Raw genomic sequence first — 115,343 nt, 5'->3', positions numbered from 1 at the left:
CGGAATATTGAATCCATATTATCATTGTTTAACCACGTAATAGGTTGTTTCCAACCACGAAGCCATGTTATTTGTCGTTTAGCTAATTGACGAGTAGCGCAGATTCCTTTAAAAACCATTTCATCATAACTTGTATTACCATTTAAATACTCCCACATTTGACGATATCCAACACAACGCATAGAAGGTAAATTTAAATGTAAATCCGATCGCTGCATAAGTGCTCTGACTTCATTTTCAAATCCTTGATCCAACATCTGTAAAAAGCGTTGTTCAATACGTTCATGTAATTGCGAACGATCTTGCGGCATAATAGCAAATTGCATAATATCGTATGGTAATGTTTCGCCACTTTCTTGTGTAAGTTCAGTTAGACTTTTGCCTGAAATTAAATAAACCTCTAAAGCACGATTAAGCCGCTGAGGATCGTTAGGATGAATTCGTTCAGCTGAAATTGGATCGATCTTTTTTAGCTCTTCGTGAATCGCTTGCCAACCTAATTTATTAGCTTTTTCCTCTATTTGCTTACGAATTACGCTATCAGCAGCAGGAAGCGGTGAAAGCCCTTCAATTAAAGCCTTAAAATAGAGCATTGTCCCACCAACTAATAATGGAATTCGCCCTTTTTTTAGGGTTTTTTCAATTTCCACAATGGCATCATGTCTAAAATTAGCTGCCGAATAACTTTTTGCAGGATCACAAATATCAATCAATTTATGTGGATACTTTTGTTGCTCTTCTTTAGTCGGTTTTGCAGTACCAATGTCCATACCACGATAAATTAGAGCTGAATCGACGCTAATAATATCAATAGGATAACGATCATAAAGCGCCATAGCAAATGCCGTTTTACCAGATGCTGTTGGCCCCATTAACGAAATAATTTTTGGTTTATTCATGATAAATCGATTGAGTTAAAGATTGCATGTCAATTGGGTATAAAAATGAATCTTGTTGTAACAGATTAATATCCACTTGTTCTAATTGAGCTAGTAACTGAATGGCTTTTACTACACTCCAGTTCATCGTAACACTATCATAATACTGATTAGCTAACCAAGCCGCTATTTGCGTTGGATCTAAAACTTCATTTTTTGAATCAGAAATAAAAGCAATTAAAGCGGGCAATAATTGTTGCCAATTGATAGTACGCAACATTTTAGGAACATTTTGCAAATACAGCTTCGCTTTATCAATATAAAAATCAAAACCTAAAAAATTTAGTTGCGGCTGATAAGAAGAAAGGACTTTCTGCTCCTTATTATTAATTAAAATTGTTAATGGGATAAGCAATTTTTCAGAATCTTGTGACAATAATTTAATCGCAACGAATTTTTGTTGAGCAATAGGCAACTTCATCAACATTAATTTTTGTTGATTATCTTCATTTTTTTCAAGCAATGCAATATCAGGTTGAATAATAGTTAACACCCGTCCAAATGTCACTAATAATGAATTATCAAGCTGCTGTTGTAATGATTGCAATGGTAAATTTCGTTTAGGAAATAATGATTCAATAACCGCTTTTTGTGGTTCAGTTATTTCATTTTCTTCTACCGATAAAAATGGCTTTTCTGGCTCAAGTTGTACAATATTTTGAGAAGAAGATTCAACGCTAACTAACTGACCATACAACGCATTTTCTTTAGCATAATTACTAGTTTTTTTAGGTAATTGGTTACTAGCTTGATAAGGCTTAGAAATCGTCTGTTGATTAAAGATATTTTCTCCAGCTGCTTGCCGATTAGGTGTTATTGTTACTTTTTCATCTGTTACAGATAAATCCGATTCAAGAGCCATAACTATAGCTTGATAAACGAAATCATGAACCAATCTTGCCTCATGAAAACGGACTTCATGTTTAGCAGGGTGAACATTAACATCAACTTGTTTTGGATCTATTTGTAAAAACACCACATAACTTTGTTGTTCATTCGCACGTCTTATATAGGCTTGTCGCAATGCATGATTAAGTAATTTATCTTTGATAACTCGACCATTAACATAAAAATATTGCAAATTACTAACTTCACTACTTGTTACCCAACCTTGAATGAACAAATCATCATGTTGCCAATCTAATTTGACTGCTTTTTGCATAAATACTCGTCCACATACCAATTCTACCCTTTTTTCAAGGGTAGATGAACGGTACTGCTTAACAAGTTTACTATTATGCTGCAAATTAAAAGTAACATCAGGACGTGCTAGCGCAATACGCCGAACGAATTCTTCAATATGCATAAATTCAGTTTTTTCTGTTTTTAAAAAACGGCGTCTTGCAGGCGTATTGTAAAACAAATCAAGTACTTCAACAGTCGAGCCAACAGGATGTGCAGCAGGTTTAATCACCGGTTCCATATCTCGCCCTTCAGCATAAACTTGCCAAGCTTCAGTTTGTTCTGCTGTGCGTGAAGTTAATGTCAATCTTGCAACTGAACTTATACTCGCCAGCGCCTCACCACGAAATCCAAGGCTAATAATAGAATCTAAATCATCTAACTTGCTGATTTTACTTGTCGCATGACGAGCAAGCGCCAGTGCTAATTCATCTTTAGCAATACCGCAACCATTATCTCTAATACGAATTAATTTACAGCCGCCTTGCTCAAGATCAATATCAATTTGAGTACTTCCCGCATCAAGGCTATTTTCAACCAACTCTTTAATGACTGATGCTGGACGTTCTACCACCTCACCAGCAGCAATTTGATTTGCTAATTGAGGAGAAAGAATATGAATTGCCATTAATGCTGTTCTCCAAATTTTGGATTTTGTTTAACGTAATTTTTTATACCTTGATAGATAGCTTTAGCAATCTTATCTTGATGAGCATTACTACTTAGTAAGCGTTCTTCACCTTCGTTAGAGATAAAACCAACTTCAACTAAAATCGATGGGATATCTGGTGAACGTAATACCCCTAAGCTTGCATGTTCTGGAGCAGATTTATGTAACTTTGTTATCCCTTTCATTTCTTTTAATACTTGTTTTGCTAACTCATATCCCACTCGTTGAGAATAAGAAAATTGCAGATCTAATACGGCTTGACTTAAATGAGGATCATGATCATCGCTAAGCGCATCACCTGCCCCACCAAGTAATTGTGACTGTTTTTCATCTTGTTCAAGCCAACGACCAAGTTCTGTGTCAGCTCGCTTAGTTGACAATACCCAGATCGAAGCACCAGTTGCATTCCGATTTGGTGCAGCATCGGCGTGAACTGAAACTAACAAATTAGCTTTATTTTTTCTAGCGATTTCAGAGCGTTGTGAAACAGAAATAAAATTATCACTGCTACGGGTTAACACCCCTTTAAAATTAGGATCTTTATTTAATAAATTGGTAAGTTTTTTAGCAATAGAAAGCGTAACTGTTTTTTCATATAACTTATTTTTCCCTATTGCGCCGGAATCTTTACCACCATGCCCTGCATCAACGGCAATCACAACTTTAGCTGCATAGGCAGAACTACAAAGCAGTAATAAGATAAAAAAAGTGAATAGTTTTTTCATTGTCTTTATATTGTTTATTTCAATTATGATAGATTAATAATCTCGCTGCCTTTTTCGCTTATTGCCTGAACGCAAGCAGTACGTTCAAGCGCCAAATAAGTCAAATGAATTTCAAGATCCGCGCTTGGCAAGATCCCACTTGCTTGCTGTGGCCACTCAATCAAACAAATTGATCGCGAAGAAAAATATTCACGAATCCCCATATACTCTAATTCTTCTGGATCGCAAAGCCGATATAAATCAAAATGGTAAACTGAAAAATCATCAAATTGATAGGGTTCAACTAATGTATAAGTTGGACTTTTTACGTTACCTACATGACCTAATTGTTGCAAAAAACCACGACTAAAAGTTGTTTTACCTGCACCTAGATCACCTATTAAATAGATAATAATTGTATCATCATGCTTGGACAAATAGTTTAAACATAGTTTGGCAAGTTTACTACCAAACAAAATCGTTTGTTGCTCATTGCTTAAAATAACTGGTTTCATGATGAATTCTTTGCTCAATAAATAGTTCTTATTATATACTAATAACATCAAAGATGTACTAACCAAAATGAGCTTGATTTTGTAAAAAAGTTTCAGGTAACTATACGTTTCAGTATAAAAAGTGAAAATAATGCTACATACTATATCAACAGCAAACCAATCAGCCATAAATCCACAATTAATATCAGCTCAAGATGTTGTATTGTTCTGGCAAAATGGCGTTATTCTGGCTATACAAAATAATCCATTATTAAATAATATTATAAAAAAAACTAAACACTGTTACGTCATCAACAGCGATATAGAAGCCCGAGGAATAAGCAAAATTATTGATTCAAGGCTTAAAATTATCAATATGCAACAAGTTGTTGAACTTACAACTAACCATTTTCCACAAATGAACTGGGAATGACCATAGGGCATAATGCTACCACCACCCAGTTTTAAAAAGCATGAATCATGCAAATTTGCAAAACCTAAAACCTAAGTTTAATATAAATCTCAATTGTACCCAGCTCGTATTCAAATTTATGGCTAATTTATTAACGCTATCAGAAATCAATAATTATTTAAAAAATGGCGAAGTGATTGCTTACCCTACCGAGGCCGTTTTCGGTCTAGGGTGTGATCCTGATTGTGAATCAGCCGTATTGAAACTGTTACAATTAAAACAGCGTTCAGTAGATAAAGGCTTAATTTTAATTGCCAGCCATTACCAACAACTGATCCCTTATATAGATGAATTAGCTATTACTAATGAACAAAAACAGTTAGCACTTACTAGCTGGCCAGGCCCTGTTACTTGGGTTTTTCCTAAAAATACAAAAACACCTTATTTTTTGACTGGTAAATTCGACACCATAGCAGTACGAGTCACCAATCACCCCTTAGTTTGTAAACTATGCGATCTTTATGGCAAACCAATAGTTTCAACCAGTGCTAATTTATCGAATTATCCACCTTGTAAAACAGCAAGTGATGTCGTTAGCCAATTTGGTGAAAATTTTCCAATATTACAAGGACAAACAGGTAATAGATTACAGCCATCTCAAATCAGAAATATTCAAACAGGTAACATTATTCGACAAGGATAGATATATGCAAAATTTATATATTGGCGTAATGTCGGGAACCAGCATGGATGGAATTGATATTGCTATAATTAATATTACCGCAAAAAATGTCACATCAATAGCTAGTAGTTGCTACCCAATGCCCACCAACTTAAAGCAGCAATTATTAACATTATGTGAAACAAAGCAAACCACATTACAAAATTTGGGTGAATTAGATCATCAACTTGGTGAATTATTTGCTGATAGTATCAATCAATTTTTAAAAAACAATAAAATTGATAAACAACAAATAAAAGCAATTGGTTGCCACGGGCAAACTATTTACCATGCACCAAACGGTAAAAACCCATTTACCCAACAAATTGGCGATGCCAATATTATCGCAGCAAAAACAGGCATAACCACCATAGCTGATTTTCGCCGAAAAGATATGGCTTATGGAGGGCAAGGAGCACCACTAGTCCCCGCTTTTCATAAAGCGGTGCTACAAGATCCACAAATTAATCGTGTAGTATTGAATATAGGAGGAATTAGTAACATTTCAGTATTAATTCCTAACCATACTGTTATTGGTTACGATACAGGTCCAGGAAACGTACTGCTTGATTGCTGGATAAATCAAAACCTAGGTAAAAGCTATGATAAAAATGGACTGTGGGCAAAAACAGGAAAAGTTAATCAAGACTTATTGAATAAATTATTTGATGAAGATTATTTCAAAATACCAGCACCTAAAAGTACAGGTAGAGAGTTATTTAATTTACCATGGTTACATAAAAAATTAATAGGGACGGATTTTAAAGCAGAAGATATTCAAGCAACGCTCGTTGAATTAACCTCTTTATCAATTGCAAATGAAATCAAAAAATTATCTATATTAAAAAAATTACCTTGCGAACTTTTAGTCTGTGGCGGAGGTGCTAAAAATCCACTTATTATGCAAAGATTATCAGCATTATTACCATCATGGTCAGTATTAACAACCGATACAAAAGGTATAAATGGAGACGATATGGAGGCAATAGCCTTTGCTTGGCTTGCTTATTGCCGAATCAACAATATTCCATCAAATATTCCCGAAGTAACTGGCGCAAGCCAAGCTGTGTGTTTGGGGGTTATTTATCAATAAACTAAAAAATATATAAATATCGATCAAATCAACCCAAATTTTTGTAACGCTTTAGCAATACCATCATTATTATTAGTATCTGTAACAAACTCGGCTTTTGCTTTTAATTCATCAACTGCATTACCCATAGCAATAGGATGATCAACGGTTAGGAACATTTCAAAATCATTCATACCATCACCAAATGCATAAGTAGACACATCAGTGAACCCTTTATTTTTTAATAACTGAGTAATACCATAACCTTTAGAGCCACCATGATTAAAAACATCAACACAGTAAGGAGTATTACGAATAAAGGTTAGTTCAGGAAAAACATCTCGATAAAGATCTTCTCCAGATTCACAAAGTAATAAAAGCATCTGAATAGGTGATTTTAAATAAACCTGATCATCAACAGGAGGAACTGGTTGCTTAAGGTAATGATAAAACTTCTCGGCTGGTTGACTATACTCAGATATACACATCATTTCATCATTATAAAAAGATAAAGGAATATTCGTTTTTTGCTTAGAATACTGATGTATTCTCATTATCACATCTTTATCAATATTATTAGTAAAAACCTTTTCGCCTTTGTATAAAACTACTTGCCCATTCATACCAATAATTGAATCAATTTGAGTCTTTTGCATTAAATCAGCAACTTCACAAGGTGTTCGACCAGTTGCTATCACTGGAATAATATTATTATGTTTTAATTTTTTTATAGCATCAAGGGAACTGGACAATACATCAATTTGACTATTAAATAATGTCCCATCTAAATCAAAAAAAACAATAGCTTCAGGTTTATGACTCATATTACAAATCCAAAATATTTTTAATAAAAGGAATAGTTAGCTTTCGTTGTTGTGCTAACGTTGCTACTTCAAACTTTTCTAATAAAGAAAATAATGTACGCATATCGCGATTAACACGTTTTAATAAAAATAACCCAACATCTGTTGATAGTTCAAATCCACTTAATTGCGCTCTCAATTGCAAAGCTTTAAGCTTGTCATCATCGCTAAGTTCTTTTAATTGATAAACCTGCCCCCAAGATAATCTAGAAACTAAATCAGGCAATATAAAAGAAATTTGTTTAGGTGGAGCATTTGCTGTTATCAATAATTTACTCACATTCTTTTCTGTCAAACGATTAAATAAATCGAAAATAGCCTCTTCCCAATCCCTATGACCTGCTATTGCATCAATATCATCTAAACAGACTAAATCATAATTTTCTAATCCCTGTAAAATTTCAGGTACCAAATGGTAATGCTGTTTTAATGGAATATAACTAGCTAATTTATTTTGGCTTGACGCATGTAAAAGGTGAGTTCGGCCTGCAACGCTAGCCGCCCATATATAAAAGACATTAAACCCCTCTTTATCTAACAAGGTTTGCAATGAATCAAACAACAACCGATTATTACCTACATAAAAACTATCAAAAGTTTCATTATTAGATAACGGAAAAGGCAAAGGCAACTGTGAAAGAGTAATAAAGTAACCTCACAATACAAATAAAATCATATTAAGTATAAATTTGCTTTTATAAAAATCAATCACTTTTATACAAAAAGACAAACAGATAACAGTTAATAAAAAAATAAAACAAAAAACAATAAAACGATCAAAAATTGTTGTTTAAAATAAAAACAACAAAAAGTTAAAATTTAAGCAATCAAACTTAATTTTTGTGGATAACTCTGTTAAAAATTAGGATAACAAGCTGTTATGATCGCACTAACAACTTAAAAATAGAAAACAGTTGTGGATAAAAAGAATAGTTATACACAAGTTAAAACAAAAAAAGATCCGATCAATTAACAGAATAGACAGATCGATAAGATCATATAAAATAATCACAAAAAAGAGTTATCAACAAAAAGGATCCGATCTAATAATAATAAAAATAAAAAGATCATCTAAAAGATCTTATTTTATTTAAACCGCGATCCTAATAGATCATTTGACGTAACCAAAAAGATGAGTAAAATCTCCTACCCTGAATAAATCAAATCTCCCGATCTAAATTAGCGATCATCTATACACAAAACAAATACGAGGCTTTTTATGTTTTATCCAGATCTTTTTGATGTCATCATTGTTGGTGGCGGTCATGCAGGAACAGAAGCAGCAATGGCATCAGCAAGAATGGGGCGAAAAACACTACTTTTAACCCATAATATCAATACATTAGGACAAATGTCTTGTAATCCTGCCATTGGTGGTATAGGCAAAGGTCATTTGGTAAAAGAAATTGATGCAATGGGTGGCTTAATGGCACACGCTATCGATCATGCTGGGATCCAATTTAGGATCTTAAATAGCAGTAAAGGACCTGCAGTTAGGGCTACAAGAGCACAAGCAGATCGATCACTATATTGCAAAGTGATCCGAACTACACTTGAAAATCAAGAAAATTTAATGCTCTTTCAACAATCTGTTGAAGATGTGATCATCGAAAACGATCAGATCCTAGGTGTAAAAACCCAAATGGGAGTATGCTTTAAAGCTAAAACAGTCGTATTAACAACAGGTACCTTTTTAGACGGAAAGATCCATATAGGACTTAATAATTATAGTGGTGGACGTACAGGTGATCCTACTTCGATCGGCTTATCAAAATCACTTCATCAATATCCATTTAGAATGGGACGATTAAAAACTGGTACACCACCACGAATTGATGCTAGAACAATTGATTTTTCAAAATTAGGTACACAATATGGTGATGATCCTGTTCCTGTATTCTCATTTTTAGGTAATGCAAACGAACATCCTAAACAAATTCCTTGCTATATAACAAACACTAACGAAACAACGCACGAGATAATCCGAAATAGTTTAGATCGTAGTCCCATGTATACAGGTGTTATAGAAGGAGTTGGCCCAAGATACTGCCCATCTATTGAAGACAAAATTATGCGTTTTGCGGATCGTAATTCTCATCAGATCTATTTAGAGCCTGAAGGATTAGATAGCAACGAAATATATCCAAACGGGATCTCAACAAGTTTACCATTTGATACACAATTAGCATTTGTACGCAGTATGAAAGGATTAGAAAATGCTAATATTGTCAGACCAGGTTATGCGATCGAATATGATTATTTTGATCCAAGGGATCTTAAGCCAACACTTGAAAGTAAAGTTATCAAAGGGCTCTTTTTAGCAGGACAGATCAACGGAACAACTGGCTATGAAGAAGCCGCAGCTCAAGGAATGCTTGCTGGTTTAAATGCAGCACGTTTTGCATATGATCAAGATCAATGGTATCCAAGCCGTGATCAAGCCTATTTAGGGGTATTAGTTGATGATCTTTGTACTCTTGGTACTAACGAACCTTATCGCATGTTTACCTCGCGTGCTGAATATCGTTTAATGTTACGTGAAGACAATGCTGATATTCGCTTAACCGAGCTTGCTCGCAAGCTAGGTATGGTTGATGATTATCGCTGGCAACGTTTTAACGAAAAATTTGAAGCTATTGAACAAGAAAGAGCAAGATTACGTGATATATGGGTACATCCTCATATTGAAAGCATTGACGAAGTAAATGCCGTATTAAGTGCTAATTTGACTAAAGAAGCCAATGGAGAAGAGCTACTTAAGCGACCTGAAATGAGTTATAACACATTGAAATCGCTTTCATTATTTGCTCCAGGATTATCTGATGCACAGGCTGCGGAACAGGTTGAAATTCAAGTTAAATATGATGGATATATAAAACTGCAAATAGAAGAAATTGAACGTCAAAAACGCAATGAAGAAACGCTTATTCCTGAGCATATTGATTATGCTGAAATATCGGGTTTATCGAACGAAGTTGTGGCTAAATTAAAACAACATAAACCTATTTCAATAGGACAAGCTTCGCGTATATCAGGAATTACTCCTGCTGCGATTTCAATGTTACTAGTTTATTTAAAAAAGAAAAATTATGTTAAAAAAGAAACTCATTAGTCTAATAGATCAAACCGATCTTTTGATCTCAGAATCACAAATAGATCAATTGATCCATTATGTTGAAATGCTCAACAAATGGAATAAGACTTACAACTTAACAGCTGTACGAGATCCTAATGAAATGTTAATCAAACATATCATGGATAGTTTAGTTGTATCGCCCTATTTAACTGGCAAAACTTTTATTGATGTTGGAACTGGTCCTGGTTTACCAGGTGTTCCACTAGCAATAATTAACCCAGATAAACAATTTGATTTAGTGGATAGTTTAGGTAAGCGTATTCGATTTTTAAAACAAGTTCAGTTTGAATTAAAGCTAACTAATATAAACCCAATACAAAGCCGAATAGAAGTGTATAACGATAAAAAGTTTGATGGAGTTATTAGCCGAGCATTTGCTTCATTGCAAGACATGCTTAGTTGGTGTAAACATCTTCCTAATGAACAAGGATTTTTTTATGCTTTAAAAGGAAGCGATATAGATCCTATTGCTGATGGTTTTACACTTAAACAAAATATAAAATTGACTATACCAGAATTAGATGCTGAAAGGTGTTTGATTATTATACAATAGTTTTTGTAATTAAATACAAGCTGCTCTGAAACTTTTTACAAATTTAATTTTTGCGTTTTTTCAGATAATCTTTAATACCATCAACAATTGATTTAGACACTTGATTTTGGAATGAAACAGTCTTTAATTTTTTTTCTTCAGTAATATTACTAATAAAGGCTGTTTCGACTAAAACAGATGGAATATCGGGTGCTTTTAACACCGCAAAACCTGCTTTTTCAAGTGATGGTTTATGTAACTTATTGACTCTTTTCATTCGATTCAAAATAGCATTACCAAGTAATACCCCATTATTTAATGTTGTTTTTTGAACCAAATCTAAAATGGTATTATCTAAATATTTATCACCACTACGGCTAACACCGCCTATTTGATCTGCTTCATTTTGAGTTTGGGCCAAATAACTGGCTGCAGAACTACTTGCTCCACCTGTTGATAATGCAAAAACCGATGAACCACCGACAGAACGATTAGCAAAAGCATCTGCATGAATAGAAATAAATAGATCTGCATGGAGTGAACGAGCTTTAGCAACTCGTACTTTTAATGGGATAAAAACATCTTCATTACGGGTCATGTAGACTTTTATATTCGGTTCTTTCTTAAGTAAATTATAAGTACGACGTGCAATTTGCAAAACTATATCTTTTTCACGTGTTTTATTGTAACCAATAGCGCCAGGATCTTCTCCACCGTGTCCAGGATCAATCACAACAATAACGGGAGCATTTTTACTCTTATTGGTTGGTGTTTTTATACCAGATTGCTTTTTATTGAGATCACCTTTTTTATATTCTTCTAAAAGCGCAAGTAAAGGGTCATCATCAGTGCTTGAAGCTGGTTTAGATGGATAAAGATCCATAACTAAACGATGTTTGAATTTTGCTATCGGCGATAAGGTAAAAGTATTCGGTTGAACACCTTGTTTTAATTCGATCAAAATTCTTACTGTCTTTGGATCTCGTTGAACAACGCGTATAGATTTAATATAAGGGTCGTGTTTTAATACTTTTGATGAGATATTTTTTAAAATTGGATTTAGATTAACATTGTTAATATCAATAGCGATCCTATTAGGATTACTTAATAAAAAGTGCTTGTATTTTAAGCTAATATTTGATTCTAAAGTAATTCTTGTATAAGTTGATGAAGGCCAAACGCGCACAGCAATAACTTGCGCCATTGCTGCGGCAAAGCCTACACGAGTGACGGATAACAAACATGTAGCAATAATACCTTTTATTAATAGGCGCTTTGTTGGGCTAAATGTTTTTTTCATACCTTAAAAACTTTATTTATTATCAAAATTAGCTGCAGATAATAGCATAAACTAAAGGGATATTAAAAAGAATGATTATCATAATCGACTGTTATTTTTGTAAATAGTCTGTTCTAAATTATCAATCAATTTTTATAATAAAAAAGATTATCAAATTAAATAATAAAAACAACCTTGCTTTAAGTTGTCATTTTTATTTTGTTATAGACCCTATAATAACAAAAGATTACAATATAGCACGCTAAAATCGCGGATTTAAACCCGTTTTCATTTTAACAATTAAATTATAGCTGAGTTATTGATGAGCAAAAAACTACATATCAAAACTTGGGGCTGTCAAATGAATGAGTATGACTCAACAAAAATGGCAGATCTCCTTGAATCTACCCACGGTTTAACTTTAACTGAAAATGCCGAAGAAGCAGATATTTTATTACTCAATACCTGCTCTATTCGAGAAAAAGCCCAAGAAAAAGTCTTTCATCAATTAGGACGTTGGAAGAACCTTAAAAAAAATAACCCAAATATCATTATTGGTGTAGGGGGATGTGTTGCTTCACAAGAAGGCGCCCACATTCGCAAACGAGCACCATTTGTGGATATTATTTTTGGACCTCAGACCTTTCACCGATTACCAGAAATGATTGAGCAAGTTAGAAGTGGTAAAGGTAATCATGTGGTTGATGTAAGTTTTCCTGAAATAGAAAAATTTGATCGTCTACCAGAGCCTCGTAGTGAAGGCCCAACCGCATTTGTTTCAATTATGGAAGGATGTAATAAATATTGTACTTATTGCGTAGTTCCTTACACTCGAGGTGAAGAAGTTAGTCGACCTTGTGATGATGTTATTTATGAAATAGCTCAGCTTGCTGAGCAAGGTGTACGTGAAGTCAATCTATTAGGTCAAAATGTAAATGCATATCGTGGACCGACATTCGATGGTGATATCTGTTCCTTTGCTGAATTACTACGCTTAGTTGCAGCCATTGATGGTATAGATCGTATTCGTTTTACAACTAGCCATCCAATCGAATTTACAGATGATATTATTGATGTTTATCGTGACACACCAGAACTAGTAAATTTTTTACATTTACCAGTACAAAGTGGATCAGATCGTGTATTAAACTTAATGAAACGTACGCATACTGCACTTGAATATAAATCAATTATTCGAAAACTACGCAAAGTACGACCAGATATTCAAATTAGCTCCGATTTTATTGTTGGTTTCCCAGGTGAAACACAAGAAGACTTTGAACAAACCATGAAGTTAATTGCCGATGTTAATTTTGATTTAAGTTACAGTTTTGTCTATTCAGCACGTCCAGGTACGCCAGCTGCTGAAATGGAAGATAATGTTTCGGAAGAAGAAAAAAAACAAAGACTATACATTCTTCAAGAGCGAATTAACCAACAAGCTATGCAATTTAGCCGTCGTATGTTAAATACCGTGCAACGTATTTTGGTTGAAGGTCCATCCAAAAAAGATCTTATGGAATTAACAGGCCGAACTGAAAATAATAGAATTGTTAACTTTGAAGGTCGCCCTGAAATGATTGGTAAATTTGTTGACGTTGAAATTACCGATGTTTATCCAAATTCATTGCGTGGCAAAGTAGTTAGAACTGAAGATGAAATGGATCTACGCGTAAGCGAATCACCAATGTCAGTTATATCTCGAACCCGAAAGGAAAATGATTTAGGTGTTGGTATTTATCAACCATAAAAACAAAACGTAAAATATTTAGTTATTTATTTTAAATAGAAATTAAAAAGTTATTAAATAAGAAAATAGGAAAGAAAAAATGTTTATTATTTTTGGTACTCGTGGAAGAGAAGTCAACGAACGTGGTGGACAATTTAATTGTCCTAATTGTTGCTCACAACAAAATATTACTACTGACGAAAAACAACAGAAATACACACAAATAAAAGTAGCAAAATATTTTACATTATTTTTTATTCCTATTTTTAGTTACTCTACCTTAGGTCGTTATATAAAATGTAATCAATGCAATAACGATTATAACGAAAATGTGCTCGACTATGTACCGCCAACATTTGAAGAACAAATAGCTTCATATGTTGAACAAGAGTTAAAAAGTGGAACACCTATTTCAATGTTGGTTAATAAATTGAAATCACAAGGATTTGATGAAAAGCAATCAACAAGTGCAGTAAATAATGTTGTTAACGGAAATATAGTTTCTTGTCATCAATGTAAAATGGATTTTATAAAAGGCGTTGAAAAATGTTCTTTATGTGAACAGCGTCTCAGCAATTAAAATTAATTGAATAGAGGTTTTATTTTTGAATATTACAACACAAGAAACCATACTTGAGCCCGCTGATAATCAGCGGCTTAATAGTCTTTGTGGTCCTTATAATGACAATATAAAACAGTTAGAACGTCGGCTTGGTATTGAAATTAATCATCGAGGTAATTTATTTTCAATAACTGGTGATGATATTTGTGTTCGAGCGACTATTGATATTTTACAATCTCTTTATAAACAAACCAAAATCAAAGACAAAATAATTGATATTGAACCAGAACAAATTCATTTAGCTATCAAAGAGACAGGTGCGCTTGAAAAAGTGAGTGAACACTTACCTAGTTATGTTGATCATCAAGGCGGAAAGCTAGTGATGATAAAAACTAAGCGAGGTATAATCAAACCCCGAACAGCGAATCAAGCACAATACATAGCTCATGTTTTGGATTACGACATTTCTTTTGGTATAGGGCCTGCTGGAACAGGTAAAACTTATTTAGCGGTAGCAGCTGCCGTTGATGCGCTCGAAAAACAACAAATTCGTCGTATTGTACTAACTCGACCAGCAGTCGAAGCTGGTGAAAAACTTGGCTTTTTACCAGGTGATTTAAGCCAAAAAGTGGATCCTTACTTACGTCCACTTTATGATGCTTTATTTGAAATGTTAGGTTTTGAAAAAGTCGAAAAACTAATTGAAAAAAGTGTGATTGAAGTGGCGCCACTCGCTTATATGCGTGGACGCACATTAAATGATGCATTTATTATTCTTGATGAAAGCCAAAATACAACGATTGAACAAATGAAAATGTTTTTAACTCGAATTGGTTTTAATTCGAAAGCGGTAATAACAGGTGATATTACTCAAATCGATTTACCACGTAATCAAAAATCTGGATTACGTCATGCAATAGAAGTATTAAGCCAAGTTGATGAAATTAGTTTTAATTTTTTTAATAGTGAAGATGTCGTGCGCCACCCAGTAGTTGCTAGAATTGTTAATGCTTACGAAAAATGGGAAGAACAGCAACATATGCAACATAAGTTGCAGCATACAGAAAGAAGTATTTAGAGGAGTACTATTATCTCTATCTCAAGTAAAAAAAAGAAAACTAAGATTCGAGATCATTCCGCGGAAGCAAATTTGTTTTTACGCCGAGCACTGTTTTCTTTTATTGTCATTATTATTTTAATTATCATATTGATTGCAAACTTAGCTGGTTTACAGATTTTGAATTATAGCTATTACACTACTAAATCTAATGATAATCGTATTGAAATTATTCCTATTCCACCTAATCGTGGCATGATTTATGATCGTAATGGTACGCCATTAGCGATTAATAATATTACATATCAATTAAATATTATTCCTGATAAAACTAAAAACCTCAATGAACAATTTGAGCAATTAAAAAAGATTGTTGATTTGACAGATGAAGATATTGAAACATTTCAAAAAGAACGGCGCAATTATAGAGCTCATCGTCCAGTACCGCTAAAAGATAATTTAACCGAAAAACAAATAGCTCGTTTTGTTGTAGATCAACATCGTTTTCCGTTTGTTTCTATTGTAGGTATACAGCATCGTTATTATCCTTATGGATCATCACTGACCCATATTCTTGGCTATATCTCTAAAATTAATAGCCAAGATAAACAGCGATTAGAAGATGAAAATAAAGCAAGTGATTATGTGGCAACTTTTAATATTGGTAAAATGGGAATAGAAAAGTACTACGAAGATGTATTACACGGAACCCCTGGTTATGAAAAGGTTGAAGTTAACAGCCGAGGTAGAATTGTACGCCAGCTAAATCAACATCCACCACAAGCAGGTGAGGATATCTATTTATCTATTAACCTAAAATTACAGCTTTATATAGAGCAATTACTGGCTGGACGTAAAGCGGCAGTGGTAGCTATTGACCCTAATAATGGTGAAATTTTATCCTTGGTTTCTAGTCCAAGTTATGATTCCAACGCTTTTGTTGGTGGTATATCAAGTACTAAATATAGCGAATTACTCAAAGATCCTAGTAAGCCACTTTTTAATCGAGCTTTATTAGGTGCTTATCCACCAGCTTCAACAGTTAAGCCTTTTATTTCCATTGCGGCCTTAAGTGAAGGAGTGATCACACCAAAAAGTGTGGTTAATGATCCTGGTTGGTGGCAATTACCTGGTACTGAACGGCGTTATCGTGATTGGTTAAAATGGGGACACGGTCGAGTTGATGTATTAAGGGCGATTGAAGAATCAGTTGATACCTACTTTTATCAAGTTGCTTATGATATGGGCATTGATCGCCTAAATCTGTGGATGACTAAATTTGGTTATGGTGAACGAACAGGTATAGATATTTCACCAAACGAAGAAACACGAGCAGTTATGCCTAGTCGTGAATGGAAAATCAAACGCCATAAAAAATCTTGGTTGCAAGGCGATACTATACCAGTTGGTATCGGTCAAGGTTATTGGACAGCAACACCTATCCAAATGGCAAAAGCATTAACCACGTTAATTAATAATGGTAAAACTTATACTCCGCATTTTTTATTATATAAAAAGAGCGATATTTTAAATTCAGATGAACATCAACCAACAATTAATCCTGAAAAATACATAGAAGATAATAGTTTAGTTAATGTTAAATCAATTTATTGGGATTTAGCTAAAGAAGGTATGCATCGTGTCATGTTTGGATCACGAGGAACGGCACGTAAAATTTATGCAGATGCAAAATATCAAGCGGCTGGCAAATCAGGTACCGCACAAGTTTATGGCTTAAAACAAGATGAAGTTTATAACGCTCATAAGATCCCTGAACATTTACGCGATCACGCGTTATTTATTGCTTATGCTCCTTACGATAATCCAAAAATTGCCTTAGCCATTGTTTTAGAAAATGGCGGTGGCGGAAGCTCAAACGGCGGTGCAGTAGCTCGTAAAATATTAGATTTTTATCTTCTTGGAAATAACTCAACAGAGCTAGATGACCCATCACCAAATACAGGAGCTGAAGATTAATAATGAATAATAGTAAAAAATCTTTTTGGCAAAAAATACATATTGATCCCTTATTTTTTTTATTTATTACTTTATTACTAGGTTATAGTCTTTATATACTTTGGAGTGCTAGTGGGCAAAATATTGATATGATGCAAAAGCGAGTAATACAAATATTACTTGGCTATACTGTAATGATTACGCTGGCACAATTTTCGCCCAGAACCTATGAAAAATGGTCACCATATCTGTATGTTGTTTGCATTATCATCCTATTATTAGTAGATATTTTTGGATATACCAGTAAAGGCGCACAGCGCTGGTTAGATTTAGGTATTTTGCGATTTCAACCTTCTGAAATAGCCAAAATAGCCGTACCATTAATGGTTGCAAAGTTCATTCATCGTGATGGATGCCCACCGCCATTAAAAACCACATTACAAACACTTGGTATAATTGGAGTGCCTACATTACTTGTTGCTATGCAACCAGATCTAGGCACAGCAATATTGATTATTATGTCAGGAATTTTTATTATTTTTTTAGCAGGCATTAATTGGCGCTATATTCTTATTGCATTAATTTTAATTGCTATATTTTTACCAATTATGTGGTTTTTTTTAATGCATGATTATCAACAAAAACGCGTATTGATGCTAATAAATCCTGAGCTTGATCCAAATGGGGCTGGTTATCATATTATTCAATCTAAAACAGCAATTGGATCGGGTGGTATATGGGGCAAAGGCTGGCTTGAAGGTACGCAATCGCAACTTGAATTTTTACCAGAGCGACACACCGATTTTATCTTTTCAGTTATAGCTGAAGAGTTTGGTTTTATTGGTTCGATTATTTTGTTAATTCTATTTTTATGCTTAATTGTGCGTGGACTTATTATTGCAGCTCAAGCACAAACAACATTTGGACGAATTTTATCGGGTGGACTAATTTTAGTATTTTTTATTTATGCATTTATTAATATTGGTATGGTCAGTGGAATCTTACCAGTAGTTGGTGTACCATTACCTCTAATAAGTTATGGTGGCTCATCTTTAGTCGTATTAATGGCAAGTTTTGGCATTATGATGTCTATTCACACACATCGATATATGTTGTCTAAAAATATTTAACGGAATTGAAATAAATGAAAAAGAAATTTAAATTATCTTTTGCTTTGTTTGCGCTTGCAATTTGTTCATCAGCATCGGCTGAAATGGCTTTTCCTATCCCAGCTATTCCACAACTAGATGCTGAATCTTATATTTTAATCGATGCAAAATCAGGCGAAATTTTGGCACAATATAATGCTGAACAACAGCGTGACCCAGCTAGCCTAACCAAAATGATGACCAGTTATGTGGTTGGTCAAGCACTACGCTCAGGACGCATAAAAAATGATGATATGGTTGTAGTAAGTAAAGATGCATGGGCAACGGGCAACCCTGTTTTAAAAGGGTCATCATTGATGTTTTTAGAAGTGGGTAAAACAGTATCAGTATCTGATCTTAATAAAGGTATTATCATCCAATCTGGTAACGATGCTTGTATTGCAATGGCTGAACATGTTGCAGGAAGCCAAGGTGCATTTGTTAACCTAATGAATGATTATGCAAAAAAAATTGGACTAAACCATACCCATTTTGAAACCGTTCATGGGCTCGATGCGCCAGGGCAATACACAACAGCTAAAGACATGGCTTTTTTAGGGCAAGCATTGATTCGTGATTTACCAGAAGAATATTCTATTTATAAACAAAAAGAATTTACCTATACCCTATCAAAACCACAACTTAATCGAAATGGACTACTTTGGGATACCACATTAAACGTTGATGGAATTAAAACAGGACATACCAATGCTGCTGGCTATAACTTAGTTGCTTCAGCGGTTGATGGCAATACCCGTTTAATTTCAGCGGTACTAGGTGGACGAACCTTTAAAGGGCGTGAAGAAGAAAGTAAAAAACTATTAGTATGGGGATTCCGCTTTTTTGAAACTGCAAATCCTGTAAAAGCTGATACGCCATTAGCAACAGAAACGATTTGGTATGGTGATAAAAATAAAATTCAATTAGGTGCAACTAATGGCGCTTATATCACAGTACCAAAAGGTCGTGCGGCAGATGTGCAAGTTGAATATAAAATTGATGATTATATTTATGCTCCAATAACCAAAGGTACAGCCGTAGGTAAAATGCAGTTCCTATTAGATGGTAAAGTAATTAGTGAACAGCCACTTGTTGCTTTGCAAAATGTTGAAGAAACAGGATTTTTTGGTGGAATATGGGATTGGATCTGCCTACAATGCCATAAATTATTTAGCTAGTTTCAATTATCACAGTTCTGTAAGTATCAGCTTACAGAACAACCTTACTTTTTAAAAATAAACATCTTCTAATATAAAAAACTGCCATAAAAAACCGTCAGGTAGACTATTGATTTTATTGAATTTTTTATTAAAGCGCTATATTTAACAAATAGTTGCTAATTAAATATACAATAAACACTTAATAAAACTAACCTATACATCATTACAATAATTAACTCCGCTAACAACAGTTAATATTACAAATAAAGCTAGCAATCTTATACTATTTATGGTATAAAACGTGCGCTACATTTCACATTATTTTTTTGCAAAAGTAATGATGGATAAAAGCATTAAATTTAATGATTAATTAACGTTATAACACACACATATCATTACACTTTTCCGGGGTGCCTTTTACTTTATGTATAGGTCGGATAGAGCGGATATGTGGAGGCATAACCCCAACGTCAAAATGAGGAAATCATGACTACAGTATCAATGCGCGATATGTTACAAGCGGGTGTACACTTTGGACACCAAACTCGTTATTGGAACCCAAAAATGAAACCATTTATTTTTGGTGCACGCAATAAAGTTCATATTATCAATCTTGAAAAAACAGTACCATTATTCAACGAAGCATTAGCTGAATTAAACAAGATTGCCGCTCGTAAAGGTAAAATTTTATTTGTTGGTACAAAACGTGCAGCTAGCGAAGCAATTAAACAAGCTGCTGAAAGCTGTGGACAATACTACGTTAATCACCGTTGGTTAGGTGGTATGTTGACTAACTGGAAAACAGTACGTCAATCAATCAAACGTCTAAAAGATTTAGAAACACAAGCTAGTGATGGTACATTCGATAAATTAACCAAAAAAGAAGCACTAATGCGTGCTCGTGAAATGGCTAAATTAGAAAATAGCTTGGGTGGAATTAAAAATATGGGTGGCTTACCTGATGTGATCTTTGTTATTGGTGCAGACCACGAACATATCGCTATCAAAGAAGCTAACAACTTAGGTATTCCAGTCATTGCTATTGTTGATACTAACTCAGATCCTGATGGTATTGATTACGTTGTTCCAGGTAATGATGATGCGATTCGTGCAATTCAATTATATGCAAATGCAGTTGCTGAAGCAGTACGTTCTGGTCGTGAACAAAACCAATCTCCAGTATCTGAAGAAAGCTTCGTAGAAGAAGCGCCAGCAGCAGAGTAATAAACTCAAATATTTTCAGGGTCGATAATAATATCGACCCATTCTAATGAAAATCATCACAATGGTTAAATAGAGGATTAAAAAATGGCTGAAGTTACCGCTTCTATGGTAAAAGAACTGCGCGAAAGAACTGGCGCAGGTATGATGGAATGTAAAAAAGCATTAGTTGAAGCAAACGGTGATATCGAACTTGCAATTGACAACATGCGTAAATCAGGTCAAGCAAAAGCAGCTAAAAAAGCAGGTCGTGTTGCGGCTGAAGGTGTTATTATTTCTAAAATATCTGCGGATAAAAAATTGGGTGTTATCTTAGAAGTAAACTGCGAAACAGACTTTGTTGCTAAAGATGCAGGATTCTTAGCATTTAGTGATAAAGTTGCAGAGGCGGCATTAACAGAACGCATTAGCGATATTGCTGCATTACAAGCTAAATTTGAAGAAGAGCGCACAGCTTTAGTTGCTAAAATTGGTGAAAACATCGGTATTCGTCGTGTTGCTGAAATTGCTGGTGACGTAGTAGGTAGTTACCAACACGGTGCTCGTATTGGTGTATTAGTTGCTGCAAACGGTGCTGACGATGAATTAGTTAAACACATCGCAATGCACATTGCTGCAAGCAAACCAGAGTACGTTGATCCAAGTGACGTACCTGCTGATGTAGTTGAACATGAACGTAACATTCAAATTGATATCGCAATGCAATCAGGTAAACCACGTGAAATCGCTGAAAAAATGGTTGAAGGCCGTATGCGTAAATTCACTGGTGAAGTATCACTAACTGGTCAACCATTTGTAATGGAACCTTCAAAAACTGTTGGCGACTTATTAAAAGAAAAGAGCGCAGCAGTTATTTCATTCATTCGTTTTGAAGTGGGTGAAGGTATTGAAAAAGTCGAAGTTGACTTCGCAGCAGAAGTTGCAGCAATATCAAAACAATCTTAATTGTTTTATAAAACCGCCGTTAAGGCGGTTTTGTTTATCTACAAAATATTTTAAAATTACTGCTAGATAGGAGCCCTAGCTCCTTATTTTATTAAATAACGAAACAGTGAGACATCATATGGTAACCCCTTTTTATAAACGTATTCTTCTTAAACTCAGTGGTGAAGCACTACAAGGTGACGAAGGTTTTGGTATTGATGCAACCGTTCTTGATCGTATGGCTCAAGAAATAAAAGAGCTTATTGAAATGAATGTTGAAGTTGCTGTTGTTATTGGGGGTGGTAATCTATTTCGTGGCGCAGGGCTTGCTAAAGCGGGAATGAACCGAGTAGTTGGTGATCATATGGGCATGCTTGCAACTGTCATGAATGGACTTGCGATGCGAGATGCATTACACCGAATAGAAGTAAACGCTCGCCTAATGTCAGCCATTCCATTAAATGGCGTGTGCGATGACTATCGTTGGACTGAAGCAATTAGCTTGCTTCGTCATGGTAAAGTCGTTATCCTTTCTGCTGGAACTGGTAATCCTTTTTTCACAACCGATTCAGCAGCATGCTTACGGGGTATTGAAATTGGTGCAGATGTTGTCTTAAAAGCGACCAAAGTAGATGGTGTTTACTCTGCCGATCCTGTTAAAGATCCAACAGCAACACTTTATAAAACACTAAGCTATGAAAAAGTGCTTACAGATGAGCTTAAAGTAATGGATTTAGCGGCATTCACATTAGCAAGGGATCATAATTTACCAATTTGTGTCTTTAATATGAATAAACCTGGAGCGTTGCGTCGTGTTATATTAGGTGAACAAGAAGGGACATTAATTAATAACAAAGCAACAGTAACCAGTTAATTATCTTTATTTTAAATAAGGCTTTTATTATGTTAAACGAGATTCAAAAAGAAGCGCAAACGCGCATGGAAAAAAGTATTGATGCGTTTCAAAATCATATTTCTAAAGTAAGAACGGGTCGCGCATCACCAAGCTTATTAGATGGTATTATGGTTGAATATTATGGTAGTCCAACGCCATTACGCCAACTAGCTAACATCGTTGCTGAAGATGCAAGAACGCTAGCGATTACTGTATTTGACAAATCACTTACGCCACTAATTGAAAAAGCAATCTTAACATCAGATTTAGGACTTAACCCAGCATCAGCAGGTACCGTTATTCGCGTTCCATTACCGCCACTAACCGAAGAACGCCGTCGAGACTTAACCAAAATTGTCCGTAACGAAGCAGAACAAGGTCGAGTATCGATCCGTAATATTCGCCGTGATGCCAACGACCAAATCAAAGCATTACTAAAAGATAAAGAAATATCTGAAGATGATGAACGTAAAGCACAAGATTTAATCCAAAAAGCGACAGATGCCGCAATTAAAAAATTAGATACAGTGCTTGCCGATAAAGAAAAGGAACTAATGGAATTCTAATTTTTATCTTCTTTTTCCTCTTTTCTTCCAAACGCTCTGTTTTATAAAGCAGAGTGTTTTTCCTTGATTTTAAAAATCGGTCAGTAAATGAATTGATTTTATTTATTTTTTAATCTGATTTTCATCCAAAACAGCCCCCTAAAACAGTCATCCAAAACCGAACTCCAAAAAAACATCCCATAGCACCAACACCCGCCGTTACCTCACTACGCACAATTATTTACAAAAAAGTCCGCCAAAAAACTAGCCAACTATTTTATAAATGGTTATACTTTTATCGTTGTAGGAAAACAAGCTTATTAAATAAGCGAATAATTATAAAAATTTAAATAAAACAAATCATTACTTGACAGGTGGACCATAATGCATTATCATTTTAGACAACAGACAACAGCACTGGCAAACCTATGTCTTAAGTTTATCAAATAATCTTATTCGACGAGTTTTTTCACGAAACTTATTTATATTTTCCAAATTATCTCTCAACGAATTATCGAAATTATCGTTCAAATCACCTAAAACAGCTTTGCTAGTATTAGCATTGTTATTATTGTCATCTTCATCGAATTTACAGGCATTGAATGGTAAAATAGCTCGAGCGGGTAATCGTAGTGATGCAATAATAATACCGTCGCCAGTAATAATACCGTCGCCAGTTATCAATTATGTAAGGCCAAATCTATTTGGGGGTGACGGCAAATATGCAGGCCCTGCTAACATATGGAATCCTGATAAGGGCTTTTTAGTTCAATCAATCAATCCTGAATCATACAGCCTAAATTTTCCGACCACAGGTGCGCATAATTTATATTTTGATTTACTCATAACAGGAATAGATGTGAGAAACTTGACATGGGAACCGGTCACGCATGAGGGAATCACTGCAACAGTGACAAATGTTGTAGCTAATGATATTTGGATTTTTTATAAAGATAGGGGACAAGTTGTAGCACGTGTTAGGCTAACAGGTCCAGAGGCAAGAAATCAATGGTACAATCCTCATCCTAACCTAATTACTAAGCCACAGTTACCGCAGACGTTTGAGTTAGTGGGTAGAGATATATATGGCGTTGAGGTAGTAAAATATGGATTTGTATTAAGGCAGTGGTTCGTCAATCGGGGTAAGATAGATAACAACTATTCTAATCAAACCACATGGTGTAATAGTTTGGGTTATCGAATGCCACGGGTAAGAGATTTAACCAATGCGGTCAGAAAAGCTAATCCTTCTATTTCAGGCGCAGCACCTAGTTCATCAGATAATAATTACATGCGTCACATAGGCGCTAGCTTTTTCGCGGAGTGGGGCAGCATGTACCGCTACACTGATGCGGGCTTCGTCGGCAGCTACTGGACGAGCGACGCAGCAGGTGGCTACCTGTTCCCTGTCTTCTCCGACGGCTGCATCTACGTCGGCAGTGCCGGCGGCTTCCGCGGTGGCCTTTGCACCGCACCTTAGCTTTTAGCGTTTATTTCTTAATCCTTAGGGCGCGGAAGGGGGTTACGGTGTCTGAAAGAACAATATAAAAAAGAATAAAGCCCCAGTATAAGTTTGGGGCAAACCCCTTAGGGTTGCGCAGTTGTGGCAAAGCCACAATCGCACCGCCCGCCACCGACGCTGAAAGCGTGGCTGGCGGGGGCACAAGGACAAGCAAATAAACAAAGAGGAGTCATGCAATGGAAATTAAACAAAAATTAGCATTAAGTGACAACCCGATTCATTTTTTGAGAGAAGGACTTTTTTAAAGACATACAACCAATCGTTTTATGTGATAAATCAATTATTAGGATTCAACATAAAACCAATAATCAAACACATAAAAAAACTCGACCAAATGTGCGAGCGCATCAACGTAGCTTAGATGTAGCAACTTAGCATTCACATCAGATAGGAAAAAGCTGTGGGGCAACTCAGCTAAAATCCACTTTGCTGTTGATAGTGGTGGTCTACCTTAATAATTCACTTAAAAAAAACATTTAGTTAGCAATACAACAAGCTTTAGAAAAATGGACTATGCCAAAACTAGAAAAATACAATGAGTCGGTTTATTATAAAATTTTGTGACAAAATTAATTATCACCTTTAATGGGCAAATATACAAATTTAGTATGGATTTATAAAGGGATATATTCTGAATCAGCAAATATTTGCAGATTCACCATATAGAGAATAAAATTTTAGGCGATTTATTAACTTTTATAATATGGTTAAAACGCATCATGAATTTTTAAAGGGTTATTTTATTATGAAGTGTAAACAATCCAGAGGTTTCTTAGCTGTAAGTTTATTTATTCTACAAAAGGAGCAATTTAAATAGATGAAACAAGTCGGAAAGAAGAAAATGATTTTCTTTTTTAGTCCTGATCATTATCTATCTCAGTGGTATCCTTGTCATTTTGTTATTAATGAAATAGCATTTACTAGTGCAGAACAATGGATGATGTATTCTAAAGCGTTGTTATTTAAAGATATAGAGAGTGCCAATGCTATTCTATCTATTCCGTCATCTAAAATGCAAAAAAAGCTGGGGCAAACTGTGCGTAATTTTGATGAAAATATATGGAATAAGCATAAAAAAGAGATTGTTTTTGAGGGTAATTATGCAAAATTTTCTCAAAATGATGAGCTTAAAAAATATCTATTATCAACCAAAGATAAAGTATTAGCAGAAGCAAGCCCTTATGACAAGATTTGGGGAATTGGTTTAAGTATTGATGACGAAATGAGATTTAATATGGCTAAATGGCGAGGCAAAAATTTACTTGGTGAAGTTTTGATGCAAGTGAGAGAGGCTCTAAAAACGTAATTTAAACTAAATTTATTCATTAAAAAAGATGATGAATATTTGCTTTTTTAGGTCTATTTTTTGCCTAAAAAACAGTTTTTATACTTAAACGTATAGTTACCTGAAACTTTTTGACAAGATTTTTGACTTTGGCTACTCACCCTCTTTTGGTTAATACGTTGCCGTTAAATTCATTTTTTCACTAAAATTCAAAAATATCCCAAGTCAAATCCAACTCGTTCCTAAAATAATAAGTCTTGAAGCGTGTTGAAAAATATGTCGGGATATTGTATTCGTTATTATGGAAAATCGGTGCTTATTCTGTCCAATCAAGCTTGGTTACAAAACTTTAGCAACCTTATTCAGTTGCAACAGTAAAACGTTGCTTAATATGCTTGGCTTTTTCTGCTTCATCAATCATGGCAATGGCATAATCGGCATAACTGATTTGGCTTTTTCCTTGGCTGTTAAATAACACCTCTTCACCGCCCAAGATATAATGCCCAGTTCTTTTCCCATCAGCATTAAACTCAATGGCTGGGCTTAAATAAGTCCATTGCACATCATCGCACGTTCTAAGCGCATCAAGTGCTTTGGCCATATTGGTGGCTAATGGTTTAAATGCCTCAGGAAAATCAGGTGTATCAACCAAACGTAGTGAATGCTGTGGATTAACATATAAACTGCCTGCTCCCCCAACCACTAATAGGCGATTTGTTTTACCGCTCAAGATATCAGTTAAATGTTTTAAACTGGTTTGATGCAATGGCAGTAATTCCTGTGCCCAAGTACCAAATGCATCGATAATCACATCAAAGGGTTTTAAATCAGTATAGGTTAATTCGAACAGATCTTTAATTAGCACATTTGCTTTGGGATCGAGCGGTTGACTCGCTTTGCGCACTATTGCGGTAACATCATGCCCTCGTGAAATCGCCTCTTTGACTAAAAGTTGCCCTGTTTTACCACTCGCACCAATGACTGCTATTTTCATACTTTACTCCTTTTAATCGTTTAAGGATTAACATGATATAAGAATGGTTTTAGATTAGTCTTTAACGTTTCTACTGTAAAGTAGGTACCAAATAGTGCTATAGTAACTTTTTTGAAACTATTGTTGAATTTTAAGGATTAATGATTAAATTAAATAATGATTTGCCTATTTGCCCTGTTGAAATAACATTAATGTTAATAGGTGATAAGTGGAAAGTTTTAATTGTGCGAGACCTGCTTACGGGAACCAAGCGCTTTGGTGAACTAAAAAAATCGCTGACTGGTATATCACAAAAAGTTTTAACTCAGCACCTGCGAGCTATGGAAAAAAATGGGTTATTAACCCGCAAAGTGTATGCCGAGGTTCCCCCCAGAGTTGAATATACATTAACCGAGGTTGGACAAAGTCTAAAACAGGTGCATGATGCCATGTTAGAGTGGGGAAAGGCCTACAAATTAAAAGCGGATGAGTCACCTTTTCCTCATCCGTCAATCAATCATAATTAACTATCAAATTCTTCGCAGCCAAAATAAAACTCATCTGAGTTGGCATTTTTGTCACGACCGATAAGAATGATACTAGGAAAATGATTTTCTTCTGTGATTGGGGCTGTATATTGATAATATTGTCCTATATCACCCCAAGACATCTCTTCTTTTAAATGGGCAGGGATTGGGATTGCCCCCATTGCTTTGGCAAATGTATCTATATCACCTTTGGCAACAGCATAAAAATATGAACCGCTATCGCCTTGGTATTTAATTTGCGATACAGTCGTATTCATTATTTCCAGCGGTTTGGCAAAGTGATACTCTAAATTAATCAGCCCATCATCTTCTAAGTTTTTTATGGTAATGTTTTGTTGGTTAAGTTGTTTAACCACTTTTGCATCACGACCATCAATTGGAGCAACCTTGCATAATAAAGCCGCTTTAAATTGTGCTTCAATTGTATTATTTGTTTCGGTCGCTAATGCATATCCTGAGAAACCCAAAATGAGCAGTGAACTGCATAAAAATTTGTATGACACCTTTATTTTTTTCCTTTTTAAGGCTTTGTTTAAATTATTTACTATTGTTACAAAAAATAACTGCATTAGATAGTATTTGTCAGAATTTAGTTAAATAAAATTATTTTAATATCAATGGGTAAATGGTCAATTTTATATTAAATCTTAATATAGCTATTAGTTAACAAAACTTATTTACCAACTGGTATAAATAATCTCAAATCGCTATTTTTTATAAAATAGATTAGTATGATTTTATTGATTTTTGTTGGCTAAATTATTATGAGTATATCTTCAAACAACTTAACCATTAAAGATATTGCAAAGCTTTGTTCGGTAAGTAAATCTACCGTGTCTCGAGTGATTAATCATGATCCTATGGTTAAAGAAGCTACGCGTAATAAAGTTTTGGCAATCATTGAACAGTATCACTTTACGCCGTCTAAATCGGCAAGAGCGATGCGTGGTTATGGAAATAAAGTGATTGGGATTATTGTAACTCGCCTTGATTCTCTTTCTGAAAATCAAGCTGTTCAAAGTATGTTACCTATTTTTTATCGGCATGGTTATGATCCTATCATTATGGAAAGCCAATTTAGTACAGCCAAAGTCAAAGAATATTTATCCATGCTTAAAGGTAAACAAGCTGATGGCGTAGTTATCTTTGCATTTACTGGACTAGAGCAGTCATTATTATCCACCTGGCAAAATAGTAGTGTAGTAATCGCAAGAAAATTCCAAGATCATACTTGTATTTGTTATGATGATATTGGTGCAGTTAGATTATTGCTTGCTCATTTATATCAATCGCAACAACATCAAAATATTGGTTATATCGGTATTGAGCAACAAGACCAAACTACTGGCGCATTGCGTTATCAAGCCTATTTGGATTTTTGCCAGCAATATCAACTTAGCCCCAATGCGGTTTTAGGTCAATTAAGTTATCGTTCAGGTTATGATCTTGCCCAGTTGGTGTTAACTAAAAATCCATCGGCTATCGTTTGTGCAACTGATGGTATTGCATTAGGATTAAATAAGTATTTACACGAAAAACAGCTTGAACATATTACCGTAGCTAGCATTGGTAATAGTGAGCTACTGAGTTTTCTTTTTCCTAAGACTTGTGCAGTTGAACTCGGTTTTGATCAAGCAGGTAGTTGTGCGGCTCAAGAGTTACTTAATATGTTACAAAATCAGTTTGAACTGAAAAGTATCACCATTCCTTGCCATTTAATAAGCTAACCAGTAGTTATTTTTATTTAATTTGTGCTTATTTTGCTCTAATTTGTGATATTAATCACAAAAAAGGGAACGTTCCCATTTATTAATTTATCAATTCAATCTATGCTTAATCTATATTCAAAATAGCCAGATTATTAGTGAAATAAAAAGGCTAATTCTAATTTAAAGGAGACCTTTTATGGCTAAAAATTCCCAATTAACTAGCCAATCGATAATGCAATTAATCGAGTTGATTGGTGGGAAAGAAAATATTGCCAGTGTCACTCACTGTTTAACAAGATTGAGGTTTGCCTTAGTTGATCCTAAGCTAGCTGATGTCCAAGCTATAGAAGAACTGCCTTTTGTGAAAGGTTGTTTTAATAATGCTGGACAGTTTCAAGTTATCATTGGCACCAATGTTGATAGTTATTACAAAGCATTGATCCAGCAATTAAATTTAGATGAAGCAAGCAAAGAGCAAACTAAAGTAGCAGCTAAAAAGAATATGTCTTTTTTTGAAAGGTTTATTTCTAACTTAGCGGAAATTTTTGTGCCATTATTACCAGCTTTAATCGCTGGTGGTTTATTACTTGGGTTACGTAATATTATTGGTGAAATGCCAACTATTGATGATAAGCCGCTGATACAAACCTATCATTGGCTAGCGCCAATTTACAGTATACTTTGGTTACCTTGCGAGGCGATTTTCCACTTTTTACCAGTTGCCATTTGTTGGTCTACCGTGAAAAAGATGGGAGGATCGCCAATTTTAGGTATTGTTTTAGGCATCACTTTGGTTTCACCACAATTGATGAACGCTTATGACCTTGGCAGTAAAATACCTGATGTTTGGGATTTTGGTTGGTTTAGTATCGAAAAAGTCGGCTATCAAGCGCAGGTGATTCCGTCTATTTTTGCAGGTTTAGCGTTGGGTTGGATCGAAACACGATTACGCAAAATTGTACCTGATTACTTGAATCTAGTGATTGTGCCGATTGTTGCGCTTCTTGTTTCTGTGTTTTTAGCACATTTCCTTTTAGGTCCAATTGGAAGAATGTTAGGTAATGGTATTGCTTTTATTGTTAAATATTTAATGACTGGTGATTATGCCTTTATTGGCGCTGCTGTTTTTGGTTTCTTTTATTCACCATTGGTTATTACTGGTATTCACCATACAACCCTTGCAATTGACTTACAAATGACTGAAAGCATGGGCGGTACGCCGATTTGGCCAATTATTGCTTTATCTAATATTGCTCAAGCTTCGGCTGTTGTGGGTATTATTTTAGTTAGTAAAAAACATAATGAGCGTGAAGTGTCGGTTCCTGCTGCCATATCAGGTTATCTTGGGGTAACCGAGCCTGCTATGTATGGTATTAATTTGCGCTATAAATTCCCGATGCTGTGCGCCATGGTTGGTTCAGCTTTAGCCGGGTTAATTTGTGGTTTATTTGGTGTGTTATCTAATGGTATTGGGGTTGGCGGTTTGCCGGGTATTTTATCGATAAAGCCGATATATTGGTCGATTTATGCTTTGGCGATGATTGTGGCAATTGTGGTTCCGATTGTTTTAACTTCGATCGTTTATAAAATTAAACTTAAAAAAGGTACGTTAGATATTCGTTAAACACGAGCTAATAACCATTAACCGTTCTTGTTATTGAGCGGTTAATTTATGAAAAATAAATAATAAAGAGCAAGCAATGAATAAAATCGATATCCCTTGGTGGCAAAATGGTACTATTTACCAGATCTATCCAAAAAGTTTCCAAGCTAGTGGCGCTGGTTCGACGGGTGATTTATTAGGTATTATTAGCCGATTAGACTATCTTGAAAATTTAGGGGTTAGTGCTATTTGGTTAACGCCGATTTATCCATCCCCACAAATTGATAACGGTTATGATGTGTCGGATTATTATGATATAGATCCGAGCTATGGCTCAATGGCTGATTTCGAACTACTGGTTAAACAAGCGCACGAGCGTGGTATTCGCATTATGATGGATATGGTGTTTAATCATACTTCAACACAGCACCCATGGTTTAAATCAGCCTTAGATAAGTCAAGTCCTTATCGCTCATTTTATATTTGGAAAGACGCTAAAGCCGATGGCTCAGAGCCTAACAATTGGCGGTCAAAATTTGGCGGTAAAGCATGGCAATGGCATGAACAATCAAAACAGTATTATTTGCACTTATTTGCTAAACAGCAAGCCGATCTTAATTGGGAAAATCCAACTGTTCGTCAAGAAATCAAAAAAGTATGTCAATTTTGGGCTGATAAAGGCGTTGATGCATTAAGGCTTGATGTGATTAATTTAGTTTCAAAACAGCAAGATTTTCTGGATGATGAAAATGGCGATGGTCGTCGATTTTATACCGATGGTCCAAAAATTCATGAATTTTTACAAGAGATCAGTCGTGATGTTTTTCAACCCAACCAACTTAAAACAGTTGGCGAAATGTCATCCACCACATTAGAAAACTGCCAAAAATATGCTAGCTTAGATGGTAAAGAATTGACCATGACGTTTAACTTTCATCATCTAAAAATCGATTATCCAAACGGTGATAAATGGACGCTGGCTAAACCTGATTTACTTGAACTCAAAAAAATCCTTGGCTATTGGCAAACAGGCATGCAAGATAAGGCTTGGAATGCAATTTTTTGGTGTAATCATGATCAACCTCGTATCGTCTCACGCCTTGGTGATGAAAACCAATATCACAAACAATCTGCCAAAATGTTAGCCATGCTGCTGTATGGTTTACAAGGCACACCTTATCTTTATCAAGGTGAAGAAATCGGTATGACTAATCCTCATTTTACTGATATTTCACAATATAAAGATGTTGAAAGTCTTAACATTTATCAAGAAAAAATAGCTGATGGTATACCTAAAGCGGAAATTTTAGCAATCCTTGCTAGCAAATCCAGAGACAATAGCCGAACACCAATGCAATGGGATAATTCAGCCAATGCTGGCTTTACTAAAGGTAAGCCTTGGATTGAGGTGGCAAACAATTATCCACAAATTAATGTCAAAGCGGCACTTGATGATCCTGATTCGATATTTTATTGCTATCAAACCTTAATTAAATTACGCAAAACATACCCGATTTTTATTTTTGGTGATTATCAAGATTTAACGCCAGATATTGCTGATTATTGGTGCTATATCAGACGGTGGCATAATCAAAAATTACTAGTGATAGTAAATCTGACCGATAAAACACTGACATGGTCATTACCTAATTCGTTACAACTCTTGAATTGGCAACGATTATTTAGCAATTATCAAGATAACCATCGGCTAGGTTCTGAAATAAGATTAAGACCTTATGAAGCCATATATTGGTTGCAACAGGCGGATTAAGCAAGCGATATGGGCAATCTATAAAAAGATTGTCCATTTTAATGTACGATAATTGTCCCATTTTAAAGCCAACCAGTTGATCGATTTAATTAAAATATCTTTTAAAAAATAGCCTAAAAGTTATAATATTTTGCTTAAAAAATGGGTAAATAAAAAATTAAAGAGGAATGAGGATGGAAGACAAAACGATTTTATTAATGAATCAGTATTTAGATAGAGATTATAGTGTTTTTCCAATGGCTGAAGATAAAATAGTATTGCAAGATATTCGCAATATTGAAAATAGTTTGGCAATTAAATTTCCTGATGAATATGTTGCTCATTTACTTGGTGAAGATTGTGATGTTATTCCCCATAGAGGCATTTATATTGAAGTAAAAGAGGAGATTTGGCGTCGTCCTCAAGCAATGGCCGTGGGACCTTTTTGGACATTTTTATATGGTTTTCATACTTATACAGCCTCTAAATTAAGTGCTGATTGGATGAGGCTTGATTTTATTGGCCATCAATTTATGCAGGAAACAGGGCTTAAAGCAATCCCAATCTTGAAAATTATTAATGATGCTGATATGTATTGTGTTAATGAATTTAGTGATATTGTAAAATTTAATCACGAAATGAATGTTTTGGAACCAACAAATATGGATTTTTGGCAGGTTTTGGAATTTGAATTAAAAGAGCTAAAAGAAAGAAAAGAAACCAAAAAATCTAAATTAAAATAATTTCATACTTAAATTAGAGTATCACAAGGAAGTGAAATAAATTAACATAATGACATGTATTGTAAATAACTAATTGAATTATTTTTATAATTCAATCATGAACTGTTATTGTTTTGCGATATCATTAGTGGTTATATAATAATTCACGCATTTTTACTAACAGTGCAATAGCTTTAAATTAGGTGTTTCTGGCAACATTGAAGTGATTGATGCGGTTTCAATTTTGCTTAACAATGTTTCTGCGATATTCATAATCTCATCATAGCTTAATTGACCATTTTTAATGGCAAGCAGTTCATCACGATTAGCGCATTTATTGGTAATGGTGCCTTTAGTCATTATTTCATGCGCCACTTGCAATAAACGAATAGTATGCATCATATTTTTAGCATCAAAATCATTACCACTTTTAATATTACTTTGATAACGCTGCTCATTTCGCTTTTCAACCCATTGCCAGTAAGCCTTATAATCACGACAATGCGATGAAAAACCATCACGATTAAAACTTAAGTAAGCATTTACTGTGGTGCCTACTTTCACCGACGACAAGCAAAGTTCGGTCGAATCATCATTTTGAATAATGCCATGATAGCCACAATCCCCCGAGGCATCATAAAAAAGTGCATATAAATCTCGACTATGTGGAATATTCACCAAACCACATAAATGTTGCTCAAAACGCTTTTCACTTAACCAATTAGTGAGGGGATAAGCATGCTGCCCTTGAATAATATAACAAAAATCAAGAACCGTTTTACGTTTTACCTCAATGGGATTATTGATTTTTTTATTCAATCCTTTAGCTTTTTTAATTTGTGACATAGCATAGTGAGCAAAGGTTTGTTTAGTTTGTTGGGATAAAAATAGATCAAGGGTTAACTGCTGCATGATTGGATGCTGATAAACAATACAGCTTGGATCCGAGGCTAACACTTCTAAAATATTCGGGTTGTTTTTCAGTAACAGTTCCACAAATCGTCCTAATTCATAATAAACAATATCATTAGTTTCATTATTAATTTGTGGAATATAATCCAATCCATAAAACTTATTTTTAGGTAGATAAAAAACTCCTTTAATATCGGTATCTGATGTTTCAGTAGCCAAACCAAATGCACGGCTACCGCTGATCACTTCAAATAAGATTAAGTTTTGTGCTTTTAAATCGTCGATTGTCATTTAGTTTTCCTTGTCTTATTTTAAGCTCATTAATGTTTGTATAAAAAAATAATCTAACTTATCAGCCTTAAAATGTTGTTCGTCTATAGCCTGTAAACTTTCTTTAATCTCAATCATGGATTGTTCAATAAACAATAAGATTTTTGGATCGATAGTGATAGGTGTTGATTCAGTCATGGTTGCTTTTAAGGCAATAATATCATTGATTTGTTGGCTTAAATCATCAGGTAATAGTGTCAATAATGGCGTAATGGCCATGGGGGCGATTTGCTGTTTTTCTAAACACCATTTGGCACTTAATAAAGGTCTTAATACATAAAACAGTTTTTTGATACCGATCTGCTGCCCTTCACTGTTTTGTAAGGCGCTTTTAGCAATCCCTAAATAGTGATGAATATTGCCACGAGCATTAAAAAAATCAGCACAAAGTTGCCATAATTGGTTAGCAATTGGTGCATTTTGTTGATAAATAATGGGTGATTGCAACCATTCAAACGGGGTAGTATTTGATTTGCGGATCAATTGTAAAGTTTTTTTTAAATCCCAACCATGCAAATCCAGCTCATCATCAATAGGAAAAGTTAAATGTGAAGCAGGGTTATCAATGGCTAAGTATTTCTCAAAACGATGCACATAAATAAAACGCACATCATAATCACTATTCGGCGATGGAAACCCCCACGCCCGACTGCCTGATTCGCAAGCGTAAAGTATATGGATATTATGTTGTTGTGCTAATTCTGCTAACTTTTGTTTTATGCGGTTTTGCATTGCAACTATTCCTTTAGGTTATTTATTTTACTTTATATCTGAATTTTTAACGCATTTAAAGTCTTTTGCATATTACCATTAACAAATCATTGAGCATGATGATTTATGATTGAAACGGTATAGAATCCTGAATATTTTTTACAAATAATATAACAAAGTCTAACTTTAACCCATTTTCAAAATTAAATTCTTTGACATGTACCATTTCCCTTTTTAGATAATTTAATAAAATGGCATCGTGTATTAAATATGAGCAGAATATCTGAATATAGGATTTAACGGGTAATTTTAGATATTTAATTAAAATTCAAAAATATAATTAAATTTACCCTTTCTAATCTTCAAGATGCGAATGTCTAAGAATCAGGCTAGATGCAATACGGTTGTATATTTTTCAGTATATTATCATACTGTAATTATTTTCGGTTTAGCAAAAATTCTTTTTGATTATTAATTATGCGGTTAAAATTACTTTTAAATCCAAACATTATTTGAAATAAAGAATGATTAAAAAATATCACTTTGCCTGATGAAAAGTCATTTTGTTTTTTATATAAAGAAATCACATTAGGCGTTTCAGGAGGAAAACTATTATAAACTTCATAATGAATAAAACTGTGTTTGATTGAGTTAAAAAGGTTATTAATCATTTTTAAAAAACCACTACTATCTTGCTGATAATTAATATCATCACCTAGAATAATTTTTTTACAAAGAGGATAATTTGTAACTTTTTTAGGGGAAAATAAATCACCTATACAATCTACTTTTATTTGGCTATCTTTTATAAAAATACTCTTATAGCAAGTAATGTATGTCAATTGAACCAGTTCATCAAATAAACTTCTTATTGAAAGAATTAAACTTTCTGTTTTTAACCTATACATAATGGCTGGATTACGATTTTGCGGAAAAATCATTCCAATATTCTGAATGTTTTTAACATATTTTTCATGAAAATCTATAACTTCAATAAATTCATTTTGAATATGTAAATATCTATAGGTAAGTATTAATGATTGTAATTGAGGATTTGTAAAATTTTCTATCTTTTCATATTGTGGCATTTTATGAAAATCGAAAGTATCTATTGTGAAATATGGTGGTAGATTTTCTTGATAAATATAGTTTTCTTCCGACATATTGCTAGCTCTATTTTTTTAAAGACGTCTTTTTTTGCTGTCCATTGCTCGTTTTCAAAAACATATATAAAACCTGAAGGAAGTTCTCCATCGGGTACAGGGATATCTGTCGAATTAGCGGGAAGCCCTATACCTGCTGGCTGATAACAATTTTCTTCATGATGGGTAAAATATTTATCTTTTTCATCATAATGATAAATAGTTACATACCTTTCATGATCGTAAAATTTACACATAAATATCTCCTTTAGTTAATATACCATTCTTTTTATGGGTTATATAAATTATGGTTTTTGTCAACCTATTTGGCTCTGTTTTAGCTATTATGTAAAGCTAATAGTATTTTCTATCTTTATTTAATGTCTTCATCTGATTCAATTGTACTAGTAGTTGTATAGCTGGCTTTATCATATTTTAAACGGTTTAATATCGAGGATTGCTCCTCGATATTTTTATGTTTGTCTGCAAGTAAATAGAATATTTAATTATTGTGCGAAGCAAGTAGCGTTACTAACCTTTTTTTAATTTCATCATTAGGTTCATTTGCAATAAGTTCTTGCAGGGCAAGCGTTATTTTATCTGTCCAACATTGTCGATCCCAAGCTTCAATGGCATTTAATGCCATGTTTCGGTTGCGTATTACTGGGCTGTTTAGACCAATTAATATAAGATCTTCACCCATACCCGGAAATCGATTGAGCTCTTGTAAAATAGCATCCAATGCACGGTGTGCTTTATATTTGATGCCAAATGCAGATTCTAGCGCTGGCCCAGTTGCGATTTTTGTAAAGTCATATTGTTGCCTAGCTAACTGTATAACTTGTTGTACTCTTTGTATATTATCGGTTTTCATTAAATAATACCACTGTTCACCCTGATGATTTTTTTGATATGCAAAACGTGCATCCCATGCATCAAATCCAAATTGTGTGTAAAGATCAGCAGCTAGGTAAAATTTACTGCTATCATCAGTCATTAAATCATTTTCAATTAATGCTAACCATTTATCTTGATGGATAAACTTATTTGCTTTTTCAATAATTGCATTTTTTATTTTTTCATTCCAATTAGGATAGCTTTCATTAAGCTGGCTGCTAACAAAATCATGTATAGTCAGTACTGTCCGTAAAGGGGGGAGTTCAGCTAATGAGGGTAGTTTTAGTAAATGTTTTAAATAATTTAAACAAACAATAGCACCTTCTTCATAACAATGCATATCTTCGGCTGGTCCGCCCATGATGAGTGCCTCTAAAATTTCACCCGCAGATTCTAATAAAGGTAAATCAACATAATCTTGTTCTAAAACCTGATTTAATTCACCTGTGGTTGCGCAAGTATAAGCAAGATATTCGTTCATAACGCTATTTTGATAACCCGCTCTTAATAACCAATCTTTAGTTGTTGATGATAATTGATATTCGGCTAATCGTTCAACAATATGGATCCTACCCCAACCATCCACTTTTTTAGCTAAAGTAACTAAGGCATTTTCGACTTGTTCGGGTGATGATAAGGTGTTTTGTAATGCAACTGCTGAATATAAGGTAAACTCTTCATGCATGCCTAATAATAAAAATAAGTCAGTTTGTTCGGTAGTAAAACATCCTAATACAGCAATACTAAACTTAATGATTTCACGATCAGGGCTATTTGTTGCTAACCAATAGGTAAATTCATATAACTTATCAAAATCAATGTCAATTTTTGGTATTGCATCACTTAAATCATCAATAAAACTTAAAGTACCTTCCGTATTTATTAAGGTGTAAAGTTTTTCGATATCGTGTTTATTGGGTTGTGTTGATATTGTGGTTAGCAACGTTAAAATTTCTTCAACACATGTGTGTTCAGATGATGCGCCATGATGATTGCTAACCCCATCCATTGCCCCTGCTGCCCATTTTAATTTTGTATCATCAGATGATTCATCAGGAAGTGTTTGGGCTATTTCAGGCAGTTTTTCTGCATGTTGATAAGGCAGTAAAAATTGATAAATACTGATTTTATTGTTATCCCATACCATTGGAAATGGTTGAGTCGTCGCCATATTTGAGGGTTCTGTCGTTGAATTTTGAGTAGTTTCTTTCATCGTTAATCCTTTAAATATTTTATTGTTAGAATGATTAATTAGTTATTTAAATCAAATTGAATAATCGCGATAGTTATGCATTATTTTTAGATTGTAATTGATATAATTAAAGTTGTTTATATTTTTATTTCCACCAATATTGAGGATTGCTCCTCAATATTTTTTACCCTTTTACACATACGACTTGCCGTAATTGATGGACAATTTCGACCAGTTCATTTTGGGCTGTCATTACTGCATCAATATCTTTGTATGCCATTGGGATTTCATCAATCACGTTGGCATCTTTTCGGCATTCAACGTGTGCTGTTGCTTTAATTTGGTCTTCAATGGTAAATTTCTTTTTGGCTTCTGTTCGGCTCATAACTCGCCCTGCACCATGTGAGCATGAACAGAAACTTTCTTCATTACCAAGTCCTCGCACAATATAGCTTTTTGCACCCATTGAGCCTGGAATAATCCCTAGCTCACCTTTTCGAGCAGACACCGCACCTTTACGCGTAATGAAAATTTCTTCACCAAAATGTTGCTCTTTTTGTACATAGTTATGGTGACAATTTACCGCCGACATGTGGGTGGTAAATGGTTTAGTAATGACTTTACGCATTGCTAAAATAACATTATTCATCATTGCTTCACGGTTGAGTCTTGCAAATTCTTGCGCCCAATGCACAGCATCAACATAATCTTGAAAGTGTTCAGTGCCTTCTTGTAAATAAGCTAAATCTTTATCAGGTAGATTTTTGATATGGGCTTCCATATCTTTTTTAGCCATTTCTATAAAAAAGCTACCAATAGCATTACCTACACCACGTGATCCACTATGCAGCATTATCCAAACTCGATCGGCTTCGTCCAAACAAATTTCGATAAAATGGTTGCCAGTGCCGAGTGTTCCTAAATGTCGGTAGTTATTAGTATTTAAAAAACGTGGGTATTTTTCAGTTAATTTTTCAAAACCGGGTAATAGCTGTTGCCAATAACTATCGATTAGTGATGGTGGATTTTGCCAGCTACCAATATCTTGTCGACGGTTATGAGGCGATCGACCATGTGGTACCGCTTTTTCAATTTCATGCCGTAACGGTAATAAATTATCGGGCAAATCACTCGCTATTAAAGACGTTTGCACAGCAATCATGCCACAGCCAATATCCACTCCTACAGTTGCAGGTATAATTGCGCCTATGGTTGGGATAACACTACCGATAGTCGATCCTTTACCTACGTGTACATCAGGCATTACGGCGATATGTTTAAAAATAAACGGTAATTGTGCCGTTTTGGTTAATTGTGTTTTGGCTTCTTCTTCAACAGGAACGCCTTTTGTCCACATTTTTATTGGTTTTGCGTTATCTGTTTGTAATAAGTTATATTGACTCATTTTTAATTCCATCTAAATTTTATGTAACGTTAAGTTACTAAGTTTACAAGTTCAGTTTTATTTTGGGATGTTATCCCTTTTCTCTTGGGCGATAAAACCTTTTTTCTTATTCATTATTATAATTTGCTAAAAGTGTGCCAAAAATTAAAAAAAGATAAAAACAATTAATATCAATTTGATTTAAAACAAAAAAATAAATTTAAAACAGATCAATCTAAAAATTAGATAGATTTAAATAAGTTTGTTTTTTATAATTTTATCTATTAATTTATAAATTTTTATAAAAATGAAAAAGAATGTAGTGTTTGGTTTTTTAGGAAATGTATTGGATCAACGTGGTAAAGGTAAACGACGATGGTTGCAATGGCGACCGACTATCGATTTATGTCATCAATCTGATCTACCATTAACTCGATTTGAATTACTCTATTATCAAAACGATTATCATCTGCTTTGCGAAGTTGTTAAAGATATTAAAATTTTATCACCACAAACCGAAGTAAGGCCAATCGCAGTAAATATAGATGATCCATGGGATTTTGAACAAGTTTATACCTGCCTTTTTGATATTTCGAAAAACTACTCATTTAATTCAGAACAAGAAGAGTATTATTTGCATATCACAACAGGTACGCATGTCGCACAGATTTGTTGGTTTTTACTAGCAGAATCGCGCTATTATCCAGCTAAATTATTACAAATGTCTCCACCATCCAAAAAGGAGATAATAGAAAAAAATTATAACTTAGAGGAAGCAGATCTTATTGCGCAAGTACCTTACGGTAATATGAATATCATCGATTTGAATTTGCATCGTTATGATAAAATCTTAACCCGTTTTCAACAATATGCCATTCAAGCAACAGATCTGTTAAAGTCAGGTATCGCTACTCGTAACCAACAATTTAATCAATTAATTGCTGAAATAGAACAGGTTGCTAGCCGATCGCATGCCCCTATTTTATTGTGTGGGCCAACTGGTGCAGGTAAATCATTTTTAGCTAAACAAATTTATTTGCTAAAACACACTAATCATCAAATTAACGGTCAATTTGTCGAAATTAACTGCGCCACCTTACGAGGTGATAGTGCAATGTCAACCTTATTTGGCCATGTGAAAGGAGCATTTACGGGTGCAAATCTCGCTCGTACCGGTTTACTTAAAAATGCTGATGGGGGATTATTATTTTTAGATGAAATTGGTGAACTTGGGCTTGATGAACAAGCAATGTTATTAAAAGCGATCGAAGAGAAACAATTTTATCCATTTGGTAGTGATAAACCGATTCAGAGTGATTTTCAATTAATTGCTGGGACTAATAAAGATCTTAAATTGGCGATTGAGAATGGTGAATTTCGTGAAGATCTGTTTGCCAGAATCAATTTGTGGAGTTATCAACTGCCGAGTTTAGCCGAACGAAAAGAAGATATCGAACCGAATATTGATTATGAATTGGCGCGTTATGCTAAAGAATACGGCATTATGCCACGTTTCAATCAACAATCAAGACGTGCTTATTTAGCTTTTGCTACCTCTCAGGAAGCCTTATGGCAGGGTAACTTTCGTGAATTAAATAGCTCGATTATTCGAATGGCAACGTTAGCACCACAAGCTAATATTACGTTGGAACAAGTAGAAAAAGAGATTCTACGCTTAAAACAAAACTGGGGGAAACACAAATCAGATGACTCTTTAATTCCATTAGAAATAGATGAATTTGATCGCTTCCAATTGGAAAAGGTGATTGAAATCTGCCAAAAAAGTAGCTGTTTATCTGAAGCTGGCAGAAAATTGTTCGCTGTGTCTCGCATAAAAAAACAACGTAGCAATGATGCTGATCGATTAAAAAAATATTTGGCAAAGTTTGGTTTAAGTTGGGATATGGTTAATAAAGCTTAATTAATGTATTGGTAAAATCTATTCCATAAATGAAAAGATTTTTACTGACAACTGTATTTATACATTTAAACTAATTAAACGAGATTGTTCATCAAATTTAGCAACTACTCTTTGCTCACCTTTTATTGCAACAAGCTCTGTTTGAGCTGTCAAATCGCTTTGTTTGACTTGATAATCTTTAGCAATTAGATAGTACTTAAGTGCCTGGTAATGATCCACATCAAAGTTTGAAATAAATTGAGAAAATATTTCAAAAATTTGGGTTTGATTATTTTTCTGCTCATGGTTATCACTTTCAAATGAAGAACTCCCAAACAGATTTGTTATAAATTTTGGAAAAATTTTAGAGATTTTATTCTGGTTATTATTTTTTGAGTTAATATGATCTTTTTTTATGGTTACCAATGCTATTCCTTGCCCAAAATCAGCCAGATAATATCCATCGGTATTAAACATTCCTGTAGCAATTACCCCTATTTTGTATAAATCTTTTTGTGTAGTGTCAAATTGAGCAGAAGTGAATAAATTAATATCATTTTCTTCACCATAGCTTTTTAAACTCAACGCTTGTTCAATAACCGATGTGGGTAACTGCGATGCTTCGTTATTCCAAGACCAAAGCCATGTTTCAGAAGATAAAGAAAAAGTACCTAATAATTGAATAGAAAAGGTTATATTATCACCAAAATAGATAACACCTTGATTGATATCTATTTGCCAATTGCTATCGCCAATTATTTCATAAAAATTGAGCTGTTTTTCAAATCCATAACAACCAAAGTGCTCTAACAATTCTTTTTCTGATTTGCATGGTGTTAGCATAACTTTTTGTATCCCCATACCCATAATAATTCTTTATTTTCTCTTTTAAATTTTATGTTTTGATTTAATACTGATATGTAATCCATAATATTAATATATGGTTTATCAAATCTCAATATCTTTACAGATAAAGATTTTTTGTATAGAATGTGCCCGCTTTCCTGAATAGTGCTGCTGCAGGAAAACAGTAATTATCTTCTCAATATGAGGAGACACTATTTTATTGTTTTCTAGGTGGCTATTATGTCTACATTTACCCGTTTACAAAAACGTTTGTCCCGCCTTGGGATTGAAAGTCATTTTAATAATGATATTTATACTTTTAATAAAGAAAATACTACTGCTCAGGTATTATTGCCTAATCCTTTACCATTAGAGGAAAAAGCCGTAGAACAACTATTAAATTTTGCTTCAGTTAAAATACCTAATAGTTTAGGTAAAGTTTGTACTGCGCGTGCAACACCCGATTTTCATCCGGGTACTATTGCACCAGTAGGTAGTATTGTCGCTACCACGCAGAATTTTATTATTCCAGCTGCAATTGGCACTGATATTAATTGTGGTATGCGGCTTTTTACAACGGGCTTAAGTTATGAGCAAGTGTGTAAACAAAAGTCTTCAATTATTGCGCAATTAAAACGCGTATTATTGCAAGATGAACGTGATGTTCCTGTTACGCCGCAATCTTTTCAAGCATTATTTGATCAAGATATTTCGGCATGGTTATCTGAATTACCTCAGCATGGGCTATGGAATTCGGTTAATTATGAACGGTTACGGGCAGAGCTTGATAAAATATCTGGTAATCATTTAATTGTGGCAGATAGTAAATATGCACCTGAAGCCTTTTTTGAAAAGCGAGATATTATCCGTCCTGCTAGCTTAGGTACTGTTGGTTCTGGTAACCATTTTGTTGAGTTACAAATTGTTGATGAGATAATGGATCGTCATTTAGCTTATCAATTAGGTCTTCAAAAAAATAGTATTGTTGTTATGATCCATACTGGATCACGTGATGTTGGATTTTATATTGGTCAACGTTGGCAAGATAGAGCAAAAGCCCTATGGCCAGCTAATGAAAAACAGCCTAAATCAGGATTGTTTGGCTTGACTGATAATGACGCTAAAGCTTATTTACAAGCAATGGGCGTTGCTGCTCGATATGCTTGGATAAATCGTATTGTCATCACCGAGTTAATACGTAAATCGTTATCAACGATCTTTCATCAAGATGATAGTCAATTAGTGGTTGATATTTCTCATAATATTATTTTACCAGAGCAAGGCATGAATATTCATCGTAAAGGTGCTACGCCTGCATATACAGGTCAAATAACATTAATTCCTGGGTCGATGGGTGATCACTCTTATGTAGCAGTTGGTAAAGGTAATGAAGAGTGGTTATGGTCTTGTTCACATGGTGCAGGAAGAGCAGAAAGAAGGCAAAACATGCGTAATAAAAAGGTAGAGTTTGAAAAGACTACCTTACCATGGCAATGCATTACTCTCAAAGAAGAGCGGCTACGCGAAGAAGCGCCTATAGCATACAAACCAATTACACCAGTAATTGAGGCGCAACAAAAAGCCGATTTGATTCAAACCATAGTTAAACTTAAACCTTGGATTACGTTTAAAGTATAATTAGGAAAATATTTTGTGCTAGAATTTATTATTTAATCAAAATATTAATATAAAATTTTAGCACAAAATACTTATTGTTTAGAAGAATAACATAGAAATGATATTCTTTTATAACATCAACTCCATCCCCCGATACCGTAAATCTGGTTTTTTAATCCACGCTTGAGCATCAATAATTGCCAATTCTCGAGCCTCTTTTTGTTTGGTGATCTCTAGCACGTGATTAGCGGCATTGGCGGCTAATTCAAATGCCATTAATTGGGATTGTCCATTAATTAGATGCGCTGTAAACAAGCTACAAATTAAATCACCCACACCTAATGGACGATGTGGAAAGTCATATAGTGGGCGGGCAAGATGATAGTTTTGGGTTGGCGTTGCTAACATCATTTCAAATAGGTCGGTTGTTTTGCCAGCGTGCACCAAATTTTTTACTAATATAGCTTTAATGGACTGTTTTTGTAGTTTTTTTATTGCATTTAGTACATCGTTAAATGTTTTAATTTCGATATCAGAAAGTATTTGTAATTCTAATAAATTTGGTGTGATATAGTCGGCTTGTTTAACCGCTTGTTTAGTGAAGAAATCAATAATACCTTGTGGCAGTGAACTACCTTTATTGATATCGCCACCCATAACAGGATCACAAACATAGATAGCATTAGGGTTATAGTATTTAATTTTGTTGACTGCTTCTAGGATTTCTTCGCCTTGTTCAGCAAGACCAATATAGCCCGAAATAATGGCGTCAATAGACTTTAAGATCCCAATTTTTTCTAGACTATTAACTATTCGTGTAATTTGTTTAGCACCAAGCACTATGCCATCATAATGAGGATAAACCGTATTACTGGATAATTGCACGGTATGGATCGGCATAACTTCAACGCCTTGTAGCTGCATGGCTAATGTCGATACCTTGTTACCGGCATAACCATAAACAACATTTGATTGAATTGATAATACTGTTTTCATATGTTTGCCTTATTATTCGTCATAGTAATGATAGCGGTTTAGGAGATAGATACAGATGATAGATATCAATGCTAAACAACAATAAAACAAGGCTAATGGTATCCAAAAAGCTTTGTAAGTATAAATAATATATGCCCCTATCATCGGAATTAGGCTACCAAAAATGGCAGCGCAACCTTGATAGCTGATAGATAATCCTGTGTAACGTATTCTGGTAGGAAAAACTCGACTTAAATAGCCCGCTATTACGCCATAAAAGCCACTGTAGCAAATTACGTTGAGCGAAATACCAATAATAAAGCTATTTTTTGTGCCTAGCTGAATGATTGGGAATAATAAAAATACCGATCCCATTGCTAAGATTGCCGAACAAATTAAAAATCGTGTTGCCGAGTATTTTTCTGAAAAATAGGCAATAAAAGGTTGCACAACAAAATGCACAATTGCAATCCAAAATAGAGCATCAACAATTATCTTGTCTTCAATACCTAGTGCAATAGTGGTATAGCCAATCATTAATGTATTAGAAAATATTCCACTAAATGACAATACATTAGCGCCAATGCTTAAAATTAATAGCGGTGTTGATTTTTTTAAAACTTCAATAATCGGTATTGAGTCTTGCTTTAAGTTTGCTTGCTTTTTGCATGATTCGATAAAGACAGGTGACTCGGTTAAGGTGACTCTAGCAATAATGCCAATAATTAATAAAATAGAACTGGCTAAAAATGGAATACGCCAGTAGCCACTATTAATAAGCTCAGCTATAGGTGAACGGATAATATAAGAAAAGACCAATAATGCTAAAATATTTCCTGCTGGGCTTCCCCACTGTGCAAAGGAAGAAAAGAAGTTTTTCAACCCTTTTGGGGCATGTTCATTGGTCATAAGCACTGCACCGCCCCATTCACCACCAACCGCAATCCCTTGTAATATGCGTAATGTAACTAATAAAATTGGTGATAAAATGCCTGCTTGTTGATAAGAGGGTAATAAACCAACACAGGTGGTGGCACACCCCATTAAAACCAACGTAGTAATTAACGATTTTTTACGCCCCAAACGATCACCAATATGACCAAATAGTAACGCTCCTAAAGGACGTGATAAAAATCCCACGGCAAAGGTGGCAAAAGATCCTAAGATTTGCACAAATTGATTATCATCAGGAAAAAAAAGCTGACCAAATATTAATACTGATGCCAAGGCATAGATATAAAAATCATACCATTCAATGGTCGTACCAATAAAAGCGGCAAAAGCGACTTTTTTAGCTGATGAATTGGACATAAGTAATCTTAGGGCTATCGCGGTTGTAAGTTAATAATGAGTACGAAACTAGCACAAAACTATTAATATGACAATTTGTTATGTTCTAAGAAAAGAAAAATGCAATGGATAGATTTAGTATCTAATTTAGTGACAGAATTAACTGTCACCTTTATTATTGTCCTCTATACAGAAACACGCAATTTTATGTTCATTATAATTAATAAGCTGTGGTTGTTCTGTTGTACAACGTGAAAATGCTAAACGGCATCGAGCATTAAACGCACAACCCATAGGTGGATTTAGCGGACTTGGTAATTCACCTTCTAATTTAATTCTATCTCGTCTAAGATCAGGGTTTAATCTTGGGGTTGCTGATAATAGTGCCTGAGTATATGGATGTTTAGGGTTACGATAGATTTCATCTTTTCGTCCTTGTTCAACGCAACGACCCAAATACATTACCATTACGTCATCAGCAATGTGTTCAACGACGGAAAGGTCATGAGAAATAAAAATATAAGATAAACCTAGGTCTTGCTGTAGATCCATCATCAAATTTAGCACTTGTGCTCGTACAGAAACGTCTAATGCTGAAACAGGTTCATCAGCAACTACTATTTCGGGATCAAGCATTAAACCTCTTGCGATAGCAATGCGTTGACGTTGTCCTCCTGAAAACATATGGGGATAACGGTTATAAAACTCTTCTTTTAATCCAACTTTTTGCATCATTGATAGTACTTTTGCTTTACGATCATTTGCTGTTAGATCAGTATTAATAATTAGAGGCTCTTCTAATATGGAACCGATTTTTTTGCGGGGGTTCAATGATGAGTATGGATTCTGGAAAACGATTTGAATCTTTTGGCGACGCAATTTTTGAGCTTGTTGATCATTATCCAATAAATTCTGATTTTTAAAATAAATTTCTCCAGATGTGGGTTTTTCAATCATTGTTAGTAATCTTGCTAATGAGGATTTACCACAACCTGATTCACCGACAACCGCAAGTGTTTTAGCTTTGTCTAATGTAAAAGATACACCGTCAACGGCTTTAACTTGCTTGGTTTCAGAAAAAAGTCCCGTTTTAACATGATAATATTTTGTCAAGTTTCGGGCATCAAGCAGTAATTCATTATTTTCCATGTTATTGTTCATATTGTGGTATCCCTTCGCTTGATAGTGGATAATGACATTTTACTTTTCTAGTTTCACCATAGCTAACTAGTGCTGGTTCTTGGGTATAACAATGTTCAGTAGCATAAGGACAACGAGGGTTGAGTAAGCAGCCTGTTGGTCGATCATATTTTCCTGGTACAACGCCTGATAATGATGCTAATCGCTCTTTGTCTTGAGTGAACTCAGGTAGTGATCGTAATAGTGCCTGTGTGTAAGGGTGTAATGGTTTTTTAAAGATAATTTCAGCATCGCCTATTTCAACCACCTGTCCAGCATACATTACAATAATTTTTTGTGCAGCCTCAGAAACTAACGCTAAGTCATGAGTAATAAGAATTAATGCCATATTATTTTTGCGTTGCAACTCAAGTAATAACTCAATAATTTGCCCTTGAATTGTGACATCTAGTGCTGTTGTTGGTTCATCAGCAATTAAGAGTTTTGGATTGCATGCAATGGCTATTGCAATCATTACTCGTTGGCTCATTCCGCCAGATAACTGGTGCGGATAAACCTTTAATCGATTTTCAGCATCAGGAATTCCTACTAATTTAAGCAATTCAATCGCTCTTGTTTTGAGCTCTTTTTTACTGCCACCTTGGTGGATTTTTAATGTTTCAATGATTTGGTAACCTATGGTAAAACATGGGTTTAAGCTAGTCATCGGATCTTGAAAGATCATTGCCACATCTGCACCTACAATTTTACGGCGCATTTTAGTTGAGATTTGTTGAAGATCTTTGCCATCAAAGTGTAATGCATTTGCATTGACTTTACCGGGAAAATCAATTAATCCCATTATGGCGAGTGAACTCACTGATTTTCCTGAACCTGATTCACCAACAATACCAACAACTTGCCCTTGCTCAACGTCATAACTAATGTGATCTACTGCTTTAAATCCACCAAATTGAACAGATAATTCTTTTACTTCTAATAGTGCCATGACTGTATCTCCATTACTGTTTCAATTTAGGATCAAGTGCATCACGCAAACCGTCTCCCATTAAGTTGAAAGCTAACACTGTCATTAAAATTACTAAGCCAGGAAAGGTAACAACCCACCATGCAGATTGTGCAAATTGCAATACGTCAGCAAGCATTGTTCCCCATTCTGGTGTTGGTGGTTGTGCGCCCATGCCTAAAAAACCTAATGCAGCCATGTCTAAAATTGCGTTCGAAAATCCTAATGAAGCTTGTACAATTAATGGTGCTAAGCAGTTTGGTAGGATGTTGATAAACATTTGTCGTAAGGCTCCCGCCCCAGCAACTCGTGAGGCGATCACATAATCTTTATTAATTTCAGCAATCGTTGCTCCGCGTGTTAAGCGGACATAATGTGGTAATGCAACAAAAGCTAATGCTATTGAAGCGTTAATAATTGATGGACCAAATATCGCAACTAAGACAAGGGCAAGTAGTAAACTCGGTAATGCAAGCATGATATCCACTGCACGCATAATTACATTGTCTAAAAAACCACCTGCATAACCAGCAATTAATCCTAATGTAATCCCTAAAATTAATGAGATAATAACTACTAAGCAACCGACTAATAAGGATAAACGGGCACCATAAATGAGTCTGGATAGGATATCTCGTCCCACATCATCAGTTCCTAAAATAAATTGCCAACTGCCATCTTTCATCCAAACGGGTGGTGTTAGTAATGCATCTCTAAATTGTTCAGAAGGGGAATGTGGTGCAACAAAATTAGCAAAGATAGCGAGTAATGCAACAATAATAATAAAGACCAGTCCAACGACTGCTCCTTTATTTTTTGAAAAATAGAACCAGAACTCACGCATAGGCGTTAATGGTTTAGGTACGACTAAACTGGTGTCTTGCGTATTGGTTGGTTCAGTAATAACCTGTTTATTCATCTGTAAAAACACTCTTATTTATGTCTAATACGTGGGTTAATAACCCCGTACAACATATCAACTAATAAATTCACTAAAATAATTATGACCGCAACAATTAAAACGCCACTTTGTACAACGGGGTAATCTCGACGCTGTAGCGCTTCAATTAACCAACGACCAATTCCTGGCCATGAAAAGACAGTTTCGGTCAATATGGCGCCGGCAAGCATTGTACCAACTTGTAAACCGATAACGGTAACAACAGGGATCATTGCATTACGCAATGCATGAACAAGGACGATTCGCATTCTACTAACGCCTTTAGCTCGTGCGGTTCGAATATAATCTTCACTCAATACTTCTAACATAGAAGAACGAGTCATGCGGACAATTACTGCTAATGGAATAGTTCCCAACACAATTGCAGGTAAAATTAAGTGAGTAACTGCATCGATAAAATCTTCTGTTTCACCCCATAATAAAGTATCTATTAACATAAATCCGGTTAAAGGATTACTTTCATCTAAGAAAAGCATATCACTAACACGACCAGATACTGGGGTTAAATTTAAGTGTACTGAGACTAACATGATTAGCATCATCCCCCACCAAAAAATTGGCATGGAGTAACCTGTTAAAGATAGTCCTATTGCTGTGTGATCAAATATTGAACCACGTTTCACTGCGGCAAGAACACCGATTGGGATTCCAAAACTAACAGCAAACAACATTGCACAAAATCCAAGTTCAAACGTTGCTTTAAATCGGGGTACAAATTCATCCCATACTGGAATTTGGCTTTTAAAAGAGGTTCCTAAATCGCCATGAAGCATGTTTATAATATATTGAAAATATTGTTGATACAGTGGTTTATCTAAACCCAGTTGAGTCATTAATTCAGCATGGCGTTCAGGGGTTAAACCTCGCTCTCCTGCAAGCACCATAATGGGATCACCCGGAATAAGGTGAACAAAAATAAAAGTAAGCAGTGTGATACAAATAAACGTTGGAATAAGTACACCTAACCGCTTTAGAATAAATTGAAACATGTAGTAGCTCTTAAATATTGCTTTTAAACTATCGTTTATAAAATAGATAAAATTTTTATTATTATTAAAAAATAGATTTATAGCTCTAAATTTAGCAAAACCCAACGTAGTGATTAACCACACATTGGTGGTTAATCGTTAGGAATACTATTTTTCAAGCGTAACTTGGTTAAAGTCATGTAATGACAGAGGCGCCATAATATAGCCTTTAACTTCTTTGCGTAATGGCATATAAACCATTGAATGCGCAATCATCAATGCAGGTGCTTGATTATGCATTTCAACTTGTGCTTGTTTATATAGCTCAACTCTTTTTTCGTGATTTGACTCAATACGCGCTTGTTGCAATAAATCATCAAATGGTTTGTAACACCAGCGTGAATAGTTTGAACCTGCTTTAACCGCATCACAGCTCATCAAGACAGAATAAAAGTTATCAGGGTCGCCATTATCTCCAGTCCAGCCCATTAATACAGCATCATGTTCACCATCACGAATACGAGATAGATATTCTCCCCATTCATAACTCACAATTTTAGCTGTTACGCCAATTTTAGCCCAATCCGCTTGAATCATTTCGGCCATACGGCGTGCATTTGGGTTATATGGGCGTTGTACTGGCATTGCCCATAAATTGATAGTAAACCCGTTCTCTAATCCCGCTGATTTTAATAACTCTTTTGCTTGCGCTGGATCATAAGGATAATCTTTCACTTCATCGTTATAACTCCACATTGATGGAGGAATAAAGTTTTTAGCTGGTTCAGCTGCACCTTGAAAAACAGCTTTTATAATCGCATCTTTGTTCACGGCCATATTTAATGCTTGACGAACTTGCAATTTATCAAGTGGCGGCTTATCCATATTGTAGGCTAAATAGCCAATGTTAACGCCAGCCATTTCTTTAACAACAATATTTTTGTCTGATTTCATTCGTTCAACATCGGCTACATTTGGGTATGGCATAGCATGACACTCGCCTTTTTGTAACTTAGCATAACGAATTGCGGCATCTGGTGTAATAGAAAACACTAAGCGATCAAGTTTGGCTTTTGGACCAAAATAATCGGGATTTGCTTTATAAAGAATTCTGGAGTCTTTTTGGTATTGTACAAAAGTAAATGGGCCCGTACCAACAGGAACTAAGTCTAATTTTTCTGGTGTGTTTTTCTTAAGCATAGCATCAGCATATTCAGCTGATAAAATTGATGCAAATGACATTGCTAAATCTGCTAAAAAAGGGGCTTCTGGATGGTTTAATTCAAATACAACAGTATGGTCATCAATCTTTTTAATTTCTTTGATTAAATCTGGGAATCCCATACTTTCAAAGTATTCATATTGTCCACCAGAAACTTTGTTATAAGGATGATTTTTATCTTTTTGTCGCATAAATGTAAAAATAACATCATCAGCATTTAGGTTTCGTGTTGGTTTAAATTCTTTATTGCTATGCCACTTAACATCATCGCGTAAATGAAAAGTATAGGTTAAACCATCTTGGCTGATATCCCAAGATTTGGCTAAAGAAGGTTCAATTTCGGTAGTACCTAATTTAAATTCTACCAAACGATTATAAACAGGAACTGCACTTGCATCCATTGATACACCACTTGTTGCTAATTGTGGATTAAATGTTTCAGGCGAAGCCTCTGAACAATAAACCAATGTTTCAGCAGCATGAAGTTGTGCACTCGCAAGCATTGTTATTAGTCCTGCACTCAATAAGAATTTACGTTTATATTTCCTTAGATTACTCATAAAACCACTCCAATTATTTAATTGTAAACCGATTTTGTAACATTTAAACACAGGTAAGAATGTCGTATTTTTAATATTTTTTAAATATAGATTTAGTAAAACGTTCTAATTTTTATATTAATTAACTTTTATTTGGTTTAAATTCATATTTTTTATTTTTTGCACATATACAGTGCAAAGCGTACTATAATTAAAATTGCGATATAGCATAAAAGTTACAATAAAATTCCATTTTAGATTAAAAATAACTTTTAACAACAATATAACGACAGTTAAGTACTATGTAACAGATAAAATAAGCAAAAATAGTGCCATTTTTAATTTACAAATTCATATTAAAAAAGAACAGGTATATTTTATTTTCGTAGTTCTTAATTTATATCTAGTTCTAGATTTATTATATAACTTATCACTTACTAATTGATTTTTATAGAATGTATTATAGTTAGTGTAAGTAAAATAATCATTAAATTAATGATGTAAAATTAACTTATTACTGGATTTAGCTTAATTTTAGTTGAACACTGTTGAGTAGTGAAACAAGGTGAAAGGCTTATTTGAAAAGGCTTTAGGCATAAAAAAACCTGTTAGAAGCAGGTCTTAGAATTTGGTGATTGGTGCCCGGACGCGGAATCGAACCACGGACACGGGGATTTTCAATCCCCTGCTCTACCGACTGAGCTATCCGGGCAACAATGGATGCACATTAAACACGATTCGTGATTATCAGTCAATCCCTTTTGTAATATTTTTTTTAAAATATATATTGTTTGGTTGAAAAATAGCTAATCATCTTCATATTAAAAGATAATTTTTAATAATATGTTTTTATCCTTATAGGAATTATATATGCGATTTGTTGGCTTTATTATCTTTTTTATTTATGTTTATTTTGAACTTACCTTTTTCATAGCTGTTGCCAATTCAATTGGTATTTTTCTTGCTTTAATTTGTATTATTGCAACATCTATTCTTGGTTTCTCGTTAGTTAAAACTCAGGGTTTGAAAAACCTTAGTATTATGCAACAAAAAATAGCTAACAATCAAAGCTATAAAAATGAATTAATTAGAAGTGTAGCTTTGCTTTTTGCCGGTTTTTTCTTGCTTATTCCAGGTTTTTTAACTGATATTTTAGGTGCAATCTTATTAATACCCCATGCACAAGATCATATCGTGGAATTTATTGTTCGAAAAATGCCAATAAGATCAAAATTTTCTTCATCACAAATGCATTATCAAGAGAGTGATATTATTGAGGGTGAATTCAAACAGAAAGATGATGAATAAATAATCAGTTAGACTTTTTTTAAATTTGTTCTCTTGAAGAATTTAAAATAATCCCCATATATTATGCACTATATTAAAAAATCATAATTCTATGATTTCTGTTAATAATTATCTTAATTAAAAATTAGTGCTAGGAGATAACTAATGAAAATTCGTCCATTGCATGATCGTGTGATCATTAAACGTAAAGAAGTAGAATCAAAATCAGCTGGTGGTATTGTTTTAACTGGTTCGGCAGCAGGTAAATCAACTCGCGGAGAAGTTTTAGCTGTTGGTAATGGTCGCATTTTAGAAAATGGTCAAGTACAACCGCTAGATGTTAAAGTGGGAGATATCGTAATTTTCAATGAAGGATACGGCGTTAAAACAGAAAAAATCGATAATGAAGAAGTGCTTATCTTATCTGAAAGCGATATCTTAGCGATTGTACAAGCATAACTGACAACTAATTTAATTTATATACAGAATTTAGGAGAAATACGAAGATGGCAGCTAAAGATGTGAAATTTGGTAATGACGCTCGCGCCAAAATGCTTAAAGGCGTTAATGTATTAGCCGATGCAGTTAAAGTAACATTAGGTCCAAAAGGACGTAATGTAGTATTAGATAAATCTTTTGGCGCACCAACCATTACTAAAGATGGTGTTTCTGTTGCTCGTGAAATCGAATTAGAAGATAAATTCGAAAATATGGGTGCGCAAATGGTTAAAGAGGTCGCATCTAAAGCAAATGATGCAGCAGGTGATGGTACAACTACTGCAACTGTTCTTGCTCAAGCGATTGTTAATGAAGGTTTAAAAGCTGTTGCTGCTGGTATGAATCCAATGGATTTAAAACGTGGTATTGATAAAGCAGTTGTTGCAGCTGTTGAAGAGCTTAAAAAATTATCTGCACCATGCGCTGATTCTAAAGCCATTGCTCAAGTAGGTACAATTTCAGCTAACTCTGATGAAACTGTTGGTACTTTAATTGCTCAAGCAATGGAAAAAGTAGGTAAAGAAGGTGTTATTACAGTTGAAGATGGCACTGGTTTACAAGATGAGCTTGATGTTGTTGAGGGTATGCAGTTTGATCGTGGTTACCTATCACCATACTTTATCAATAAACCTGAAACTGCAACTGTTGAATTAGATAGCCCATATATTTTATTAGCCGATAAAAAAATCTCTAACATCCGCGAATTATTACCAGTGCTTGAAGCTGTAGCTAAAGCAGGTAAATCTTTATTGATTATCGCAGAAGATGTTGAAGGCGAAGCACTTGCAACATTAGTTGTGAATACTATGCGTGGCATTGTTAAAGTTGCAGCTGTTAAAGCTCCTGGCTTTGGTGATCGTCGTAAAGCAATGTTACAAGATATTGCAATCTTAACTGCGGGTACTGTAATTTCAGAAGAAATTGGTTTAGAACTTGAAAAAACAACTCTTGAAGATTTAGGTCAAGCAAAACGTGTTGTAATCAATAAAGACAACACAACTATCATTGATGGTGTTGGTGAGGAGTCATTAATTAATGCTCGCGTTGAACAAATTCGTAAACAAATCGAAGAATCAACTTCTGACTATGATAAAGAAAAACTTCAAGAACGCGTTGCGAAACTTGCTGGCGGTGTTGCTGTAATTAAAGTTGGTGCGGCAACTGAAGTTGAAATGAAAGAGAAAAAAGCTCGTGTTGAAGACGCATTACATGCAACTCGTGCAGCTGTTGAAGAAGGTGTTGTAGCCGGTGGTGGTGTTGCTCTTGTCCGTGCCGCAACTACTATTTCAGAACTTAAGGGGGCAAACGAAGATCAAAACGTTGGTATCAAAGTTGCACTTCGTGCGATGGAAGCTCCATTACGTCAAATCGTGACTAACTGTGGTGAAGAAGCATCTGTTGTTGTTAATGCCGTTAAAGGTGGTAAAGGTAACTATGGTTACAATGCCGCAACTGAAGAATATGGTGATATGATTGCAATGGGTATTTTAGATCCAACTAAAGTGACACGTAGTGCATTACAATATGCTGCTTCAGTTGCCGGCCTTATGATTACAACTGAATGTATGGTAACTGATTTACCTAAAGATGATAAGGCTGACTTAGGTGCCGCTGGTGGTATGGGTGGCATGGGTGGTATGGGCGGAATGATGTAATTCTTTTCGTCAGTACGAAATAAGCTTATCAATACAAACCACTCGTTTATGCGAGTGGTTTTTTTATGAATTTTTTCTTTAGTTATATATTCTCTTTATAAAATAACTGCAAAATAAAAATACCAATAATAATTTAAATTTTTAATTGATTAAATAAAGTATAGATAATAATCTGTTATACCAGCAAAAAGCTTGCTCTATACTTGATGATTATCATTTATTTTTTAATTTTCTGATTTTGTATGACTGTTTTACTTGTCAAAATCAGATGTTAAATAGATAATAACATTATGAAAAGATGAAATTTATCTTTTCTATAAGATCAAATTATTGTTCCAAACTTTATTTTTTTATTTAAAATAGAATTTAAAGTAATTAAATAATAAGTGAATATAGAAATAAGCAATTAAGGAAAGAAATAATGGGTGTAGCTCCAAGAAAAAAATTAGCCAATACAGAAGAAAAAGACTATTCGGTTAGACAACGTGAAAAAAAAGCAAAAGTAGAAACTCCACTTGCTAATATTCAAGAAAATACTTTTTTTAAAGTTATTTTTTCAGATAGTCTTTCACTGGAACAAAAAGTAGAAGAAGTTACTAATATTTTAGAATTTTCTGACAATAAGGAAATTGATCGGGCAAAAATTCAAGAATTTGATACATTTAAAGAATATCTTCAATCAATTTCTGAAGAGATGTCTAAACAACGTATTGAGATGACTGATACCGAAGTATTTGCTGAATTACAACGAGTGTATGCTGATTTTAATAATGATCTTAATGATTTTATCGAAAAAATAAAACCACTTACCGAACTCACCGATGCTTTATATAACTTACGCCAAAATGGTGAAACCCGAAATGCATTAGCTCAAATTAAAGCCGATCAAGAATGGGACGAAGAAAAAGTAACGCAAAAAGCAAATGTGCAAAGTGAAATTATTAATATTGAAAAACAAATATCTGAATTAAAAAAAGAAATAGAGTTATTACAACAGGATAAAAAGTTTTTTGGCCTAGGGAAAATTAAAGCCGCATCAAAAGCTAAAATTGTGACTAATGAAGAAAAAATAGCTAAATTAAATCAACAAATAAAAAACAAAAATAAAGAATTAGATGATATTCAGATAGAAATAACAAAGCGTCACGAGCAACGCTCTGAATCAATCGATGTTGAAAAATTAAAAGAGTTGCTAAATTTAACTTCAGAACAGCATACATTACGTCAAGCTGATATGGTTGAATCGGCATTAAAATTTGTGAATCAAGGTAAAGAGCGTTTTGGTGCAATTCGTAATCATCTTGAAAAAATGGTTAAACAGATTGAAGGACTTAGTGACAATAATGGCAATATGATACAAATTTATGCCATTATGAACGAAGCGACCAAAAAAGTAGAGAAAGTCCATCGTGAACGTAGACAAGAGCTTGAGAGTAAAGATGTTGGTGATAATTTGTTAGAGTCAATGAAGCTTGATGAAACACGCCGTAATTTGGATGAACACATTGATACTGTATCCACAGCAACTGTTGATACTATGCAAACCTATGGTGAATTAACAACTGAAGCTATTAAAATTCGTAATATGCAAGCAGCAACCAAAAAACAAGTTGAAAGTGCAAGAGCAATGCATTCAAGAGGCATCGCATCGGTTGCTTCACAACTCAGTGTTGTTGTAACAGCAGTTAACTCAGCTGCAATTAATGAAGCACAATCAATGGCCGGTAATACTTTAGCCGAAATGACTCGAGTAACAAATGACATTGCTAAAAATGAAGCTATTCGAATTGCAACTGGTCGTGATGAAATTAATAATGATTTAGAAGCCATGCTACAAAATTTAGCGGAATTTGGTGATACCCAAAAAGAAGCGACTGAAATCACCCGTGCGGCACTAGAAACAATGCGAGCAAATTTGGAAGAAATTGAAAAAATGTCCAAAGATGTTCAAAGTGATACACGAGAATTTATTGCGGTGACAGGTGATGTTTTATCAGAAAAATCTGAAACCAAAAAAGATAGCTCACATACTACTTCACCCTTTAAACTATAACAAAGGAATGCACAATGTATTTAGTTAGAGGGCGTGAATATTTAGCGCAATACCCTAATTTTACTTTAGTAGGAAGGGAACATGATTTAGAGAGAATATCGTCTATTCTCATACGAAAATCATCAAATTCTCTTTTGTTGACAGGGCCTGCAGGTGTAGGTGTTTCAATGCTTAGTCTTGGTTTACAGGCGGCTAAAAATAACCCAGATACACCATTTGATTTGATTGTAAAAAAATTATTTTGGTTAAATTGTGATGCTCTTTTTTCTAGCGGTGATAGTACTAAGATAAATAATGAGTTTCAAAGTATTTTAAAAAAGCTAATGCAAACTCCTGAGTCAGTGCTGATTATTACTGATACGGCTAATTTTTTAGAAGCAGCACATAATACAGGTAATGCTCATTTTATTAATGCTCTAAATAACGCCGATAAATCAAATAATTTTCAAGTTATCCTCGAAGTTCGTGATGATAAACTTAGTAGTGTGCTAAAGGCTAGCACGAATATGCCTGAACTTTACACACTTTACGATGTCAAAGAACCTACTGGGGATAATTTAAATTCCATTGTTACTACTGTTGCAAAGGAGTTATCTGGATACCACAAAATTGAAGTGGATCAAGATGCTATTGATGAAGCGATACATTTAACCTGTAAATATCGTGATAGTTTAGGTTTAGGTGGGGCACAGCCTCAACGTGCTATTTCATTACTTGATCGTGCGCTTGCTAGTTATCGTCAACTTACACATAAACAGCATCCAAAAATTGCTGAGTTACTGGGTAAGATCGAAAAAAGTACCAGTGAAACAGAACAATATGATTTGCGGCAGCAGCTTGAACAATGGCAGCAAGATTGGCAGAATTTAAAGTCTGAAATTAGTAAAACATATCAATATCAACGTGATGCTGAAACGTTACGCTTCAAACTGCAAGATGAAATCACTCAGTTACAAGAAGAAGAGGACAATAATAAAAATTCAGAATCAGTTGCTATAAAGACATTCGCGCAATTAACGGCTGGAGGATTTGACTCTCCAGCAGTCGCTAAATTAAAGGAAAAAATTCGACAAATTGATGCTGAAATTGCACAAAATAATGAACAACATCAAAAATTGGTGATGCTAGCCAATAAAGATTTGCGATTAAATCGCCAAGAAGTGATTGCTGAATTTAGCAAAGTTTCAGGTATATCAGCAAACAAATTAGATGAGAATGAAGTTGAAAACTTGATTAATTTGGAGGCAAATTTATTATCGCGAATTTTTGGTCAAGATAACATTGTTAAACATGTCGCCAATTCGGTAAAGGTGGCTAAAGTTGACACGCTTGAAGAATCAGGCCCTGCAATGTCTTACCTATTTTTAGGTCCATCTGGTGTAGGTAAAACTGAAATGGCCAAAGCTTTAGCGGAATATGTTTATGGTGACGAAAAATCGTTGGTTCGTTTTGATATGTCAGAATACATGGAAAAACATGCTGTTGCTAAATTAATTGGTGCACCTCCGGGATATGAAGGATTTGAAGCAGGTGGAATTTTAACAAACTCAGTTAGAACAAAACCGGTTGGAATCTATTTATTTGATGAGATTGAAAAAGCACATCCTGATGTCTTTAATATCTTTTTACAGATCTTATCGGACGGACGATTAACCGATAATGTAGGTCGAACTGTCGATTTTTCTGATATCATGATTATTATGACCTCAAATATTGGACAATCTTACTATTTGGATCCTAATCTTTCTGATGAGGCTGCATGTGAATTAGCGACAAATGAACTGAATAATACTTATCGTTCAGAACTGCTTAATCGTTTTAATGGACGAGAAAATATTCTTCATTTTAAACGTCTACCAATGGAAGTTATTGAACGGATTATTCGTCGAGAAATTGACAAATTAAATCAATCATATAGTCATCGTGGCTACACTATCGAAATAAAAGATTCTTGTATCAGTACATTCTGTCACGATCATTATGATATCATTCGTGGTGCCCGAGGATTGCCGGGTTATATAAAAACCAATGTTAGGCCATTTATTGTTAATCATATTTTGCAGAATCCTCATGATCAAGGAGTGTTTAAAGCAATTTATAACCAGCAGACACATAGTTTTGATATGGAATTTTACAAAAATTAAAGGAAGATAAGATAGAGTTAGTTTTCTGTAACCTTTATTAAGGAAAGTGATTGGTTTCGGACGTTATTTAAATTTGGATAAAATATATCAATCAATAAAACGTTCGAAACCTAACAGTATAAAAAGTATTTTTATTTGAAATATTAAACTGAAAGATGTTGATAAAGAGTTATTACTCCAATAGAAATAAGTACTAACCCGCCCAAAAGCTCAGCCCGTTTACCAATTAAACAACCAATTTTATTACCTAATAATAACCCAATAGTAACCATTGTACAGGTAGCGAGTCCAATCATTGATGCAGCAAAAAAGATATTAACACTTGCTAATGCTAAGCCAACACCAACGGCAAATGCATCTATACTGGTTGAAATTGCTGTGAAAATTAGCATTAGAAAAGATTTTTTTGATGATGTTAATTCATCTTCTTGGCAATTTCCATCTGATTGTTTCTGGCTGTTATATATCATATTAATGCCTAAAAATAGCATGACAGCAAATACAACCCAATGATCCCATTGTTCAATATATTGCAATGCAATATAACCAACTAACCAGCCAAGCAATGGGGTAATAGCCTCAACAACACCAAATAGAATACCAATTTTGAATGCGCCTAAAATTGGTGTTGATTTAAGTGAAATCCCACGACAAACGGCGACAGCAAAGGCGTCGGTTGACATTGCTAGTGCTAATAATAAAATAGCCCAAAAATTCATGACATATACTCTTGCTTATAATTATTAAAAATTTATTACTATTATAATAATGGGTGATGATTTATTTATTTGTTACTGAAAATAGATAATTTGCTATTTTTTTATCACCTTTATTTTTATAAAGTTCAGCTGTTTTTATAACGTTGTCTCGACGATTAGCATCATATTGAAAAAGTTGCTTAAACATTAAGTCAGCTATTTTTTTATCATTATTTTGGATTGCACAATAACCATATTGTTCATAAGCATCAGCTTTCCAACGATGACGATCGAACTCAATACTCTGTTCAAATTGTTTTTTTGCTTCTTGATAACGATCTCGACCACATAAAAAAGAACCATAATGGACATGATATAATCCATTACCTGGTTGCATTAGAGTAATACGTTTGTAAATCATCTCGGCTTCGTTGTATTCACCAACATGTTGATCAAACATTGCCATGGCTAACATAACTTGGGGATTATTTGGAGAGTATTGTGCAGCTAATTTTAGATTATAATGCGCTATTTTGATATTTTCTTCTGACTCATTTGCTTTAGCAAGATATCCTAATCCAAGTCGCATTCTAGCCAAAGCTGCTTTTTCTGGATCAAATTCATTGTTGTCTTTCATTTGGCAACCCGCTAGTACTATCATCAAAAAATAGCTAGTTATAACTAACAATTTCTTCATCTACCTCTCCTTTTTATAAAGATTTATCCTTATGCTGTTTGCTTAACAAGGTTCTGCTTTTTATAAAGAGTCCTTTTAGTGCGGTCAACAACTTCTCCAGCTAACTGGCCACATGCAGCATCGATATCATCCCCCCGTGTTTTACGAACTATTACGGTAAATCCATATCCCATTAATGTTTTCATGAAGCGATCAATTCGTGTATTTGAACATCTTGAATAAGGCGCACCAGGGAACGGATTCCAAGGAATTAAATTAATTTTGCTAGGTACATTTTTTAGGAATTGAGCAAGCTCATGAGCATGTTCAACGCCATCGTTAATTTGATTAAGTAATACATATTCAATAGTTACTTTTCCGTGATTTGCGTTTGAAGATGAAAGATAACGCAGAATTGAATCACGCAGCATAGACATATTGTATTTTAGGTTAATTGGCATAATTTCACTACGAATAGTATCATTAGGTGCATGAAGTGATATCGCTAGCGCCACATCAATCATACCGGCTAGCTTATCTAAAGCGGGAACAACTCCTGATGTCGATAGTGTTACACGCCTTTTGGATAAACCATAGCCAAAATCATCTAACATAATTTCCATAGCTGGTGCAACATTAGATAAATTAAGTAGCGGTTCACCCATACCCATCATAACTACATTAGTAATGGGCCTATCTGCTAATTTTCCGGTGACACCAATTGCATTTGATGCACGCCATACTTGGCCAATAATTTCAGAAACGGTTAAATTACGATTAAATCCTTGTTGGGCTGTAGAACAAAATTTACACTCTAATGCGCAACCAACTTGAGATGAAACACATAATGTTGCACGATCACGTTCAGGAATATAAACAGACTCAATCAGTTGGTTATTACCAACATCAAGTGCCCATTTTATTGTGCCATCAGAAGAACGCTGTTCTATGGCAATCTTCGGAGCTTTAATTTCTGCTAAAGTCTTTAGTTGTTCACGTAGTTTTTTATTGATATCGGTCATTTGATCAAAATTATCTACACCAAAATGATAGATCCATTTCATTACTTGATCAGCTCGAAACGGTTTTTCACCAAGTGATATAAAAAACTCTCTTAATTGTTGGCGTGTGAAGTTTAGTAAATTTATTCTTTCGTTTATGGAATTAGTTGTATTAAGATTCATTGTATTGGCAGCGTCTAAACAATTTTGAGACGTATTAGATGTAGATGTTGTTAACATAAGGCCTCGTTTTTACACATTATGGCTATTTCTTTTTTTAGGAAAAGGATTATACTGTTTTTAACTTAATCTGGCTATATAGAATATTGGCAATGCTTGAAAGATGAAGAAATCAACAATGTTAGAAAAAATAGGTGGTTTGACTTTAAAATTATCTTTACTTCTATTTCCTACTTTTACCATGGCACAACAGATCACATTAAATAAACTGATTGGACAGTTTGACGAAAAAAAAGATAATGATTTTATTGCGTTAGACTCAACTATACTACCTGTTAATAAAAAAGGAATGTATCTACAAAAAGAACCAACCGAACAACTTATAAAAGCCTACAATGACTTTAAAAAAGTTCATCCAGATATTCCTTTTATCATAGTAAGTGCAACGCGAAATTATACTTACCAAAACGGTATTTGGCAACGGAAATGGGATGCTTTATCAGCTAAAATAAATGACCCAGAAAAAATTGCTGAAGAAATTCTAAAATTTTCGTCTATGCCTGGCACATCAAGGCATCATTGGGGGACAGATATTGATATTACCAGCGTTTCATCAACATATTTTAAGGATGATAAAAAAGGTATTATTCTATATAAATGGCTTCAAAAAAATCTGCCTAAATATGGATTTTGCCAAGCTTTTAATGAAGGACGCAAAGGAGGATATCAACCTGAAGAATGGCACTGGTCATATAGACCTATTGCTAGTCAATATATTGACCAATACAAAACTGTATTGGAAAGAGATCCAGAAGTTATCATGAAAGCTTTAAGTTTCATAGGACACGATAAAATCAAGCTAGAAAGTCTAGTTAAAGAGTATGTATTAACTGTGAATGCTGATTGTTATTAATATATTTTTATTATTAATGTTTTCTCCAATAAGGCAAACATATTGTTACAATAAGGCCCCCACCATCACGGTTAGATGCTTGGATAGTACCGTTATGCATAATGACGGTCTTTCTAGCAATAGCCAGTCCTAGGCCATAACCTTTACCTAATTGTGGAGATTGAATACGGACAAAGGGTTCAAAAATACTTGATAACTTGTTTTCTTCAACTCCAGGACCTCGATCTTTAACTTCAATTTGTAAATACTTACCAGTTTCTTTTAATGAAACTTCTACGGCTTGCTTAGCTTTTGAAAAACGAATAGCATTGCGAATAATGTTTTCAATAGCACGACGTATTTGTTCTGAATTACCTTTAACAATTGGATGAGTAATAGATGATAAAGTAAAATGTACTTCAATTAACTGGTGATTAGCTTCATAATTAGCATCATTGATTACTACACTTATTAAGTCTTTTAAATCAAAATATTCATCAGTGCGATTATTCATTTCAGCACGAGAATAATTTAGAATTTCGCCAATTAACTGATCTAAACGTTCTGACTCTAACTCTATTCTAGCTAAAGATGTATCAATATTTTGTTTATTTTGTTGAGCAAGTCCAATTGCTAGTTGCAATCGAGCAAGTGGAGTTCTAAGCTCATGGGAAACATCATGAAGGAGAGACTGACGATCAGAAAGTAATATATTAAGTTGCTCAACCATCATATCAAAATCTTTACCTAATTCACTAAGTTCGTCACGCCTAGGTTTTAGTTTATTGAATAATCTAACAGAAAGATCTCCCTGAGATACCTTGAAAAAACCTTGCCTTAATAACCTCATCGGTCTAGTTAAATTCCATGCTAGAAAAAGGCTAAAAACAAGTCCAACACATATGCCCATTAATACAATGGGCAAGGGCATGTTGAACAATGCCTTTTTAACATGATCCTCTTTATCCTCTTTAAATGAAACAGAATAAAGAGTTCCGTCAGGAGCGACGGTCATGCGTTGATAAGCATATGTAGGTGTTTCTAATTCATCGGTTAAAATATTAACTTGATCATTCAGTGGAGAAACTAATTTTATTGACAGTAACGTTCTTTCTCGCTCAGGTAAATGTGCTATAAAATTAAGTGTTTCATCTTCACCAGCTACATGTAATAACTGGGCAATCATATCGACTTTCGTCGGCATATGATTGAGAAATCTTTGATTTTTATTTTCTACATAAATAGAAAATGCAATCCAAGTCAATTGGAAGGTAAGATAAAAGATTACCCCAAACGTGATAAGTATTTTCCAGAATAATCGATGATTCATGTCAAGCCTATTTGTTTGTTAACGAATACGGTAACCGACGGCTCTAATCGTCTCTATTGTCACATCATTTTGTGCAACTTGATGTAATTTTTGGCGAATATTGCTGATATGGACATCAACACTACGATCATAAAGTTCTCTTGCTCGACCAAGTCCAATTTCAGATAATTCTTCTTTAGTTACCACTCGTTCGCTATGCTTCACTAATAGAACTAATAAATTAAACTCGGTTGATGTCAAATCAATCACTTGTCCATTCCACGTACAAAGCCGTTGAGGTAGATCTAACATTAAACCATTAAAATGGTATTTTTTATCATCAACCATTTCGACCGAACGCTCATCAAAACGTCGTAAAACTGCACGTAATCTTGCTAATAATTCACGCGGATAACATGGTTTTGGAATGTAATCATCAGCACCTAATTCCAAACCCAAAACGCGATCAATATTATCACCCTTAGCAGTTAACATAATAACAGGCATATTACATTGTTGACGGATGCTTTTCAGGACATCAATACCATTAATATCTGGTAACATCACGTCTAAGATTGCTGCACGATATTTACCTGATAGCGCTTCATCAATACCATCTTTACCTAAATAAACACTTTTGATATTAAAACCTTCATTAGTCAAATATTCGCTAAGCATTTGTGATAATTCAATATCATCATCTATTAATAAAATATTTATCATAATCGCAATCGCCATTGTTATCTAATTATAGGTTTTTACATTATTGCAATAATAAAAAAAAAGTCAGGTTCTTTTACTAAAATATTACATATTTTAAACTATTCCTGATTATTTAATTCACTATTAAATAATGTAAAAAGGTTTAAGACATAACTATATGTATTAATATATTTTTTCACAATAACCACCATAACCATTATGCTACTTTCTAATGGTTATAAGTAGGTATTATTCAAATCTTAATTAAGATAGACTAAAATAGTCAGTTTACTTAACACTAAATGTTCCATCATTTAACATTACTAAAGTTAATATGGAGATAAAAAATAGAACAACAAGTAATCTGGCAACAATTAATTCAATTGGTAAAACATGATGTTTTACCTGCAGTTGGTTGTACAGAGCCCATATCTTTAGCTTTGGTTGCAGCTATTGCGATGCAACATAGTAGCAACAAACATTGAAAAAATTGATGCTTATGTTTCGCCTAATTTAATAAAAAATGGTAAGGTGGTAACTGTGCCAGGTACTGGTATGGTTGGATTACCTGTTGCTGCTGCCATTGGCGCAATCGGTGGTTGGGTATTATGAGCCTATTGATATGGCTATTTGTAGTATGATTCGTGATTTATCTGGTATTATTTGTGATGGTGCTTCAAGCAGTTGCGTAATGAAAGTATCAACTTCAGTGTCTTCTGGATTTAAAGCAGTATTAATGGCATTAAGCCAAATTAGAGTGATAGATAAAGAAGGAAGGAATTGTTTTTTGATAGCGTGGAAACATCAATCAATAATCTTGGTACCATTGTAGTCAAAGCATGAATATTTGCTTTATGATAAAATATTAGGCTTTTAGCGATTTTAATATAAGCAATCAGCATATTTTTAAAAAAATTACTGGACAATGTTATTTTTTATGCGTAATATTTCGTCCTGATTCTATGGTGGCTATAGCTCAGTTGGTAGAGCCCTGGATTGTGATTCCAGTTGTCGTGGGTTCGAATCCCATTAGCCACCCCATTTTATTAAATAGAAAAGCTAACGGCGAGTAGCGCAGCTTGGTAGCGCAACTGGTTTGGGACCAGTGGGTCGGAGGTTCGAATCCTCTCTCGCCGACCATTTTTAAATAAAAAGCTCGTTCATTTAGTTGAGATTTTTTGTTTCAAAATAGACTATTTTTTCATCTGTTTGTTCCAATATGCACAACGAAGTGATCCAACTAAGAAGAAAGTGTTGAGAACATATAACTTATTATAAATAAGTTGACTAATAATCCAATTATTTCAAAAAATAAAATACTGATTATTAATCATTGTGTTATGATAATTTGTTTTTCCGTTCGTTATTGTGGTTGTTTTGTCTTTTTAATATATAACGGCATGTTATTATATTCCTACCTACAAAAATTATTCTTATCTTACTTGTTTTATGGTGATATTTTGTTTTAATAGATAAAAATATCTCTTTATATAACCTCTATTTATTGGGAATAAATTATGAAAAATGTTGGTTTTGTAGGATGGCGTGGAATGGTGGGTTCTGTTCTTATGCAACGTATGGTTGAAGAGCATGATTTTGATTATATCAATCCTGTATTCTTTTCTACTTCTCAAGCAGGTCAAGCAGCTCCTATCTTCGGTGGTAAAACAGGTACATTACAAAGTGCAGATAATATTGATGCATTAAGGGCATTAGATATTGTTGTGACTTGCCAAGGTGGTGATTATACCTCAAAGATTTACGCAAAATTACGTGCAACAGGTTGGCAGGGTTATTGGATTGATGCAGCTTCAACGTTACGCATGGAAGATGATGCAATTATTGTTCTTGATCCTGTAAACAAAGCTAATATTCATGCTGCTTTAAATAGAGGTATTAAAACTTTTGTAGGCGGTAATTGTACGGTTAGTTTGATGTTAATGTCATTAGGTGGGTTATTTGCTGAAAATCTTATAGATTGGGTTTCTGTTTCGACTTATCAAGCGGCATCTGGTGGTGGTGCTCGCCATATGCGTGAGCTATTAACTCAAATGGGTATGCTAAATGCCGAAGTAGCAAAAGAGTTACAAGATCCGCATTCCTCTATTTTGGATATTGAGCGTAAAGTGACACAAAAAATGCGTGATGGTAGTTTACCTACTGATAATTTCGGTGTGCCATTAGCAGGAAGTTTAATTCCTTGGATCGATAAAGCGCTAGATAATGGACAAAGTAAAGAAGAGTGGAAAGGGCAAGCCGAAACCAATAAAATTTTGGGAACAAGTCAGATTATTCCTGTTGATGGACTTTGTGTTCGTATTGGAGCTTTGCGTTGTCATAGTCAATCGTTTACGATTAAATTGAAAAAAGATATTAGTGTGCCAGAAATTGAAAAGCTTCTTGCTGCACACAATGATTGGGTAAAAGTCGTGCCGAATGATCGTGATGTTTCGATGCGTGAACTTACCCCAGCAGCAGTAACAGGCACTTTAACAACACCTGTTGGGCGCTTACGTAAATTGAATATGGGCAAAGATTACCTTTCTGCTTTTACGGTTGGTGACCAATTATTATGGGGTGCGGCTGAACCATTACGTAGAATGTTACGCATTTTAGCCTAATTAGAAATAAAATAGAAAAACCCGATTTATCGGGTTTTTTCAGATTGATGACAAACCTCGATATAATTCGGGGTTTATTTTTTTATTTAAACCATAAACAGGATTTTTAATTTGGATTTTATTAAATAAATTAAAAAATGGCCTAAAAAAATGTAACAAAAATAGCTTTATCGCTATTTTCTTGATATTTTGAGCCGTTGCGGCCAATAAACACTGCATTTGAACCTGTGCTCTTCCCCTAAATCTTGCATAGCGATGTCCGTGGTGTTGTTTAGCATCAGCAAAACTGCGCTCTACGGTCTCTTTTCGCCGAGCATAGACTTTTTTACCCCACTGACTTAAACGAATCTCATTGGCTTTCTCTTTATATGCTTCCCAGATATGGCGTGTGATGACTTTCTGTGTATTTTTACTCTGTGTACACTGTGACAATAACGGATAGACTTTGCAGGTTGCTGCATCAGAATGATAATGACGATAACCTTCTCTGCTGGTAGTTTTATATATTAATGATTTCCCGTTTGGGCAAGTATAAGTATCGGTTTGACTATTATAGATAAACTGCTTTTTTCTGATAGGATTCGCACCATGACTGGCACGGCGATAACCCAACACCGGATATATCTGCTCTGCCAGTAGTAAATGGCAAATGGGCGCTGTAAAATAGCCTGCATCAAGACCCACACCAACCGGATTAAAGCCAAATCGCTCTAACTGGCGTTTTAATCGAGCCATATAAGGCTGAGAATCATGGACATTTCCCGCTGTAACATAGGTATCGGTAATTAAATTATGTTTGCCATCAACCGTTCGATGATCTAAGTAGAAGAACCCTTTAGGCTTACCTTCCCGATGCATAAAGCCACTATCCGGATCGGTAGTACTGACTTTGACATCCTTATATTTCTCTACCGTCGATGGCTTTAAGGCTTTTTTCCGTTTAATTCTCTTTCTTCGTTGATGGCTTGATTAAGCGCATCAACATATTGACTGGGCTCAACAATACGCTGCTCATTACGTGCCTTGCCTTTATTGGCATTTGCTTTTAGGTGAGTACTGTCCGTATATAAAACCCGACCACTTATCAACCCTTTGGCAATGGCTTGCTCAACAATATTATCAAAAATCTGTTGATAGATTTCACTGTCATTAAACCGACGGCGACAATTTTGGCTGAGTGTTGAGGCGTCAATCACTTTTTCGGTTAATCCCATTCCCAGAAACCAACGGTAAGCTAAATTGACCTGAATTTCCTGAACCAGACGACGCTCACTGGGAATACCAAAAAGATACCCCAATAGCATAATTTTAAACAGTCTGACCGGATCTTCTGCCGGACGACCGTTATTAGGGCAATAAAGTGGTGCTACCGCTTCTCGAATAAATTCAAAATCAATGACTTTAGCTATTTTACGAACAAGGTGATTTTGAGGGACAAGCGCATCTAACGAGGTTTGCTCTATTTTTTCGGGTGTCGCTGGCGTTAGTTTTTTTAGCATAGAAGAATTCCTCTTATCATGGACTCTTCTCTATTAGATCAAAAAACTCGCCAAAAAGCGAGTTCTTTGTCATCAATCTGGAAAAACCCGATTTATCGGGTTTTTTATAACAATAGATTATGGTTCTTTTTCATTCAATAACGTCACTAATAGTGATCCATTAAATAAAGCTTGCTGCACTAATGCAAATGCGCCAATTGCTGAGCTGTCGTTAAGGGAAGAACAAGTGATAGTTAGGTTTTTCCGTAATCCCTCTAAGCTTTGAGCATTTAATGCACTATTAACAGCAGTTAATAGTATTTCGGGCGACTTGGTAAGTTCTCCTGCTAACACAATTCGCTGTGGGTTAAAGATGTTAACCATAATTGCAACTGCTCTACCAAGATTTTCACCTGCATCCTTAACTAACTTAGTAGCTAGTTCATCGCCTTGATTAGCATACTGACAGATATGATATATATCACAGTGTTCTAATGTTAACTTCGATATATAACCTTGCTCAATCATCTGTTTAGCTCGGTATTCAATTGCTTTATTTACAACTCGGTTTTCCAAGCAACCGAAGTTACCACAATGGCAACGTTCACCTAATGTATCTACTTGAATGTGCCCAACTTCACAAGCGCTTTGATTGTGGTTAGTAAGCAACTGTTGATTAACGATAACACCAGAGCCTACCCCGCGATGTACTCGGATTAAAATAGAATCATCAACATGTTGTGTTGAACCAAAATAACTTTCGGCTAATGCTAGACTTTGAATATCATTTCCTAGAAAAATAGATACATTGAATTCCTTTTGTAGTATCTCACCTAAAGCCCACTCTTTTACTTGAATATGTGGAGTGTATCGGACAATGCCATTAACTGAGTCAATCAAGCCTGGGAGTACAATAGATATTGCAACTAAATATTTTATTTTTTTGCTGTTTACCTGAATAAATTCTTTAATCAATGCAATTAGATATTCTTGAACTTGTTGTTGAGTAAAATTGATAAGTGAGCATCTTTTTGATGTAAGGCATTTAGCCCCTAAATCAAAAAGCTCTATTGTGACGTGGGATCGACTTAATTGTACGGCAATTGCTTGGTAATGTCCAAACTTAGCTTCGATTGAAACTGCAGGTCGTCCCCCCGTTGATTGTTGTGCATCAACTTCTTTAATTAATTTTTTTTTAAGAAGTTGACGGGTTATTTTGGTAATGCTTGCAGGAGCTAATTGGCTGATTTCGGCCAATTGAATACGAGAAACAGGTGCTTGCTGAACAATCAAACGGTAAATCATTGCATAATTTAGCTGTTTGATTAATTCAGCGTTGCCAACTAAGTTCAGATAATTAAATTTCATATATTACTCAATATTTTTCATTAACTATCTGATATTCTAGCGACTCACTTCTCCATTAACAACAGTTTTAATTATTGTAAAGTCACGATTAAATACAACAAGGTTTGCAATTTTACCCTCACTAATACTACCAAGATCTTTATCCACACCGATTGCTTTGGCAGGATATAGCGTTGCCATTCTTAACGCTTCATCTAGTGCAATACCGACATATTCAACTGTGTTTTTTACGGCTTCAATCATGGTTAATGATGAACCACCCAATGTGCCATTTTCATCAACACAGCGACCATCTTTATAATAAATGGTTTTACCTGCAAATACTCCCGACTCTAAATTAGAAGCGGCAAGTAGCATAGCGTCAGTAACTAAAATTAAATGATCTTGTTTTATTTTGTGACTATTGCGAATATTTGCCCAACTAACATGTTGACCATCAGCAATGATACCAACATAAACTTCTGGTTCATCATAAATTGCGCCAACTACACCAGGCTCTCGCCCTGAAATATAAGGCATAGCATTAAATAGATGCGTTCCTAAACGAATGCCATCATTAAAGCCACGACGGCAGTCATCATAATGACCATTTGAATGACCAACCGAAACATGAATGCCTGCATTAACCAATTGCTTGATGAAATGGCTTTCAACTCTTTCTGGCGCTAAAGTAATGATTTTAATTACATCAGCATTTTCGCAAAGGAAATTAATCATTTCTTTTGACGGCTGTCGAATAATATTTTCGTCATGAATTCCTTTTTTTTCAGGGCTGATATAAGGTCCTTCAAGATGCAATCCAAGTGCTTGATTAGGATGCGTAGCTAAGTATTCACGCATCACTTCAACTGCCTTTATCATAAATTCATCAGTTGATGTAATTAATGTAGGCAAATAGCTAGTACAGCCAGAAATAAGATTTGTGGCCTGCATGGCTTCTAATGTTTCAACGCTCAGTGCATCAAACGTTTCATTAAATTGCACACCACCACAACCATTAACTTGGATATCAATAAATCCAGGTGCAACAAGTGCACCTTGTAAATTTTCAATTTTGATATCTGTAGGTAATTCGTTTTGTTTACAGACTTTTGTAATTTTATCTCCATCAATAATAACAGCGTGGTTATCAAGGATCTCATAGCCTGTATAAAAACGGCAATTTGTTAATGCATACATTGAATTATCCTTTATAAAACGGTCACTTTAAGATTATCAGCTTCCATTTGTTTAAAATATTTTAGTGTTTTCACTTTAAGATCATCAGTACTTGGTTCATCACAAACAATAATTGATGCAGGATGCATTTGTAGTGCAGTGACAGTCCAAAGGTGATTAACAGATCCTTCAACACCAGCTTGTAATGCTAAACTTTTGTTATGACCACAAACTAATAAAATAACTTCCTGTGCATCCATTAAAGTTGCAACACCAATGGTTAACGCATGTTTTGGTACTTGATTCACATCATTATCAAAAAAGCGAGAATTAGCAATGCGTGTATCTTCAGTTAATGTTTTGATGCGTGTACGTGAACAAAGTGAAGATCCTGGTTCATTAAAAGCGATATGTCCATCTTGACCTACCCCCCCAACAAAGATATTAATTTTGCCGTAAGCTTTGATCTTGGCTTCATATTGACGGCACTCTTGATCAATATCTGGCGCATTACCATTTAATATATGGATATTGTTTTTATCAATATCAATATGATTGAAAAAATTTTCGTACATAAATGTGTGGTAGCTTTGTGGATGCTCTTCTGGAATACCAACATATTCATCCATATTAAAGGTTACAACATGTTTAAAGCTGACGTTACCTGCTTTATATTGTTTAATCAATTGTTGATACATAACTAATGGTGAACTACCTGTTGGCAGCCCCAATAAAAATGGACGATCTGCGGTAGGTTTAAACTCATTAATTTTATTAACAATGCGCTGTGCAACCCAGGCACCGACTTCTTGTGCATTTTCTAAGGGAATAAGTCTCATGTGCTGTTACCTCTTGTGATATAATTAAAAACTTTTTTCTTGAAATAAAATATGTTGTCTTTATTTTACTATATTAAACTAATTAATCAAAAAAAATGGTGATTTAAATCACAAAAAGAGAATAATTAATTTGCGAAGTAAAATAAATAATATAGAGTGGAATAATAATACTTAATTATCATCACTTAAAGATGTAAAATTTTATTACTTTTTATTATATACCCCTAATAACTATATGAGGTTAAACTTATGGGAATTTTAGCTTATATGCAACGTATCGGGCGTTCATTGATGGTACCTGTGGCAGTTCTACCAGCTGCTGCAATACTACTAGGAATTGGATATTGGATCGATCCTAATGGTTGGGGGCAAAATAGTATTGTAGCCGCTTTTTTAATTAAATCTGGCGGAGCAATTATTGATAATATGCCAATACTTTTTGCTATTGGTGTGGCTTATGGTATGTCTAAAGATAAAGATGGTGCAGCCGCACTTGCTGGGTTAGTTGGCTTTTTAGTGGTTACAACTTTACTGTCTCCTAGTTCGATTGCACTATTTAGTGGTATTGATACAAAAGCAGAAAATTGGTTAGAAAAAGTTCCTGCTGCATACCAAAAAATAAATAACCAATTTATTGGTATTCTCGTTGGTATTATTTCAGCTGAACTTTACAATCGTTTTAGTCAAGTGGAATTACATAAAGCATTAGCATTTTTTAGTGGTAAAAGGCTAGTGCCTATTATCGTATCGATAGTTATGTTATTGGTTTCTGCTGTTTTATATTTTATCTGGCCATCTATTTATGATGCATTAGTTGCTTTTGGTAAATATATTAAAGATTTAGGTTCAGTGGGTGCTGGTATTTATGGGTTCTTCAATCGTCTATTAATTCCTGTTGGTTTACATCATGCACTTAATTCTGTTTTTTGGTTTGACGTTGCAGGTATTAATGATATTCCAACTTTTTTAGGTGGACAAAAGTCAATTGATGATGGATTAGCTACAATTGGTATTACGGGTCGTTACCAAGCTGGATTCTTCCCAATTATGATGTTTGGCTTACCAGGAGCTGCGTTAGCTATGTATCATACAGCAAAAAAAGGTAATAAGGATAAAACAGCTTCAATTATGTTAGCCGCTTCATTTGCTGCATTCTTTACTGGCGTTACTGAACCATTAGAATTTGCGTTTATGTTTGTTGCGCCATTACTTTATGTTTTACATGCTATTTTAGCTGGTATTTCACTTTATATTGCCGCAGCGATGCAATGGATTGCAGGATTTGGTTTTAGTGCTGGCTTAGTTGATATGTTACTTTCTAGTCGTAATCCACTTGCTGTACATTGGTATATGCTTATACTTCAGGGTTTAGTGTTCTTTGTTGTTTATTATGTTGCATTCCGCTTTGTTATTGTGAAATTTAATCTTAAAACACCAGGTCGTGAAGATGAAGTGGAAACAACCCAAAGTGAAACGAAAAAATCAACGCAAGGTAATACAGATACAACAAAAATTGCAGAGCAATATTTAGCAGTTGTTGGCGGTAAAGAAAACCTAACCAATATTGATTCTTGTATTACACGTTTGCGTTTAGGCGTTAATGATTCGGAGCTTATTGATGAACAAGCTGCTAAAGCCCTTGGTGCAATGGCAGTAATAAAATTAGGTAAAACAGGGGTACAAATTGTGGTTGGTCAGCAAGCAGAAAAGATTGCAGATCAAATGAAAAAGTTAGTTTAGTTAATTAAAATAAGAGTTAAATCAAATTAAACCATAATCTACTCCTATTTAAGTATAATGAAAAAATAGAGTGGATTATTTATTTGATTTAATCATATACAAAATACTATTAGCTTATTTATAAATACTAGAATGTATTTATAAATAATCAGAAAAATCAGATAAAATAAATAAAACAAATAGTCTTATTGAACGATTTTTATTTAGGTATAATGCCTATTATTGCAGTGTAATATGTTGTATTTTAGTCTAGAATTAGAATCGAAAAATTACATCTTGAAGAGTTAATAATTGAGTTAATAACTGATTATTAATGACTTTACTAGGAATATTATGAGGTATTTGAATTAGATTTCTCGATTTGAGTGAAGATTCACATACGTACACATCATCAATATCATAAAGCTCAAGCATATTAAAAGTTGCAATATAATCACGCATTAAAATTTTATGGGGTTGTTGTTCTGGTAATAAATGGAATACACCATCATCAATAAAAAAAACAGAAATGTGGTTAATGACTGATATGGCCAATGCTATATCAAGAGCTTCTCGGCCTTTGGCATTTCCGTGAGGTGGTGAGCTAATAATAATTGCTAATTTTTTCATTTCAGTATCTTAAGTTAAAACTGAATAGTTCGATCTGTTGTTGCAATTGATTCACTTAGTTCTCCAAGGCCCGTTAAATGAAAATAATCTGCGAGATTATTTTTAATAACGCCACGCCTCTGAGCGGCAGCAACACAAACAGTTAAAGTTAAAGGGTATGTTTTTGCTAATTCCTGCCATGCAGAGATTAAATCAAATTCATCATTAGCGGGATCAGTATAACTGTTGCCATTATAAACACCATCAGCATAAAAAAAGATATTTTTAATGGTATGGGGAGTCTGTGACAGTAAAACTTGTGCAAATTGATATGCACAATAAGCAGATTGGGTCCCATAAGCAGGACCCATAACAACAAGAGTATAACTCAATGAATCAATCAAGTTAGTTAACTTGTTGTTCTTGATTTTGAGCTGGCTCTTGATTTTTATCATTTTTATCCCCATCAATGCCAAGCAATTCAACTTCAAAAATTAAAGTTGATGCAGGTTGGATTCCAGCTTTACCTTCTTGACCTGGAAGACTTTGGTCACCATAAGCTAAATCAGGTGGTACAACAAGTTTGATTTTTCCACCAATTCCGATCAACTGAATTCCTTCTGTCCAACCTTTGATAACAGCATTTAGTGGAAATGTTGCTGGTTCACCTCGATCATAAGAACTATCGAATTTACGTCCGTCAGTTAGTGTTCCTGTATAATGAACAATAACTGTATCTTGAGTTGTTGGATGACGATCTGAACCTTCTTGAGTGATTTGATAAAGTAACCCTGATTTTGTTTGTTTTACTCCATCTTGTTTAGCAAATTCTGCACGGAATTTCTCACCAGATGCTGTATTTTCAGTTTTTTCTTTTTCAAAGCGCTCTTTGTTTTCTTTTTGGATTCTTTTACCAAATTCATCTAAGATGGTTTTCACTTCATCTTTTGAAAGTTGAGAGGCATCGCGGAAAGTTTCATTAAAGCCACTGATTAAATATTCTTGGTCTGGTTTAATTTCATTTTGTTCTAAATTTGACTTCATGTATGTTGCAAATGATGAACCTAATGCATATGCTTCCTTTTGTGCATCAGTTGAAATTGTTACTTTATTTGATGAATTTTTTTCATCACAACCAGCTAATGTTAATACAATTGCGCTGCTTACTAACGTCATTTTAATCAATGATTTCATTCTACTTCTCCAGATTATAAACTTTTTGGGTAATTATCTTAGTTATTATATCTGATTTGATATAAGATAATAAGGGTTTACAAATCATTTATTTTATAAATCTATAGTAATCCATAGATAATATATTAAGGAAAGCATCTTTTGCAATTTAAATCATCCTTGAGTGAAAGTGGTATCCTCAGTTATAATGTTAAAAATTTATAGTAATAATGTATAAGGATAGCTATTTTGACTACCGAACTTAATACCCTTGATGTTGAAGAAATCATCAGCCTGTTACCTCATCGTTATCCGTTTTTAATGGTTGATAGAGTTCTTAGTTACGAGAAAGGTAAAACACTAAAAGCGATAAAAAATGTTACTGTGAATGAGCCATTTTTTCAGGGGCACTTTCCAAATAAACCCATTTTTCCTGGTGTTTTGATTTTAGAAGCAATGGCCCAAGCGACAGGAATATTGGCTTTCAAAAGCATTGAAGAGCTATCACCAGGTCAACTTTATTATTTTGCTTCCATTGATAAAGCTCGTTTTAAACGTCCTGTTGTACCAGGAGATCAACTTATTCTAGATGTTGAATATATTAAAGAACGTCGTGGTATTGCATTATTCCATGGTGTTGCAACTGTCGATGGTAAGTTAGTTTGTGAAGCTGAAATGATGTGTGCCCGTAAATAATCGTTTTTTAGCATTTCCCCCCAAAACAGTATTAAGGAATAACTATGGCAATGGAGATACATCCAAGCACAGTGATTGAAAAGGGAGCAAAAATTGGCGATAACGTCAGAATTGGTCCGTTTTGCTTTATTGGTGAGAATGTTGAAATTGGTGACGGTACTTTTTTAAAATCACACGTTGTTATCAATGGTCACACAAAAATTGGTAAAGATAACCAAATCTATCAATTTGTTTCGATTGGTGAGGTAAACCAAGATTTAAAATATCGTGGAGAGCCAACACGCACTGAAATTGGTGATCGTAATATGATTCGTGAAAGCGTAACTATTCACCGTGGCACTATTCAAGGTGGTGAATTAACGCGAATTGGTAGTGATAATTTATTGATGATTAATGCACATGTTGCTCACGATTGTCATATTGGTGATCATTGTATTTTAGCAAATAATGCCACTTTAGGTGGGCATGTTCAATTAGATGATTATGTAATTATTGGCGGAATGACAGCCGTTCATCAATTTTGTGTGATCGGATCACATGTTATGGTTGGTGGTTGTTCAGGTGTTGCTCAGGATGTTCCACCTTATGTTATTGCCCAAGGTAATCATGCAACACCTCATGGCGTAAATTATGAAGGCTTAAAACGTAGAGGGTTTAGCAAAGATGCTTTGCAGGCGATTCGCAATAGTTATAAAATCCTTTATCGAAATGGCTTATCGTTTGAAGAGGCAAAAGTTGAAATTGAAACCATTGCCAAGCAACACTCTGAAATCCAATTGTTTATTGACTTTTTTGCCCGTTCAACGCGTGGCATCATCCGTTAATGGCTAATGAAACAGTAGTCATTGCATTAGTCGCAGGAGAAGCCTCGGGCGATATTCTTGGAGCAGGATTGATTCGTGCGCTAAAAAATTACCATTCTAATATTGAATTTGTAGGTATAGCGGGTCCGAAAATGCAAGCCGAAGGCTGTAAAGCTTGGTACGAAATGGATGAATTATCGGTCATGGGAATTGTTGAAGTATTGGGTCGATTACGCCGTATTTTATCTATTCGCCGAGATATCACTAAACGCCTAGTTAAACTCAAACCCGATATATTTATTGGTGTTGATGCTCCCGATTTTAATCTTTCCCTAGAAGGAAAATTAAAGCAAGCTGGCATTAAAACGATTCATTATGTTAGTCCATCTGTTTGGGCTTGGAAGCAAAAACGCGTTTTCAAAATTAAGCGTAATACTAATCTTATTTTAGCCTTTTTACCTTTTGAAAAAGTCTTTTATGATAAGTTTGATGTTCCTTGTCGCTTTATTGGGCATAAGATGGCGGATGATATTCCTTTAAATCCAGATCAAACAACTATGCGTCAACAATTAGGTGTTCCCTTAAATAGCCTTTGTTTATCATTATTACCAGGTAGCCGTCATGCTGAAGTGACATTATTATCAGCACCTTTTTTAAAAGCAGCAAAGCTATTGCGAGAGCGTTATCCTAATATACATATTCTAGTGCCTTTAGTTAATGCTAAAAGACAAAAAGAATTTGAACAAATCAAAGCTCAAGTTGCACCAGAACTTAAAATACAGTTACTACATGGTCAAGCCCGTGAAGCGATGATTGCAAGTAATGCAGCAATCTTAGCATCGGGGACTGTGGCATTAGAATGTATGTTAACTAAGTGTCCAATGGTAGTTGGGTACAAAATGAAAGCATTCACTTTTTGGTTAGCTAAAAAATTAATTAAAACGCCTTATGTGTCTTTACCTAATATTTTAGCCGGTAAAGAGATTGTACCTGAATTGTTGCAACAAGATTGCACACCAGAAAATATCGCCAACTGTATTATCCCTTTTTTAGAAGGGGATAATTCAGTATTGAAAGACACCTTTCTATCTTTGCATAAACAAATCCGTTGTAATGCTGATGAACAAGCTGCACAAGCTGTATTGGATGTTTTAAATAAATGATATCCTAATGATAATGTTAGAGGATTTACCTTGTTGTTAGAATTTACTTACCCCGATGCTACATTAATTGCTGGTGTCGACGAAGTTGGACGAGGTCCACTTTGTGGCGATGTTGTTACGGCTGCAGTTATTTTAGATCCTAACAAGCCCATTAAAGGCTTAACTGATTCTAAAAAACTAACCAAAAAAAAACGAGAACATCTATTTGATATTATCAAACAAGATGCTTTAGCTTGGAGTGTTGCAAGAGCATCTGTGGACGAAATTGATAAATTAAATATATTACATGCTTCCATGCTTGCTATGCAGCGAGCTGTATCTAAATTACCTATTAACCCCGATTTTGTATTAGTTGACGGCAATCGTTGCCCCGATTTTGGTATACAAACACAAGCTGTAGTTAAAGGCGATTTATTAGTGCCAGAAATCAGTGCTGCGTCTATTTTAGCTAAAGTTACACGCGATCGTGAAATGGTTGAGCTTGATAAATTATATCCACAGTATGGACTTGCTAAACACAAAGGTTATCCAACTAAAGCGCATTTAGCTGCAATAAAGGAACATGGTATTAATCATTTATACCGTAAAAGTTTTGGACCAGTTAAGAGTTTAATATTATTTTAATTCACCATTGTTTATCAAGCGTTGTCAGCAATTGTGAGTTAAAAATAGAAACTGGTAAAATGACCATTTCTTGATAAGGAATTTTGTTTCCATTTCACGGCAGACGATGAAAGATTAAAATCTTTGATGGTTTGTAATTGGCCAATTTTCAATTTAAGTGCCTTATCATAAATTATTTTCCAAACTAATTGCTTTAATTTAGCAATTTCGCTATTAGGGTCTGTTGATCTTTTGTGTTCATATATTAATCAATAATACATTGGTAGCCACATAAGTATAAATGCCAGCAATAACATGCAGGCATAATTGCTTTCTAATTTATCATATCTTTTTGATATTGAACGATACTGCTTAATTATGTCAAACGTATTTTTAATTAAATGGCGATATTTATACATATATCAATCCATGCTATTAACAGAAAGGTGGATTTTAGTTGAGTTTCCTCCATAGTTTTTTCCTATCTGTTCTTAATGCTGAGTTGGTGAATTTTGAGCTATGTTGATGCGCTCACATAATAGAATCATCGAGGAAAGCCCATTCGAGATTAGCTATACTTAATAATTTTTTGATAATATATTAATATGCCTTTTCTAGACCATAAATTAAAACGTCTATAGACTGTATTCCATTAACCAAATATAGTTGATTAATTTCGCCAAGGAATACCCGTTCTCATTCGGAATCGTATTCCTTCAAATGTCATTATGCCATTTAAAAAATTACCATCAAAGATAACCTCCCCATTCATTATTACTCGTTAATGGCTATCTTACTTATAAAATTGATACTAGAATAGCAACTAGATTTATTAATAACGATCAGCGATAATCTTAACCCAATCTTACTAATAATTAGTGTTGTTATGTTTACCATTTATCATTCAAATCAAGTCGATTTACTCAAAACATTATTGAGTGAATTGATGCGCAGGCAACCATTAGAGGAGGTGTTTACACCTGATATAGTCATGGTGCAAAGCCAAGGTATGGCACAATGGTTGCAAATTGCGTTAGCGGATGAACTTGGTATCGTGGCTAATGTTGATTTTCTTTTTCCAACTCAGTTTATTTGGCAACTTTATCAAGTCTTGTTACCAGAGGCGCCAATTGAAAATAGCTTTAATGTTGAATCAATGAGTTGGCGTTTGTATTATTTGTTACCTCAAGTTATTAAACAACCTGAGTTTAGCGCGCTTAAACATTATCTTGATATTGATAAGCAAGATAAAAAACGGTATCAGCTTGCAACGCGTATTGCACGATTATTTGACCAATATTTAGTTTACCGTCCAGATTGGCTAGCAAAATGGGAGGCAAACCAGACTGTTGCCGAATTGAATCATCATTCTGATGAAACGTGGCAAGCGGAGTTGTGGCGAAAACTAATATCAATTAGCCAACCTTATCATCGCGCTAATATTTATCAACAAATGCTTGAAATGTTATTAAATAATAACTTTGAACGTTCACGTTTAGATGCATTACCTAACCGTATTTTTATTTTTGGTATTACTTCTCTTCCTCCTATTTATCTTTCGCTACTTTCAGCACTTGGCCAACATATTGATGTCCATTTAATGTTTAATAATCCGTGTAAATGGTATTGGGGCGATATTGCTGAAAAACAGTTGTCAGATATATTAAATACACCCGATAAAATACCCAATCCTCTGTTAACCTCATGGGGAAAACTTGGGCGTGATAATCTATTTTTGTTACAAGAATTTAATAATAAGCAAGATATTGAAGCGTTTGCCGATCAGGATCGTTCTTGTCTATTACATGCTATTCAGCAAGATATTTTAGAACTGTATCAAACCGATTTTGATAATAAAACTTTTGCCGTAACAGATAAGTCGATTTCGTTTCATGCCTGCCATAGTGAACAACGTGAAGTTGAGGTATTGTATGACTACCTGCTATCGGTTTTTGATGCAGATCCTACGCTGGAGTTGCGCGATTGCATAGTTATGGTATCAGATATTGATAAGTATGTTCCTTATATTCGAGCCGTCTTTGGTAATGCTGTTGAAAAGCGCTATTTACCTTTTACTATTTCAGATCAAAAAGCACGAAATATCGATCCTATCGTTCAAGGCTTTTTTGCCATTTTAAATTTTCCAAATAGTCGATTTAAAGCAGAAGAACTATTTAATTTACTTGAAATCCCTGCTATTGCCGAAAAATTCGCTATTAACGAATCTCAATTAACCTTGTTGCGAACTTGGATTGTTGAGTCAGGCATTCGTTTTGGACTTGATAGTGCACATAGTTGGTTATTTGGGCTTGAGCGGTTATTACTCGGTTACACGATGAACAGTGAACAAGGCGGTTGGCAACAAATATTACCTTATGAGGGTGCAACAGGTTTAGATGCCGAATTAATAGGCCAATTAGCCGAATTTATTAAAGTTGTAAGTAAGTGGTTTGCTATCTTAAATGAAGAAAAACCGCTAATTAATTGGCAACCTTGTTGCCTTGAATTAATCAATGACTTTTTTGTAAGTAATGTTCAACGTGAATCCATTTTATTGATGATCGAAGAAGAATGGCAAGAACTGATTAATAGTGGATTATCGGCTTGTTATACAGATAATATTTCTATCACTATTCTACATGATGCTATGCAATCACGCTTAGAGCAAAATCATTTAGCGCATCGTTTTTTAGTTGGTAAGATAAATTTTTGTACCATGATGCCAATGCGTTCTATTCCATTTAAAGTTGTTTGTTTACTTGGTATGAATGACGGCGATTATCCAAGAACGTCTCTTCCACTTGATTTTGATTTAATCGCACAACATCCAAGACGAGGGGATCGTAGCCGTCGCACAGATGATCGTTACCTTTTTTTAGAAGCAATTTTATCTGCGCAAAAACAGTTGTATATCAGTTATATTGGTCGCGATATGAAAGATAATAGTGAACGTTATCCTTCTATACTTGTTGATGAGTTTTGGGAATATATTGGCCAATATTATGGCAAGGCTAAAAATAATACAGATGGCACTACAAATAGCTTAGATTTTTTACGTGTAAACCATACACGCACACCGTTTAATCCCCAAAATTTTTTACAAGAACCCAAAAGCTATGCCGATGAGTGGTTACCTGCAGCATTGCAACAAGGTGAAAGTCAGTTATTTATTAGTGAAATACCAATTATTAGTATAGATAATATTAATCTTGATGAATTAAAACGATTTTACCAGCACTCTATTAGGCTATTTTTACAAAAACGGTTTAATTTTTATATAAATTATCTGGATGATACCTTACCAGATGCCGAAAACTTTAATCTTGATAGCTTAAAGCGCTATCAATTAAACTTACAGATTTTAAATGAATTAATTGCCAATAGATCGCAACAATCAGATGATTTCTATCAACGATTAGCGTTAACAGGTGACTTACCAGATGGTGCGTTTGGTGAAATTATTTATGATAATCAACTTGAATCACTGCAACCTTTGGCCAATAAAGTTGAGCAAGAACGTTTAGTTATGACAACGCAAGAAGTTAATTTAACCATTTCATCTAATGATCAACATTACCAATTACAAGGTTGGTTAACTCACATTCAAGACGATGGTATATTGACATGGCGACCGTCAAAGCTTTCGATTCGCGATGGTATTTCGTTGTGGATTGATCATTTGATTTATTGCATTTTAAATCCTGATAAAATTGATAGTCAAAGTCGTATGTATGGTCGGGACGATAATGAATGGCGATTTTCACATTTAAATGCAGATCAGGCTTTAGCCATATTAACTAATTTAGTTGAAGGCTATCTGCAAGGTATCAATGAACCATTATTAATGCCATTAAAAAGTTCGTGGAGTTGGTTAATTACAGCTTATGATAAAAAAACAGGTCAGATTATCGCTAGTGAAAGAGCTATCAATCAACTTTTAAATTCATGGCAAGGCGGATTTAACCAATCCGCCGAGTGTGACAGTTATTATACTCGTCTTTATCCTGAGTTAACCGATACACTGATTGAACAAATTATATTTACTGCTGAGCGATTTTTATTGCCAATTTTATTACATCAAACAACGGCAGAATAAGAGGCATTAGCATTATGTTTATTGATACACATTGTCATTTTGATTTTCCACCTTTTAGTGATTTTCTTGCTGATTCAATAAATAAGATTCGCCAAGCGAATATCGTTGGGTTAATTATACCCGCAGTTAGTGCTAACTATTTTGATGCTGTTTTACAACTTACGAATAAATACCATGAACTTTATGCCGCTTTGGGGTTGCATCCTATCTATCAACATACTATGGCTGATTTAGAACTATTAACCAATATTGTTAAAACAAAACCTAAAAAATTAGTTGCCATTGGTGAAATCGGGCTCGATCGCTACGATTTAAGTATCGATTGGCAACAACAATTATTATTTTTTAGGTCGCAATTAACAATTGCCAAACAGTTTGATTTGCCCGTTTTAATACATTCACGCAAAGCGCACGATATTATGTACCGTGAATTACACAAGGCCAATTTACCTTGTCGTGGCGTCATACATGGATTTTCAGGTAGCTATCAACAAGCCATGCAATTTGTTAAGCTGGGTTATTATATTGGTGTAGGTGGCGTAATTAGTTATGAACGTGCGAATAAAACTCGCAATACAATTGCTCAATTACCACTTAGCAGCCTAGTACTTGAAACAGATGCGCCCGACATGCCATTAAGTGGGCGTCAAGGTCAAGCAAATCGCCCTGAATATATCACTGAGGTTTTTAAAATATTGACACAATTACGCACTGAATCACCAGAACACATACTTAACACGATTTTAACAAATACCTTGACGCTATTTAGTGGAATCAATAGAATAAAAATTTAACAAGCAACTAAAATAAATTTACTATTATTATGAAGTTATTTTAGTAAACCAACGACAGTAGGTTTATATGGCTAGACAATTGAATCAACTATTTGCTCAATCTATTTCCTCCCTCACCCGATTATTTCCTTTGTGGGCAGTTTTGTGTGCGGTTATGGCCTATTTTTCTCCTGATACTTTTACACCTATACGTCCCTATACATCACAATTACTCATGTTTGTGATGTTCACCATGGGAGTTACATTAAGTATTGATGATTTTAGACGTGTAGTCACCAAACCTAAAGCGGTGGTTATTTGTACTTTGTTACATTACATTGTTATGCCGTTAACTGCTCTAATTTTATCAAAACTGTTTACAATGAGACCAGAACTATTGGTTGGCATGGTGTTAGTTGGAAGCGTAGCTAGCGGAACAGCATCAAATGTGATGATTTATCTTGCCAAAGGTGATGTTGCATTGTCTGTTACAATTTCATCTGTTTCGACACTTGTGGGGGTAGTTATAACACCACTGATAACACTACTATTAGTTGGAACAACAGTTGAAGTCCCTGTTTGGGGAATGCTTGTACATATTGTACAGATTGTACTAATACCGATTATATTAGGATTAATTGTTCACCATTTCTTAAATGCTATTGTTAAAAAATGTGAGCAATTTTTACCACTTTTATCAATGATTTGTATTTTATTAATTATTTGTATTGTAGTAGCAGGTAGCCATACTCAAATTGGCCAAGTGGGGGGCACTGTTATTTTTGCAGTTGTGATTCATAATGCGTTAGGATTGCTTGGTGGTTACTGGGGAGGACGTTTATTTGGTTTTGATGAATCAACCTGCAGAACCATGTCACTTGAAGTAGGAATGCAAAACTCTGCCCTTGCAGCTACTTTAGGCACCACCTACTTTTCAGCTTTATCAGCTCTACCTGCTGCAGTATTTTCTGTTTGGCACAATATTTCAGGTTCATTACTGGCTGGTTATTGGCAAGGTAAACCAGTAAAGAATAAGAAAAAATCCAATCATTAACAAATAATATTGTAAAATAGCATTCATCAGCTCTCTTTCTTAATCAACTCTAAGTAAGAGAGCTTAATTTTCTGAGCTTATATCCAACCGCTCCACTAGCATTTAAATTAATTTTAGGCCAAATTAAAATGAATAGCGAATTACAGTTACCACCGTTTGTCTATCGTATATTACCGTGGATTGCGGCGTTTGCATTCTTTATGCAATCACTTGATACCTCGATATTAAATACAGCTCTCCCCACTATGGCTAACGACCTCAATGAGTCCCCATTAAATATGCAATCAGCCGTGATAAGTTATGCTTTGACCCTTGCATTATTTATTCCTGTTAGTGGTTTTTTATCAGATAAATTTGGCACTAGAAATATTTTTGTCATGGCCGTTTCACTATTCACACTGGGCTCATTACTTTGCGCTTTATCTAATTCATTAATTTTTTTAGATATATCACGAGTGATCCAAGGTGTTGGTGGCTCGATGATGGTGCCTATATCACGTTTAGTATTGATAAAATCTTTTAAGCGTAGTGATTTTTTAGCTGCGTTAAATACAGCCACGATTCCTGGATTAATTGGTCCCGTTTTAGGGCCAGTATTGGGAGGATATCTAGTTGATATGGTAAGTTGGCACTGGGTGTTTTTTATTAATTTACCCATTGGTATTTTAGGTATAATAATTAGTTGGAAATACATGCCTAACTTAAAAGGCCAACACATGCCTTTTGATCTATTAGGCTTTATATTTATTGTTATTAGCTTTATTAGCGCCACTTTGAGTGTAGAGATTTTAAACCAAAATCAGACATATTATTGTCCATTACTACTTGCGACAATTAGTCTACTTTTTTTATTTATTTATCGTGAATATGCAAAAAAGAAACAAACTCCATTATTCCCACTATCGCTATTTAAAATCCGTACGTTCAAAATAGGAATTATCGGAAATTTAATTTGCCGATTAGGTATATCAGGAGTGCCTTTTCTTATTCCACTATTATTACAAGTGGGATTTGGTTATTCAGCTATTTTTGCCGGCATTATGTTGATGCCAATGGCCATTGCTTCAATTTGTACTCGAATCTTTATTCCACGTATTTTAGCACGTTTAGGTTACCGTTTCGTACTAGTTACTAATACAATTTTAGCTGGCATAATGATTATTTTAATGTCCGTATTAAATTTATCGACACCACTTATTCTTATCAGTTTATTGCTATTTTGTATCGGTGGAATCAACTCCATGCAATACACGTCCATGAATAGCATAACCTTAGCTAATCTAGAAAACGACAATACAAGTAGTGGCAATAGCTTAATGGCAGTAAATCAACAATTAGCAATTAGTTTTGGTACCGGATTGGGTGCTGTTTTATTACGCTTAATTAGCACCACAACAAGTACTATTCACTCATTTCAGTTAACATTTGTTATACTTGGTATGATTACCGTTTTATCAAGCATTATTTTTGCACAATTAAAAAAAGAAGACGGACAAAATCTAACCAATCATCAGCAAGAAATAAGGAGATAAATCTATGTTCCAGTACCAAATCATCCCAGTTACAGCTTTCCAAGAAAATTGTAGCATCATTTGGTGCGATCAAACCATGGAAGGTGCATTTATTGATCCCGGAGGTGAACCCGAACTGCTTATAAAAGCGGTTGAAAAGCTAGGCGTTAATATTAAGCAGATTTTATTAACCCATGGACATTTGGATCATGTCGGTGCTGCAACTATATTGGCTAAACATTATGATGTGAAGATTATTGGACCAAGCCAAGAAGATGAATTTCTATTAACAAGTTTACCACAACAAAGTACACAATTCGGTTTTCCTTATACTGATAGCTTTTTGCCTGATCGTTGGTTAAAAGAAGGTGAGCAGATTCAAGTTGGTAATATTAGCCTTGATGTACTTTTTTGCCCGGGTCACACTCCGGGACATATTGTTTTTATTAACCATTTGGATAAGCTGGCTTTTGTCGGCGATGTATTATTTAAAAGTAGTATAGGAAGAACTGATTTTCCACGAGGCAACCATGCCGATTTAATTTCATCAATCACTAATAAATTATTACCACTTGGGGATGACTTTATTTTTGTACCAGGCCACGGACCTATGTCTAGTTTTGGTCATGAACGAGTTAGTAATCCTTACTTAGTTTAAGTAACAAATTATTTTAATTATCACACTCTTTATTTTAGAGTGTGATAAAAATATCCTATATTCCACTCCAATGTAAACAAATTAAAAACAAAAAAGTTTACAACAATAATAATTGCGCTATTATAGTTCTACTATTTATATAAAAGGTAGAAAATAATGAAACTTCAACCGACTTCGTATTATCCAACATTTATCACTACACTTGTAAATTTATCTTCTTGGCAACGTAAATTATTAACCACAACAAGTGCAGCATTACTTTTAGGATTAGCCGCTAACATTAGTATTCCAACTTACCCTGTTCCATTTACATTACAATCATTGGCTGTATTGTTAACTGGTGCTTTTTTAGGTCGTAAACTAGGTGCATTAGCAATACTCCAATACCTTATTTTAGGTGCAATTGGGTTACCGCTATTTGCCAATGGTAGTGGTGGAATTATGGCGTTAGCATCACCATCTTCAGGTTACTTATATGGCTATGTATTTAGTGCCTATTTAGCAGGGTTTGCAGCAGAAAGAGGTTATGATCGTCACTTTATTTTAGGTTTAATTGCATTCGCTTGTGCGCATCAATTGTTATTTGTATTTGGCGTTGTCTATTTAATGGGCTATTTACACATCACGCTAATTGATGCTTTAAAAGTGGGTTATCTGCCATTTGTTGGTGTGGATGCGCTTAAATTTATTATTGCAACTTGTGTAATGTTTTCGCTATGGCGCTATCGTGCTAAAAAACAATAATATCCAATGTGGAGATATTATCTTCCAAAGCCTAAAAAAAAATAATGCTTTTAATGGCGCTGTAAGCCTTTCAGGTGCATTGTCAAAGATAGATGAAATAACCAAAAGTATTAATCATGTTGGTTTATATATTGGAAATAATACCGTTATTGAAGCAACGCAAAACTATGGCGTGATTGAACAATCGTTTACTAATTTTATTTGTGCAGCTAAGCACAATATCATTGGTAGAATCCATGATTTAGTTGTTATTCAAAATGCATTAAGACGGGTAAAGAAATGCTTGGGTTCACCTTACAATCACAGCTTTCATCCCAATGCAGATGGGTTTTATTGCAGTGAACTAATTACTTATGCCTTTAAAACTGAGCAAGGTAATAATTATTTCGCATTATATCCAATGAATTTTAAAGATTTAGCGACAAATGAGATTTTATCTTATTGGGTTGATTATTATCGCGATCTAAATCAGATTATTCCACAACATGAACTAGGATCGCACCCACAGCAATTACTTAGACAACGCCATTTATTCAAGACAATCCTAACACTTGAATGATAATAAAAGGTGGAAATTTTACACAAAAAAACATTTAAAATAATTTAACTATTGACATAGCGCCATTAAATCTATAATATGCGCGCTACATTTCGGTTCCTCCATAGTTCAGTCGGTAGAACGGCGGACTGTTAATCCGTATGTCACAGGTTCAAGTCCTGTTGGAGGAGCCAACTTTCAGATTTTCATATTTATCTTTCCCTGTTGTTTCATATTTTAAGTAATTTCTTTTTACCTATTTTTTATCGTGTTAGTTCAAAATTCTGTATTGCAATTGCAAATAAATTATTCATAATAACTCAAAAATAAATTTATATCCTTTGATATAAATTTTATCAAATCATAATGTTAATAATGATATTTATAGACAAGGAGGAGTTATTAATGCATATACATTTTATTATTCATGAGGATTTTGAAGCGCCCGGAGCTTATGAACAATGGGCGATAAATAATCATCACACTATAACTTATTCTCGCGTTTACCTTAATGAACCACTTCCTAATAGCATTGATGATATCGACTTTCTTATTGTTATGGGCGGTCCACAGTCACCATCAACGACCAAACAAGAATGTGCTCATTTTGATTCTAAAGCAGAACAAGCCATTATTTTATCAGCAATAAAAGCAGAGAGAGTAGTCATTGGTGTATGTCTTGGTTCACAATTAATCGGCGAAGCTCTAGGGGCAAATTATAGCAACAGCCCAGAAAAAGAAATTGGCAAATTCCCTATTATGTTAACTCAAATCGGTAAAACAAATCCTTTGTTTACTGATTTTGGTAGTACATTAGAAGTCGGTCATTGGCACAATGATATGCCAGGTTTAACCAAAGATGCTCAAATTATTGCGTATAGTGAAGGGTGTCCTCGTCAAATCATTGCATACAGTAAATTTGTTTATGGTTTCCAATGCCATATGGAGTTAACACCTGAAGTAGTCGAATTATTAATTACCCATTCACAAAAGGAACTTAGCCAAGCAGAAAAATACCGCTTTGTCGATACACCTGATAAGCTTCGCTCTCATGATTACACTGAAATGAATCAAAAACTTTTCACTTTTCTCGACAAGTTAAGCCAACGCTATCTGTCACCTTTAGAAAAATAACTGATTATATCTTGTCGATAAGGGAATGGAAAATATGCAGGATATTATTATCGATAAACCGATAAAACGCAGTAAATTAAGGCTAAAATTAGGCAAAGAATATTTTATCTTAAAACGAAAATTTGATTGGTGGCGACATCGTAACGCATATTGCACTGTCGACATAAATAATAATACATGTTGTTATTCACACAAAAAACATCAGTCTGTTTTATTAAGACAACTAAAAGATGTTGATATGTATTTACAATATAACAAAATCACTAATCTTAGATTAGCAATTGAAAAACTTAATGGTTCAATCATTAAGCCTAATCAACGTTTTTCGATCTGGCAAAAAGTAGGACGCCCATCCAAAAAAAGGGGATTTTTAGAAGGACTATCATTACATAATGGACAGATAGGCAAAGATATTGGTGGAGGATTATGCCAATTAGGTAATTTGATTTATTGGATTGTATTACACTCCGATCTTACAATCATAGAACGTTGGCGTCATAGTTTTGATGTTTTTCCCGATATTAATCGAACGATTCCTTTTGCTTGTGGCGCCACCTTATCTTATAACTATGTAGATTTACAGTTAATCAATAAAACCAATAGCACTTACCGGCTTAATCTTTGGCTTGATGATCAATATTTACATGGCGAATTACTTGCTGATACCCCCTTAAGTAATCATTATGAAATCCTAGAAACCGATCATCGTATTGAACAACAATGGTGGGGAGGTTATACCAGACATAATAAAATATGGCAACGTAAAACACATTTAATTGATAACCATGTTGAAGAAAAGCTCATCAGCGAAAACCACGCAATTATGATGTATACCCCATTTATAGCAAATAATGAAGACGAATTGAAAAAGCAATAGTCATTCTGATAACAGATAGTCACTAGCTATCTAAGTGATAGTTTGAGAGCTATACTAATAGCCCGTATACTCATGAAATAAAGTAGTTAATAATACCTAATATATGAAAGGAGCAAATTTCATGGCTTATACTTTACCTCCATTACCTTATGCTTATGATGCATTAGAACCTTATATTGATTCTGAAACTATGCATCTGCATCACGATAAACATCATCAAACCTATGTGAACAATGCAAATGCCATTCTTGAAACTTTGCCAGCTGAATTAAAAGAACTTTGCCCTAGCACTTTGTTAAAAAATTTAGATAAAGTACCTGCTGACAAAATTACGGGTATTAAAAATAACGTAGGTGGTCATGTTAATCACACTCTTTTCTGGGAACTATTAAAAGTTGGTACTGAACTAAAAGGCGACCTAAAAGCGGCCATCGAAAAAGATTTTGGTTCAGTTGATGCATTTAAAGAAAAATTTGCAGCAGCGGCAGCAACTCGATTTGGTTCAGGTTGGGCTTGGTTAGTATTACAAAATGGTAAACTTGAAGTCGTTTCTACAGCCAATCAAGATTCACCGATAATGGGCGAAAAATTTGCTGGTGTTTCTGGTACGCCGATTTTAACACTAGATGTTTGGGAACATGCTTATTATTTGAAATATCAAAATCGCCGTGTTGATTACATTGGTGCATTTTGGAATGTAGTTAATTGGGATAAAGTTGCTGAGCTATACGCTGAAGCAAAAAAATAACTCGATTGTACTCATATCCTTTTCATCTTAAAAAGTGGCGCCTAGTGCGCCATCTTTTCTTTTTGAGCAATGCTTTATTTACTGAGTCAAAGTCAAAAATAGTAATTGGCAATTGCTAAATTATGCCCAAATCCGCTACAATGGACGCTTGTTTAATAAATCATAAAACAGAGCAACTCCATTTAAATCATGTTTGAAATTAATCCAGTTAAATTAAAGATAGCAGAACTTACCGAACGCACAGCCGTGATTCGGGGGTATCTTTGACTATGATCTAAAAAAAGAACGGCTCGAAGAAGTCAATGCCGAGCTAGAGCAATCCGAAGTATGGGCCGATCCAGAAAAAGCACAAGCGTTAGGTAAAGAACGCGTTGCACTTGATGAAATAATCAATACCATTCATTCATTAACTCAAGGTCTTGACGATGTTGAAGGCTTGCTTGAACTTGCTATTGAAGCTGAAGATCAAGATACTTTCGATGAAACTAATTTTGAACTTGAACAGTTAGAGAAAAAACTGGCTGGACTTGAATTCCGACGAATGTTTTCTGGTAAATATGATAGTGCAGATTGTTATTTAGATATCCAATCAGGCTCAGGGGGAACTGAAGCACAAGATTGGGCAGAAATGTTACTTAGGATGTATTTACGCTGGGCTGAATCAAAAGGTTTTGCAACTGAAGTGATGGAAGTATCGGATGGTGATGTTGCTGGTATCAAATCGGCAACGATTAAAGTATCGGGTGATTATGCTTACGGTTGGTTACGCACAGAAACTGGAGTACACCGCCTAGTTCGCAAAAGTCCATTTGACTCAGGCAATCGACGCCATACCTCGTTTGCTTCTGTATTTGTTTATCCTGAAATTGATGATGATATTGATATCGACATTAACCCTGCCGATCTCCGTATCGATGTATACCGTGCGTCAGGCGCTGGTGGTCAACATGTAAATAAAACTGAGTCTGCTGTACGAATCACTCATATTCCTACGGGTATTGTTACTCAATGTCAAAATAACCGTTCACAACACAGCAATAAAGATCAAGCAATGAAACAGTTAAAAGCAAAACTGTATGAGCTTGAGATGCAAAAAAAGAATGCTGAAAAACAACAAATGGAAGAGACTAAATCTGATATTGGTTGGGGAAGCCAAATTCGCTCTTACGTACTTGATGATTCGCGTATCAAGGATTTGCGTACTGGCGTTGAAACTCGTAATACACAGGCCGTATTAGATGGCGATTTAGATCAATTTATTGAAGAAAGCTTAAAAGCAGGTTTATAAACCGCTTGGTTATAAATAAAAGGTAAAACTATGTCAACAGAGCAGCAAGATCAACAAAACCAAATTGAAGAGTTAAATAATGAACTAAAAGTACGTCGCGAAAAGCTCGCTCATCTTCGCGAACAAGGTATTGCTTTCCCTAATGATTTTCGCCGTGATGCGATTTCTAGTGATCTCCATAAACAATATGGCGATAAAACTAACGAAGAACTGATTGAAAAGAAAATTATTGTAACTGTGGCTGGCCGTATGATGATGCGTCGTATAATGGGTAAAGCTTCGTTTGTTTCTCTACAAGATGTTGCTGGACAAATCCAACTTTATGTTACTCGTGATGATCTCCCTGAAGGTTTTTATAACGAGCAATTTAAAAAATGGGATTTGGGAGATATTGTCGGCGCTAAAGGTTACCTATTTAAGACTAAAACTGGTGAGCTTTCTATCCACTGTGAAGAAATTCGTTTATTAACTAAAGCTCTTCGCCCATTACCTGATAAGTTTCATGGACTTGCCGATCAAGAAATGCGTTACCGTCAACGTTACTTGGATCTTATCACAAATCAAGAATCAAGAGAGACTTTTAAAGCGCGTTCCAAAGTTGTCAGTGAAATCCGCAACTTTATGATTGAAAACCACTTTATGGAAGTCGAAACACCAATGATGCAGGTAATTCCGGGTGGTGCATCAGCTAAACCATTTATTACGCATCACAATGCGCTTGATTTAGATATGTATATGCGTATTGCGCCAGAACTTTATCTAAAACGATTAGTTGTAGGCGGCTTTGAGCGGGTATTTGAAATTAATCGCAACTTCCGAAATGAAGGCGTATCACCAAGACATAATCCAGAATTTACCATGATGGAAATGTACATGGCTTATGCTGATTACAAAGATCTGATCGTATTAACAGAAACATTATTCCGTCGTTTAGCTATTGCGGTAACAGGTGATGCTGTTGTGCAATATGGTGAACATACGTTTGATTTTGGTAAACCATTTATCAAAATGACCATGCGTGAAGCCATTTGCCATTACCGCCCTGAAACCAATAATGCAGACTTAGATGATTTTGATAAAGCTTGTGCTATTGCACAGTCAATTGGCATTAAAATTGAAAAAGGTTGGGGACTTGGTCGTGTTGTGACTGAAATTTTTGAAGAAGTGGCTGAATCGAACTTAATTCAACCAACTTTTATTACCGAATACCCAGCAGAAGTATCACCGCTTGCTCGCCGTAACGACGAAAATCCATTTGTAACAGACAGATTCGAGTTTTTTATTGGTGGTCGTGAAATTGGCAATGGATTCTCAGAGCTTAATGATGCTGAAGATCAAGCTCAACGCTTTGCTGATCAAGTATCACAAAAAGATGCGGGTGATGATGAAGCGATGTTTTATGATGAAGATTATATTACAGCGCTGGAGCACGGTTTACCGCCTACAGCAGGACTTGGGATTGGTATTGACCGTACGGTGATGCTATTTACCAACAGCCATACAATTCGTGACGTAATTTTATTCCCAACCATGCGTCCAATCAAATAAAACGGTTTATCATTAAAAACACATTTATTTTTGGATAAGTGTGTTTTTATACTCAAACACATGCTTACCTGAAACTTTTTGACAAAAAACAGCGATAAGCATATAAAAACAAAAAATCCATTGAATATAAATACTGCATAATTCTATACATGGATTTTGAGCTAACTGTGAAGTTTGATAACCACCGTATTGATTAAAAATGCAAAAATAGGTTTACCACCAAAAAAATAGAAAGGCTAAAAAGAGTGATAGATTAATACAGTTATATTATAAATATCGTTGGCTATAAAAATAACCAACGATATAGCAGTTAATTTAGTGGCTATTAGTTGATTTGACTTGATGTGGCAAGATAAGATTTAACACAATAGCTAAAATACCGCACAAACTAATACCTTGCAGTGTATAAGAGCCAAAATCAAAGATCATCCCTCCAATACCAAAAACTAAAACTAATGAAACAATACACATATTACGCGGTACAGATAGATCGACTTTATGTTTCACTAAGATATTAATGCCCACTGATGCAATAGAACCAAACAGTAATACCATAATCCCCCCCATTACTACAGTTGGAATTGAACTTAAAAATGCACCAATTTTTCCGATAAAAGACATTAAAATTGCCCAAAAAGCTGCCCATGTCATTACTCGAGTTTTGAAATTGCGAGTTAGCGTTACTGCACCAATCACTTCTGCATAAGTAATACACGGTGGTCCACCAAAAAATCCTGCCATCGAAGTTGCTAGCCCATCACCAAGTAATGTACGCTGTAAACCGGGATCGCGTGTATAGTCTTTACCTGTTACCGAACCAATCGCCATAATATCACCAACATGTTCAATGGTTGGCGCAATTACAATCGGGATCATATACAAAATGGCTTGCCAGTGAAATTCAGGAAAAGTGAAATCGGGAACTTTAAACCATGGTGCGTCAATAATAGGCTGGAAATTGACAATACCAAACATGCAAGAGAGCGTATAACCAACTACAATACCCGAAATAATAGGTAATAATTTTAAAAAACCTTTTGCCCAAATGGCAACCACTAAAGTTGTTAATAATGATACCATTGAAATAATAATCAATTGATAATTTTCAGCTTGCAGTCCACTGTTTTTACCCATTGCCATACCTATAGTAACAGGCGCCAATGATAAACCAATAACCATAATAATTGGTCCAGTTACAACTGGCGGTAAGATACTATCAATAACATGTTTACCATTTATTTTTACTAAAAAAGAAAAAAACATAAATACAAATCCCGCAGCTATTAAACCGCCTAAAGTAGCAGGAATCCCCCATTGAGCAACACCAAATGAGATAGGAGCAATAAAAGCAAATGACGAAGCTAAAAATACAGGAACTTTACCTTTAGTTGTCAATTGAAATAATAAAGTACCTACTCCAGCAGTAAAAAGAGCTACATTTGGGTTTAACCCTGTTAATAGTGGAACTAACACCAATGCACCAAATGCGACAAATAACATTTGCGCTCCAGTAAAAATATCTTGCCAAGAATGTTTATGCAGTGATGTTATATTTTTTGTTTTATCTGTTGTGATATTGCTCACATCTCGCCTCTCTTACTTAACGAAATTTATTGTATAACTTGCCTGATTAACAGGCATAAAAAAACCGGATTAACCGGTCTAAATTTTGAGATTTTATTTTGTGCCGAAGATTTTGTCTCCAGCATCACCCAGTCCAGGTAGTATGTAGCCTTTTTCGTTCAACCTCTCATCAATCGATGCAGTATAAAGTTCAACATCAGGGTGAGCTTGTTCAAGCACTTTAATACCTTCTGGTGCAGCAACTAAAACTAATACTTTAATATTTTTACAACCTGCTTTTTTAAGCAAATCGATTGTCGCCACCATTGAGCCACCTGTAGCTAACATTGGATCAACAACTAAAGCCATTCGATCTTCAATATCCGAGGTTAGTTTTTGAAAATAAGGAACAGGTTCTAACGTTTCTTCGTTACGGTAAAAACCAACAACGCTAATACGGGCACTTGGCACATGCTCAAGCACACCATCCATCATACCTAAGCCAGCACGCAAAATAGGTACAACCGTAATTTTTTTACCCTTAATACGTTCTACTTGAACAGGTCCACACCAACCATCTATTGTTACTGTTTCGGTAGGTAGATCAGCAGTTGCTTCATAAGTTAATAAACTGCCAACTTCGCTGGCAAGAGCACGAAATTCTTTGGTACTAATATCGTGTTCACGCATTAATCCAATTTTATGGCGTACAAGAGGGTGTTTTACTTCAACTATTTTCATGGATGGCCTCAGTGTTATTTTCTATAATCTGTTAGCTGGTATAAATAACCACTGAGCGATAATTCTAACATAGTTATCACTTTATGAAAACCTGAAATCAACAGCCTTATAGGCAATGTAAATATTGATAAAAAATAAAAATAAAAAAATTTAACGATAAAAATCAGTTTTATTTTCGTTTTTTTTTCATTAAAATAGCGGCCCCAAATAATTTATTTCAGTAATTAATTAAAAAAAGGAATATAGGAATGAATTGGTTTATTGATTGTATTACAAAAAATTATGCAAATTTTAATGGTCGAGCTCGTCGTAAAGAATATTGGATGTTCGTTTTATTCTATATTATTTTAACTTTCATCACGATAATCATTGATAAAATGATTGGAAGTCCCTTAGCTATAACCGCTATCTTAGTGTTGGCATTATTCCTTCCTAGTTTAGCTGTTACTGTACGCCGCTTACATGATATAAGTAAATCAGGTTGGTGGATTTTGTTACAATTTATTCCATACATTGGTGGTATTATTATATTAGTATTCTGCGTAATGGACTCAACACCAGGCAGCAACCAATACGGTGAAAACCCTAAAGGGTTGTAATTATTACTAATAACCTTATCACTAAACGTGGTAAGGTTAAATCATTATCAATGTCATCTTCTACTTTATTAAATACTTTCTCCGTTTAAATACTCAACAGGTAAATCAATCACTTTTTTATCAATTTGTTCACCATTAATCCGTTTTAATAACAGCTCCGCTGCAATTTTTCCCATTTCAATTCTCGGTGTTTGTATAGATGCCAATTTGGGATTCATAAATTGACCAATTTGGTGTCCATGAAATCCAACAATCGCTATCTGTTTTGGCACTTCAATCCCCACCCGTTGGCATTCAAGTAATACCCCTAAAGCCAAATCATCATTGGTACTAAAAATACCATCAACACAAGGAAACTCTTTTAAAATTTGATGTAAAAATCTTGCCCCTAATTCATAAGATGATGCTTCTTTAGTCGCTAGCGTCCGAGGTGTCAATCTAGCTTCTTCCATAGCCTTTTCATACCCTTTTTGACGAATAATACTTCGTTGATCTTGTCTTGCACTAAAATAGACAATATTACGACGACCTCTATCTATCATACGATGAATCATATTTCTGGTTGCAGTAAAATTATCAAATCCTACAGCCATATCAAGACAAGGCGAAACACTGTCCATAATTTCAACCACAGGAACACCCGAAATTTCAATCATCTTTAATGTTGCTGGAGTATGCGTTCTTTCCGTTAAAATTAATCCGTCAATATTATAAGAAAGTAATGAGCGTAAGCGTAACTCTTCTTTGTCAGCACTGTATCCGGTATGAGTGATCATGGTTTGATATCCTCTTATATCAGTCACCATCTCAATACCTTTTAAAATATCGGCGAAAACCTGATTGGTTAAAGAAGGGAACACAATACCAATGGCATTACTTTTAGCGTTAGACAGCATATCGGGAGCTTTATTAGGAATATATCCTAACTTATCTATTGCGGCTGAAATTTGTAATTGAAGTGGTTTAGATACAAGATTGGGATCGCGTAAAAAACGACTCACTGTCATTTTACTAATCCCGATTAAATTTGCAATTTCCTGCAAACTTGTTCGGCGTCTTTTATTATTACTCATGTTTGTTTTTCCGCTAGTCTTGGTTGCCAATCTATTGCTTTTTTACCTTGTTGCATAATAAGATCATTCGCTTTGGAAAAGTGCTTACAGCCAAAAAATCCACGATGAGCTGATAATGGTGATGGATGCACCGATGTTAATACATGATGTTTTTGGCGATTAATAAACTGTCCCTTTTTTTGTGCAGGAGATCCCCACAATAAAAAAACCACACCTTCAAGATACTCATCGATTGCTGCTATCACATTATCAGTAAAAGTTTCCCAACCTATTTTTGCATGAGAATGCGCTTGCCCCGCTTCAACAGTCAACACATTATTTAATAGTAATACACCTTGAGCAGCCCAAGAAGCTAAATAGCCATGAGAAGGAATTGTAAAACCATCAATATCGGTTGCCAGTTCTTTATAAATATTAACTAACGATGGTGGTGTCTTAACTCCGGGTAAAACAGAAAAAGAAAGACCGTGAGCTTGATTAGGACCATGATAAGGATCTTGCCCTAAAATCACCACTTTGATTTGATCAAATGGTGTAAAACGAAACGCATTAAACACATCATGCTGAGGCGGGTAAATTATCTTGCCATTAGCACGCTCAGTCTTTACAAATTGCATTATTTGTTGAAAATAAAGTTTTTGTTTTTCTGCACCAATAACTTCATGCCAAGTCAATTTTGTTGTCATATTTTGATATCACTCATCAATAATGCCAGTGTTTCTGGGCAATAACTAATATATTTCTACATAATAACCTATCACAAAAGAAAATAGAAATTAAAGGTATTACTTATCGAAGCAATAGTTTTTTTTGACTTTTATCAAATTTTTAAAGTGCTATATTAACCATAATTATTTTAGGGCAATAAGGCCCCGTTAGGAGGATTTAAAATGATTACAGGTATCCAAATTACTAAAGCAGACAACTCAGCACTTCTAAACTCTTTCTGGTTATTAGACGACTCTACAAAAGAAGCTCGTTGTGTAGCTGCTAAATCAGTTTATAAAGAAGATCAAATCATTCCTACTGCAGAACTTGGTCAATTCGAATATCGCGAAGTTCCATTAGATGTTGCTCCAACTGTAAAAGTTGAAGGTGGTCAACATTTAAATGTGAACGTTCTTCGTCGTGAAACTTTAGAAGACGCTGTAAAACACCCAGAAAAATACCCACAATTAACAATTCGTGTTTCTGGTTATGCAGTACGTTTTAACTCATTAACAGCAGAACAACAACGTGATGTTATTGCTCGTACGTTTACAACTAAAATTTAATAAAATAACAAAAGTTTTTAACCCAGCATTTGCTGGGTTTTTTATAATAAATAAGATATTTATTCCGAATTTAATTTTTCATCTTATCAGATTAACTATTTTATCCTAGTGATGTTAAACATTTCAGCAATACTTCAGTTAATTTCGATGCGTTAGTCCTTTTTATGTAGTTGACATGAATATAAGAAAAAGAATTTTCTTGCTCAAGAATATAAATAGTTGCTATTGTAGCTATTATCGCCATTAAAGTCATAGCAGGTTACTTAAGTTAGGTATTGGTGGATGTGTTTACGCTACCAACCGTACTTTTTATTCCTTAAACTGTTTTATATTGAACAATATTTCTTTATTTTGTTAATAAAATTTTTTTCTAAAGATAAAATTTAGTAGATGTTTTTGCTTGCTAAGTAAAAACACAATACCTTCATAGCGATAATTAACCATTGATTGCTTAAACAAGTACTAATTAAATTCCACCTAACTCTACCACAATTGAAATAACTTTACACATTCTACAATATAGTTAAGAATAAAATTATTTTAATATCAAAAATCATAAACTTTCTATAAGGAATTTTTAGAATGAAAACAATTGGTTTAATCGGGGGTATGAGTTGGGAAAGTACAACAACTTATTATCAAGTTATTAATCAAACTATTGCTAAATCATTAGGAGGCCTGCATTCAGCAAAAACGATTTTATATAGCGTTGATTTTCAAGAAATTGAAAGTTGCCAAGCTAATAATGAGTGGAACAAAAGCGCAGAAATTTTAATTGATGCGGCTAAAAGAGTTGAATTAGCTGGTGCAGATTTTATTGTTATTTGTACCAATACTATGCATAAAGTTGCAGATCAAATTCAAAAAGCAATTAATATTCCGATTATTCATATTGCCGATGTGACAGCTAAACATTTACTCGCACAAAATATTAAATCGGTCGCTTTGTTAGGTACTAAATATACAATGGAGCAGGACTTTTATAAATCTAAACTGATCGATAAAAATTTAAATGTGCTTATTCCTGAATCTCAAGACAGAAATATTATTAATGAGATCATTTATGATGAACTTTGCAAAGGTATTATTCAGCCTGATTCTAAGCAAGCCTATCTTAATATTGTTGATAAACTCATTAAAAATGGCGCAGAAGGTGTTATTTTAGGCTGTACGGAAATTGGGTTATTAATCTCTCAATCCGATCGTAATATCCCTTTTTTTGATACAGCCTTAATTCACGCGCAAGAGGCAGCATTACTTGCAATAAGTTAATAAGTTATTCTTCGTTGGTATATTCTAGTATATCACCTGGTTGGCAATCTAGATGTTTGCAGATTGCTTCGAGTGTTGCTAGTCTAAATCCTTTTACTTTACCTTGCTTAAGTAATGATAAATTTTGTTCTGTAATACCAACTGCTACCGCTAGATCTTTTGATTTAACTTTACGTTTAGCAAGCATTACGTCTAAATTTATTATAATTGGCACATATGACTCCTTTTAAATAAATTGTTTATTTTCTTCAGCTAGTTGGCAGGCCTTTTTTAGTATTTGACCAATGAGCATAATACTAATCGCAAGAAATAACGTTATAATTTCATCACTAGAAAAAGAAATAGAAAAGTAACGTGCTGATTCCTCTTGATTATAAGTTAAGATCGTTGTTAATAACGGTTCAGATAAAAAACTTATAACCACCCAACAAACAAGCAATTTGCCAAAGATGTAACAATGGTTGGCTGATTTTACTGAGAAATATTCGGATTGACTGTAATTGATAAACAGTAGTCTAAGTTGATAAAACGCATAAACTAAAAGAAGTATTAATGAAGTATCCATTAATGTTGCAATAGCCGCTTGCCATCCAGATAAAGATACAGGATCAACATTCTCCCACCCACCAGAGGAGAAAGTAAACCCTACAAGTCCAATATCTTGTCTATCAAAAAAATAATATAAGAATGGAGATATTGCGCCAATTAACAAAATTAGAATTGGAATTAATGTTAGTAATGCCATAATTCGACAATATTGATTCAATCGAGAATGTGTTTTAGTCGTATCTGTGTTCATTTTTAAATCCTTTCGTTTTATAAAAAGTGAACACAGTATAGCATTGGGAAATTAATTAAACAATAAAAAATTAAATTAAAACGATAATTTTTTATTTTATTATTTTTAATTATAAAAACTAAATATTAAATAAAATTACTTTATAATCATTTGATTTCACTAAAAAATAATTAGATATAAATTAATTAAAATCAATGTTATATATGAAAAAGCTTGTTCGAAAAAATACAACGATTTTACAATCTCAAAAGGAATCTTGTTCTGCAAGGGTTGCTTGTACAATCCTTAGTGCATTGAAAGTTTCCTTTACATCGTGTACGCGAATAATTTTTGCTCCTTTCATTGCCGCAATTACTGCACATGTAACACTACCGAGTGTACGTTCTTGCGGTGGTACATTTAATACTTGTCCTATCATGGATTTTCGGGACATGCCTACTAATAAAGGAAGGTTTAAGTGGTGAAACCGTTCAAGTGTTGCTAATAGCCGGTAATTGTGCATTAGTGTTTTACCAAACCCAAAACCAGGGTCGAGTATGATTTTTTGACGGTCAATGCCTTCGTTTATGCAACGTTGGATCTGTTTTGTAAAAAAATTATCGACTTCTTGATAGATATCTAGCTCATAGTATGGCGCATTTTGCATAGTTTTAGGAGCGCCTTGCATATGCATAATGCAAACAGGTAATCCTGTTTGTGCAGCTGCTTCAACCGCACCTGGTTCTGTTAAAGCTCTAATATCATTAATTAGATGGGCTCCTGCTTTGGCAGATTCGGTCATGACTTGTGGTTTTGATGTATCAACCGAAATCCAAACATCAAAATAATGGGCAATTTTTTCAACTAATGGAATAACACGGTTAAGCTCTTCATCGACAGACACTTCAGTTGCACCAGGGCGTGTTGATTCGCCGCCGACATCAATAAATGTTGCACCAGCTTGGATCATACTGTCAACTCGACGCATAGCATCATCAAGGTTGTTATAATTACCACCGTCAGAAAATGAATCTGGCGTCATATTAACGATGCCCATCACTTGTGGGAATGAAAGATCCATCACATGATTTTGAAAATGTATTTCCATGATTAAAAGCCTTATTTGATTAAAATTAATGATGCAGTTGTTTAAATGATCTTCAAAATTATTAAGCATAATTAAAGTAAAATTTTCAATATAATCGTTGCTTTATTCCTGCAAATTTATTGATAAGCTATTTTTAGTTTACCGATAAAAAACGCGCTGTAAGCGCGTTATATTTTATTAAAGCAAATTAACTTTTTGATTGTAGTGGTGTATCACTACCTCCATTTGCTGCTTTTTCATCGCTTTCCGTCCAATCATCAGGTGGTGTGACCGGTTGACGATTCATAAGTTCATCAATTTGTTGTTTATTGATTGTTTCATATTTTAATAGTGCATCTTTCATAGCGTGAAGAATATCAATATTTTCAGTTAGGATCGTTTTTGCACGTTGATAGTTACGTTGAATAATAGCGTCAACTTCTTCATCAATAATTTGAGCTGTACTATCTGAGATTTTTTTCAATGGCCCATAAGATGATTCTTCGTACTCAAATAATACAGGTGGTAAACGTTCTGAGAATCCCCATTGGGTTACCATTGCTCGAGCAACATTAGATGCATATTGAATATCACTTGATGCCCCCGACGTAATTTTATCTTCACCAAAGACTAATCCTTCAGCAATTCGGCCTGCATAAGCGGTAGAAATTTTTGATTCTAATTGAGTTCGGCTTTGGCTAATTTGGTCACCTTCAGGTAAAAAGAATGCTACACCTAATGCGCGCCCACGAGGGATAATAGTTACTTTATGAAGTGGATCATGATCTGGCACAAGATAGCCAACAATCGCATGTCCAGCTTCGTGATAAGCAGTATTAGTTAATTGTTCTTTCGTCATAGATAATGAACGGCGTTGAGTTCCCATATTGATTTTGTCTTTGGCTTCCTCAAATTCTTCCATGGTAACTACTCGTTTGTTTCGACGTGCAGCAAATAAAGCTGCTTCGTTAACTAAATTAGCAAGTTCTGCACCAGAGTAATTTGGTGTGCCACGAGCTAATACCGATAAGTTGACATCAGAACCTAACGGAACTTTGCGTACATGAACGGCAAGAATTTGTTCACGGCCTTTCATGTCTGGTAAACCAATTTGCACTTGGCGGTCAAAACGACCAGGACGGAGTAACGCCGAATCTAAAATATCAACTCGGTTAGTTGCTGCGATGATAATAATGCCGCTATTAGCCTCAAACCCATCCATTTCAACCAACATTTGGTTTAATGTTTGTTCTCGTTCATCATGACCTCCCATTGAGCCAGCACCACGCTTGCGTCCGACGGCATCAATTTCGTCAATAAAGATAATACAAGGTGCGTGCTTACGTGCTTGTTCAAAGAGATCTCGCACTCGCGAAGCCCCCACTCCCACAAACATCTCAACAAAGTCAGAACCTGAAATGCTAAAAAAAGGCACATTGGCTTCACCTGCAATAGCTCTTGCTAGTAAAGTTTTACCTGTTCCTGGAGGTCCTACCATTAAAATCCCTTTTGGTATGCGTCCTCCCAGTTTTTGATATTTGCCTGGATCGCGTAAAAAGTCGACAACTTCGGTGACTTCTTGTTTTGCTTCTTCACTTCCGGCAACATCGGTAAATTTTGTTTTGACTTGGTCTGGCGTTAGCATTTTTGCTTTACTTTTACCAACTGACATTGGTCCACCTTTACCACCACCTTGCATTTGACGCATCATAAAGAGCCAAAAACCAATAAGCAAAATCATAGGAAACCAAGAGATAAGAATGCTGGTGATTAAGTTTGGTCTTTCATCGGGTTTACCATAAACAGGTACTTTATTGGCCAATAAATCATCCATTAATTTTCCATCAAGGTAAGGGATATATGTAGTGTAATTGCCTTTATTTTTAGTTGTGGCAACAATTTCTCGTCCGTTAATATGCACTTCTTGGAGATTACCAGCTGCGATATCGGAATTAAATTGGGTATAATTGACTTGAGGTCCACTATTAGATATTGAGCTGAATTGGCTAAATCCAACAATCAATGCTACAGCGATAATTCCCCAGATCAGTAAATTCTTTATCATGTCGTTCAAAAGAAAAACCTCTCATAAAAATTAACAGTTACGACTAAATTTAACAAAGTATGGTACTACAAAATTATACAACTGGCTACTTCATACCCATTGCAACAATATAAACTTCTCGAGATCGTGTTCGTGAGGCTTCAGGCTTACGAATTTTGACCGTTTTAAATATTGAACGGACTTGCTTTAGGTACTCTTCAAATCCTTCGCCCTGAAACACTTTAACAATAAAATTACCATTAAGAGCAAGTACGTCTTTACACATATCTAACGCTAGTTCAACTAAATACATTGCTCTAGGTATATCAACTGCAGGTTGACCGCTCATGTTGGGCGCCATGTCTGACATGACAACTTGGACTTTTTCTTCGCCAACTCGTTCAAGTAATGCTTTTAAAACTGCGTCATCCCGAAAATCGCCTTGAAGAAAGTCAACGCCAACAATGGGATCCATGGGAAGTAAGTCACAGGCAATAATACGCCCTTTATTGCCGATAAGCGATGCGACATATTGTGACCAACCTCCTGGGGCTGCACCTAAATCAACAACCGTTATTCCGGGCTTAAATAATTTGTCACTTTTTTGAATTTCTTCAAGTTTGAACCAAGCTCTAGATCGGAGCCCTTTTTTGTGTGCTTGTTGTACAAAGCGATCATTAAAATGCTCATTGAGCCAGCGCGTTGAACTTGCTGAGCGTTTTTTATTACTCACAACTAATAAATCCTTAATGTAAAAGGTCACTTCATTGATTACAAACATATATAAGGGTAGAATAGCAAAATTACAACTTAATGTGATAAAAATTTAATGAATTTATCGAATAAACAAAAACAGTATTTAAAAAGTGAAGCTCATCATTTAAAACCTATAGTGATGATTGGGGCTAATGGATTTACCGAGGGTGTACTTGCCGAGATTGACAACGCTTTAAATTTCCATGAGTTGATTAAAATTAAGGTTTCTGCTGAAGATCGTGAAACAAAAAAGCTTATTTGTGATGCAATTGTACGCGAAACAAAAGCGTTAGCAGTGCAATTGGTTGGTTCTAATTTCACTATTTTTAGACCAAGCGAAGATAAGAAAATTTCCCTACCTAAATAAATGTAACAGGGCTTAGCCCTGTTGCATTTATCATCTGCTTTTGTAAGTGGTTTATTTAATAATTAGATATATTCAACTTTAACAATATCAAATTCTACATCACCCCCTGGGGTTTTAATTTGTACTGTATCACCATCTTCTTTGCCAATTAACCCTCTGGCAATAGGTGAGTTGACTGAAATAAGATTTTGTCTGTAGTCAGCTTCATCATCACCCACTATGCGATATGTTGTCTCTTCGTCCGTTTCAATATTTATTACTGTTACTGTAGCACCAAAAATAATACGACCAGTATTTTTTACTTTGGTAATATCAATAATTTGAGCTTGTGATAATTTACCTTCGATTTCTTGAATACGACCCTCACAAAAACCTTGCTGTTCTCTTGCTGCATGGTATTCAGCGTTTTCCTTTAAATCGCCATGAGCTCTTGCCTCTGCTATTGCTGCCGTTATTTGTGGTCTTTTGACATTCTTTAACTCTTCTAATTCGGCTCGTAATAGTTCAGCTCCCTTTACTGTCATTGGGATTTGTTTCATCTAGGTATCTCCCGTTTTTACTTATTTTAGTAAATAAAAATAATTATCCCTTATCTTAATCAAAAGAAAGAGAAAGTTAATTGTTTTTTGTTTATTTAAAAACGTTAAAGTGAATATTTATATATTAACTGTAAAGTTAGTTTAATAACAAATTATTTATACTGAAAATGAGATGATATTTTTATAAAAATCGGTTATCGTAATATAACTATTTAGTAGTTCATTATAATAATTACATTTATTTATGCGGCAATTCCGATTTTATATAATCATTTCTCTGTCCATCGTTTGGTTTTTTTTATTGTTGTCTTATTTTGTTTTACAAACTTCGTTCGGAGCAAAATTAGTTAGTTATCAGTTATCTAAATTAAGTTCATATACAATCTCAATCGGCAGTGTTCATCACTCTTTTTCAAATTTTTATGAATTGGTTTTTGATGATGTTGTTGTCAATGATAATAATCAAGAGATTGTTAATGTCCCTAAATTAGTTGTAGGGCTTGATAAAAGTGATTTATGGCAATTGAATCATTTTAAATATATTACTGTTATTAATGGCACTATTAATAATACTCAATCTAGTCAATATGCTTTTTCAACAAACACACTAAAATTTGTTAATTCAACCATTAATATTCTGGCTAATAATGGAAAAGACAAACTTTCTTTCTTCAAAATCAATGGAGGGATTCAACCTTTTTTTTCATCAGGGGGAGATAAATATCAATTTGATTTTACTTCTCAAGAAGCTTTGGTAAATCAAATACCAATGAAATCCTTGCTTATTCAAGGTTTCCATCGAGATGGTATTACTACGATTACTAATTTAGGTGGAAATATTAAAGACGGATTTTTTGTCAGTAAATTAAAAATACAGGCCGACAATATTTTAGATATCGAACAATTAAAGTTGCATAATATACATTTTCAATCAACCGATGATGATTTTTTTGATAAAGATTCTCATGTCCTGCCAAAGCTAACAATCAAACAACTATCAATACAGGAAAGTAGTATTCAGTTGCCTAGTTTTTTAATGGAAAAAGGCAATATTGAAGCGACGAATCTTCGTTATGATGGGCAATGGCATTTCGAACAGGGCTCCTTTATTTTTACTGCCGAGGAACTAGTTTGGCATAATCAGTTATTTTCGTCGGTATTAGCACAATTATCATTTCAAAACCAAGAAGCGACAATTCAAAAAGTATTAGCAAAATGGAATAAAGGTAGTATAAATTTTTCTGGTAAGTGGAAAGATAATACCTTACATCTAGATCAATTAATGTTAGCGGATATTGTCTATGAGATTCCTGAAAATTTGGGACAGACTCTGTTACCTAATATTTTTAGAAATATTAAGCTTGATAAGCTGAATGTTTTTCAGAGTTTGATAATTAGAAAGCAGAGCGATTTTCCTTTTAGTTTATATAATTTTCAAGCTTCAGGTAAAGATATCACTTTAGCAAAAGCGCAAAAATTAGGACTATTTTCAGGAACTGTTTTTTTGAAATCTGAAAAAGCTTCGTTAAATCGAATAGATATTCGTTATCCAGATCTTGTTCTCAAATTTGATTCTGATAACCATCCTTCATTAACTTTTAGTTCTTTAACTAATGGAGGAATAATTGAGTCGAGAGCAAAAGTTGATTTATCGCAAAATGAACCGCTATCTTTGCAATTTGATGCTTATGGTGTAACAAGTTCACTACTAGAAAATTGGAAATTGATAAAACAACCGCCAAATGCTACGAATTACTCAGCTAATTTACATGGTAAATTACAACCATTTAATTTCTCAGGTAAATTTTCGGCAAATGGGAATGAGTATATCATTAATCTTGCGCATTGATTTTTACAAAAGCATCCTTATATAACATCGTTAAGATGTTTAAGTTATTATGTTCATTTGAGCTTAAAAAACTCAATAATAAGTAATATGAGGTAGTAATAGTGCTTATAAGATTAGATAAATGGCTTTGGGCGGCAAGATTTTATAAGTCTCGATCGTTAGCACGAGAAATGGTTGATGGTGGCAAAGTGCATTATAATGGCCAACGTACCAAACCAAGTAAGCTTGTTGAAGTCGGTGCAATCTTAACGCTTCGCCAAGGCTCTGATCAAAAAACAGTTCGGGTTTTAGCCATTAGTGAACAACGAAAAACTGCCATTGAAGCCCAGCAACTTTATCAAGAAACTCCTGACAGTATTACAAAACGAGAAAAAATAGCGCAAGCGCGTAAACTTAATGCATTGACAATGCCGCATCCAGATAGACGGCCTGATAAAAAGGAACGGCGTAATTTGATTAAATTTAAATATGATAGGCAAAAAGATGGCAATGATTAATATGGATACTTTGAACCGTTTTTTATTTGATAATCACCCTATTCGTGGTGAAATTACCCGACTGGAACAGACATATCAAGCGATTTTAGATAATCATACTTATCCAATAGCAGTGCAAAAATTGCTTGGTGAATTATTGGTTGTAACTAGTTTATTAACTGCAACACTAAAATTTGAAGGCGATATTGCTGTTCAGTTACAAGGTGATGGAGCGTTATCTTTAGCGGTTGTTAATGGTAATGATCAACAGCAGCTACGCGGTGTTGCTCGGGTTAGCGGTGAAATCGCTGATAATGCAACACTTAAAGAGATGGTGGGTAATGGCTATGTCGTTATTACTATTACCCCTAAAAATGGTGAGCGTTATCAAGGTATCGTTGGTCTGGAAAAAGATACACTTATTGGTTGTATCGAAAATTACTTTATACAATCAGAACAGCTCCCTACTCGTCTATTTGTAAAAATAGGTGTACATGATAATAAACCAATAGCAGCAGGTATTTTATTGCAAGTTTTACCTGCTAATGAAAATACAGTTGAATCATTTGAGCATGTTAGCACTTTAACTGAGACAATCACTAGTGATGAGTTATTTCAACTTTCTACTGATGAGATTTTATATCGTTTATATAATCAAGAAGAAGTACGTCTTTTTGAAACGCATGATATTACTTTTAAGTGTGGATGTTCACGTCAACGTTGTGAAGATAGTTTAATGACTTTACCAGCTAATGAGATTGATGAAATCCTAAAGGAAAACGAGGGAAAGATTGATATCCATTGTGATTATTGTGGAAAGCATTATCTGTTTGATGCAATTGATATTGCTGAAATTAGAAGTACAAGTAACCTACATTATCATTGATCTTAATAGAAAAATACCACTAAGGTTATTAACACCTTAGTGGTAAAGTGAAATATAGGGAATTAAACCCGTATTCAATTTAACAGAATAGAAAAAAGATACCAATTTATTTTATCGGTTTTATATAAAAATTTTGTAAAGTAAATTTACAAAACTATTTTACATTGAAATTAATAAAAAATTTTTTAGCCTTAACTTTTTGAAATTCATAAAAATTATTTTCATTTACTTTCTACATAAATATCTTCAACAATGGCATGTTGATTTACGATTCTCCATTTAATATTAAAATGGTAAAGTGCAAGTCCGTATGCTTGTTCATTAATGTTTTTTTGTTTATAGGCTGGTCTTGGATCTTGGGATATTACTTGTGTAATTAATTCGGCGAGTTGAGGATAACTTTGTTTTTGTAAATCCAAAGATAATCGTGCTTTTTGTGAGAACTCTACTGTTATTTTTTTTTCAGGAGTAGATTGTGCGTATCCTGCAAGTGCTTCTGAGTAGCTATCGGAATAAGGGAGATAAGGCTTGATATCAATAATTGGTGTGCCATCGACTAAGTCGAGACTTCCTAATTTTAAGACTACTTGCTTATTTTCTATGATGATATCTTTTAACTCTACTGCTGAAAGCCCAATATGATTAGGTCTAAATGGCGATCGTGTAGCAAACACCCCCATTGTTTTATTACCGCCTAAACGAGGAGGGCGAACGGTTAATCTCCATTTTTCAGGGGCAACATGGTGAAATAGGAATAATAGCCATAAATGTGAAAATTGTTCTAATCCTTTTACACTGATAGGGTCATTATAAGGTGCTAATAAATAAAGTTCCCCTTGTCCTGCACTAACTAGATTGGGTTGTCTTGGAACGGCAAATTTTTCACTATACGGTGAGCGGATAATACCGATTGGTTCAATTTGATATGTCATTATTGGTCGATAATTTTGTTTATGAGTAGCAGTTTTGTTAAGTCATTTAATTACTATCTCTATTTCCGCCGATCGATACAAAGATCGGCGGATTTAATATTAGGCTAATATCTATTTATAAATTATTACCAACCGCGAATAGCTCCACCATTAAAAATTTGGTCAGCGTTTTGTGCAACAGCTTCGGTTTGGTATGCTTTTACAAAATTTTTCACATTTTCATTATCTTTATCCGTTTCACGCGAAACAATAATGTTGACATATGGTGATTCTTTATCCTCAACAAAAATACCATCTTTACTTGGTGTTAGGTTTGCTTGTCCTGCAAATGCGTTATTGATGATTGCAAGATCAACTTGGGCATCATCCAATGAACGAGGTAACATTGGAGCTTCAAGTTCTAAAATATTGTAGTTATAAGGGTTACTTGTAATATCAAGTACAGTTGGTAGTAAACCTTTAGATTTATCAACCGTAATCATCCCTTCATGTTGTAATAATAGTAATGCACGTCCTAAGTTTGTAGGGTCATTAGGAATAGCAATCGTTGAGTTAGCTGGAATGAAAAACGCTTCACCGCGTGGTGAAGTGACTTTTACGCCTTCGCCTGTTTCTATTGATTCATCAATTGGTTTTAGTTTATGAGAATAGCTTGCAATAGGATAAACAAATGAATTACCTACTACAGCTAATTTATAGCCACGTTCTTTCATTTGTTCATCTAAATAAGGTTTATGTTGGAAAGCATTTACATCAATTAAGCCATCATTTAATGCTTGATTTGGGGTTACGTAATCGTTAAAAATAACTAGTTCAACATCTAGATTATAAAGATCTTTTGCTTGTTGTTTAACTACTTCAGCAACTTCTTGTTCAGGGCCTGAAATTACTCCGACTTTTAGAACGTTTACTTTAGTTGGTTCTGTTGGTTTGTTATCTGTTGTGGCTGTTTGTTTATTATTATCACAGCCAGTTAGAAAAAATGCACTTACCAATGTGGTAATAAGTGCTAGCTTTTTAATAGACATATATTTCTCCAAAATTAATGATGCGTGACGCGTTTAACAATCATATTGCCAATAAATTGAATAATAAAGACAATAATAATTAATATAACTAAAACAGTATTCATTATAGCTGGCTTGTAGCCGTTGTAACCATATTGAATAGCAAGTTGCCCAAGGCCTCCTGCGCCAACAGCTCCAGCCATTGCAATATATCCTGTCAAAGTAATTAAAGTAATTGTCATACTATTGACAATTATAGGCAATGACTCAGGTAATAAAACTTTATATATAATTTGTAGTGGTGTTGCACCCATTGAGCGTGCAGCCTCTATTAATCCTTTGGGAACATCTAATAATGCATTTTCTATCATACGTGCAATTAATGGCGATACACCAATACTTAATGGTACCACTGCAGCTTGTTTACCTATAAAGGTGCCCATTAAAATTGTGGTGAAAGGAATAATCCATACAATTAATATGATAAAAGGGATTGAACGAAATACATTAGTAATAAAAGAAATAATGCTATTAGCGACATAACAATCCAATATTTGTCCTTTACGCGTCGTATAAAGTAATATACCAACGGGTAATCCAATTATCGTTCCCCAAAAACCTGATAAGATGACCATAAATAGAGTTTCATCTGTTGCTTGTGCCATTTTGAACAGCATTGCTTCATTAAAACCATTAAATGATGAACAAAAAGCAACAAAGTCAGCCCAAAAATTATATTGAGTTAAATATCGAAATAATGATTCAAAAGGTTTAAATGAAGGAATAAAATCAAACATAGCCGAGCACCTCTACTTTAGTATTATTTTTTTCTAAGAATTGAATTGCTGATGCCATACTTTTTTGTTTTCCTTTCATTTCTGCTAACATTAAGCCAAATTTGACTCCTCCAGCATAATCCATTTGTGCACTGATAATGTTACTATCAATTTCGAATTCTTTAGCGATTTGAGATAATAATGGTAAATCAACGGAGACTCCTGTAAATTCTAAACGTAATAGCGGATTGAGTCCTTCTTTGTGTTCAGATGATAGCCTTATTAAATAATCATTTGGAATACTAAGGTGTAAGGTTGATTGAATAAATTGTCGTGCAATATCTGTTTTAGCATGAGAAAACATTTCGCCTACTGATGACTGTTCAACTAGTTCGCCATCACTTATAACAGCTACTTGATCACAAATTTGTTTTACTACATCCATTTCATGAGTAATTAATAAAATTGTTAATCCTAATTTTTGGTTAATATCTTTTAGTAATGACAAAATTGAACGTGTTGTTTCAGGATCAAGCGCACTGGTTGCTTCATCACATAATAATACTTTGGGGTCACTTGCCAAAGCTCTCGCAATAGCAACACGTTGTTTTTGTCCTCCAGATAAATTAGTTGGATAAACATTCGCTTTCTCTGTCAATCCGACTAATTCCATAAGCTCATTTACTTTCTGCTTAATTGCTATTTTAGGCGTTTTATTGAGTTCTAGAGGGAAAGCGATATTATCAAATACAGTACGTGAGGAAAGTAAATTGAAATGTTGAAAAATCATACTAATTTTTCGGCGTATTTCAATTAATTTTCTATTAGATAGATTAGTGATCTCTTGATTATCAAAGAAGATCTTCCCACTAGTCGGCTTTTCTAGTAGGTTAATGCAGCGAATAAGTGTGCTTTTCCCAGCCCCTGATTTGCCAATAACACCGTAAATTCCCCCTTGGGGAACATGGATATTAATGTCTTTTAAAGCATAAATTGGGGTTTTATTATGCTCAAATGTTTTCGAAATATGTTGTAGTTGTATCATAATATATAAAAACAAAAGATGAATAAATGAATATTAAGACGTCTAGACATCTAAGTCAATCAATAATATGCTATATGAATTAGAGTAATATCTAAAATTAAAAGGAAAAAAAGTAAATATGAAGCCAGCAATTTTTTTAGATCGAGATGGTACTATTAATATAGATTATAATTATGTACATACAATTGATAAGTTCCACTTTATTGACGGTGTTATTGAGGCAATGCAAGAGCTCAAGAAAATGGGTTTTTTATTAGTCATTACAACCAATCAATCAGGTATTGCTAGAAATATATTTACAGAAGAACAATTTCATACTTTGACTGAATGGATGGATTGGTCTTTGCAAGATCGTGGTGTTGATTTAGATGGTGTCTATTATTGCCCTCACGATCCGTTAATGGATACTTGTGAATGTCGCAAACCAAGTCCAGGTATGATTCAAACAGCAGCTAAAGAACTAAAAATTGATATTGCTAATTCCTATATGGTTGGAGATAGAGTGTCTGACCTATTATCGGGTAAAAAAGCTGGCGTTAAAAAAACTGTGTTAGTAAAAACGGGTGATACCATAACAGAAGAGGCATTAGAACAAGCTGATTTGATTATTGATAGTTTGGCTGATCTACCAAAAAGAATAAAAAACCAATCTTGATTGTTGTTTTAACTAATACAGTGTTTAGATTAAACGCTGTATTAAAGTTATACTTTTAAGTATCAGTGGAGTAATGGTTAATCCAATAAAACAGGCACTAATAAAAGTAACAACAGTTATATCTAGCTGATTTGTAGAAAAAGAATAGTTGCCAAAAATAAGCAAAGTAATAAGTGTTACTAAGCTCCAGTATGGAAAACCAATTTTATTTTGTTTAGATGTTACAATCGGTAAATAATAAATAGTCCCACAAAACTCATACCAATTAATGAACTACCATGTTGTAATAAACTAAAAAGTTGAACAAAACAACCTGACGGATGAGTAAAAGAGTCCCACCTAATATGAGAAATTATGCCAATAATTGCCGATGTTAAAAAACTTAACCAATGCTAACAGCAATATTTATTCCAGTTGAAAGTTAAATAATTAGCAAATCACTTATAAAAGAAATTAGGTAAATTTTTAATTAAAACATTTCGAATGATAAAATGAAAAATATAAGCAATAACTAAAGTCATTGGTAAATCAAATAGAAAAATACCAGCTAGACTATGACTTAAAGCACTTTTTACCTCCATTATTAAGAAGTACTCAAAATCAAGAGCCATACTATCAATAATCAAAGCCGTCATAGAAAGATGAGGTTTCTTATATAAAGGTAATATGATAGCTGGATGAGCGAATGTAAAAAGTACTTTTTATTCTAACTTAATAAAGAGTGTTTAATTTAAAGCTATTTTGTTTGTTATAAGAAATATAATCGACCTACCAAAGATATTAAATATTAGAATTTGGTTTTACAACAATTCAACTTAGTTTGTTTTTAGCTCGTCTTGAGCAAAAAAAATGCAAACAAGAAAAAATGCGTAATGATCTCTTGTATAATTTTTTTAAACCCCTATAATACGCATCCACTGACACGCAGTCAGCGACAAGCAGACGAAGAGTTGGTGATTAAGTGAGATCAAAAATTTTAAAAAAGA

Annotated in this window: 105 protein-coding genes, 4 tRNA genes and 4 pseudogenes (1 of these 113 running past the window's edge); 61 read left to right on the top strand and 52 right to left on the bottom strand. The window is 34.4% G+C overall.

The features are described 5' to 3' along the window. From miaA to tsaE, 4 genes and pseudogenes are all read right to left on the bottom strand, one after another. A protein-coding gene (gene miaA / locus ACGH6S_RS04510) for a tRNA (adenosine(37)-N6)-dimethylallyltransferase MiaA (protein ID WP_034911914.1) crosses the window boundary here: on the bottom strand, positions 1-899 show its 5' portion. 13 nt of this gene lie to the left of the window's left edge; only the first 899 of its 912 coding nucleotides appear in the window; it begins with the start codon at positions 897-899; its stop codon lies beyond the left edge, outside the window. After that, a complete protein-coding gene (gene mutL / locus ACGH6S_RS04505; protein ID WP_296300548.1) occupies positions 892-2,748 on the bottom strand; it encodes a DNA mismatch repair endonuclease MutL in 1,857 nt (618 codons plus the stop codon). Before mutL ends, miaA begins: the two co-directional genes overlap by 8 nt. 20 nt (positions 2,749-2,768) lie before the next feature. Next, a pseudogene (locus ACGH6S_RS04500) lies at positions 2,769-3,473 on the bottom strand (N-acetylmuramoyl-L-alanine amidase); the annotation flags it as partial. Positions 3,474-3,538: 65 nt separating this feature from the next. Then, a complete protein-coding gene (gene tsaE, locus ACGH6S_RS04495) occupies positions 3,539-4,012 on the bottom strand; it encodes a tRNA (adenosine(37)-N6)-threonylcarbamoyltransferase complex ATPase subunit type 1 TsaE (RefSeq protein ID WP_411578421.1) in 474 nt (157 codons plus the stop codon). A gap of 127 nt (positions 4,013-4,139) precedes the next feature. On the opposite strand from tsaE, the gene tusB reads away from it, so the two are divergent. The 3 genes from tusB (at position 4,140) to ACGH6S_RS04480 (ending at position 6,214) form a co-directional block, all read left to right on the top strand. Then, positions 4,140-4,421, top strand: coding sequence for a sulfurtransferase complex subunit TusB (gene tusB, locus ACGH6S_RS04490; RefSeq protein WP_065590785.1), 282 nt, complete (start codon positions 4,140-4,142; stop codon positions 4,419-4,421). A gap of 118 nt (positions 4,422-4,539) precedes the next feature. Next, positions 4,540-5,103 (top strand): Sua5/YciO/YrdC/YwlC family protein, encoded by a 564-nt coding sequence (locus ACGH6S_RS04485; protein ID WP_065636380.1) that lies wholly within the window; start codon positions 4,540-4,542, stop codon positions 5,101-5,103. 4 nt (positions 5,104-5,107) lie between these two features. Continuing rightward, the gene (locus tag ACGH6S_RS04480) at positions 5,108-6,214 is read left to right on the top strand and encodes an anhydro-N-acetylmuramic acid kinase (RefSeq protein WP_411578405.1); all 1,107 of its coding nucleotides are present in this window, start codon (positions 5,108-5,110) and stop codon (positions 6,212-6,214) included. Positions 6,215-6,237: 23 nt separating this feature from the next. Here the strand turns inward: ACGH6S_RS04480 and ACGH6S_RS04475 are convergent, their stop codons facing one another. Both ACGH6S_RS04475 and hda read right to left on the bottom strand, forming a co-directional pair. Beyond that, positions 6,238-7,017: a Cof-type HAD-IIB family hydrolase gene (locus ACGH6S_RS04475; protein ID WP_174799299.1), complete on the bottom strand. Its 780-nt coding sequence runs from the start codon at positions 7,015-7,017 to the stop codon at positions 6,238-6,240. 1 nt (position 7,018) lies between these two features. After that, positions 7,019-7,702 (bottom strand): DnaA inactivator Hda, encoded by a 684-nt coding sequence (gene hda, locus ACGH6S_RS04470; protein ID WP_081300165.1) that lies wholly within the window; start codon positions 7,700-7,702, stop codon positions 7,019-7,021. A 573-nt stretch (positions 7,703-8,275) separates the two neighbouring features. Here hda and mnmG point away from each other — a divergent pair. Together mnmG and rsmG are read left to right on the top strand one after the other, a co-directional pair. After that, entirely contained in the window at positions 8,276-10,168 is a 1,893-nt protein-coding gene (gene mnmG, locus ACGH6S_RS04465; protein ID WP_411578406.1) for a tRNA uridine-5-carboxymethylaminomethyl(34) synthesis enzyme MnmG, read from the top strand. Continuing rightward, positions 10,146-10,745, top strand: coding sequence for a 16S rRNA (guanine(527)-N(7))-methyltransferase RsmG (gene rsmG, locus ACGH6S_RS04460; RefSeq protein ID WP_174799297.1), 600 nt, complete (start codon positions 10,146-10,148; stop codon positions 10,743-10,745). Before mnmG ends, rsmG begins: the two co-directional genes overlap by 23 nt. A 43-nt stretch (positions 10,746-10,788) precedes the next feature. Here rsmG and ACGH6S_RS04455 read toward each other — a convergent pair whose 3' ends face one another. Continuing rightward, on the bottom strand, positions 10,789-12,024 hold the full coding sequence (locus tag ACGH6S_RS04455; RefSeq protein WP_065590780.1) for an N-acetylmuramoyl-L-alanine amidase: 1,236 nt from the start codon (positions 12,022-12,024) through the stop codon (positions 10,789-10,791). Between the two features lie 301 nt (positions 12,025-12,325). Here ACGH6S_RS04455 and miaB point away from each other — a divergent pair, with 301 nt between their 5' ends. The 12 genes from miaB (at position 12,326) to ACGH6S_RS04395 (ending at position 26,028) form a co-directional block, all read left to right on the top strand. Beyond that, entirely contained in the window at positions 12,326-13,753 is a 1,428-nt protein-coding gene (gene miaB, locus ACGH6S_RS04450) for a tRNA (N6-isopentenyl adenosine(37)-C2)-methylthiotransferase MiaB (RefSeq protein WP_065590779.1), read from the top strand. A gap of 79 nt (positions 13,754-13,832) precedes the next feature. Continuing rightward, on the top strand, positions 13,833-14,312 hold the full coding sequence (locus ACGH6S_RS04445; protein ID WP_085163805.1) for a hypothetical protein: 480 nt from the start codon (positions 13,833-13,835) through the stop codon (positions 14,310-14,312). Positions 14,313-14,337: 25 nt separating this feature from the next. Next, the gene (locus ACGH6S_RS04440; RefSeq protein ID WP_065610013.1) at positions 14,338-15,372 is read left to right on the top strand and encodes a PhoH family protein; all 1,035 of its coding nucleotides are present in this window, start codon (positions 14,338-14,340) and stop codon (positions 15,370-15,372) included. 18 nt (positions 15,373-15,390) lie between these two features. Next, positions 15,391-17,328 (top strand): penicillin-binding protein 2, encoded by a 1,938-nt coding sequence (gene mrdA / locus ACGH6S_RS04435; protein WP_174799311.1) that lies wholly within the window; start codon positions 15,391-15,393, stop codon positions 17,326-17,328. Positions 17,329-17,330: 2 nt separating this feature from the next. After that, a complete protein-coding gene (mrdB, locus tag ACGH6S_RS04430) occupies positions 17,331-18,437 on the top strand; it encodes a peptidoglycan glycosyltransferase MrdB (protein ID WP_034911963.1) in 1,107 nt (368 codons plus the stop codon). Between the two features lie 14 nt (positions 18,438-18,451). Further along, the gene (locus ACGH6S_RS04425; protein ID WP_085163801.1) at positions 18,452-19,633 is read left to right on the top strand and encodes a serine hydrolase; all 1,182 of its coding nucleotides are present in this window, start codon (positions 18,452-18,454) and stop codon (positions 19,631-19,633) included. Positions 19,634-20,101: 468 nt separating this feature from the next. Further along, complete coding sequence (gene rpsB / locus ACGH6S_RS04420; RefSeq protein WP_034947534.1) at positions 20,102-20,839, top strand: 30S ribosomal protein S2; 738 nt, start codon at positions 20,102-20,104, stop codon at positions 20,837-20,839. 84 nt (positions 20,840-20,923) lie between these two features. Beyond that, positions 20,924-21,781: a translation elongation factor Ts gene (gene tsf / locus ACGH6S_RS04415; RefSeq protein ID WP_411578407.1), complete on the top strand. Its 858-nt coding sequence runs from the start codon at positions 20,924-20,926 to the stop codon at positions 21,779-21,781. Between the two features lie 118 nt (positions 21,782-21,899). Continuing rightward, positions 21,900-22,634, top strand: a complete 735-nt coding sequence (pyrH, locus tag ACGH6S_RS04410; RefSeq protein WP_034911998.1) for a UMP kinase — start codon at positions 21,900-21,902, stop codon at positions 22,632-22,634. Positions 22,635-22,663: 29 nt separating this feature from the next. Continuing rightward, complete coding sequence (gene frr / locus ACGH6S_RS04405; protein WP_065560532.1) at positions 22,664-23,221, top strand: ribosome recycling factor; 558 nt, start codon at positions 22,664-22,666, stop codon at positions 23,219-23,221. A gap of 550 nt (positions 23,222-23,771) precedes the next feature. Continuing rightward, on the top strand, positions 23,772-24,680 hold the full coding sequence (locus tag ACGH6S_RS04400; protein WP_411578408.1) for a hypothetical protein: 909 nt from the start codon (positions 23,772-23,774) through the stop codon (positions 24,678-24,680). Between the two features lie 859 nt (positions 24,681-25,539). Continuing rightward, a complete protein-coding gene (locus ACGH6S_RS04395) occupies positions 25,540-26,028 on the top strand; it encodes an NADAR family protein (RefSeq protein WP_065590770.1) in 489 nt (162 codons plus the stop codon). A gap of 337 nt (positions 26,029-26,365) precedes the next feature. Here the strand turns inward: ACGH6S_RS04395 and ACGH6S_RS04390 are convergent, their stop codons facing one another. Further along, positions 26,366-27,001, bottom strand: coding sequence for an NAD(P)-dependent oxidoreductase (locus tag ACGH6S_RS04390; protein WP_085165872.1), 636 nt, complete (start codon positions 26,999-27,001; stop codon positions 26,366-26,368). Between the two features lie 140 nt (positions 27,002-27,141). On the opposite strand from ACGH6S_RS04390, the gene ACGH6S_RS04385 reads away from it, so the two are divergent. After that, positions 27,142-27,507, top strand: coding sequence for a winged helix-turn-helix transcriptional regulator (locus ACGH6S_RS04385; protein WP_411578409.1), 366 nt, complete (start codon positions 27,142-27,144; stop codon positions 27,505-27,507). On the opposite strand, the gene ACGH6S_RS04380 is transcribed toward ACGH6S_RS04385, so the two are convergent. Beyond that, a complete protein-coding gene (locus tag ACGH6S_RS04380; protein WP_143422114.1) occupies positions 27,504-28,031 on the bottom strand; it encodes a hypothetical protein in 528 nt (175 codons plus the stop codon). The genes ACGH6S_RS04385 and ACGH6S_RS04380 overlap by 4 nt on opposite strands. A gap of 261 nt (positions 28,032-28,292) precedes the next feature. Between ACGH6S_RS04380 and treR the strand changes: the two genes are divergently transcribed. The 4 genes from treR to ACGH6S_RS04360 all read left to right on the top strand — a co-directional run bounded on the left by treR (position 28,293) and on the right by ACGH6S_RS04360 (position 33,333). Then, positions 28,293-29,255: a trehalose operon repressor TreR gene (gene treR / locus ACGH6S_RS04375; RefSeq protein ID WP_174799295.1), complete on the top strand. Its 963-nt coding sequence runs from the start codon at positions 28,293-28,295 to the stop codon at positions 29,253-29,255. Positions 29,256-29,433: 178 nt separating this feature from the next. Next, positions 29,434-30,861, top strand: a complete 1,428-nt coding sequence (gene treB, locus ACGH6S_RS04370; protein WP_085165870.1) for a PTS trehalose transporter subunit IIBC — start codon at positions 29,434-29,436, stop codon at positions 30,859-30,861. A 76-nt stretch (positions 30,862-30,937) separates the two neighbouring features. Beyond that, positions 30,938-32,611, top strand: a complete 1,674-nt coding sequence (gene treC / locus ACGH6S_RS04365; protein WP_174799294.1) for an alpha,alpha-phosphotrehalase — start codon at positions 30,938-30,940, stop codon at positions 32,609-32,611. 173 nt (positions 32,612-32,784) lie between these two features. Further along, positions 32,785-33,333: a hypothetical protein gene (locus tag ACGH6S_RS04360; RefSeq protein ID WP_174799293.1), complete on the top strand. Its 549-nt coding sequence runs from the start codon at positions 32,785-32,787 to the stop codon at positions 33,331-33,333. Positions 33,334-33,489: 156 nt separating this feature from the next. Here the strand turns inward: ACGH6S_RS04360 and ACGH6S_RS04355 are convergent, their stop codons facing one another. The 6 genes from ACGH6S_RS04355 to ACGH6S_RS04330 all read right to left on the bottom strand — a co-directional run bounded on the left by ACGH6S_RS04355 (position 33,490) and on the right by ACGH6S_RS04330 (position 39,901). Continuing rightward, on the bottom strand, positions 33,490-34,515 hold the full coding sequence (locus ACGH6S_RS04355) for a DNA polymerase beta superfamily protein (protein ID WP_411578410.1): 1,026 nt from the start codon (positions 34,513-34,515) through the stop codon (positions 33,490-33,492). A gap of 15 nt (positions 34,516-34,530) precedes the next feature. Further along, positions 34,531-35,286: a DNA polymerase beta superfamily protein gene (locus ACGH6S_RS04350; RefSeq protein WP_411578411.1), complete on the bottom strand. Its 756-nt coding sequence runs from the start codon at positions 35,284-35,286 to the stop codon at positions 34,531-34,533. Between the two features lie 416 nt (positions 35,287-35,702). Then, on the bottom strand, positions 35,703-36,428 hold the full coding sequence (locus ACGH6S_RS04345; RefSeq protein WP_411578412.1) for a hypothetical protein: 726 nt from the start codon (positions 36,426-36,428) through the stop codon (positions 35,703-35,705). Then, positions 36,374-36,664 (bottom strand): hypothetical protein, encoded by a 291-nt coding sequence (locus ACGH6S_RS04340; RefSeq protein WP_411578413.1) that lies wholly within the window; start codon positions 36,662-36,664, stop codon positions 36,374-36,376. Before ACGH6S_RS04340 ends, ACGH6S_RS04345 begins: the two co-directional genes overlap by 55 nt. Before the next feature lie 245 nt (positions 36,665-36,909). Continuing rightward, positions 36,910-38,517 carry a hypothetical protein gene (locus tag ACGH6S_RS04335; RefSeq protein WP_411578414.1) on the bottom strand — a complete coding sequence of 536 codons (1,608 nt, stop codon included), beginning with the start codon at positions 38,515-38,517 and terminating at the stop codon, positions 36,910-36,912. Between the two features lie 163 nt (positions 38,518-38,680). After that, positions 38,681-39,901, bottom strand: a complete 1,221-nt coding sequence (locus tag ACGH6S_RS04330) for an RtcB family protein (protein WP_174799290.1) — start codon at positions 39,899-39,901, stop codon at positions 38,681-38,683. 286 nt (positions 39,902-40,187) lie between these two features. Here ACGH6S_RS04330 and rtcR point away from each other — a divergent pair, with 286 nt between their 5' ends. Further along, positions 40,188-41,801: an RNA repair transcriptional activator RtcR gene (rtcR, locus tag ACGH6S_RS04325; protein WP_296317579.1), complete on the top strand. Its 1,614-nt coding sequence runs from the start codon at positions 40,188-40,190 to the stop codon at positions 41,799-41,801. A 57-nt stretch (positions 41,802-41,858) separates the two neighbouring features. Here rtcR and ACGH6S_RS04320 read toward each other — a convergent pair whose 3' ends face one another. After that, positions 41,859-42,623: a DUF6882 domain-containing protein gene (locus ACGH6S_RS04320; protein WP_411578415.1), complete on the bottom strand. Its 765-nt coding sequence runs from the start codon at positions 42,621-42,623 to the stop codon at positions 41,859-41,861. A gap of 243 nt (positions 42,624-42,866) precedes the next feature. On the opposite strand from ACGH6S_RS04320, the gene ACGH6S_RS04315 reads away from it, so the two are divergent. Continuing rightward, positions 42,867-44,264, top strand: a complete 1,398-nt coding sequence (locus tag ACGH6S_RS04315; protein ID WP_296300563.1) for an RtcB family protein — start codon at positions 42,867-42,869, stop codon at positions 44,262-44,264. Positions 44,265-44,372: 108 nt separating this feature from the next. Here the strand turns inward: ACGH6S_RS04315 and pdxY are convergent, their stop codons facing one another. The 8 genes from pdxY to ACGH6S_RS04275 all read right to left on the bottom strand — a co-directional run bounded on the left by pdxY (position 44,373) and on the right by ACGH6S_RS04275 (position 53,056). Continuing rightward, positions 44,373-45,239 carry a pyridoxal kinase PdxY gene (gene pdxY / locus ACGH6S_RS04310; RefSeq protein ID WP_296300564.1) on the bottom strand — a complete coding sequence of 289 codons (867 nt, stop codon included), beginning with the start codon at positions 45,237-45,239 and terminating at the stop codon, positions 44,373-44,375. A 12-nt stretch (positions 45,240-45,251) separates the two neighbouring features. Then, positions 45,252-46,529 (bottom strand): MFS transporter, encoded by a 1,278-nt coding sequence (locus ACGH6S_RS04305; protein WP_174799285.1) that lies wholly within the window; start codon positions 46,527-46,529, stop codon positions 45,252-45,254. Positions 46,530-46,667: 138 nt separating this feature from the next. After that, on the bottom strand, positions 46,668-47,669 hold the full coding sequence (locus ACGH6S_RS04300) for a peptide ABC transporter ATP-binding protein (protein ID WP_296300565.1): 1,002 nt from the start codon (positions 47,667-47,669) through the stop codon (positions 46,668-46,670). After that, a complete protein-coding gene (gene dppD, locus ACGH6S_RS04295; RefSeq protein WP_296300566.1) occupies positions 47,659-48,636 on the bottom strand; it encodes a dipeptide ABC transporter ATP-binding protein in 978 nt (325 codons plus the stop codon). Before dppD ends, ACGH6S_RS04300 begins: the two co-directional genes overlap by 11 nt. Before the next feature lie 13 nt (positions 48,637-48,649). Beyond that, a complete protein-coding gene (dppC, locus tag ACGH6S_RS04290) occupies positions 48,650-49,573 on the bottom strand; it encodes a dipeptide ABC transporter permease DppC (RefSeq protein ID WP_296300567.1) in 924 nt (307 codons plus the stop codon). Positions 49,574-49,587: 14 nt separating this feature from the next. Next, the gene (dppB, locus tag ACGH6S_RS04285) at positions 49,588-50,604 is read right to left on the bottom strand and encodes a dipeptide ABC transporter permease DppB (protein WP_034914661.1); all 1,017 of its coding nucleotides are present in this window, start codon (positions 50,602-50,604) and stop codon (positions 49,588-49,590) included. Between the two features lie 147 nt (positions 50,605-50,751). Beyond that, on the bottom strand, positions 50,752-52,365 hold the full coding sequence (locus ACGH6S_RS04280) for an ABC transporter substrate-binding protein (protein WP_065635826.1): 1,614 nt from the start codon (positions 52,363-52,365) through the stop codon (positions 50,752-50,754). Between the two features lie 615 nt (positions 52,366-52,980). Continuing rightward, positions 52,981-53,056: transfer RNA gene (locus ACGH6S_RS04275), tRNA-Phe, on the bottom strand. Positions 53,057-53,214: 158 nt separating this feature from the next. On the opposite strand from ACGH6S_RS04275, the gene ACGH6S_RS04270 reads away from it, so the two are divergent. The 5 genes from ACGH6S_RS04270 (at position 53,215) to ACGH6S_RS04250 (ending at position 59,981) form a co-directional block, all read left to right on the top strand. After that, positions 53,215-53,652 carry an FxsA family protein gene (locus tag ACGH6S_RS04270; RefSeq protein ID WP_174799283.1) on the top strand — a complete coding sequence of 146 codons (438 nt, stop codon included), beginning with the start codon at positions 53,215-53,217 and terminating at the stop codon, positions 53,650-53,652. 144 nt (positions 53,653-53,796) lie between these two features. Then, positions 53,797-54,090, top strand: coding sequence for a co-chaperone GroES (locus ACGH6S_RS04265; RefSeq protein WP_034915350.1), 294 nt, complete (start codon positions 53,797-53,799; stop codon positions 54,088-54,090). 47 nt (positions 54,091-54,137) lie between these two features. Beyond that, complete coding sequence (gene groL, locus ACGH6S_RS04260) at positions 54,138-55,784, top strand: chaperonin GroEL (RefSeq protein ID WP_174799282.1); 1,647 nt, start codon at positions 54,138-54,140, stop codon at positions 55,782-55,784. A 421-nt stretch (positions 55,785-56,205) separates the two neighbouring features. After that, the gene (locus ACGH6S_RS04255; RefSeq protein WP_065560207.1) at positions 56,206-57,837 is read left to right on the top strand and encodes a hypothetical protein; all 1,632 of its coding nucleotides are present in this window, start codon (positions 56,206-56,208) and stop codon (positions 57,835-57,837) included. A gap of 14 nt (positions 57,838-57,851) precedes the next feature. Continuing rightward, the gene (locus ACGH6S_RS04250; RefSeq protein WP_065560206.1) at positions 57,852-59,981 is read left to right on the top strand and encodes an AAA family ATPase; all 2,130 of its coding nucleotides are present in this window, start codon (positions 57,852-57,854) and stop codon (positions 59,979-59,981) included. A gap of 143 nt (positions 59,982-60,124) precedes the next feature. Here the strand turns inward: ACGH6S_RS04250 and ACGH6S_RS04245 are convergent, their stop codons facing one another. From ACGH6S_RS04245 to ACGH6S_RS04235, 3 genes are all read right to left on the bottom strand, one after another. After that, entirely contained in the window at positions 60,125-60,700 is a 576-nt protein-coding gene (locus ACGH6S_RS04245) for a manganese efflux pump MntP family protein (protein ID WP_065560205.1), read from the bottom strand. A 61-nt stretch (positions 60,701-60,761) separates the two neighbouring features. Continuing rightward, on the bottom strand, positions 60,762-61,376 hold the full coding sequence (locus ACGH6S_RS04240) for a hypothetical protein (RefSeq protein WP_065560204.1): 615 nt from the start codon (positions 61,374-61,376) through the stop codon (positions 60,762-60,764). A 29-nt stretch (positions 61,377-61,405) separates the two neighbouring features. Then, a complete protein-coding gene (locus ACGH6S_RS04235) occupies positions 61,406-62,539 on the bottom strand; it encodes a bifunctional tRNA (adenosine(37)-C2)-methyltransferase TrmG/ribosomal RNA large subunit methyltransferase RlmN (RefSeq protein ID WP_034910857.1) in 1,134 nt (377 codons plus the stop codon). Between the two features lie 160 nt (positions 62,540-62,699). Between ACGH6S_RS04235 and ACGH6S_RS04230 the strand changes: the two genes are divergently transcribed. Continuing rightward, positions 62,700-63,449, top strand: a complete 750-nt coding sequence (locus ACGH6S_RS04230; protein WP_174799281.1) for a M15 family metallopeptidase — start codon at positions 62,700-62,702, stop codon at positions 63,447-63,449. A gap of 13 nt (positions 63,450-63,462) precedes the next feature. Here the strand turns inward: ACGH6S_RS04230 and ACGH6S_RS04225 are convergent, their stop codons facing one another. Both ACGH6S_RS04225 and ACGH6S_RS04220 read right to left on the bottom strand, forming a co-directional pair. Further along, complete coding sequence (locus ACGH6S_RS04225; protein WP_174799280.1) at positions 63,463-64,758, bottom strand: ATP-binding protein; 1,296 nt, start codon at positions 64,756-64,758, stop codon at positions 63,463-63,465. A gap of 18 nt (positions 64,759-64,776) precedes the next feature. Next, entirely contained in the window at positions 64,777-65,457 is a 681-nt protein-coding gene (locus ACGH6S_RS04220) for a response regulator transcription factor (protein WP_034910896.1), read from the bottom strand. Positions 65,458-65,786: 329 nt separating this feature from the next. Here ACGH6S_RS04220 and ACGH6S_RS04215 point away from each other — a divergent pair. The 5 genes and pseudogenes from ACGH6S_RS04215 to asd form a co-directional block, all read left to right on the top strand. Then, a pseudogene (locus ACGH6S_RS04215) lies at positions 65,787-66,039 on the top strand (serine dehydratase subunit alpha family protein); the annotation flags it as partial. A gap of 22 nt (positions 66,040-66,061) precedes the next feature. Continuing rightward, entirely contained in the window at positions 66,062-66,271 is a 210-nt protein-coding gene (locus ACGH6S_RS04210; RefSeq protein WP_238786468.1) for an L-serine ammonia-lyase, iron-sulfur-dependent, subunit alpha, read from the top strand. A gap of 133 nt (positions 66,272-66,404) precedes the next feature. After that, a tRNA-His gene (locus ACGH6S_RS04205) sits at positions 66,405-66,480 on the top strand. 22 nt (positions 66,481-66,502) lie between these two features. Further along, positions 66,503-66,579, top strand: a tRNA-Pro gene (locus tag ACGH6S_RS04200). Between the two features lie 377 nt (positions 66,580-66,956). Next, positions 66,957-68,060 carry an aspartate-semialdehyde dehydrogenase gene (gene asd, locus ACGH6S_RS04195; RefSeq protein ID WP_085165501.1) on the top strand — a complete coding sequence of 368 codons (1,104 nt, stop codon included), beginning with the start codon at positions 66,957-66,959 and terminating at the stop codon, positions 68,058-68,060. 39 nt (positions 68,061-68,099) lie between these two features. On the opposite strand, the gene ACGH6S_RS04190 is transcribed toward asd, so the two are convergent. The 4 genes from ACGH6S_RS04190 to nagB all read right to left on the bottom strand — a co-directional run bounded on the left by ACGH6S_RS04190 (position 68,100) and on the right by nagB (position 72,903). Then, positions 68,100-69,559 (bottom strand): IS1182 family transposase gene (locus ACGH6S_RS04190; protein ID WP_411578416.1). Its coding sequence is split into 2 segments (ribosomal slippage): positions 68,100-68,986 and positions 68,986-69,559, totalling 1,461 coding nucleotides; the frame shifts between segments, so codons are not numbered across the junction. Positions 69,560-69,676: 117 nt separating this feature from the next. Next, the gene (locus ACGH6S_RS04185; RefSeq protein WP_065561627.1) at positions 69,677-70,906 is read right to left on the bottom strand and encodes an ROK family protein; all 1,230 of its coding nucleotides are present in this window, start codon (positions 70,904-70,906) and stop codon (positions 69,677-69,679) included. A gap of 36 nt (positions 70,907-70,942) precedes the next feature. Continuing rightward, complete coding sequence (gene nagA / locus ACGH6S_RS04180; protein WP_065590749.1) at positions 70,943-72,085, bottom strand: N-acetylglucosamine-6-phosphate deacetylase; 1,143 nt, start codon at positions 72,083-72,085, stop codon at positions 70,943-70,945. Positions 72,086-72,096: 11 nt separating this feature from the next. Next, positions 72,097-72,903 (bottom strand): glucosamine-6-phosphate deaminase, encoded by an 807-nt coding sequence (gene nagB / locus ACGH6S_RS04175; protein WP_034910836.1) that lies wholly within the window; start codon positions 72,901-72,903, stop codon positions 72,097-72,099. 249 nt (positions 72,904-73,152) lie between these two features. Here nagB and nagE point away from each other — a divergent pair, with 249 nt between their 5' ends. Beyond that, entirely contained in the window at positions 73,153-74,643 is a 1,491-nt protein-coding gene (gene nagE / locus ACGH6S_RS04170) for an N-acetylglucosamine-specific PTS transporter subunit IIBC (protein WP_174799279.1), read from the top strand. A gap of 255 nt (positions 74,644-74,898) precedes the next feature. On the opposite strand, the gene tusC is transcribed toward nagE, so the two are convergent. The 3 genes from tusC to fkpA are packed head-to-tail and all read right to left on the bottom strand — an operon-like array spanning position 74,899 to position 76,425. Continuing rightward, complete coding sequence (gene tusC / locus ACGH6S_RS04165) at positions 74,899-75,252, bottom strand: sulfurtransferase complex subunit TusC (protein ID WP_296301218.1); 354 nt, start codon at positions 75,250-75,252, stop codon at positions 74,899-74,901. A 14-nt stretch (positions 75,253-75,266) separates the two neighbouring features. Next, positions 75,267-75,632, bottom strand: coding sequence for a sulfurtransferase complex subunit TusD (gene tusD / locus ACGH6S_RS04160; protein WP_366941233.1), 366 nt, complete (start codon positions 75,630-75,632; stop codon positions 75,267-75,269). 4 nt (positions 75,633-75,636) lie between these two features. Next, positions 75,637-76,425: an FKBP-type peptidyl-prolyl cis-trans isomerase gene (fkpA, locus tag ACGH6S_RS04155; RefSeq protein ID WP_174799277.1), complete on the bottom strand. Its 789-nt coding sequence runs from the start codon at positions 76,423-76,425 to the stop codon at positions 75,637-75,639. 228 nt (positions 76,426-76,653) lie between these two features. On the opposite strand from fkpA, the gene fabZ reads away from it, so the two are divergent. Genes fabZ through rnhB form a run of 4 tightly spaced genes read left to right on the top strand, consistent with a single transcriptional unit; the run spans position 76,654 to position 79,690 of the window. Beyond that, positions 76,654-77,100, top strand: coding sequence for a 3-hydroxyacyl-ACP dehydratase FabZ (fabZ, locus tag ACGH6S_RS04150; protein WP_174799276.1), 447 nt, complete (start codon positions 76,654-76,656; stop codon positions 77,098-77,100). A gap of 44 nt (positions 77,101-77,144) precedes the next feature. Next, positions 77,145-77,924: an acyl-ACP--UDP-N-acetylglucosamine O-acyltransferase gene (gene lpxA / locus ACGH6S_RS04145; RefSeq protein WP_174799275.1), complete on the top strand. Its 780-nt coding sequence runs from the start codon at positions 77,145-77,147 to the stop codon at positions 77,922-77,924. Continuing rightward, positions 77,924-79,066: a lipid-A-disaccharide synthase gene (gene lpxB / locus ACGH6S_RS04140; RefSeq protein WP_174799274.1), complete on the top strand. Its 1,143-nt coding sequence runs from the start codon at positions 77,924-77,926 to the stop codon at positions 79,064-79,066. The genes lpxA and lpxB overlap by 1 nt, the downstream gene beginning before the upstream one ends. 33 nt (positions 79,067-79,099) lie before the next feature. Continuing rightward, on the top strand, positions 79,100-79,690 hold the full coding sequence (rnhB, locus tag ACGH6S_RS04135) for a ribonuclease HII (protein ID WP_174799273.1): 591 nt from the start codon (positions 79,100-79,102) through the stop codon (positions 79,688-79,690). Positions 79,691-79,938: 248 nt separating this feature from the next. Here the strand turns inward: rnhB and ACGH6S_RS04130 are convergent. Continuing rightward, a pseudogene (locus tag ACGH6S_RS04130) lies at positions 79,939-80,396 on the bottom strand (transposase); the annotation flags it as partial. 159 nt (positions 80,397-80,555) lie between these two features. Here ACGH6S_RS04130 and recC point away from each other — a divergent pair. The 13 genes from recC to lysS all read left to right on the top strand — a co-directional run bounded on the left by recC (position 80,556) and on the right by lysS (position 94,638). After that, positions 80,556-83,765 (top strand): exodeoxyribonuclease V subunit gamma, encoded by a 3,210-nt coding sequence (gene recC / locus ACGH6S_RS04125; protein WP_174799272.1) that lies wholly within the window; start codon positions 80,556-80,558, stop codon positions 83,763-83,765. A 14-nt stretch (positions 83,766-83,779) separates the two neighbouring features. Next, on the top strand, positions 83,780-84,559 hold the full coding sequence (locus tag ACGH6S_RS04120; RefSeq protein ID WP_411578417.1) for a TatD family hydrolase: 780 nt from the start codon (positions 83,780-83,782) through the stop codon (positions 84,557-84,559). Between the two features lie 67 nt (positions 84,560-84,626). Beyond that, entirely contained in the window at positions 84,627-85,592 is a 966-nt protein-coding gene (panS, locus tag ACGH6S_RS04115) for a ketopantoate/pantoate/pantothenate transporter PanS (RefSeq protein WP_174799270.1), read from the top strand. A gap of 128 nt (positions 85,593-85,720) precedes the next feature. After that, a complete protein-coding gene (locus ACGH6S_RS04110; protein WP_174799269.1) occupies positions 85,721-87,124 on the top strand; it encodes a DHA2 family efflux MFS transporter permease subunit in 1,404 nt (467 codons plus the stop codon). Between the two features lie 4 nt (positions 87,125-87,128). Next, a complete protein-coding gene (locus tag ACGH6S_RS04105; RefSeq protein ID WP_065561679.1) occupies positions 87,129-87,761 on the top strand; it encodes an MBL fold metallo-hydrolase in 633 nt (210 codons plus the stop codon). A 156-nt stretch (positions 87,762-87,917) separates the two neighbouring features. Next, positions 87,918-88,505, top strand: a complete 588-nt coding sequence (locus tag ACGH6S_RS04100; protein ID WP_174799268.1) for a biotin transporter BioY — start codon at positions 87,918-87,920, stop codon at positions 88,503-88,505. Further along, entirely contained in the window at positions 88,489-89,064 is a 576-nt protein-coding gene (locus ACGH6S_RS04095) for a YiiX/YebB-like N1pC/P60 family cysteine hydrolase (RefSeq protein ID WP_174799267.1), read from the top strand. Before ACGH6S_RS04100 ends, ACGH6S_RS04095 begins: the two co-directional genes overlap by 17 nt. 97 nt (positions 89,065-89,161) lie before the next feature. Further along, positions 89,162-89,237 (top strand) — tRNA-Asn (locus tag ACGH6S_RS04090). A 211-nt stretch (positions 89,238-89,448) separates the two neighbouring features. Further along, on the top strand, positions 89,449-90,177 hold the full coding sequence (locus tag ACGH6S_RS04085; RefSeq protein ID WP_174799266.1) for a type 1 glutamine amidotransferase: 729 nt from the start codon (positions 89,449-89,451) through the stop codon (positions 90,175-90,177). 25 nt (positions 90,178-90,202) lie between these two features. After that, positions 90,203-91,054: a VanW family protein gene (locus tag ACGH6S_RS04080; protein ID WP_218055910.1), complete on the top strand. Its 852-nt coding sequence runs from the start codon at positions 90,203-90,205 to the stop codon at positions 91,052-91,054. A 121-nt stretch (positions 91,055-91,175) separates the two neighbouring features. Continuing rightward, a complete protein-coding gene (locus tag ACGH6S_RS04075; RefSeq protein WP_065561675.1) occupies positions 91,176-91,802 on the top strand; it encodes a Fe-Mn family superoxide dismutase in 627 nt (208 codons plus the stop codon). Positions 91,803-91,991: 189 nt separating this feature from the next. After that, positions 91,992-93,090 (top strand): peptide chain release factor 2 gene (prfB, locus tag ACGH6S_RS04070; RefSeq protein ID WP_174799264.1). Its coding sequence is split into 2 segments (ribosomal slippage): positions 91,992-92,066 and positions 92,068-93,090, totalling 1,098 coding nucleotides; the frame shifts between segments, so codons are not numbered across the junction. Positions 93,091-93,120: 30 nt separating this feature from the next. Further along, the gene (lysS, locus tag ACGH6S_RS04065) at positions 93,121-94,638 is read left to right on the top strand and encodes a lysine--tRNA ligase (protein ID WP_065561673.1); all 1,518 of its coding nucleotides are present in this window, start codon (positions 93,121-93,123) and stop codon (positions 94,636-94,638) included. Positions 94,639-94,953: 315 nt separating this feature from the next. Here the strand turns inward: lysS and ACGH6S_RS04060 are convergent, their stop codons facing one another. Beyond that, positions 94,954-96,213: a uracil-xanthine permease family protein gene (locus tag ACGH6S_RS04060; protein WP_411578422.1), complete on the bottom strand. Its 1,260-nt coding sequence runs from the start codon at positions 96,211-96,213 to the stop codon at positions 94,954-94,956. A gap of 102 nt (positions 96,214-96,315) precedes the next feature. Then, positions 96,316-96,942 (bottom strand): uracil phosphoribosyltransferase, encoded by a 627-nt coding sequence (gene upp / locus ACGH6S_RS04055; RefSeq protein WP_174799263.1) that lies wholly within the window; start codon positions 96,940-96,942, stop codon positions 96,316-96,318. A gap of 248 nt (positions 96,943-97,190) precedes the next feature. On the opposite strand from upp, the gene ACGH6S_RS04050 reads away from it, so the two are divergent. Further along, complete coding sequence (locus ACGH6S_RS04050; RefSeq protein ID WP_174799262.1) at positions 97,191-97,541, top strand: DUF805 domain-containing protein; 351 nt, start codon at positions 97,191-97,193, stop codon at positions 97,539-97,541. Between the two features lie 68 nt (positions 97,542-97,609). On the opposite strand, the gene gntR is transcribed toward ACGH6S_RS04050, so the two are convergent. Next, entirely contained in the window at positions 97,610-98,614 is a 1,005-nt protein-coding gene (gene gntR / locus ACGH6S_RS04045; RefSeq protein WP_174799261.1) for a gluconate operon transcriptional repressor GntR, read from the bottom strand. Continuing rightward, positions 98,611-99,300 carry a uracil-DNA glycosylase gene (ung, locus tag ACGH6S_RS04040; RefSeq protein ID WP_065590418.1) on the bottom strand — a complete coding sequence of 230 codons (690 nt, stop codon included), beginning with the start codon at positions 99,298-99,300 and terminating at the stop codon, positions 98,611-98,613. The genes gntR and ung overlap by 4 nt, the downstream gene beginning before the upstream one ends. 204 nt (positions 99,301-99,504) lie before the next feature. On the opposite strand from ung, the gene grcA reads away from it, so the two are divergent. Together grcA and ACGH6S_RS04030 are read left to right on the top strand one after the other, a co-directional pair. After that, positions 99,505-99,888 (top strand): autonomous glycyl radical cofactor GrcA, encoded by a 384-nt coding sequence (gene grcA, locus ACGH6S_RS04035; protein WP_034910787.1) that lies wholly within the window; start codon positions 99,505-99,507, stop codon positions 99,886-99,888. 582 nt (positions 99,889-100,470) lie between these two features. Further along, positions 100,471-101,160 carry an aspartate/glutamate racemase family protein gene (locus tag ACGH6S_RS04030; protein ID WP_174799260.1) on the top strand — a complete coding sequence of 230 codons (690 nt, stop codon included), beginning with the start codon at positions 100,471-100,473 and terminating at the stop codon, positions 101,158-101,160. A gap of 4 nt (positions 101,161-101,164) precedes the next feature. Here the strand turns inward: ACGH6S_RS04030 and ACGH6S_RS04025 are convergent, their stop codons facing one another. From ACGH6S_RS04025 to rlmE, 5 genes are all read right to left on the bottom strand, one after another. Then, entirely contained in the window at positions 101,165-101,374 is a 210-nt protein-coding gene (locus ACGH6S_RS04025) for a helix-turn-helix domain-containing protein (protein ID WP_034910784.1), read from the bottom strand. A gap of 12 nt (positions 101,375-101,386) precedes the next feature. Continuing rightward, positions 101,387-101,959 carry a DUF2975 domain-containing protein gene (locus ACGH6S_RS04020; protein WP_065590420.1) on the bottom strand — a complete coding sequence of 191 codons (573 nt, stop codon included), beginning with the start codon at positions 101,957-101,959 and terminating at the stop codon, positions 101,387-101,389. Between the two features lie 244 nt (positions 101,960-102,203). Continuing rightward, complete coding sequence (gene folP / locus ACGH6S_RS04015; RefSeq protein WP_411578418.1) at positions 102,204-103,046, bottom strand: dihydropteroate synthase; 843 nt, start codon at positions 103,044-103,046, stop codon at positions 102,204-102,206. A gap of 187 nt (positions 103,047-103,233) precedes the next feature. Continuing rightward, a complete protein-coding gene (ftsH, locus tag ACGH6S_RS04010) occupies positions 103,234-105,099 on the bottom strand; it encodes an ATP-dependent zinc metalloprotease FtsH (protein ID WP_065590421.1) in 1,866 nt (621 codons plus the stop codon). Positions 105,100-105,175: 76 nt separating this feature from the next. Next, complete coding sequence (gene rlmE, locus ACGH6S_RS04005) at positions 105,176-105,802, bottom strand: 23S rRNA (uridine(2552)-2'-O)-methyltransferase RlmE (RefSeq protein WP_174799258.1); 627 nt, start codon at positions 105,800-105,802, stop codon at positions 105,176-105,178. Positions 105,803-105,898: 96 nt separating this feature from the next. Here rlmE and yhbY point away from each other — a divergent pair, with 96 nt between their 5' ends. After that, positions 105,899-106,192, top strand: coding sequence for a ribosome assembly RNA-binding protein YhbY (gene yhbY, locus ACGH6S_RS04000; protein WP_174799257.1), 294 nt, complete (start codon positions 105,899-105,901; stop codon positions 106,190-106,192). Positions 106,193-106,254: 62 nt separating this feature from the next. On the opposite strand, the gene greA is transcribed toward yhbY, so the two are convergent. After that, entirely contained in the window at positions 106,255-106,731 is a 477-nt protein-coding gene (greA, locus tag ACGH6S_RS03995; protein WP_034910774.1) for a transcription elongation factor GreA, read from the bottom strand. A 304-nt stretch (positions 106,732-107,035) separates the two neighbouring features. Here greA and ACGH6S_RS03990 point away from each other — a divergent pair, with 304 nt between their 5' ends. From ACGH6S_RS03990 to hslO, 3 genes are all read left to right on the top strand, one after another. Then, complete coding sequence (locus tag ACGH6S_RS03990) at positions 107,036-108,580, top strand: hypothetical protein (protein WP_174799256.1); 1,545 nt, start codon at positions 107,036-107,038, stop codon at positions 108,578-108,580. A 101-nt stretch (positions 108,581-108,681) separates the two neighbouring features. After that, positions 108,682-109,077: a ribosome-associated heat shock protein Hsp15 gene (hslR, locus tag ACGH6S_RS03985; protein WP_296301292.1), complete on the top strand. Its 396-nt coding sequence runs from the start codon at positions 108,682-108,684 to the stop codon at positions 109,075-109,077. Beyond that, positions 109,064-109,942: an Hsp33 family molecular chaperone HslO gene (gene hslO / locus ACGH6S_RS03980; protein WP_411578419.1), complete on the top strand. Its 879-nt coding sequence runs from the start codon at positions 109,064-109,066 to the stop codon at positions 109,940-109,942. The genes hslR and hslO overlap by 14 nt, the downstream gene beginning before the upstream one ends. A 221-nt stretch (positions 109,943-110,163) precedes the next feature. On the opposite strand, the gene tsaA is transcribed toward hslO, so the two are convergent. The 4 genes from tsaA to metN form a co-directional block, all read right to left on the bottom strand. After that, positions 110,164-110,877, bottom strand: coding sequence for a tRNA (N6-threonylcarbamoyladenosine(37)-N6)-methyltransferase TrmO (tsaA, locus tag ACGH6S_RS03975; protein ID WP_411578423.1), 714 nt, complete (start codon positions 110,875-110,877; stop codon positions 110,164-110,166). Between the two features lie 122 nt (positions 110,878-110,999). After that, complete coding sequence (locus ACGH6S_RS03970; protein ID WP_411578420.1) at positions 111,000-111,902, bottom strand: MetQ/NlpA family lipoprotein; 903 nt, start codon at positions 111,900-111,902, stop codon at positions 111,000-111,002. 14 nt (positions 111,903-111,916) lie between these two features. After that, a complete protein-coding gene (locus ACGH6S_RS03965) occupies positions 111,917-112,558 on the bottom strand; it encodes a methionine ABC transporter permease MetI (RefSeq protein ID WP_174799305.1) in 642 nt (213 codons plus the stop codon). Positions 112,559-112,670: 112 nt separating this feature from the next. Continuing rightward, positions 112,671-113,702 carry a methionine ABC transporter ATP-binding protein MetN gene (gene metN / locus ACGH6S_RS03960; protein WP_065590426.1) on the bottom strand — a complete coding sequence of 344 codons (1,032 nt, stop codon included), beginning with the start codon at positions 113,700-113,702 and terminating at the stop codon, positions 112,671-112,673. 118 nt (positions 113,703-113,820) lie between these two features. On the opposite strand from metN, the gene gmhB reads away from it, so the two are divergent. Further along, positions 113,821-114,357, top strand: a complete 537-nt coding sequence (gmhB, locus tag ACGH6S_RS03955; protein WP_174799254.1) for a D-glycero-beta-D-manno-heptose 1,7-bisphosphate 7-phosphatase — start codon at positions 113,821-113,823, stop codon at positions 114,355-114,357. Positions 114,358-114,578: 221 nt separating this feature from the next. Here the strand turns inward: gmhB and ACGH6S_RS03950 are convergent. Then, positions 114,579-115,037, bottom strand: a pseudogene (locus ACGH6S_RS03950) (DUF4184 family protein); the annotation flags it as partial. Positions 115,038-115,343: the final 306 nt, after the last annotated feature.

Source organism: Gilliamella sp. BG3 (assembly GCF_046635605.1).
Lineage (GTDB): Bacteria > Pseudomonadota > Gammaproteobacteria > Enterobacterales > Orbaceae > Gilliamella > Gilliamella bombi.
Note: the sequence above shows the minus strand (reverse complement) of the source record. Positions and strands in the feature narration are given on the sequence as shown.

What these genes read in the sequence shown, in the direction of transcription:
- mutL (WP_296300548.1), bottom strand. Translation starts at nt 2,748, where the DNA reads ATGGCAATTCATATTCTTTCTCCTCAATTAGCAAATCAAATTGCTGCT.
- tusB (WP_065590785.1), top strand. Translation starts at nt 4,140, where the DNA reads ATGCTACATACTATATCAACAGCAAACCAATCAGCCATAAATCCACAA.
- ACGH6S_RS04485 (WP_065636380.1), top strand. Translation starts at nt 4,540, where the DNA reads ATGGCTAATTTATTAACGCTATCAGAAATCAATAATTATTTAAAAAAT.
- ACGH6S_RS04480 (WP_411578405.1), top strand. Translation starts at nt 5,108, where the DNA reads ATGCAAAATTTATATATTGGCGTAATGTCGGGAACCAGCATGGATGGA.
- ACGH6S_RS04475 (WP_174799299.1), bottom strand. Translation starts at nt 7,017, where the DNA reads ATGAGTCATAAACCTGAAGCTATTGTTTTTTTTGATTTAGATGGGACA.
- mnmG (WP_411578406.1), top strand. Translation starts at nt 8,276, where the DNA reads ATGTTTTATCCAGATCTTTTTGATGTCATCATTGTTGGTGGCGGTCAT.
- rsmG (WP_174799297.1), top strand. Translation starts at nt 10,146, where the DNA reads ATGTTAAAAAAGAAACTCATTAGTCTAATAGATCAAACCGATCTTTTG.
- ACGH6S_RS04455 (WP_065590780.1), bottom strand. Translation starts at nt 12,024, where the DNA reads ATGAAAAAAACATTTAGCCCAACAAAGCGCCTATTAATAAAAGGTATT.
- miaB (WP_065590779.1), top strand. Translation starts at nt 12,326, where the DNA reads ATGAGCAAAAAACTACATATCAAAACTTGGGGCTGTCAAATGAATGAG.
- ACGH6S_RS04445 (WP_085163805.1), top strand. Translation starts at nt 13,833, where the DNA reads ATGTTTATTATTTTTGGTACTCGTGGAAGAGAAGTCAACGAACGTGGT.
- mrdB (WP_034911963.1), top strand. Translation starts at nt 17,331, where the DNA reads ATGAATAATAGTAAAAAATCTTTTTGGCAAAAAATACATATTGATCCC.
- ACGH6S_RS04425 (WP_085163801.1), top strand. Translation starts at nt 18,452, where the DNA reads ATGAAAAAGAAATTTAAATTATCTTTTGCTTTGTTTGCGCTTGCAATT.
- rpsB (WP_034947534.1), top strand. Translation starts at nt 20,102, where the DNA reads ATGACTACAGTATCAATGCGCGATATGTTACAAGCGGGTGTACACTTT.
- tsf (WP_411578407.1), top strand. Translation starts at nt 20,924, where the DNA reads ATGGCTGAAGTTACCGCTTCTATGGTAAAAGAACTGCGCGAAAGAACT.
- pyrH (WP_034911998.1), top strand. Translation starts at nt 21,900, where the DNA reads ATGGTAACCCCTTTTTATAAACGTATTCTTCTTAAACTCAGTGGTGAA.
- frr (WP_065560532.1), top strand. Translation starts at nt 22,664, where the DNA reads ATGTTAAACGAGATTCAAAAAGAAGCGCAAACGCGCATGGAAAAAAGT.
- ACGH6S_RS04395 (WP_065590770.1), top strand. Translation starts at nt 25,540, where the DNA reads ATGAAACAAGTCGGAAAGAAGAAAATGATTTTCTTTTTTAGTCCTGAT.
- ACGH6S_RS04390 (WP_085165872.1), bottom strand. Translation starts at nt 27,001, where the DNA reads ATGAAAATAGCAGTCATTGGTGCGAGTGGTAAAACAGGGCAACTTTTA.
- ACGH6S_RS04385 (WP_411578409.1), top strand. Translation starts at nt 27,142, where the DNA reads ATGATTAAATTAAATAATGATTTGCCTATTTGCCCTGTTGAAATAACA.
- treR (WP_174799295.1), top strand. Translation starts at nt 28,293, where the DNA reads ATGAGTATATCTTCAAACAACTTAACCATTAAAGATATTGCAAAGCTT.
- treB (WP_085165870.1), top strand. Translation starts at nt 29,434, where the DNA reads ATGGCTAAAAATTCCCAATTAACTAGCCAATCGATAATGCAATTAATC.
- treC (WP_174799294.1), top strand. Translation starts at nt 30,938, where the DNA reads ATGAATAAAATCGATATCCCTTGGTGGCAAAATGGTACTATTTACCAG.
- ACGH6S_RS04360 (WP_174799293.1), top strand. Translation starts at nt 32,785, where the DNA reads ATGGAAGACAAAACGATTTTATTAATGAATCAGTATTTAGATAGAGAT.
- ACGH6S_RS04355 (WP_411578410.1), bottom strand. Translation starts at nt 34,515, where the DNA reads ATGACAATCGACGATTTAAAAGCACAAAACTTAATCTTATTTGAAGTG.
- ACGH6S_RS04350 (WP_411578411.1), bottom strand. Translation starts at nt 35,286, where the DNA reads ATGCAAAACCGCATAAAACAAAAGTTAGCAGAATTAGCACAACAACAT.
- ACGH6S_RS04345 (WP_411578412.1), bottom strand. Translation starts at nt 36,428, where the DNA reads ATGTCGGAAGAAAACTATATTTATCAAGAAAATCTACCACCATATTTC.
- ACGH6S_RS04340 (WP_411578413.1), bottom strand. Translation starts at nt 36,664, where the DNA reads ATGTGTAAATTTTACGATCATGAAAGGTATGTAACTATTTATCATTAT.
- ACGH6S_RS04335 (WP_411578414.1), bottom strand. Translation starts at nt 38,517, where the DNA reads ATGAAAGAAACTACTCAAAATTCAACGACAGAACCCTCAAATATGGCG.
- ACGH6S_RS04330 (WP_174799290.1), bottom strand. Translation starts at nt 39,901, where the DNA reads ATGAGTCAATATAACTTATTACAAACAGATAACGCAAAACCAATAAAA.
- rtcR (WP_296317579.1), top strand. Translation starts at nt 40,188, where the DNA reads ATGAAAAAGAATGTAGTGTTTGGTTTTTTAGGAAATGTATTGGATCAA.
- ACGH6S_RS04320 (WP_411578415.1), bottom strand. Translation starts at nt 42,623, where the DNA reads ATGCTAACACCATGCAAATCAGAAAAAGAATTGTTAGAGCACTTTGGT.
- ACGH6S_RS04315 (WP_296300563.1), top strand. Translation starts at nt 42,867, where the DNA reads ATGTCTACATTTACCCGTTTACAAAAACGTTTGTCCCGCCTTGGGATT.
- pdxY (WP_296300564.1), bottom strand. Translation starts at nt 45,239, where the DNA reads ATGAAAACAGTATTATCAATTCAATCAAATGTTGTTTATGGTTATGCC.
- ACGH6S_RS04305 (WP_174799285.1), bottom strand. Translation starts at nt 46,529, where the DNA reads ATGTCCAATTCATCAGCTAAAAAAGTCGCTTTTGCCGCTTTTATTGGT.
- ACGH6S_RS04300 (WP_296300565.1), bottom strand. Translation starts at nt 47,669, where the DNA reads ATGAACAATAACATGGAAAATAATGAATTACTGCTTGATGCCCGAAAC.
- dppD (WP_296300566.1), bottom strand. Translation starts at nt 48,636, where the DNA reads ATGGCACTATTAGAAGTAAAAGAATTATCTGTTCAATTTGGTGGATTT.
- dppC (WP_296300567.1), bottom strand. Translation starts at nt 49,573, where the DNA reads ATGAATAAACAGGTTATTACTGAACCAACCAATACGCAAGACACCAGT.
- dppB (WP_034914661.1), bottom strand. Translation starts at nt 50,604, where the DNA reads ATGTTTCAATTTATTCTAAAGCGGTTAGGTGTACTTATTCCAACGTTT.
- ACGH6S_RS04280 (WP_065635826.1), bottom strand. Translation starts at nt 52,365, where the DNA reads ATGAGTAATCTAAGGAAATATAAACGTAAATTCTTATTGAGTGCAGGA.
- ACGH6S_RS04270 (WP_174799283.1), top strand. Translation starts at nt 53,215, where the DNA reads ATGCGATTTGTTGGCTTTATTATCTTTTTTATTTATGTTTATTTTGAA.
- ACGH6S_RS04265 (WP_034915350.1), top strand. Translation starts at nt 53,797, where the DNA reads ATGAAAATTCGTCCATTGCATGATCGTGTGATCATTAAACGTAAAGAA.
- groL (WP_174799282.1), top strand. Translation starts at nt 54,138, where the DNA reads ATGGCAGCTAAAGATGTGAAATTTGGTAATGACGCTCGCGCCAAAATG.
- ACGH6S_RS04255 (WP_065560207.1), top strand. Translation starts at nt 56,206, where the DNA reads ATGGGTGTAGCTCCAAGAAAAAAATTAGCCAATACAGAAGAAAAAGAC.
- ACGH6S_RS04250 (WP_065560206.1), top strand. Translation starts at nt 57,852, where the DNA reads ATGTATTTAGTTAGAGGGCGTGAATATTTAGCGCAATACCCTAATTTT.
- ACGH6S_RS04245 (WP_065560205.1), bottom strand. Translation starts at nt 60,700, where the DNA reads ATGAATTTTTGGGCTATTTTATTATTAGCACTAGCAATGTCAACCGAC.
- ACGH6S_RS04240 (WP_065560204.1), bottom strand. Translation starts at nt 61,376, where the DNA reads ATGAAGAAATTGTTAGTTATAACTAGCTATTTTTTGATGATAGTACTA.
- ACGH6S_RS04235 (WP_034910857.1), bottom strand. Translation starts at nt 62,539, where the DNA reads ATGAATCTTAATACAACTAATTCCATAAACGAAAGAATAAATTTACTA.
- ACGH6S_RS04230 (WP_174799281.1), top strand. Translation starts at nt 62,700, where the DNA reads ATGAAGAAATCAACAATGTTAGAAAAAATAGGTGGTTTGACTTTAAAA.
- ACGH6S_RS04225 (WP_174799280.1), bottom strand. Translation starts at nt 64,758, where the DNA reads ATGAATCATCGATTATTCTGGAAAATACTTATCACGTTTGGGGTAATC.
- ACGH6S_RS04210 (WP_238786468.1), top strand. Translation starts at nt 66,062, where the DNA reads ATGGCTATTTGTAGTATGATTCGTGATTTATCTGGTATTATTTGTGAT.
- asd (WP_085165501.1), top strand. Translation starts at nt 66,957, where the DNA reads ATGAAAAATGTTGGTTTTGTAGGATGGCGTGGAATGGTGGGTTCTGTT.
- ACGH6S_RS04185 (WP_065561627.1), bottom strand. Translation starts at nt 70,906, where the DNA reads ATGAAATTTAATTATCTGAACTTAGTTGGCAACGCTGAATTAATCAAA.
- nagA (WP_065590749.1), bottom strand. Translation starts at nt 72,085, where the DNA reads ATGTATGCATTAACAAATTGCCGTTTTTATACAGGCTATGAGATCCTT.
- nagB (WP_034910836.1), bottom strand. Translation starts at nt 72,903, where the DNA reads ATGAGACTTATTCCCTTAGAAAATGCACAAGAAGTCGGTGCCTGGGTT.
- nagE (WP_174799279.1), top strand. Translation starts at nt 73,153, where the DNA reads ATGGGAATTTTAGCTTATATGCAACGTATCGGGCGTTCATTGATGGTA.
- tusC (WP_296301218.1), bottom strand. Translation starts at nt 75,252, where the DNA reads ATGAAAAAATTAGCAATTATTATTAGCTCACCACCTCACGGAAATGCC.
- fkpA (WP_174799277.1), bottom strand. Translation starts at nt 76,425, where the DNA reads ATGAAATCATTGATTAAAATGACGTTAGTAAGCAGCGCAATTGTATTA.
- lpxA (WP_174799275.1), top strand. Translation starts at nt 77,145, where the DNA reads ATGGCAATGGAGATACATCCAAGCACAGTGATTGAAAAGGGAGCAAAA.
- lpxB (WP_174799274.1), top strand. Translation starts at nt 77,924, where the DNA reads ATGGCTAATGAAACAGTAGTCATTGCATTAGTCGCAGGAGAAGCCTCG.
- recC (WP_174799272.1), top strand. Translation starts at nt 80,556, where the DNA reads ATGTTTACCATTTATCATTCAAATCAAGTCGATTTACTCAAAACATTA.
- ACGH6S_RS04120 (WP_411578417.1), top strand. Translation starts at nt 83,780, where the DNA reads ATGTTTATTGATACACATTGTCATTTTGATTTTCCACCTTTTAGTGAT.
- panS (WP_174799270.1), top strand. Translation starts at nt 84,627, where the DNA reads ATGGCTAGACAATTGAATCAACTATTTGCTCAATCTATTTCCTCCCTC.
- ACGH6S_RS04110 (WP_174799269.1), top strand. Translation starts at nt 85,721, where the DNA reads ATGAATAGCGAATTACAGTTACCACCGTTTGTCTATCGTATATTACCG.
- ACGH6S_RS04105 (WP_065561679.1), top strand. Translation starts at nt 87,129, where the DNA reads ATGTTCCAGTACCAAATCATCCCAGTTACAGCTTTCCAAGAAAATTGT.
- ACGH6S_RS04100 (WP_174799268.1), top strand. Translation starts at nt 87,918, where the DNA reads ATGAAACTTCAACCGACTTCGTATTATCCAACATTTATCACTACACTT.
- ACGH6S_RS04085 (WP_174799266.1), top strand. Translation starts at nt 89,449, where the DNA reads ATGCATATACATTTTATTATTCATGAGGATTTTGAAGCGCCCGGAGCT.
- ACGH6S_RS04080 (WP_218055910.1), top strand. Translation starts at nt 90,203, where the DNA reads ATGGAAAATATGCAGGATATTATTATCGATAAACCGATAAAACGCAGT.
- ACGH6S_RS04075 (WP_065561675.1), top strand. Translation starts at nt 91,176, where the DNA reads ATGGCTTATACTTTACCTCCATTACCTTATGCTTATGATGCATTAGAA.
- lysS (WP_065561673.1), top strand. Translation starts at nt 93,121, where the DNA reads ATGTCAACAGAGCAGCAAGATCAACAAAACCAAATTGAAGAGTTAAAT.
- upp (WP_174799263.1), bottom strand. Translation starts at nt 96,942, where the DNA reads ATGAAAATAGTTGAAGTAAAACACCCTCTTGTACGCCATAAAATTGGA.
- ACGH6S_RS04050 (WP_174799262.1), top strand. Translation starts at nt 97,191, where the DNA reads ATGAATTGGTTTATTGATTGTATTACAAAAAATTATGCAAATTTTAAT.
- gntR (WP_174799261.1), bottom strand. Translation starts at nt 98,614, where the DNA reads ATGAGTAATAATAAAAGACGCCGAACAAGTTTGCAGGAAATTGCAAAT.
- ung (WP_065590418.1), bottom strand. Translation starts at nt 99,300, where the DNA reads ATGACAACAAAATTGACTTGGCATGAAGTTATTGGTGCAGAAAAACAA.
- grcA (WP_034910787.1), top strand. Translation starts at nt 99,505, where the DNA reads ATGATTACAGGTATCCAAATTACTAAAGCAGACAACTCAGCACTTCTA.
- ACGH6S_RS04030 (WP_174799260.1), top strand. Translation starts at nt 100,471, where the DNA reads ATGAAAACAATTGGTTTAATCGGGGGTATGAGTTGGGAAAGTACAACA.
- ACGH6S_RS04020 (WP_065590420.1), bottom strand. Translation starts at nt 101,959, where the DNA reads ATGAACACAGATACGACTAAAACACATTCTCGATTGAATCAATATTGT.
- folP (WP_411578418.1), bottom strand. Translation starts at nt 103,046, where the DNA reads ATGGAAATACATTTTCAAAATCATGTGATGGATCTTTCATTCCCACAA.
- yhbY (WP_174799257.1), top strand. Translation starts at nt 105,899, where the DNA reads ATGAATTTATCGAATAAACAAAAACAGTATTTAAAAAGTGAAGCTCAT.
- greA (WP_034910774.1), bottom strand. Translation starts at nt 106,731, where the DNA reads ATGAAACAAATCCCAATGACAGTAAAGGGAGCTGAACTATTACGAGCC.
- hslO (WP_411578419.1), top strand. Translation starts at nt 109,064, where the DNA reads ATGGCAATGATTAATATGGATACTTTGAACCGTTTTTTATTTGATAAT.
- ACGH6S_RS03970 (WP_411578420.1), bottom strand. Translation starts at nt 111,902, where the DNA reads ATGTCTATTAAAAAGCTAGCACTTATTACCACATTGGTAAGTGCATTT.
- ACGH6S_RS03965 (WP_174799305.1), bottom strand. Translation starts at nt 112,558, where the DNA reads ATGCTGTTCAAAATGGCACAAGCAACAGATGAAACTCTATTTATGGTC.
- metN (WP_065590426.1), bottom strand. Translation starts at nt 113,702, where the DNA reads ATGATACAACTACAACATATTTCGAAAACATTTGAGCATAATAAAACC.
- gmhB (WP_174799254.1), top strand. Translation starts at nt 113,821, where the DNA reads ATGAAGCCAGCAATTTTTTTAGATCGAGATGGTACTATTAATATAGAT.